Annotated in this window: 105 protein-coding genes (1 of these 105 only partly in view); 19 read left to right on the top strand and 86 right to left on the bottom strand. The window is 64.2% G+C overall.

Features of this window, described 5'->3' with window-relative positions:
• The 5 genes from phoU to A9Z00_RS15145 all read right to left on the bottom strand — a co-directional run.
• Positions 1–138 carry the 5' portion of a phosphate signaling complex protein PhoU gene (phoU, locus tag A9Z00_RS15165; protein ID WP_296979197.1) on the bottom strand. 522 nt of this gene lie to the left of the window's left edge, so the window shows 138 of its 660 coding nt (coding positions 1–138); the start codon lies at positions 136–138; the stop codon falls past the left edge of the window.
• 32 nt (positions 139–170) lie between these two features.
• The gene (gene pstB / locus A9Z00_RS15160) at positions 171–926 is read right to left on the bottom strand and encodes a phosphate ABC transporter ATP-binding protein PstB (RefSeq protein WP_296979240.1); all 756 of its coding nucleotides are present in this window, start codon (positions 924–926) and stop codon (positions 171–173) included.
• 70 nt (positions 927–996) lie between these two features.
• Positions 997–1,872 carry a phosphate ABC transporter permease PstA gene (gene pstA, locus A9Z00_RS15155; protein WP_296979195.1) on the bottom strand — a complete coding sequence of 292 codons (876 nt, stop codon included), beginning with the start codon at positions 1,870–1,872 and terminating at the stop codon, positions 997–999.
• A 2-nt stretch (positions 1,873–1,874) separates the two neighbouring features.
• Positions 1,875–2,738: a phosphate ABC transporter permease subunit PstC gene (gene pstC, locus A9Z00_RS15150; RefSeq protein ID WP_296979238.1), complete on the bottom strand. Its 864-nt coding sequence runs from the start codon at positions 2,736–2,738 to the stop codon at positions 1,875–1,877.
• Between the two features lie 218 nt (positions 2,739–2,956).
• Positions 2,957–4,012, bottom strand: a complete 1,056-nt coding sequence (locus A9Z00_RS15145; protein ID WP_296979193.1) for a PstS family phosphate ABC transporter substrate-binding protein — start codon at positions 4,010–4,012, stop codon at positions 2,957–2,959.
• Here A9Z00_RS15145 and A9Z00_RS15140 point away from each other — a divergent pair.
• From A9Z00_RS15140 to A9Z00_RS15125, 4 genes are all read left to right on the top strand, one after another.
• The gene (locus A9Z00_RS15140; protein WP_296979192.1) at positions 3,996–5,039 is read left to right on the top strand and encodes a hypothetical protein; all 1,044 of its coding nucleotides are present in this window, start codon (positions 3,996–3,998) and stop codon (positions 5,037–5,039) included. The genes A9Z00_RS15145 and A9Z00_RS15140 overlap by 17 nt on opposite strands.
• Complete coding sequence (locus A9Z00_RS15135) at positions 5,032–5,562, top strand: accessory gene regulator B family protein (protein ID WP_296979189.1); 531 nt, start codon at positions 5,032–5,034, stop codon at positions 5,560–5,562. The genes A9Z00_RS15140 and A9Z00_RS15135 overlap by 8 nt, the downstream gene beginning before the upstream one ends.
• Complete coding sequence (locus tag A9Z00_RS15130; protein ID WP_296979188.1) at positions 5,559–5,678, top strand: cyclic lactone autoinducer peptide; 120 nt, start codon at positions 5,559–5,561, stop codon at positions 5,676–5,678. The genes A9Z00_RS15135 and A9Z00_RS15130 overlap by 4 nt, the downstream gene beginning before the upstream one ends.
• A 78-nt stretch (positions 5,679–5,756) precedes the next feature.
• On the top strand, positions 5,757–6,119 hold the full coding sequence (locus tag A9Z00_RS15125; protein ID WP_296979186.1) for a LytTR family transcriptional regulator DNA-binding domain-containing protein: 363 nt from the start codon (positions 5,757–5,759) through the stop codon (positions 6,117–6,119).
• A 26-nt stretch (positions 6,120–6,145) separates the two neighbouring features.
• Here A9Z00_RS15125 and A9Z00_RS15120 read toward each other — a convergent pair whose 3' ends face one another.
• The 4 genes from A9Z00_RS15120 to xylA all read right to left on the bottom strand — a co-directional run bounded on the left by A9Z00_RS15120 (position 6,146) and on the right by xylA (position 10,771).
• On the bottom strand, positions 6,146–6,808 hold the full coding sequence (locus A9Z00_RS15120; RefSeq protein WP_296979184.1) for an HAD family hydrolase: 663 nt from the start codon (positions 6,806–6,808) through the stop codon (positions 6,146–6,148).
• A complete protein-coding gene (locus tag A9Z00_RS15115; RefSeq protein WP_296979182.1) occupies positions 6,808–7,809 on the bottom strand; it encodes an aldose 1-epimerase in 1,002 nt (333 codons plus the stop codon). The genes A9Z00_RS15120 and A9Z00_RS15115 overlap by 1 nt, the downstream gene beginning before the upstream one ends.
• Before the next feature lie 33 nt (positions 7,810–7,842).
• Complete coding sequence (gene xylB, locus A9Z00_RS15110; protein WP_296979179.1) at positions 7,843–9,339, bottom strand: xylulokinase; 1,497 nt, start codon at positions 9,337–9,339, stop codon at positions 7,843–7,845.
• Positions 9,340–9,457: 118 nt separating this feature from the next.
• On the bottom strand, positions 9,458–10,771 hold the full coding sequence (gene xylA, locus A9Z00_RS15105) for a xylose isomerase (protein WP_296979177.1): 1,314 nt from the start codon (positions 10,769–10,771) through the stop codon (positions 9,458–9,460).
• 376 nt (positions 10,772–11,147) lie between these two features.
• Here xylA and A9Z00_RS15100 point away from each other — a divergent pair, with 376 nt between their 5' ends.
• Complete coding sequence (locus A9Z00_RS15100; RefSeq protein ID WP_296979176.1) at positions 11,148–12,317, top strand: ROK family transcriptional regulator; 1,170 nt, start codon at positions 11,148–11,150, stop codon at positions 12,315–12,317.
• 160 nt (positions 12,318–12,477) lie between these two features.
• Positions 12,478–14,361, top strand: coding sequence for a sensor histidine kinase (locus A9Z00_RS15095; RefSeq protein ID WP_296979173.1), 1,884 nt, complete (start codon positions 12,478–12,480; stop codon positions 14,359–14,361).
• Between the two features lie 4 nt (positions 14,362–14,365).
• On the opposite strand, the gene A9Z00_RS15090 is transcribed toward A9Z00_RS15095, so the two are convergent.
• From A9Z00_RS15090 to A9Z00_RS15080, 3 genes are all read right to left on the bottom strand, one after another.
• The gene (locus A9Z00_RS15090) at positions 14,366–15,307 is read right to left on the bottom strand and encodes a nucleoside hydrolase (protein WP_296979172.1); all 942 of its coding nucleotides are present in this window, start codon (positions 15,305–15,307) and stop codon (positions 14,366–14,368) included.
• Between the two features lie 70 nt (positions 15,308–15,377).
• Positions 15,378–16,919 (bottom strand): flotillin lipid rafts scaffold protein FloT, encoded by a 1,542-nt coding sequence (locus A9Z00_RS15085; protein ID WP_296979170.1) that lies wholly within the window; start codon positions 16,917–16,919, stop codon positions 15,378–15,380.
• Positions 16,916–17,482 carry an NfeD family membrane protein gene (locus A9Z00_RS15080; protein WP_296979169.1) on the bottom strand — a complete coding sequence of 189 codons (567 nt, stop codon included), beginning with the start codon at positions 17,480–17,482 and terminating at the stop codon, positions 16,916–16,918. The genes A9Z00_RS15085 and A9Z00_RS15080 overlap by 4 nt, the downstream gene beginning before the upstream one ends.
• 212 nt (positions 17,483–17,694) lie before the next feature.
• Between A9Z00_RS15080 and A9Z00_RS15075 the strand changes: the two genes are divergently transcribed.
• Complete coding sequence (locus tag A9Z00_RS15075) at positions 17,695–18,564, top strand: helix-turn-helix domain-containing protein (RefSeq protein WP_296979167.1); 870 nt, start codon at positions 17,695–17,697, stop codon at positions 18,562–18,564.
• Positions 18,565–18,626: 62 nt separating this feature from the next.
• Here A9Z00_RS15075 and A9Z00_RS15070 read toward each other — a convergent pair whose 3' ends face one another.
• The 4 genes from A9Z00_RS15070 to A9Z00_RS15055 form a co-directional block, all read right to left on the bottom strand.
• Positions 18,627–19,343 carry a response regulator transcription factor gene (locus tag A9Z00_RS15070; protein WP_296979165.1) on the bottom strand — a complete coding sequence of 239 codons (717 nt, stop codon included), beginning with the start codon at positions 19,341–19,343 and terminating at the stop codon, positions 18,627–18,629.
• 76 nt (positions 19,344–19,419) lie between these two features.
• On the bottom strand, positions 19,420–21,333 hold the full coding sequence (gene pnpS / locus A9Z00_RS15065; RefSeq protein WP_296979163.1) for a two-component system histidine kinase PnpS: 1,914 nt from the start codon (positions 21,331–21,333) through the stop codon (positions 19,420–19,422).
• Between the two features lie 206 nt (positions 21,334–21,539).
• A complete protein-coding gene (locus tag A9Z00_RS15060; RefSeq protein ID WP_296979159.1) occupies positions 21,540–22,421 on the bottom strand; it encodes a bile acid:sodium symporter family protein in 882 nt (293 codons plus the stop codon).
• A 122-nt stretch (positions 22,422–22,543) separates the two neighbouring features.
• On the bottom strand, positions 22,544–24,091 hold the full coding sequence (locus A9Z00_RS15055; protein ID WP_483316329.1) for a fumarate hydratase: 1,548 nt from the start codon (positions 24,089–24,091) through the stop codon (positions 22,544–22,546).
• A gap of 652 nt (positions 24,092–24,743) precedes the next feature.
• On the opposite strand from A9Z00_RS15055, the gene yfbR reads away from it, so the two are divergent.
• Positions 24,744–25,388, top strand: a complete 645-nt coding sequence (gene yfbR, locus A9Z00_RS15050) for a 5'-deoxynucleotidase (protein WP_296979158.1) — start codon at positions 24,744–24,746, stop codon at positions 25,386–25,388.
• A gap of 49 nt (positions 25,389–25,437) precedes the next feature.
• Here yfbR and A9Z00_RS15045 read toward each other — a convergent pair whose 3' ends face one another.
• Positions 25,438–27,234 (bottom strand): hypothetical protein, encoded by a 1,797-nt coding sequence (locus tag A9Z00_RS15045; protein WP_296979156.1) that lies wholly within the window; start codon positions 27,232–27,234, stop codon positions 25,438–25,440.
• Between the two features lie 58 nt (positions 27,235–27,292).
• The gene (locus A9Z00_RS15040; protein ID WP_296979154.1) at positions 27,293–27,964 is read right to left on the bottom strand and encodes a tetratricopeptide repeat protein; all 672 of its coding nucleotides are present in this window, start codon (positions 27,962–27,964) and stop codon (positions 27,293–27,295) included.
• Positions 27,965–28,133: 169 nt separating this feature from the next.
• On the opposite strand from A9Z00_RS15040, the gene A9Z00_RS15035 reads away from it, so the two are divergent.
• From A9Z00_RS15035 to A9Z00_RS15025, 3 genes are all read left to right on the top strand, one after another.
• Entirely contained in the window at positions 28,134–28,994 is an 861-nt protein-coding gene (locus A9Z00_RS15035; RefSeq protein ID WP_296979152.1) for an SDR family oxidoreductase, read from the top strand.
• A 61-nt stretch (positions 28,995–29,055) separates the two neighbouring features.
• Positions 29,056–29,577: a C40 family peptidase gene (locus A9Z00_RS15030; RefSeq protein ID WP_296979150.1), complete on the top strand. Its 522-nt coding sequence runs from the start codon at positions 29,056–29,058 to the stop codon at positions 29,575–29,577.
• Between the two features lie 135 nt (positions 29,578–29,712).
• Positions 29,713–29,955 (top strand): hypothetical protein, encoded by a 243-nt coding sequence (locus A9Z00_RS15025; protein ID WP_296979149.1) that lies wholly within the window; start codon positions 29,713–29,715, stop codon positions 29,953–29,955.
• Positions 29,956–30,204: 249 nt separating this feature from the next.
• Here A9Z00_RS15025 and A9Z00_RS15020 read toward each other — a convergent pair whose 3' ends face one another.
• Positions 30,205–30,426, bottom strand: coding sequence for a helix-turn-helix domain-containing protein (locus A9Z00_RS15020; protein WP_296979147.1), 222 nt, complete (start codon positions 30,424–30,426; stop codon positions 30,205–30,207).
• A gap of 396 nt (positions 30,427–30,822) precedes the next feature.
• Between A9Z00_RS15020 and A9Z00_RS15015 the strand changes: the two genes are divergently transcribed.
• Positions 30,823–32,403 (top strand): FAD-dependent oxidoreductase, encoded by a 1,581-nt coding sequence (locus A9Z00_RS15015; protein ID WP_296979146.1) that lies wholly within the window; start codon positions 30,823–30,825, stop codon positions 32,401–32,403.
• A gap of 68 nt (positions 32,404–32,471) precedes the next feature.
• On the opposite strand, the gene A9Z00_RS15010 is transcribed toward A9Z00_RS15015, so the two are convergent.
• From A9Z00_RS15010 to A9Z00_RS14975, 8 genes are all read right to left on the bottom strand, one after another.
• Entirely contained in the window at positions 32,472–33,164 is a 693-nt protein-coding gene (locus tag A9Z00_RS15010) for a YhcN/YlaJ family sporulation lipoprotein (protein ID WP_296979143.1), read from the bottom strand.
• A gap of 260 nt (positions 33,165–33,424) precedes the next feature.
• A complete protein-coding gene (locus A9Z00_RS15005; RefSeq protein ID WP_296979141.1) occupies positions 33,425–35,791 on the bottom strand; it encodes a LutB/LldF family L-lactate oxidation iron-sulfur protein in 2,367 nt (788 codons plus the stop codon).
• Positions 35,788–36,516 (bottom strand): (Fe-S)-binding protein, encoded by a 729-nt coding sequence (locus A9Z00_RS15000; protein ID WP_296979140.1) that lies wholly within the window; start codon positions 36,514–36,516, stop codon positions 35,788–35,790. The genes A9Z00_RS15005 and A9Z00_RS15000 overlap by 4 nt, the downstream gene beginning before the upstream one ends.
• Positions 36,517–36,547: 31 nt before the next feature.
• Positions 36,548–37,324: a DeoR/GlpR family DNA-binding transcription regulator gene (locus tag A9Z00_RS14995; RefSeq protein ID WP_296979235.1), complete on the bottom strand. Its 777-nt coding sequence runs from the start codon at positions 37,322–37,324 to the stop codon at positions 36,548–36,550.
• A gap of 26 nt (positions 37,325–37,350) precedes the next feature.
• On the bottom strand, positions 37,351–38,835 hold the full coding sequence (locus A9Z00_RS14990) for a rhamnulokinase (protein ID WP_296979138.1): 1,485 nt from the start codon (positions 38,833–38,835) through the stop codon (positions 37,351–37,353).
• 17 nt (positions 38,836–38,852) lie between these two features.
• Positions 38,853–40,115, bottom strand: coding sequence for an L-rhamnose isomerase (gene rhaA, locus A9Z00_RS14985; protein WP_296979136.1), 1,263 nt, complete (start codon positions 40,113–40,115; stop codon positions 38,853–38,855).
• Between the two features lie 13 nt (positions 40,116–40,128).
• Positions 40,129–40,500 carry a sensory rhodopsin transducer gene (locus A9Z00_RS14980; protein WP_296979134.1) on the bottom strand — a complete coding sequence of 124 codons (372 nt, stop codon included), beginning with the start codon at positions 40,498–40,500 and terminating at the stop codon, positions 40,129–40,131.
• 56 nt (positions 40,501–40,556) lie between these two features.
• A complete protein-coding gene (locus A9Z00_RS14975) occupies positions 40,557–42,626 on the bottom strand; it encodes a bifunctional aldolase/short-chain dehydrogenase (protein WP_296979132.1) in 2,070 nt (689 codons plus the stop codon).
• A 249-nt stretch (positions 42,627–42,875) separates the two neighbouring features.
• Between A9Z00_RS14975 and A9Z00_RS14970 the strand changes: the two genes are divergently transcribed.
• Complete coding sequence (locus tag A9Z00_RS14970) at positions 42,876–43,373, top strand: GNAT family N-acetyltransferase (protein WP_296979131.1); 498 nt, start codon at positions 42,876–42,878, stop codon at positions 43,371–43,373.
• 139 nt (positions 43,374–43,512) lie between these two features.
• Here A9Z00_RS14970 and A9Z00_RS14965 read toward each other — a convergent pair whose 3' ends face one another.
• Entirely contained in the window at positions 43,513–44,817 is a 1,305-nt protein-coding gene (locus tag A9Z00_RS14965) for a Gfo/Idh/MocA family protein (RefSeq protein ID WP_296979129.1), read from the bottom strand.
• Positions 44,818–44,923: 106 nt separating this feature from the next.
• Here A9Z00_RS14965 and A9Z00_RS14960 point away from each other — a divergent pair, with 106 nt between their 5' ends.
• A complete protein-coding gene (locus A9Z00_RS14960; RefSeq protein WP_296979127.1) occupies positions 44,924–45,934 on the top strand; it encodes a LacI family DNA-binding transcriptional regulator in 1,011 nt (336 codons plus the stop codon).
• Between the two features lie 130 nt (positions 45,935–46,064).
• On the opposite strand, the gene uxaC is transcribed toward A9Z00_RS14960, so the two are convergent.
• The 8 genes from uxaC to A9Z00_RS14920 form a co-directional block, all read right to left on the bottom strand.
• Complete coding sequence (gene uxaC, locus A9Z00_RS14955; RefSeq protein WP_296979234.1) at positions 46,065–47,465, bottom strand: glucuronate isomerase; 1,401 nt, start codon at positions 47,463–47,465, stop codon at positions 46,065–46,067.
• A 224-nt stretch (positions 47,466–47,689) separates the two neighbouring features.
• Entirely contained in the window at positions 47,690–47,878 is a 189-nt protein-coding gene (locus tag A9Z00_RS14950) for a hypothetical protein (protein WP_296979125.1), read from the bottom strand.
• Between the two features lie 453 nt (positions 47,879–48,331).
• Positions 48,332–49,282 carry an ROK family glucokinase gene (locus tag A9Z00_RS14945; RefSeq protein WP_296979123.1) on the bottom strand — a complete coding sequence of 317 codons (951 nt, stop codon included), beginning with the start codon at positions 49,280–49,282 and terminating at the stop codon, positions 48,332–48,334.
• Between the two features lie 28 nt (positions 49,283–49,310).
• Positions 49,311–51,560, bottom strand: coding sequence for a helix-turn-helix transcriptional regulator (locus tag A9Z00_RS14940; RefSeq protein ID WP_296979121.1), 2,250 nt, complete (start codon positions 51,558–51,560; stop codon positions 49,311–49,313).
• Positions 51,561–51,605: 45 nt separating this feature from the next.
• Entirely contained in the window at positions 51,606–52,469 is an 864-nt protein-coding gene (locus A9Z00_RS14935) for a carbohydrate ABC transporter permease (RefSeq protein WP_296979119.1), read from the bottom strand.
• Positions 52,463–53,419 (bottom strand): ABC transporter permease, encoded by a 957-nt coding sequence (locus tag A9Z00_RS14930; RefSeq protein WP_296979117.1) that lies wholly within the window; start codon positions 53,417–53,419, stop codon positions 52,463–52,465. The genes A9Z00_RS14935 and A9Z00_RS14930 overlap by 7 nt, the downstream gene beginning before the upstream one ends.
• 107 nt (positions 53,420–53,526) lie before the next feature.
• Positions 53,527–55,188 carry an extracellular solute-binding protein gene (locus tag A9Z00_RS14925; RefSeq protein WP_296979116.1) on the bottom strand — a complete coding sequence of 554 codons (1,662 nt, stop codon included), beginning with the start codon at positions 55,186–55,188 and terminating at the stop codon, positions 53,527–53,529.
• A gap of 519 nt (positions 55,189–55,707) precedes the next feature.
• Positions 55,708–57,048: a GGDEF domain-containing protein gene (locus A9Z00_RS14920; RefSeq protein ID WP_296979114.1), complete on the bottom strand. Its 1,341-nt coding sequence runs from the start codon at positions 57,046–57,048 to the stop codon at positions 55,708–55,710.
• A gap of 165 nt (positions 57,049–57,213) precedes the next feature.
• Here A9Z00_RS14920 and nagB point away from each other — a divergent pair, with 165 nt between their 5' ends.
• Both nagB and nagA read left to right on the top strand, forming a co-directional pair.
• A complete protein-coding gene (nagB, locus tag A9Z00_RS14915) occupies positions 57,214–57,984 on the top strand; it encodes a glucosamine-6-phosphate deaminase (RefSeq protein ID WP_296979112.1) in 771 nt (256 codons plus the stop codon).
• Between the two features lie 4 nt (positions 57,985–57,988).
• The gene (gene nagA / locus A9Z00_RS14910; RefSeq protein WP_483316328.1) at positions 57,989–59,161 is read left to right on the top strand and encodes an N-acetylglucosamine-6-phosphate deacetylase; all 1,173 of its coding nucleotides are present in this window, start codon (positions 57,989–57,991) and stop codon (positions 59,159–59,161) included.
• A gap of 298 nt (positions 59,162–59,459) precedes the next feature.
• On the opposite strand, the gene A9Z00_RS14905 is transcribed toward nagA, so the two are convergent.
• The 17 genes from A9Z00_RS14905 to A9Z00_RS14825 form a co-directional block, all read right to left on the bottom strand.
• Positions 59,460–60,470, bottom strand: a complete 1,011-nt coding sequence (locus tag A9Z00_RS14905) for a zinc-dependent alcohol dehydrogenase (RefSeq protein WP_296979108.1) — start codon at positions 60,468–60,470, stop codon at positions 59,460–59,462.
• 12 nt (positions 60,471–60,482) lie between these two features.
• The gene (locus A9Z00_RS14900; protein WP_296979106.1) at positions 60,483–61,883 is read right to left on the bottom strand and encodes an FAD-dependent oxidoreductase; all 1,401 of its coding nucleotides are present in this window, start codon (positions 61,881–61,883) and stop codon (positions 60,483–60,485) included.
• A gap of 90 nt (positions 61,884–61,973) precedes the next feature.
• A complete protein-coding gene (locus A9Z00_RS14895; RefSeq protein ID WP_296979105.1) occupies positions 61,974–63,149 on the bottom strand; it encodes a M20 metallopeptidase family protein in 1,176 nt (391 codons plus the stop codon).
• Positions 63,150–63,153: 4 nt separating this feature from the next.
• Positions 63,154–64,041 (bottom strand): L-serine ammonia-lyase, iron-sulfur-dependent, subunit alpha, encoded by an 888-nt coding sequence (gene sdaAA / locus A9Z00_RS14890; RefSeq protein WP_296979103.1) that lies wholly within the window; start codon positions 64,039–64,041, stop codon positions 63,154–63,156.
• Between the two features lie 110 nt (positions 64,042–64,151).
• On the bottom strand, positions 64,152–64,844 hold the full coding sequence (gene sdaAB / locus A9Z00_RS14885) for an L-serine ammonia-lyase, iron-sulfur-dependent subunit beta (RefSeq protein WP_296979102.1): 693 nt from the start codon (positions 64,842–64,844) through the stop codon (positions 64,152–64,154).
• A gap of 28 nt (positions 64,845–64,872) precedes the next feature.
• Complete coding sequence (locus tag A9Z00_RS14880) at positions 64,873–65,946, bottom strand: dihydrodipicolinate synthase family protein (RefSeq protein WP_296979100.1); 1,074 nt, start codon at positions 65,944–65,946, stop codon at positions 64,873–64,875.
• 1 nt (position 65,947) lies between these two features.
• Complete coding sequence (locus tag A9Z00_RS14875) at positions 65,948–66,964, bottom strand: NAD-dependent epimerase/dehydratase family protein (protein ID WP_296979098.1); 1,017 nt, start codon at positions 66,962–66,964, stop codon at positions 65,948–65,950.
• Positions 66,965–67,079: 115 nt separating this feature from the next.
• Complete coding sequence (locus A9Z00_RS14870; RefSeq protein WP_296979096.1) at positions 67,080–68,171, bottom strand: response regulator; 1,092 nt, start codon at positions 68,169–68,171, stop codon at positions 67,080–67,082.
• On the bottom strand, positions 68,146–69,966 hold the full coding sequence (locus A9Z00_RS14865; protein WP_296979094.1) for a cache domain-containing sensor histidine kinase: 1,821 nt from the start codon (positions 69,964–69,966) through the stop codon (positions 68,146–68,148). The genes A9Z00_RS14870 and A9Z00_RS14865 overlap by 26 nt, the downstream gene beginning before the upstream one ends.
• 85 nt (positions 69,967–70,051) lie before the next feature.
• The gene (locus tag A9Z00_RS14860; RefSeq protein ID WP_296979092.1) at positions 70,052–71,644 is read right to left on the bottom strand and encodes an extracellular solute-binding protein; all 1,593 of its coding nucleotides are present in this window, start codon (positions 71,642–71,644) and stop codon (positions 70,052–70,054) included.
• A gap of 191 nt (positions 71,645–71,835) precedes the next feature.
• A complete protein-coding gene (locus tag A9Z00_RS14855) occupies positions 71,836–72,714 on the bottom strand; it encodes a carbohydrate ABC transporter permease (RefSeq protein WP_296979090.1) in 879 nt (292 codons plus the stop codon).
• A gap of 20 nt (positions 72,715–72,734) precedes the next feature.
• Positions 72,735–73,691, bottom strand: coding sequence for an ABC transporter permease (locus tag A9Z00_RS14850; protein ID WP_296979088.1), 957 nt, complete (start codon positions 73,689–73,691; stop codon positions 72,735–72,737).
• Between the two features lie 154 nt (positions 73,692–73,845).
• Positions 73,846–75,858, bottom strand: a complete 2,013-nt coding sequence (locus A9Z00_RS14845; protein ID WP_296979086.1) for a hypothetical protein — start codon at positions 75,856–75,858, stop codon at positions 73,846–73,848.
• Positions 75,859–76,140: 282 nt separating this feature from the next.
• Positions 76,141–77,166 (bottom strand): Gfo/Idh/MocA family oxidoreductase, encoded by a 1,026-nt coding sequence (locus A9Z00_RS14840; RefSeq protein WP_296979232.1) that lies wholly within the window; start codon positions 77,164–77,166, stop codon positions 76,141–76,143.
• Positions 77,167–77,218: 52 nt separating this feature from the next.
• The gene (locus tag A9Z00_RS14835; RefSeq protein WP_296979085.1) at positions 77,219–78,082 is read right to left on the bottom strand and encodes a sugar phosphate isomerase/epimerase family protein; all 864 of its coding nucleotides are present in this window, start codon (positions 78,080–78,082) and stop codon (positions 77,219–77,221) included.
• Positions 78,083–78,107: 25 nt separating this feature from the next.
• Positions 78,108–78,992 carry a sugar phosphate isomerase/epimerase family protein gene (locus A9Z00_RS14830; RefSeq protein WP_296979084.1) on the bottom strand — a complete coding sequence of 295 codons (885 nt, stop codon included), beginning with the start codon at positions 78,990–78,992 and terminating at the stop codon, positions 78,108–78,110.
• Between the two features lie 30 nt (positions 78,993–79,022).
• Positions 79,023–80,078, bottom strand: coding sequence for a Gfo/Idh/MocA family protein (locus A9Z00_RS14825; protein WP_296979083.1), 1,056 nt, complete (start codon positions 80,076–80,078; stop codon positions 79,023–79,025).
• 236 nt (positions 80,079–80,314) lie between these two features.
• On the opposite strand from A9Z00_RS14825, the gene A9Z00_RS14820 reads away from it, so the two are divergent.
• Positions 80,315–81,487: an acyl-CoA dehydrogenase family protein gene (locus A9Z00_RS14820; RefSeq protein WP_296979081.1), complete on the top strand. Its 1,173-nt coding sequence runs from the start codon at positions 80,315–80,317 to the stop codon at positions 81,485–81,487.
• 152 nt (positions 81,488–81,639) lie between these two features.
• On the opposite strand, the gene A9Z00_RS14815 is transcribed toward A9Z00_RS14820, so the two are convergent.
• From A9Z00_RS14815 to A9Z00_RS14780, 8 genes are all read right to left on the bottom strand, one after another.
• Positions 81,640–82,440, bottom strand: coding sequence for a polysaccharide deacetylase family protein (locus A9Z00_RS14815; protein WP_296979080.1), 801 nt, complete (start codon positions 82,438–82,440; stop codon positions 81,640–81,642).
• 126 nt (positions 82,441–82,566) lie between these two features.
• Positions 82,567–83,262 carry a rhamnogalacturonan acetylesterase gene (locus A9Z00_RS14810; protein WP_296979078.1) on the bottom strand — a complete coding sequence of 232 codons (696 nt, stop codon included), beginning with the start codon at positions 83,260–83,262 and terminating at the stop codon, positions 82,567–82,569.
• Between the two features lie 29 nt (positions 83,263–83,291).
• Entirely contained in the window at positions 83,292–84,692 is a 1,401-nt protein-coding gene (locus A9Z00_RS14805; protein WP_296979076.1) for an FG-GAP-like repeat-containing protein, read from the bottom strand.
• Positions 84,689–87,028, bottom strand: a complete 2,340-nt coding sequence (locus A9Z00_RS14800; protein ID WP_296979073.1) for a helix-turn-helix transcriptional regulator — start codon at positions 87,026–87,028, stop codon at positions 84,689–84,691. The genes A9Z00_RS14805 and A9Z00_RS14800 overlap by 4 nt, the downstream gene beginning before the upstream one ends.
• A gap of 179 nt (positions 87,029–87,207) precedes the next feature.
• A complete protein-coding gene (locus A9Z00_RS14795) occupies positions 87,208–88,836 on the bottom strand; it encodes an extracellular solute-binding protein (protein WP_296979071.1) in 1,629 nt (542 codons plus the stop codon).
• Positions 88,837–88,886: 50 nt separating this feature from the next.
• Positions 88,887–89,768, bottom strand: coding sequence for a carbohydrate ABC transporter permease (locus A9Z00_RS14790; protein WP_296979069.1), 882 nt, complete (start codon positions 89,766–89,768; stop codon positions 88,887–88,889).
• A 27-nt stretch (positions 89,769–89,795) separates the two neighbouring features.
• The gene (locus tag A9Z00_RS14785) at positions 89,796–90,707 is read right to left on the bottom strand and encodes an ABC transporter permease (protein WP_296979230.1); all 912 of its coding nucleotides are present in this window, start codon (positions 90,705–90,707) and stop codon (positions 89,796–89,798) included.
• Positions 90,708–90,778: 71 nt separating this feature from the next.
• Positions 90,779–93,052, bottom strand: a complete 2,274-nt coding sequence (locus A9Z00_RS14780; RefSeq protein WP_296979229.1) for a rhamnogalacturonan lyase — start codon at positions 93,050–93,052, stop codon at positions 90,779–90,781.
• A gap of 299 nt (positions 93,053–93,351) precedes the next feature.
• Here A9Z00_RS14780 and A9Z00_RS14775 point away from each other — a divergent pair, with 299 nt between their 5' ends.
• Positions 93,352–93,771: a DUF488 domain-containing protein gene (locus A9Z00_RS14775; protein WP_296979067.1), complete on the top strand. Its 420-nt coding sequence runs from the start codon at positions 93,352–93,354 to the stop codon at positions 93,769–93,771.
• Between the two features lie 225 nt (positions 93,772–93,996).
• Here the strand turns inward: A9Z00_RS14775 and A9Z00_RS14770 are convergent, their stop codons facing one another.
• From A9Z00_RS14770 to A9Z00_RS14745, 6 genes are all read right to left on the bottom strand, one after another.
• Positions 93,997–94,842 (bottom strand): VanW family protein, encoded by an 846-nt coding sequence (locus tag A9Z00_RS14770; RefSeq protein ID WP_296979066.1) that lies wholly within the window; start codon positions 94,840–94,842, stop codon positions 93,997–93,999.
• Positions 94,843–94,886: 44 nt separating this feature from the next.
• Positions 94,887–95,762, bottom strand: coding sequence for a hypothetical protein (locus A9Z00_RS14765; RefSeq protein WP_296979064.1), 876 nt, complete (start codon positions 95,760–95,762; stop codon positions 94,887–94,889).
• A 176-nt stretch (positions 95,763–95,938) separates the two neighbouring features.
• Positions 95,939–96,214 (bottom strand): hypothetical protein, encoded by a 276-nt coding sequence (locus A9Z00_RS14760; protein WP_296979062.1) that lies wholly within the window; start codon positions 96,212–96,214, stop codon positions 95,939–95,941.
• A gap of 114 nt (positions 96,215–96,328) precedes the next feature.
• Entirely contained in the window at positions 96,329–96,874 is a 546-nt protein-coding gene (locus A9Z00_RS14755) for a nucleotidyltransferase family protein (RefSeq protein ID WP_367189634.1), read from the bottom strand.
• A gap of 156 nt (positions 96,875–97,030) precedes the next feature.
• Complete coding sequence (locus A9Z00_RS14750; RefSeq protein WP_296979059.1) at positions 97,031–97,723, bottom strand: aspartate/glutamate racemase family protein; 693 nt, start codon at positions 97,721–97,723, stop codon at positions 97,031–97,033.
• Positions 97,720–97,869: a hypothetical protein gene (locus A9Z00_RS14745; protein ID WP_296979057.1), complete on the bottom strand. Its 150-nt coding sequence runs from the start codon at positions 97,867–97,869 to the stop codon at positions 97,720–97,722. Before A9Z00_RS14745 ends, A9Z00_RS14750 begins: the two co-directional genes overlap by 4 nt.
• Here A9Z00_RS14745 and A9Z00_RS14740 point away from each other — a divergent pair.
• Positions 97,860–98,375 (top strand): DUF488 domain-containing protein, encoded by a 516-nt coding sequence (locus A9Z00_RS14740; protein ID WP_296979055.1) that lies wholly within the window; start codon positions 97,860–97,862, stop codon positions 98,373–98,375. The genes A9Z00_RS14745 and A9Z00_RS14740 overlap by 10 nt on opposite strands.
• On the opposite strand, the gene A9Z00_RS14735 is transcribed toward A9Z00_RS14740, so the two are convergent.
• The 19 genes from A9Z00_RS14735 to A9Z00_RS14645 form a co-directional block, all read right to left on the bottom strand.
• Positions 98,276–98,827, bottom strand: a complete 552-nt coding sequence (locus tag A9Z00_RS14735) for a hemerythrin domain-containing protein (protein WP_296979054.1) — start codon at positions 98,825–98,827, stop codon at positions 98,276–98,278. The genes A9Z00_RS14740 and A9Z00_RS14735 overlap by 100 nt on opposite strands.
• Positions 98,828–98,849: 22 nt before the next feature.
• Positions 98,850–99,566: an iron-sulfur cluster repair di-iron protein gene (gene ric, locus A9Z00_RS14730; RefSeq protein ID WP_296979052.1), complete on the bottom strand. Its 717-nt coding sequence runs from the start codon at positions 99,564–99,566 to the stop codon at positions 98,850–98,852.
• Between the two features lie 337 nt (positions 99,567–99,903).
• Positions 99,904–100,209, bottom strand: coding sequence for a hypothetical protein (locus A9Z00_RS14725; RefSeq protein WP_296979050.1), 306 nt, complete (start codon positions 100,207–100,209; stop codon positions 99,904–99,906).
• Positions 100,210–100,244: 35 nt separating this feature from the next.
• The gene (locus A9Z00_RS14720) at positions 100,245–100,601 is read right to left on the bottom strand and encodes a hypothetical protein (RefSeq protein ID WP_296979048.1); all 357 of its coding nucleotides are present in this window, start codon (positions 100,599–100,601) and stop codon (positions 100,245–100,247) included.
• A gap of 83 nt (positions 100,602–100,684) precedes the next feature.
• Complete coding sequence (locus A9Z00_RS14715; RefSeq protein ID WP_296979047.1) at positions 100,685–101,497, bottom strand: inositol monophosphatase family protein; 813 nt, start codon at positions 101,495–101,497, stop codon at positions 100,685–100,687.
• Between the two features lie 4 nt (positions 101,498–101,501).
• Positions 101,502–102,179 carry an HAD family hydrolase gene (locus A9Z00_RS14710; protein WP_296979045.1) on the bottom strand — a complete coding sequence of 226 codons (678 nt, stop codon included), beginning with the start codon at positions 102,177–102,179 and terminating at the stop codon, positions 101,502–101,504.
• Positions 102,180–102,262: 83 nt separating this feature from the next.
• On the bottom strand, positions 102,263–102,469 hold the full coding sequence (locus A9Z00_RS14705) for a hypothetical protein (protein WP_296979043.1): 207 nt from the start codon (positions 102,467–102,469) through the stop codon (positions 102,263–102,265).
• A 53-nt stretch (positions 102,470–102,522) separates the two neighbouring features.
• Positions 102,523–102,822: a GNAT family N-acetyltransferase gene (locus A9Z00_RS14700; RefSeq protein WP_296979041.1), complete on the bottom strand. Its 300-nt coding sequence runs from the start codon at positions 102,820–102,822 to the stop codon at positions 102,523–102,525.
• Positions 102,823–103,002: 180 nt separating this feature from the next.
• On the bottom strand, positions 103,003–103,383 hold the full coding sequence (locus A9Z00_RS14695) for a hypothetical protein (protein WP_296979040.1): 381 nt from the start codon (positions 103,381–103,383) through the stop codon (positions 103,003–103,005).
• A gap of 44 nt (positions 103,384–103,427) precedes the next feature.
• Entirely contained in the window at positions 103,428–103,748 is a 321-nt protein-coding gene (locus A9Z00_RS14690) for a short-chain dehydrogenase (RefSeq protein WP_296979038.1), read from the bottom strand.
• 71 nt (positions 103,749–103,819) lie between these two features.
• Positions 103,820–104,545 (bottom strand): DUF6199 family natural product biosynthesis protein, encoded by a 726-nt coding sequence (locus A9Z00_RS14685; RefSeq protein WP_296979036.1) that lies wholly within the window; start codon positions 104,543–104,545, stop codon positions 103,820–103,822.
• Positions 104,546–105,136: 591 nt separating this feature from the next.
• Positions 105,137–105,901, bottom strand: coding sequence for a cysteine hydrolase family protein (locus A9Z00_RS14680; RefSeq protein WP_296979034.1), 765 nt, complete (start codon positions 105,899–105,901; stop codon positions 105,137–105,139).
• A gap of 82 nt (positions 105,902–105,983) precedes the next feature.
• Positions 105,984–107,213 carry an amidase gene (locus A9Z00_RS14675; protein ID WP_296979032.1) on the bottom strand — a complete coding sequence of 410 codons (1,230 nt, stop codon included), beginning with the start codon at positions 107,211–107,213 and terminating at the stop codon, positions 105,984–105,986.
• Complete coding sequence (locus A9Z00_RS14670) at positions 107,210–108,076, bottom strand: creatininase family protein (protein WP_296979030.1); 867 nt, start codon at positions 108,074–108,076, stop codon at positions 107,210–107,212. The genes A9Z00_RS14675 and A9Z00_RS14670 overlap by 4 nt, the downstream gene beginning before the upstream one ends.
• A 35-nt stretch (positions 108,077–108,111) precedes the next feature.
• Positions 108,112–108,534 carry a cupin domain-containing protein gene (locus A9Z00_RS14665; protein ID WP_296979028.1) on the bottom strand — a complete coding sequence of 141 codons (423 nt, stop codon included), beginning with the start codon at positions 108,532–108,534 and terminating at the stop codon, positions 108,112–108,114.
• A complete protein-coding gene (locus A9Z00_RS14660; protein ID WP_296979026.1) occupies positions 108,531–110,246 on the bottom strand; it encodes a CocE/NonD family hydrolase in 1,716 nt (571 codons plus the stop codon). Before A9Z00_RS14660 ends, A9Z00_RS14665 begins: the two co-directional genes overlap by 4 nt.
• Before the next feature lie 42 nt (positions 110,247–110,288).
• A complete protein-coding gene (locus A9Z00_RS14655; RefSeq protein WP_296979024.1) occupies positions 110,289–111,146 on the bottom strand; it encodes an ABC transporter permease in 858 nt (285 codons plus the stop codon).
• Between the two features lie 45 nt (positions 111,147–111,191).
• Positions 111,192–112,538, bottom strand: a complete 1,347-nt coding sequence (locus A9Z00_RS14650) for an FAD-binding oxidoreductase (protein ID WP_296979022.1) — start codon at positions 112,536–112,538, stop codon at positions 111,192–111,194.
• Between the two features lie 32 nt (positions 112,539–112,570).
• On the bottom strand, positions 112,571–113,341 hold the full coding sequence (locus A9Z00_RS14645) for an ABC transporter ATP-binding protein (RefSeq protein ID WP_296979020.1): 771 nt from the start codon (positions 113,339–113,341) through the stop codon (positions 112,571–112,573).
• Positions 113,342–114,144 lie beyond the last annotated feature (803 nt).

Below are 114,144 nucleotides of genomic sequence, written 5' to 3'. Positions count from 1 at the left end.
CCGTCGCGCGGCCTCGCCGTCGAGCGTCTGCAGCGCCCGCATCGCCGCTTCGATCGCCCGCTCGACGCGTTCGCCCATTTCGAGCAGCAGCTCCTTCAGTTCTTCCAGGCCTTCATCAAAACCGACCCGCCTGATCATGCGCGTTCCACTCCTTTCCGCCGGATGATCCGTCATCCGAACCGGCCGCTGATGTAGTCCTCCGTCCGCCTGTCGGACGGATTCGAGAACAGCTTCTCCGTGTCCGCGCTTTCGACGACCTCGCCGTTCAGGAAGAACACGGTCCGGTCCGAGACGCGCGCCGCCTGGTGCATGTTGTGCGTCACCATCACGATCGTGTAGCGCTCCTTCAGCTGCTGCACCAGCTCCTCGATCTTCAGCGTCGAGATCGGGTCGAGCGCGGACGTCGCCTCGTCCATGAGCAGGATGTCCGGCTCGACCGCAAGCGCCCGGGCGATGCAGAGCCGTTGCTGCTGGCCGCCCGAGAGGCTGAGCGCGGAGCGCTTCAGATGATCCTTCACCTCGTCCCACAGCGCGGCGGCCTTGAGGCTCGCCTCCACGATCTCGTCGAGCCGGCTCTTCTTCCGGATGCCGTGCAGCCGCGGACCGAAGGCGACGTTGTCGTAAATCGATTTCGGAAAAGGATTCGGCTGCTGGAACACCATTCCGACCTTCTTGCGCAGCGTCTCGACGTCGACCTCCGGCGAGTAGATGTCCAACCCGTCGATCCGGATCCGCCCTTCGACCCGCGCGCCCGGGATGAGGTCGTTCATCCGGTTGAGCGAGCGGAGCAGCGACGACTTGCCGCAGCCGGACGGTCCGATGAAGGCGGTGACGGCCCGCTCCGGGATGTCGAGCGTCACGTTCTTCAGCGCGTGGAAGTCGCCGTAGTACAGATTGAGCCGTTCAATCTCGATGAGCGTTCGCATCGGTCGGAGCTGCGCGCGGCCGGCAAAGCCGTCGGTCATCGTCATGGACATGGGGCATTCCTCCGGATCGTCAGATTTGCTTCGAGTACTTGTTGCGCAGCAGAATCGCCGCGAAATTCATGAGCAGGAGCAGCGCGAGCAGCACGAGGATGCCGGCGGCGGCCAGCTCGTGGAATTCGGGCTGCGGGCGCGACATCCAGTTGAATATCTGGATCGGCATGACGGTGAACGGGTCCAGTACGCTCTTCGGCAGGAACGCGACGTAGGTGAGCGCGCCGATCATGATGAGCGGCGCGGTCTCGCCGATCGCGCGCGACATCGCGAGGATGACGCCCGTCAGGATCCCGGGCAGCGCCGACGGCAGCACCGCGCGCGACACGGTCTGCCACTTGTTCGCGCCGAGGGCGTAGGCCGCTTCGCGGCGCGACTTCGGCACGGCGCGCAGCGCCTCTTGCGCGGCGACGATGATGATCGGCAGCACGAGGATCGTCATCGTGAACGCGCCGGCAAGCAGGCTGCGCTGCAGCATGAGCATGCGAACGAACAGGGTGAGCCCCAGAATGCCGTAGACGATCGACGGAACGCCGGCCAGCGTGCGGATGTTGAGCCGGATCAGCCGGGTGAGGCGGCCGCGGCCCGCGTATTCCTCGAGCCATATCGCGGCGCCGACGCCCAACATGAAGCTGATCGGCAGCATGATGCCCAGCATGTACATCGAGCCGACGATCGCGGATTTCATGCCGGCGCGGTCCGCGCGGCGGGACGGGAAATGTTCGAACAGCTCGGGCCTCAGGCGCCCGATCCCGTCGATCAGGATGTCGATCAGCAGCGCGCACAGCGCGACGACGCCGACCGACGTCGCCGCGGCGAATAACAGATGAAGGCAAAAATCGATCTTCCGGCGGCGGGCGATTTGCTCCCGGTTCGCACTGCGCAGAAGGTCCATGGTCAATATTCCTCCCGGAATTTCCCGGCCACGTACTGCGCCAGCAGGTTCAGCAGGAGCGTGATGACGAACAGCGCCGTCCCGACCGCGAAGATGCTGCCGTACTCGATCGAGCCGCGCTGCGTGTCGCCGAGGCTGACCTGCACGATGTAGGCCGTCATCGTCTGGATGCTCTCGAGGGGATTCACCGTCAGATTCGGCGTCGCGCCGGCCGCCACGGTGACGATCATCGTCTCGCCGACCGCCCGCGAGAACGCGAGCACGAACGAGGCGACGATGCCCGACAGCGCCGCGGGCAGCACGATCTTGAGCGCCGATTCGAACCGCGTGGCGCCAAGCGCGTACGCGCCGTCGCGCAGGCTCTTCGGCACGGCGTTCATCGCGTCCTCGCTGAGCGACGTCACCATCGGAATGATCATGATGCCGACGACGATGCCGGCGCTCAGCGCGTTGAAGATGCCGGTCTCCGGAAAAATCGCCCGCACGATCGGCGTCATGAAACTCAGGGCAAAATAACCGTAGACGATCGTCGGAACGCCCGCGAGCACCTCGAGAATCGGCTTCACGACGTTCCGCATCCGGCGCGGCGCGTATTCGCTGAGATAGATCGCGCTCGCAAGCCCGACCGGCATCGCGACGGCGCAGGCGATGACCGTGATGAGCAGCGTGCCGGCGAGCAGCGGCAGTATGCCGAACGACTTCGGCTCGAAGAGCGGCGACCACCGCGTGCCGGTCAGAAATTCGACAATCGGAACGTCACGGAAGAAAAAGATCGTCTCCGACACCAGCGTATAGACAATGCCGACGCTCGTGATGATCGAGACCGAAGCGCACAGCCCGAGCAGCACGGGCATCAGCCGGTTCATGACCGATCGGCGCCCGTTCCGGAATGCCCGGGCGCCGGCGGCGCGGGCCCGTTTCGGCTTGGGGCCCGTCGCCCCGACGGCCTGCCCGGTCCGCAGACGTTCGACGTTCATGCAGCGAACCCTCCGTCTTTACGATTCCTTAACCTGTGAGGAAAAAAGGCGATGCCGCCGCGCGGCATCACGACATGCACCCGGTATCTGCCGGGCCGGCGCATCCGTCAGGCCCCGATCTTGGCCGCTTCTTCCGCGTACTTCTCGTCCGGAAGCGGCACGTAGCCGACGTCCTTTGCCAACCCGCCGACGTTCCCGATATAGAACCGGACGAAATCCTTCACTTCCGGCCTTTCCTCGAGCGCCTGGTTGTTGACGTAGATGAACAGCGGACGGGACAGCGGCGAGTAGGTGCCGTCTTTGATCGTATCAAGCGAAGGCGCGACCGGACCGCTGCCGCCGTCGATCGGCACGACCTTCAGCTTGTCCGTGTTCTCCTCGTAGTAGGCATAGCCGAAGTAGCCGATGCCTCCCTTGTTCCCGGCAACCCCCCGCACCAGCGTGTTGTCGTCCTCGCTGAAGCTGATTTGGCCGTCGCTGCGGATGCCCGCTTTTTCCAGGATGGCTTCGTTGAAGTAATCGTAAGTGCCGGAATCGGCGCCGGGCGAGAACAGCGTGATCTCCTCCGCCGGCCAGCCTTCGCGGACGTCCGCCCACGTCCTGACCCCGCTGCCTGCAACGAAGATCCGCTTCAGCTCTTCGATCGTCAGGTAGTCGACCCAGTCATTGTCCTTGTTCACGACCACCGACAGGCCGTCATACGCGATGCTCAGCTCCGTGTATGCAATGCCGGCTTCGGCGCAGACCTGCGCCTCCGAATCCTTGATCGGACGGGACGCGTCGGCGATCGGGATCTCGCCGGCACAGAACCGCTCGAACCCGCCGCCCGTGCCCGATGTGCCGACCGTCACGCGTACATCCGGCTGCTCCGCCGCATATTCTTCGGCCACGGCTTCCGTCAGCGGGTAAACCGTGCTGGAACCGTCGATCTCGATCGAGCCGGACAGCTTCGGCTGCTGCTCGCCGTTCCCGCCGCCGGCATTCTCCTTCGCTGCCTTCGCCTGCGAATCGACCGATCCGCCCGAGCCTCCCGAACCGCCGGCAGCGCTCGTCGTACCCCCTTCATTGCCGCCGTTTTCGCCATTTCCGCTTCCGCAAGCCGCCGCGAGCACCATCACGGCCGCCATGACAAACGGCAGAAATCCCTTGCGCAGCATCGACATTCGCGTACCACTCCTTGTGATTTGTCAGGGTATGCTGAAGGATTCCACCGCTTATGCTACCGGGCGAATGTCATATCCGGCCCCATGCTTTGTAAAGCGAATGTTAAATGTAAATTGTGAGGCGTCACGGGAAAACCAAAAGCCGACGGCGGCAACCATCGGCAATCGGGATCGGCATCATGCCGGCCATATGAAAACATCCGATGACGGAAACGGTCATCGGATGATCAAGATCGGCTCTGGAATCCCTTCAAAAAAATACGTTACGAATCCTCCATTAGAAGGAATTCCCGCGAACGCTGGCGAAATATGTTCGTGCAGGGAACACCGCGGCCTCCATGGCGCGCGGAGAGCGGCAAGGAGCGTCAAAATGGACGTCTTGGATGTCTTGGGTTTTCTTTTCTTCTCGGCACTCGAATGGCTGGCTTTGATCGTCTTTACGTTCGCCATTTTCAAGTTTCAGCTCCCCGGATACTGGGGACGGCTGTTATTGGCTTCCTTTATGCTTTCGCTTGTGTCCTACATGATTTTCATGGAATTGGAACTGGTCATGTACGGACCCCTGATCCAGATTCCGATCGTTATCCTTTATTTCTGGCAAAACTTCCGGATTCCAGTTTTCTATGCCGGACTGATGGTGGTGAATGGTTACGTCTTCTATACCTTGACACAGGCAGCCATTCTGATCGTTTTTCAAGCCCTCGGCATTACGATCATTCCAAACGAGGCCGAGGCGTTCGGCGCCCAAACGCTGACCGCCGGCATTGCTTTTCTGATTGCCTGGCTCTTGATTCGCTCGAATTGGGGTTTTACCTTCGTGCCGGACGCCGAACGCGTGAAAGTTCCCTGGAACAGACTCAATGTCCGTTTGCTCGTTATGATCATTTTGGGTTATATCGTGAATTCCCTGTACAACTTCCTTTATTTTATGGGTTTCAGGCCGTTCGTGGTGTTGTCGCTGGGTGCCATAGCGTTGGGGATTCTCCAGTATCATGTCTTCAAAAAGGAGTACCATGAGTTTGGTTGAATCTTGGGCCGAGAAATTGGCGATCAAAATCAAGCAGGCGAATCCGGAACAAACCGCAAGCGTTCCCGTCATGAAATTCGCTCTGATCATCGTCATCAATTTTACGGTTCCGGTTATCGCCGCCATGGCATTCGGCATTTCGACCGGTAAAGGGGCCGAAACGCTGACGGCAGTAAGTTATCTCTTGTGTTTACGCATGCTGTCGGGCGGGTACCATTTCGAGCGTCCGTTACCGTGCATGCTGATAACCTTTTTAATTGTCGCCGTTCCACCGCACATGGACATGGCCGAACAATGGACGCCGATCCTGACGGGAATAGCCTTGATACTCGTATTGCTGTTGGCTCCCGCCAACATGAAAGGATACAATACGATTCCCGAAACATACTATCCGCTGTTAAAAATTGTTTCCGCATTAATTGTGTGCAGCAATTTCCTTTTCTTTTCGGAAACGGCTGCCATCGTGCTGGCCGTACAGGGATTCACCCTGTTATTTCGGAACAAGGAGGTGAAATCGACATGAAGCAACTGGCGGCAAAGCTGTTGTCCGGTGTCCTGAACGGTATTGCCGGGATGTTCGTGAAAACGGCATCCCCGATGCTGTACCGTCCCGAGATCCCGGAAGAGCTGAAGAAGTAACCGCGCCGAGCATCAAGGGCTGCCCGCGGGGGTTTCGCCGCGGACAGCCCTTGGTCCCGATTATGGAGTGGATTGGATATGCGCTTCCCGGTAACCCGCGATCCGGGCAATTTCACCGAAGTAATCGAACTGGACCTGAGCGATGTCGACTTCATCGAGACGCATTCGTCCGGCTATGTCGTGTTCCACCGCGGGGATGAAATCTTCTATCCGCTGATTCCGAAACTGTCCGTGCTCGAGACGCACCTCGAGCGATTCGGATTCCTGCGCCTGGACCGGACGAATCTGAGCAATCTCGGGAAGATCAGGCGGTTCGACGAAGAGCGGCTGCTGGTCTTCTTCAGCGATACGGTAACGAAATCCAGCAAATATTCCACCGTCTCTACCAGAATGAAGCGAACGCTGAAAGAACGTCTCGCTTTCCGAAACGGGCAACGATAACCCGCCCCTTGTCCGGGGCGGGTTTTTCATTCCGCTCCTTCCACGAGCTCCGGCAGCTCGTCCAGCCGATCGATCCTTGCGGCCGGAACGATGCCGTGCTTCGCCAGATCGTGCCTCGGGCGATAGGCGGCGAACGCGACGCCGGCGCCGGCGGCCGCCGCGCCGTCAATCCACGAATCCCCCACCGCAAGCCAGCGATCGGGCGGGATGTCGGGACGTCGCGTGAGGATGGCGCGGATGCCGGCCGGCGAGGGCTTAAGCTCCGGTACCGATTCCCGGCCCGCGACGATGTCGAAGCAATGACGGATGCCGGTCTCGCAGAGCGCCCGCTCCGCGGCGGCCTCGGCGTTGTTCGTCAGCAGCGCGAGCGTAAGGCCGCGCCCGCGCAGCCGCTCCAGCGTCTCCCGCGCCCCCGGTTCCAGCGAGGCGCCGCGCAGCCCTTCCGCTTCGTGTCGGGCGCAGATCTCCCAGACCCGATCCAGCGCATCGCCGTCGAGTCCGCGCCCGACCGCGAGCTGAATGAGCGAAACCGTCGTGCCATCCTCCGCTTCGCCCGACGTGAGGTATCCTTCGCGGATGAGCCAGCCGCCCACTTCGCGCCGCATCGCCGCGTAGTCGATCCGGGAAGCGAGCAGCGTGTTGTCCATGTCAAAAAGGACCGCCCGTACGCGGAAGCGCGCCTTCGCCATCAGCGCTTCTCCCGGACGTAGAGCCGCGACGTCTCCTCCCAGATCTCGCCCGGCGCGAGGCTGAACAGCCCGATCTCCTCCGCCGGAAGATCGACGTTCGGCGCGTTCACGAGGTTGACCTGCGGTTCCGGACAGAAGAAGCCCTCGCGGGCGCCGTTGTTCCAGACCATCCAATGTTTCCAGGAGGTGCCGACATCGTAGATCAGCGTCACGCCGATCCGTTCATCGGTCAGCTCCATTCGGTTGCGGCCGTTCTGCGGCGCCGCCGTGTAATGGTTGTCCATCGGCGCGAAGAACGGGTAAACGCCGTCGGCCTTCATCGCTTCTTCCTCGGGGGAGAGCGGCTGCTTGCGGCCGGTCGGCAGCATCCGCCCGCTCAACTCCCACCGGCTGCCGATCGTCAGCTTCAGCTTATAGTCCCGCGCCGTGCTGCCCGGCGCAAACGGCGCATTGATCGCCGTATGGAAGGCAAGCAGCACCGGCATCTCCTCTTCACCTTCATTCACCAGCGTCAGATGCTGCGAAAGCCCGCGGGCTCCCAGCGCGTAGCGCAGCCGGATCGTGAATCGGAACGGCAGGTATTCGAACAGCTTCTGCCCCTTGTCCACCGTCAGCTTCACTTCCGCGTACGCTTCCTCGCCGTCCGCTCCGTGCCGGACCAGCTCCCAGACCGCGCTGTGCGCGTAGCCGTGCAGGTGGTTGTTCGTCGATTCCTCGTTCACCGGCAATTGATAGACGTTGCCGCGCCACTTGAGCCGGCCGTCCTCGTACCGGTTCGGCGGGAACAGTACCGGGATGCCGTGTACCGCCGGATTCGCCTTGAACGCTTCCATTTCCTCCGGCGCCGGCTCGCGCAGATAGCGATGGCCGCGCGCCGTGTCGCGGAACGCGATCAGGTTGCCGCCGATCTCCGGCAGCAGCGCCGCTTCGTACGAACCCGCGCGCAGCCATACCGCGCGCTCGCCCTGATATTCGCCGATGGCAGCCGAAATGACGCCCATGCCTCTCGTCGTCTCCTTTCCGTCGGATGCCGGTTACCCGCGATAGGCGGCAAGCTTCTGGTTGAGCGGCCGCGTCTGCGCATACACTTCGCGGTAAATGTCAAACAGGCCCCTGTAAGCCTCCACCGCTTCCGGATTCGGCTCGTAGGACGCGGCATGCTTCACGAACTTCGCCGCGCACGCGTCGAGGCTGTCGAACCAACCGCAGCCGTACGCCGCCAGCATCGCCGCGCCGAGCCCGGGACCCTGCTCGTTCTCGAGCGAAACGACCGTCGCGTCGAAGATATCGGCCTGCATCTGCAGCCAGACCGGGTTCTGCGCGCCGCCGCCGATCGAAATGACGCGGTTGATCGTCTTGCCCGTTCCGCGGAAGATCGCGATCGACTCGTTCAACGAGAACGTGATGCCCTCCATGACGGCCCGGGCGAAATGGTCCCGCGTGTGCGAGCCGTCCGCCCCGATGAAGCTCGCGCGGATGACGGAGTCCGCATGCGGCGTCCGCTCGCCGACCAGATACGGCGTGAACAGCAGGCCGCCGGACCCCGGTTTCACGTCTCCGACGCCGCGCAGGAAATCCGCGAACGATTCGTTCGGCGCAAACGTCTGCTTGAACCAGCTCAGCGAATAGCCGGCCGCGAGCGTCACGCCCATCGCATAGAAGGCGTCGGCCTTGCCGTGGTTGAAGAAGTGCACCTTGCCGGCGTAGTCGGTATCCCGGCTCTGCTCGTAGGTCAGGATGACGCCGGACGTGCCGATGCTGCACATCGTCAGCCCCGGAGACAGGATGCCGGCGCCGATCGCGCCGCAGGCGTTGTCCGCGCCGCCGGCGAACACCTTCGTGCCGGCTGCCAGGCCGGTCTTCTCCGCGATCTCCGGCAGCAGGCCGCCGACGTGATCATGCGATTCGACGAGCGGCGGGCAGAACGATTCCGGCAGGCCGAACGCGGCGAGAATCTCCGGGCTCCACCGCTTGTTCGCCACATCGAGCAGCAGCGTGCCGGCCGCGTCCGAATAGTCCATGCGGATTTCGCCCGTCAGCCGGTACCGCACATAATCCTTCGGCAGCACGAACCGTTTTGCCTTCGCGAAGGTGTCCGGTTCGTGCTTGCGGACCCACAGAATCTTCGGCAGCGTGAACCCTTCGAGCGCCGGATTGCGCGCGATGCCGAGCAGCTTGTCTCCGAGCGTCCGCTCGATCTCGCGACATTCGGCCGTCGTCCGCGTGTCGTTCCACAAGATCGCGTTTCTGACCGGCCGGTTCGCCTCGTCGAGCAGCACCAGGCCGTGCATCTGGCCGGAGAAGCTCAGCCCCTCGATTTCCTCCGGGCGCACGCCGGCGGTTGCCGTAAGTTCCCGCAGCGCGCCGATCGTCCCCTCGACCCAGTCCTCCGGCCGCTGCTCGCTCCAGCCGGAACGCTCGTGGAACAGCGGATAGCTTTTCGACGCTTCCGCCCGCACCTTGCCTTCCCGGTCGACCAGCAGAACCTTCACCGCGCTCGTGCCGAGGTCGACGCCGATGACGTAGCTCATGCACAACATTCCTCCCGCAGGGAGCCTCCCGGCTCCCGGATTTTCGGAATTCCGTCCGGTCAGGGACGAACAGCCGGCCATAAGCGGCCGGCTGCGTTCGTCTGGTCCGACAAGCCCGTCATACGCTGAAAATGATTTCGTTGAGAATCATCTTGATTTGTTCCTGACGGCCCGAGCGGTTGACGATCGGCTTGTTCTGGAGCGCGTAGGCCTCGAGGCTCTTCAGCGTCGCCTTGCCTTCCACGATGTCTTTGCCGATGCCCTCGCGGAACGAAGCGTAGCGCTCTTCGATGATCTTGTCGAGGACGCGTTCCTCGATGATCTTCGCGGCCGCCTTCAGGCCCCAAGCGAACGTGTCGACGCCCGCGATGTGCGCGAGGAACAGATCCTCCGGCTCGAACGAGCCGCGGCGAACCTTCGCGTCGAAGTTGACACCGCCGGTCGTGAAGCCGCCCGCCTTCAGGATTTCGTACATCGCCAGCGTGACGCTGTAAATGTCGGTCGGGAATTCGTCGGTATCCCAGCCGAGCAGCAGGTCACCCTGGTTCGCGTCGATCGAGCCGAGCACGCCGTTGATCGCCGCGACGCGGAGCTCATGCTCGAACGTGTGACCCGCCAGCGTCGCGTGGTTCGCCTCGATGTTCAGCTTGAAATGATCCTTCAGGCCGTATTTTTGCAGGAAGGCGATCGTCGTTGCCGCGTCGAAGTCGTACTGGTGCTTCGTCGGCTCCTTCGGTTTCGGCTCGATCAGGAACTGCGCCTTCAGGCCGATCTCCTTCGCATATTCAATCGCCATGTGGTAGAAGCGGGCCAGGTTGTCGAGCTCAAGCGCCATGTCGGTGTTGAGCAGCGTCTCGTAGCCTTCGCGGCCGCCCCAGAAGACGTAGTTCGCCGCGTCGAGCTCCTTGGCCACCTCGAGCATCTTCTTCACCTGGGCCGCGGCATGGGCGTATACATCGGCATTGCAGGACGTCGCCGCACCGAACACGTAGCGCGGATGCGTGAACAGGTTCGCCGTGTTCCAGAGCAGCTTCTTGCCCGTCGACTGCTGGTACTCCTTCAGCATCGCGACGATCGTGTCGATGTTCTTGTGCGTCTCCTGCAGCGTGTCGCCTTCCGGCGCGATGTCGACATCATGGAAGCAATAGAAGTTGATGCCCGTTTTCTCCAGAAATTCGAAGTTCGCCTCGACCCGCGCCTTCGCCTTGTCCATGCCGTCGTACTTGTCCCAGCTCCGGATCATCGTGCCGGCGCCGAACGGGTCCGTGCCGGCGCCCGTGAACGTGTGCCAGTACGCGACGGCGAAGCGGAGATGCTCCTCCATCGTCTTGCCGAGCACGACTTCCTTCGGGTTGTAGTGCTTGTACGCGTAGGGATTGTCCGAGCCCCTGCCCTCGTACTCGATCTTGCCGACGTTCTCGAAATAGGCCATTGCCGACTGACGCCTCCTTGCATTGGAATTCGAAGAAAAACTTGCGCGCATGAAAACGCTTCGATTTCTATTATAGCGCGCTCCACTTTGTTTGTCTATTAAACAAACTAAGAAAGTTCTTGTAATTTTTTAAGTTTTCCGGGCTTCACCGGCTGTCGCGACCGGAAGATCCGCATGTTTCGCGGGCACGATCAAGCTGAAAATTGTAGCACCGCCGTCCGCGGGAAATTGTGAGAATTGTCACATCCTTTTGCAATTGCATATCGCCCGTCCGCCTTTTCTATGTTATGATTACGGGGATGCGCCTTGTCGAAACCCGGCGCACACCGGGCGACCCACGATAAGGCGAACGGACAGGCACGGAAGGGATTGGACGATGCACAGACTGAGCGGCACGGGCGATTCCGCCCTCATCAGACGAATCAATACCGCCATCGTGCTGGAATGCATTCGGAACGAATCGCCGCTCTCCCGCGCTCGCATTTCGGAGCGGACCGGTCTGAACAAGGCGACGGTGTCCAGCCTCGTCGCCAGCCTGATCGACGCCGGCCTCGTGTCGGAGATCGGCACCGGCGAGTCGAGCGGCGGCCGGAAACCGGTCCTGCTGCTGTTCAACGCCGGGGCCGGCCACGCGATCGGCATCGACGTCGGCGTGAATTATATCCGCGGGCTGCTGGCCGATCTGGCGGGCAACCCGGTCGCGCGCCGCGAGATCCGAATCGCGAGGCGCGGACCGGACGAGGTGCTGCCCCTCCTGTACGACGCGATCGGCGAGCTGATCGCCGAGGCGCCGCCGAGCCGGTACGGCATCGTCGGCATCGGCGTTGGCGTCTCGGGCATCGTGGACGGAAGCGGAACGGTGCTGTTCGCGCCGAACCTCGAGTGGCGGAACGTGCCGCTCGGGAAGTTGATCGCGGAGCGTTTCCAATTGCCCTGCGTCGTCGACAACGAGGCGAACGCCGGCGCCGCCGGCGAGCTCGCCTACGGAGCGGGACGCGGCTTTCAGGACCAGATCTACGTGAGCGTCGGGATCGGCATCGGCACCGGCATCATCATCAACCGGGAACTGTACCGCGGCAAGTCCGGTTCCTCGGGCGAGCTCGGCCACATGTCCGTCGAGGCGGACGGCCGCCGGTGCAGCTGCGGCAATCTGGGCTGCTGGGAGCTGTACGCCTCCGAGAAATCGCTGCTCGAACACGGCGAACCGTACGCCTCCTTCGAGGCGGCGACGGCCGCGGCAGAAGGCGGCGACGAACAGGCCGCGCGCCTGCTCGGGGCGATCGGCCGGTATCTGGGCATCGGGATCGCGAACATCGTGAACATTTTCAATCCGGAGGCGGTCATCCTCGGCAACCGGGTCTGCATCGCCGAGCGGTTCGTCCGCGGCGCCATCGAACGCGAGATCGCGACCCGCACGCAGAGCTACAACCGGGCGGGCCTGCGCCTCCTGTTCGCCGAGCTCGGCGAACATTCCGCGGTGCGCGGAGCCGCGGGCTACGCCATCAGCCGCTTCTTCGACAGCCTGAACGGCCCGTCCGCGGGTTGACCTCCGCGCATCCGCTCCCCGCGCCCGTCCCGGGTACACCGCGAGGGAGCGTTTTCCGCTTGCCACTGCGCGCCCGCGTTTGTCTCCCGCGGGCGGTCCGGTACGGTCCGCCGGCGGCTGCTGCGGGCGCTCACATTCGGACGGAACAGGGGGCGACGGCTTGGGCTGGTTGCGTTATCTGTTGCTGTTTGCGATTCTGGCGGGATTGTGCTCCGCCCATCGCGCAGAGGCGGCGGACGACCGGCCGGAGCTCATCCGGAAATGGGAAATCCGGTGGATATACGACGGAGAAGCCGCGGAGTCGAACGCCGGTCCGCCGCGGGAGGACGATCCGTCCTGGACCGCGGCGTCCGCGGGGCGGCCGCCGCGCATGCCGGCGGACGCCGCGGGGCTGTGGGTCCGGTTCGAGATCCCGCCCACCGATTCCTGGCGCCAGCCGGCGCTGCTCATCGACCGGCTGTACGGCCGCAGGCTGGCCGTCTATCTGAACGGCGAAGTGCTGCACGAAACGAACCGCACGGTCCGGTTCGACGTGCACAAGCTGCTGCTGCCGCTTCCGGTCACTTCCGACCCTGCGGCGGTCCTGATCCGCATCGACGAGACGGTGGGACGCGGGGGCGTTTACTCGAACGTCCGGATCGGCGAATTCGACGCGCTGAACGCCGGCTTCATCCGACCGGAGATCGACGACATGGCGCTCAGCGGCGGAATGATCATGATCGGCCTCATCATGCTGGCCTGCTCCGGCTTCCTGACGAGGGAGACGCGGAAGTTCTGGCTGTCCCTCTCGCTCATCGCGCTGTCCGCCGGAACGCTCGTGTTCACGAGTTCGCCCCTGCCCTACATGCTGTTCGAGTCCCGCCATGCATGGCTGCAGACGGCGTTCGAACTCGCGTTCAGCGTATCCGCCCCCGCGTTCATGCAGTTCGCGGACATCGTGTTCCAGGGCCGATATCCGCTCTACTCACGGTTTCGCCGGGCGCTGTGGGGATACGCCGCGCTGTCCTTCCTGACGTACGCGCTGCACGCCGGATTGCCCGGCGGGTTCGAACCGGCCTACGAGCTGATCGCGGTCAGGCTGCTCAATCTTGCGATGACAGCCGCGTTCGCGATCACCGCCGTGCTGGCCGCCGTGGACGCCTTCCGCGGCAACCGGAACGGAGCCGTCCTGTGCGCGGGCGTGTTCTTCCTGACGTCGACGGCGGCCGCCGATTTCGCGCTGTACTTCGCCAGGGATGAAGCGTACGAACCGGTTCTGTGGAAATTCGGCACCTTCGCGCTGCTGGTCACGCTGACCGTCATCCTGTCCGCCGAGCTCGCGCGCAATCACGCCGCCCTGATCGCCTACGCGAAGGAGCGCGAAGAATACAACCGCAGGCTGCAGCGCGCGGAGAAGCTTCGAATCATCAGCGATCTCGCCGCCTCCGTCGCCCACGAGGTCCGCAATCCGCTTCAGGTGACGCGCGGCTTCCTGCAACTGCTCGCGGAGCGGGAAGTGTCGAACCGCCGCTATTACGACATGGCGATCGAGGAGCTGGACCGCGCCTCGTCCATCATCACGGACTTCCTCACCTTCGCGAAGCCGGAGATGGAGGAGTTCACCGTGCTGGATCTGTCCGACGAACTGGAAAAGATCCACGCGATCATGTCCCCGCACGCCTCGCTGAACGGCGTCGCCCTGAAGTTCGACGTCCGGGACGGACTCCGCATCGAGGGCAATTCCTCCCGCTTCAAGCAGGCGATCATCAATTTCATCAAGAACGGCATCGAAGCGACGGAGAACGGCGGCGAGATCACGGTCCGGGCCTACCGGGAGGGCGATCAGGCGGTGATCCGCATCCGCGACACCGGAAGCGGCATGGACGAGGAGCAGATCGCGAAGCTCGGAACGCCCTATTTCTCCACGAAGACCAAGGGCACCGGCCTCGGCCTGATGGTGACGTTCCGCATCATCGAAGCGATGAACGGCTCCATCCATTTCGAAAGCGAAACGGGAAAGGGAACCGAAGTCACGCTCCGGTTCCCCGCCGTTCTTCCGGATTGATCCGTCATCCCCGTTGTCGCGCGTCGAGATTCCGCACCCGGTCGAACAAACTCCGAAAAACGGCATCCCGCCGCACATGATGCGCCATTTTGATCAGATGCCGGCTTCCGTCGAAGCTGAAAGTGCCGCCGTCGTTCAGAATCGGGCTGTGCGCAATGCGGCACGGCACGCTCGACTCGTCCAGCAGCCAGCCGATCGTCGAAATGTCCCAAATCACGCGGGAATACGCGTAGTGGTCATCGCTGCAGGACGCGTACGTCTCGGCGAGATACCGGCCGATCTCGCCGCAATCCCGGAGATGGGCGTCAATCTCCGCCTTCGTCGTGATCAGATGCGAGGCGACTCCCATGCACGGCACGAGCACCAGCGGCACGCCGCAGTCCAGCACGACGCGCGAAGCGTGGACATCCTGGATCATGTTGAACTCGCGGGTGTGGTCCCACCAGGGCGCGTGCCCGCCGAGCCAAATCACGACGATCTTCCCGATGATCGAAGGTTCCATCAGGATGGCCGACGCCACGTTCGTAATGGCGCCGATCGCGACGACGTAAAGCGGATCGTCATCCGGCGAAGCGAGCGTCAGCTCGGCGATGCGCCGGGCCGCGGCGCTCTCGACCGGACGGCCGGGACCGTCCATCCATGCGCGGGAGCCCTCGAGAATCGGAATGTTTCCTTCCACGCCCGCGATCCCGGCGATGCGCCGAAGTTCGTTCAAACTCTTCACCATGCCGTCTTCGGGACCGTCCGAACGCCCGTTGTGGAACGGCGCCGCGCACAGCGCCTCGATCTGCAGCCGGTCCGGCGAACCGAGCGCGAAGACGACGGCGAACTGGTCGTCGATTTCGTTGTACGCGTCGGTGTCGAGCACGATCCGCACCTTTCCCTCCGGATGGCGCAGCCGTCCGAGGCGGAATGCGTCGTCAAGTTCGGGAAAACGGACCTTCATGAAGCGTTCCTCCGATCCTTTGTGCATGGCGCGTTACGGCGCCGGGACGCGGCCTGCCGGCCGGTCCCGCTCATTTATCCTGTTTATCCTGCACGACGTCCTCCGCCGGCGTCTCCGGAGCCGCCGTCGATGCCGGTTCCGGGGCCCGGGAAGCATCCGCGTTGCCCGCGGCCAGCCGGTTCGTCAGCCCCTTGATCAGCGCCTCGACGTCGATGCCCGATACGTCCTTCAGCATCTGCGGCGCCGTCGCCATGAGCGACGTGACATAGTTGCTGACGCGCGCCGCGCCTTCGCCGCTGCCGGTATCGACGACGGTGAGCTTGTCGATGCTCCGGATCGGCTCCGCCACCTTCGCCGCCAGCTCCGGCAGCATCTTGACGATGATGTCGAGCACGGCCGCCTCGCCGAACTTCGCGAACGCTTCGGCGAGCTTCTCCTTCGCCTCCGCTTCGGCCAGCCCCCTGAGCCGGATGACTTCGGCTTCCGCCGCGCCCCGGGCGCGCTCCGCCTCCGCCTCGGCGAGGCCGGCGAGCCGCTTCTGCTCCGCGAGCGCCCGCGCTTCCGCCTCGATCTTGAATTGCAGCGCCTCGGCCTCGCGGATGCGCCGCATCTTCTCCGCTTCCGCAGCCTGTTCGACCGCGTACCGTTCGGCGTCCGCCTTCTTCTTCATTTCCGCGTCATACTGCTTCTCGCGACGGAGAATTTCTTTCTCCTCGAGATCGATCTCGCGCTCCTTGCGCACGAGCTCGACCTTCATCTGCTCCTCGACGACGCTCTGCTTCGTGCGCGCCTCCTGGATCGCGTACGCCTGGTCGGCTTCCGCGCGCGCCATGTCCTGCTCCTTCTTGAAGGCGGCGATCTTCAGCTCCTTCTCCTTCGTCGCCTCGGCGATGTTCGTGTCGCGCAGCAGCTCCGCCTTCATGCCCTCTTCCTCGGCCCGCGCCTTCTGGATGCGCGCATCGCGGATCGCCTCCGCTTCCGCGATTTCGGCGTCCCGCTTCACCGCCGCGATGCGCGGCTTGCCGAGCGCCTCGAGATAGCCGTGCTTGTCGCGCACGTCCTTGATCGTGAACGAGACGATCTGCAGACCCATCTTCTTCAGGTCCTTCGCCGCCACGGCATGCACTTCCTGGGCGAACTTGTCGCGGTTCCGGTACACCTCCTCGACCGTCATCGAGCCGAGGATCGCGCGCAGATGGCCTTCCAGCACCTCCTGCGCCTCCGCCTTGAGCGCCTCGATCGGTTTGCCCATGAACTGCTCGGCCGCCGTCGCGATGTCCTCGATCGAGCCGCCGATCTTGATGATCGCGACCCCGTCCGCCAGCACGGGCACCCCCTGCTCGGTGTACACTTCGGGAGTCGACACGTCCAGCTTGTGCGACAACAGGGAGAGGAACTCGGCGCGCTGGAAGATCGGCAGAATGAACGCGCCGCCGCCGCGGACGATCTTGATCTTGCGCCCTCCCTCGTCAACGAGCGTGTTGCGGTTGCCGAGGAACGAGCCGGTGACGATCATCGCCTCGTCCGGTCCGACCGTCTTGTAGCGCGCCCAGAACGCCAGACCGAGCACGACCAGCACGACGACGACGGCAATCGGAATCCATTCGATCATGTCCTGTCTCCTTTCAACGTAAGATTGCCCGCAAAATCGGAATCCAGCCTGGAGACGTACAGCGTGCCGTCCTTCACCTCAACGACGACCACCTGCGCTCCCGCTTCCACCGGCTCCCCGTCGAAGCTCGCCGCGGTCCGGTTCGTCACCCCGGCCGCCCCCATCCGGAGCATCACCTCGCCGTAACCGTCGGCGGGAATCGGGACGAGCACCTCGGCGATCTTGCCCGCCATCTCCTCGAGCGAATAGCCCGTCGAACTCTCGCTCGACCGCATCGGCCGGACGTAGAAGAAATAGACGCCCGCGCCGATGACGACGGCGGCCAGCAACGCCAAGGCGGCAACCCCGCCCGCGCCGAGGTCCGTGTACCGGCCGAGCAGGATCCCGGCGCCGCCGAACACGGTGACCCCGCCGACGATCGTCGTCGGATGGAGCCAATCCGGCCCGTCCGCCAGAAAGCCGAGCGCGCCGTCGAGCAAGTCGCCCAGCATGTCGCCGAATACGATCGTGACGGCCGCGTACAGAATGCCGATGGTCAGGCATGCCCAATAGAGCGCTTCCATTCGCTTCCCTCCCCGCAAGCCGATTCCGGTGCTACCGGTAGGATATACGAACATTTCCATGAAAAGTTCCATCCAATGTCAGGCATGCTCCCGCGCCGATCCGGCCGGAACGGACTGTTGATTTTTGTCCTTTCCCCTCATTAGAATAAAGTAAACGGGCCGCAGGAAACGTTTGCGCAATTATGCGATTTTGCGAAAGCCGGTGTTGATCCGTGGAAGCCTACAGGGAGAAAGTCGAATACGAGAATCCGCTGCTGTCGTTGAAAATTTTCCGCCCGAAGCGCACCGACGATCTGTTCATCAATTGGCACTACCACCGGGAGATCGAGCTTCTGCTCGTGGAAAGCGGCGAGCTGCACGTCCTGATCGATGACGAGCAGCACTATATCGGACCCGGCGGCATCGTCCTGATCGGTTCGAACCAGCTCCACTGCGACCGCGCGCTTTCGCGGGTGCTGGACTACTACGTGCTGCAGTTCGATCTGGACAAATTTTTCGACGCGAGCACGATGCCCTATCTCCGCTATTTCAACGAAACGCAGCATCCGCTCAGCCGCCTGAACTACATCTTCCGCGAGCAGCCCGAAGTCGCCGCGGAAATCGCCGAATGCGTGAAGCGCATCTTCGACGAGGCCGCCGCCAAGACGATCGGCTACGAGCTGGCCGTGAACATCCTGCTGAAGCGCATCCTGCTGCTCCTCCTGCGCAACGACAACCGCCGCATGCTCGAGGAGCTGGACAGCTTCGACCTGCAGCGGCTCAAGCCGGTTTTCGACTACGTCGAGGCGAACCTGTCCGGCCGCATCCAGGTGGACACGGTCTGCCGGCTCGCGAACATGAGCTATTACTACTTCGTGAAGTTTTTCAAGAAGACGGTGGGCATGTCCTTCACGGAATACGTGAACTTCCGGAAGATCAAGTGGGCGGAGCGGATTCTCCTGACGGAGGACCGGAGCATGGCGGAGGTCGGGGAAATGATCGGCATTCCGAACATGGCGCATTTCTACAAAATGTTCCGGAAATACAACGACTGCTCGCCGAAAGCCTACCAGAAGCGGATGCTCTCCAGGAGCAACAATTAAGGCGCGGACCCGCTGCCCGCGGGGCGCGCCTTCTTGCGATGTCAGGGAATGCCGGGCTCCGGTCAGCCCGGCACGCCCTCTTCCTTCGGCAGCACGAGCTTGTAGCCGACGCCGCGGATCGACTCGATGCGGGCGGATCGCGGGCCCAGCTCGAGCTTCTTGCGCAGCGAGCTGACGTGCACGTCGACCGTCCGCTGGCCGCCGATGTAGTCGAACCCCCACACCGCGTTCATCAGATCGTCGCGCGTCACGACGACGCCCGGGCGCCGCACGAGGTAGAGCAGCACCTCGAACTCCTTCGGCCTGAGCGCCACCGGCTCGCCGTCCGCGGTCACCTCGTACTTGTCCGGATAGATTGCGAGATTGCCGACGCGGATGACGTTCTCCTCCCCGGCCTTCCGTTCCTCGCCGCCGCGCGAGCGGCGCAGCACCGCCGCGACGCGCGCCAGCAGTTCCGCGACGCCGAACGGCTTCGTCATGTAGTCGTCCGCCCCGTGCCGGAGGCCCTGCACCACCTCGTCCTCCGCGTTCCGCGCGGTCAGGATGATGACCGGCGTGCGGACGCCGTGCCTCCGGAGCTTCGTCAAAATCTCTAAGCCGTCCATGCCGGGCAGCATGATGTCGAGCAGGATGAGATCGAACGGCTGCCGGAGCGCAAGCTGCAGCCCTTCGACGCCGTTGTCCGCGACCGTCGCCTCGTATCCTTCCTGTGACAGATTGTAGGTGAGCAGCCGCGCCAGCGTCGGCTCGTCCTCGATGACCAGAATGCGTTCCGCCATGGCCTGCCCCCAACCCAGCGGTGTCTTCGCTTCTTCCATCACCACTATACCACGGACAGCCCACCGAAGTGTTAAGCTATTGTAAAAATCGCCCCGCCTCGTCCCCGCTTTCCTGCAGCACCGGCAGCTCGATCGTGAACGTCGTGCCGACGCCGACCTCGCTCTCGACGGAAATCGAGCCGCGGTGCAGCTCGACGAGATGCTTGACGATCGACAGCCCCAATCCGGTGCCGCCCGAACTCCGGGAACGGGCCTTGTCCACCCGGTAGAACCGCTCGAAGATGCGCGGCAGATCCTGCTTCGGAATGCCGATGCCGTTGTCGGAGATACGGATGCGGATCGCGTCGTACTCCGCGCGCTCGTCGGCGCCCTCCGGGAATGGGCCGCGCGGGCCGGCGTCCGGCCCCGTGCGGGCGGCTCCGATCCGGTCGGCCCGTTTGTCCCGGTCGTCGACATCGCCCCGCGGCGCGACCGGCTCCACCCGGATCCGCACCAGGCCGCCTTCCGGTGTGTAATGGATCGCATTGGACAGCACGTTCACGACGATCTGGCTCAGCCGGTCCTCATCCGCCTCGACATACAGCGCCTCGTCCACTTCCGTCTCGATCCGGATGTTCTTCCGCTCCGCTTCCTTCGCGAGCAGCCCGACCGTCTTCGCGATGAACGGCCCGAGTTCGACCGGCGAGAATTGGAGCGGCACGCGCCCCGACTCGATCTTCGAGAGCTCCAGGAGATCGCTGACGAGCCGGTTCAGCCGATCGCTCTCGTGATGGATGATCGCAAGGAACGCGCGCCGCGCCTCGGGATCGTCGCCGGCGCCGGCGAGCAGCGTCTCGGCGAACCCCTTGACCGCGGCGATCGGCGTTTTCAGCTCGTGCGAGACGTTCGCGACAAATTCGCTCCGCATCCGCTCGAGCCGGCGGATCGCGGTCACATCCTGTAGCACGAGCAGCAGCCCGCCGTCATCCCGGTCCTCGATCGGCACGAAATGGATCTCGATCTGCCGCTCCTCCGGATGGTAGAGCGTGAACTCATCGCGCGCCCGTTCGCGCCGCTCGAGCATTTCGCCGATTCGCTGCGTCAGTTCGTACTGCCGCCGGGCCTCCGTGTAGTGGCGGCCGATCAGTTCGTCCGCGGACAGGCCGAGCAGCGTTCCGGCCGCCCGGTTGAGCAGCACGACGGTACCCGAACGGTCGACCCTCACGATGCCGCTCGTCATGTTCTCGAGCACGCTTTCGAGCTGGCTTTCTTTCTCCCGGATGCGCTGCATCTGCCGCTGGAGGCTCTCGGCCATCGCATTGACCGCGCGCCCGAGCTCGCCGATTTCCCCCCGCGCATCGACGTCGACCCGTGCCCCGTAATCCAGGTTCCGGATGCGCCGGGCCGTGCGGATGACCGCCTCCAGCGGCTTCGTCATGCCGCGGGCGATCCGCCAGCTCGCCGCCGCCGCGACCAGGAGCAGGAGGAAGAGACCGGCGATCAGCCCGAGCCAGAGCCGGCGGATCCCCCGTTCGATCTCGCTGACGCCGAGCGCGAGCCGGATGAAGGCGGGATCTTCTCCCGTATCCCGCTTCACGGCGACGTACATCAAGTTGTGATGCGTCGTGTCGCTGCGCCGGATATCGCGGCCGACGCCTTCGCGCAGCGCCTCCGCAACCTCGGGCCGGTTCAGATGGTTGTCCATCGCCAGCGGATCGTGATCCGAATCGCCGAGCACGGTGCCGTCGCCGCTGATGAACGTGACGCGGGCGCCGGTGATCGCACGGTAGCGGCGCGCCAGCTCCGTGAACCGGGCGTGCGGGTCCGCGCCGTCCGCCGGCTCCCGGGAAAGCGCGTCTTCGATCAGCCCGATCTCGCGGACAAGATTGTCCCTTAGGGCTTCGTAATGGCTGCGTTCGAACGAGACGGCCACCCAGATTCCGGCGGCCGCCGTCGCAAGGCCGACAAGACCGATCATCACCGCCGCAAGCCGCGTGTGGAAACGGTTCATCCTGCACCCCTCCGCGGTCTTAGCGTGTCCAACGCTTCGTCCCGTTCCCGGCGCATTGCCGCTCTGTTTCGATTCCGCCGGATCTCCGCCCCGTCCCGCCGCGCATTTCCGCCTCGTCCCCCCCCCCCCGCGGAAAGCAGCCGGCTGCCGAGCCGTCCTTTCCGGTCGGGGATCGGCGACTGGTTGCTTTTTGCCATCGGAGCCGGTCAGCCGCCCGTCCCCGTCCCGCGGATCCTGCGCAGGAGGTTGTGGAACACGGCCGCTCCCGGCTGCTGGATGAGGATCGACAGCACGACCGGCATCGCCGCCTCCGGAGGGAAATATTCGAGGCCGATCACGATGCCGAGCGAAATGTTGCGGATGCCGCAGCCGTACGCCAGCGTCGCCGTCAGATCCGGAGATCGCCAGGGCAGTGCGGCGATGCATCCTGCGGCGTAACCGAGCGCGACGAGCGTGACGACGGCGGCCGCGACGGCGGGGACGGCGCCGCCCAGCGCGTGAACGTGCGGGCCGATCGCCGCCGCGTTCAGGACGATGACGGCGAGGAACGCGAGCTTCGAGACGAAGGCCGCGCCGGGTTGCAGCGCGGCGTGCGCCCGGCCGCGCGTCGCCTCGTTCAGCGCGATGCCCGCCGCCGTCGGCAGCACGACGATGAGCAGCAGGTCCAGCATGATGCCGCGCGTGTCCATTTCGATCGCGGCGCCGAACATCAGATCGAGCCCGAGCGGCACGACGAGCGGGCTGAGCAGCGAGCTGAAGGTGACGAGCGCCGTGATCAGCGCCGGCCGGCCGCCCGACACGACGACCCACATGAGCGACGAGATGCCGAGCGGGATGAGCATGAACAGCGCGAAGCCGACCGTATACGGCGAGTCCGGGCCGAACAGCGCGCCGCCGGCTCCCCGCGCGGCGAGCGGCAGGAGGATATGGGCGGCGGCGAGCGCCGCCAGCATCGGCAGCGGCCGGACGAATGCACGCGCGACCTCCCGTGCGCGGATGCCGAGCCCCATCGCGAACGTGATGTACGCGAACAGCCACGGCACGAGCGGAACGCCGGCAATCAGCGCGTCCGAACACAAGAAACCCAAGAGCAGCGCTCCCGGGGTCAGAAGGGACAACCGGCGGTCAACCCACCGGTTGAACGCGGATGCGAAGGAAGCGAACGTATTCGTGGGAATCACGCTTTCTTTTCATGGAACGCGGGCCGTTTTTACTTGAAGACCGGTTCCTTGAATTGTTCGAGCTTCGCGAGCGAATCCCGTTCGACGTCGGCGTGCAGGCTGTTGCCGTGGGCGTCCATCGTGACGATCGCGGCGAATCCCTCCGCCTCCAGGTGCCACATCGCCTCCGGGATGCCGAACTCGAGGAAATGCACGCCGTTCACGCGCTTGATGCACTCCGCGTAGTATTGGGCCGCGCCGCCGACCGCGTTCAGATAGACGGCGCCGCATTCCTTCAGCGCCTCCAGCGTCTTCCGGCCCATGCCGCCCTTGCCGATGACGGCGCGGACGCCGAACTTCCGGATGATGTCGGCCTGATACGGTTCCTCGCGCGCGCTGGTCGTCGGGCCCGCGGCCTTCACGTGCCACTCGCCCTTCTCGTCCTTCAGCATGACCGGACCGCAATGGTAGATGACGCCGCCGTTCAGATCGACCGGCGAGTCGTGGTCGACCAGATACTTGTGCAGCGCGTCGCGGCCGGTGTGGATCTCGCCGTCGAGGATCACGATATCGCCGACGCGCAAGGAGCGCACCTGCTCCTCCGTCAGCGGCGTTTTCAGCCGGATCTCGCGGCGCGGTTCGGCGTCGGCGGGTTGGGCCGCTTCAGCCGCGGGCGCTTCGTCCATCGGCACCTCGTCGCCGCGCGGATACAGCCATTCCTTGATCTCCCCGCTGCCGCCATCCAGCAGCACGCCCTGGCGCCGGAACGCCCAGCAGTTATAGGCGACCGAGACGAAGAAGCTTGCCGGCAGCCGGTTGATGGCGCCGATCTTGCAGCCGAGCAGCGTCACGTTCCCGCCGAAGCCCATCGTGCCGATGCCGAGCTGGTTCGCGGCCTCCATGATGTATTCCTCAAGCCGCCGCAGTTCCGGCACCGGATTGACGTCATCGACGCGGCGGAACAGTTGCTGCTTCGCGAGCTCGTAGCCGGTCGTCCGGTCGCCGCCGATGCCGACGCCGATGAAGCCGGCGCTGCAGCCCTGGCCCTGCGCCTGGTAGACGGCGTGCAGGATGCATTTGCGGATGCCGTCGAGGTCGCGGCCGGCCTTGCCGAGTCCCTCCAGCTCGCAGGGCAGGCTGTACTGGATGTTCTTGTTCTCGCAGCCGCCGCCCTTCAGGATGAGCCGCACCTCGATGTCGTCGCGCTCCCATTGCTCGAAATGGATGACCGGCGTGCCCGGGCCGAGGTTGTCGCCCGAGTTCGCGCCCGTGAGCGAGTCGACGGAGTTCGTGCGCAGCTTGCCGTCCTTCGTCGCGCGCGCGATCGCGCTGCGGATCTTTTCCTTCATGACGATCTGGTTCGCGCCGACCGGCACGTGCAGATAGAACGTCGGCATGCCGGTGTCCTGGCAGATCGGCGAGACGTTGCATTCGGCCATCGTGATGTTGGACGCGATCGTGCTGAGCGACAGCCCCGCCCGCGTCGCGCGGTCTTCCGCCTCCCGGGCCGCCCGGATCGCCCGGCGCACGTCGCCCGGCAGATTGGTCGACGTCTCGACGATCAGCCGGTATATGCTTTCTTCGAATTGCTCGATCATGTACAGCCGGCTCCTCTCTCGGAACTTTGCTTGCTTTATTTATCATATCACATTTGCGCAAGCGGGGGCGAACCCGTCTTCCTCCGGAAAACGCGGCGGTTTGCGCCCGCCCTCTTTTCCTCCGAAACGCGGCGACGGGCGGAACCTTCCGCGTCCGTGTCCGGGGAAACGCCCCGGCGGGCCGGCGAAGTATGGTAGAATAGAGAAAACTGTCGACGGATGATGAACCGGCGTATCAGGCCGCACTTAACGGCACCGCGGACCGTTAACGCCCCCATCCGGCGCGCCAGGCGGCCCCAACGGCGCGTTTAACGGCTCGCCGGACCGTTAACCGGGCCCACCCGCCGCGCCGGGCCGCACTTAACGGCACCGCGGACCGTTAACGCCCCCCATCCGGCGCGCCAGGCGGCCCCAACGGCGCGTTTAACGGCTCGCCGGACCGTTAACCGGGCCACCCGCCGCGCCGGGCCGCACTTAACGGCACCGCAGACCGTTAACGGCCCCCATCCGGCGCGCCAGGCGGCCCCAACGGCGCGTTTAACGGCTCGGCTGACCGTCAAATGCCGGAGGCCGGCCGCAAAAAGCGGCAGCCTCATCCCGTCGACGGTTTCGGGAATATCGAATCCGTAGGAGAGAAAGGGAGTCGGCGGAAGTGGAAAGCCATTTTCTCGCGTACCTGTACCGTCTTCGCCACATCGAACGCTGGAGCCTCATGCGCAACACGACGCGCGAGAACGTCGCGGAACATTCCTTTCACGTCGCGCTGCTTACGCATATCCTGTGCGAAATCGGAAATCGCGTCTTCGGCAGGCGGCTGAACGCGGACCGCGCGGCCGCGATGGCGCTGTTCCACGACGCGACCGAAGTGTTCACGGGCGACATTCCGACGCCGGTCAAGCACCACAACCCGCGGATGCTGGACAGTTTCCGCGAGATCGAGGCGCTGGCCGCGGAACGGCTGGCGGCCATGGTGCCCGAACCGCTCCGGGAGGCGTACGCTCCGCTCCTCAAGGGCAAGACGTGGCAGCGAGTCGGAGCCGGAGAAGGCGGGAACGCGGAGCAAGCCGCCGAAGATCCCGACGCCGGGCTGCGGATATATCTGAAAGCCGCCGATCTCCTGGACGCCTACCTGAAATGCACGATCGAGCTGGCCTCGGGCAACCGGGAATTCGCGGTTGCCCGGCGTCAGATCAAGGCCTCGCTCGACCAGCTTGCGCTGCCCGAGGCGGAATGGTTCCTCAAGCACTTCGCGCCGAGCTTCAGCAAGACGCTGGACGAATTGTCCGAAAACATGTGATCCGGAAAGCCGGGAACACAAGCATGGGGCAATGCAGGGACGCCGGCCGTCAATCCCCGGCCAGGTTGGCGAATCGCAGTTCTTCCTGCAGCGCGCGCAGCCGCGCGTGGCGGGTGCGGAACTGGCGGATGAATTCCCGCCACCGCTCCTGCCGGCCGGCGGCGAGGTACAGCTTCTCCAGCCGCTTGAGATGCCGGACGGCCGCGCGGTAGCCCATCCGTCCGCGGCTGCGCACCGCCTCGTCCACCGCCCGGTGGAACAGCGGCAGCAGCAGCTCCGGCGCCTCCTTCGCCACGAGGCGGAGGTGCCCGGCGTCGAGATCCTCGGGCTTGACGCCCATGGCGAGCTGCAGGTCGGCCCAATCCCGCAGCCGGCCGCGCGACAGATAATGCGCCGACAGCTCGCCGTACGACAGGGGCAGCCATTCCCGCATCAGCCGAACGCCCAGCGGACGGTCCGGCCAGCGGTCATCCGCCGCACGGCACAGCCTGAAGAGCGCCTTCAGGACCGCCGTGTCCCGGATCTGACGCAGCCCGTCGTGCAGATGATGCAACCACCGCTCCAGCGCGTCGAAATCGCCGTCCTCCAGGCAACGCTCGGCGAACCTGCCCGCGATCGTCGACGTGTGCCGGAACGGCGTCTTCCGCATCGCATCGATTGCGCCGTCATGATCGCCGGATCGGAAACGGAAAAACGCGAGAGCGGTCAGGATGGCGGTCTCGCGGGATGAAGGCGGAAGCGCACCCCCGCCGGGTGCCCCGACGGAAGCGGCGGCGCCGGGTGCATGCGTCGCGGACGCGCCCGCAGAATCCGCGCCCGCAGAATCCGCGCCCGCCGAGGCCACGTCCGCCGCAACCTTACCCGCGCCAGACGCATCCGACGAAACGCCCGCCGCCACCGCATCCGCTGCCGTCGCGCCCGTCGAAGCCACGTCCGCCGGGGACGCACCCGGTTCCCGCGCTCCCGCATCCTTAAATCCCGACTCCGCGCCGCCGATTCCCTCCGCCAGCCGTGCGATCACTTCCCGCTCCTCGAGCACCGCCTCCCGCCATCCGGCAAAATGATCCCACCACGCGACATACAGTTCGTCCCACCGCAGCAGCCCGTACCGCCCGTTCAGCGCGGCGTTCCGCAGCCGGACCGCGACGGCGCGCAGCCACCGCTCCTCCGCTTCATCGGCCGGCACGGGACCCGCCTCGTGCAGCAGCTCGAGCCAGTGCCGCATCCAGGGTTCGGCGGAACGGGAGAACGAGAGCTGAAAATAATAGCGGTTCTCCGGATCGGACCCGGCAAAAGCGAGCTCCGCCTGCTCCAGCACGAGCAGCACCGTCTGAAGCCAGTGCAGGCGGCGCATCGCGGGCGGCCAGTCCCTCGCCCAGCCCTTCGCCTCCTGGAGCACCGGCTGCAACGGATGGAGCGAACGGCGGCATTCCCGCCACACGCCGCCGAACCGTTCGGCGAACCATCCGGCCCACGCCTCCGGCCCGTCCGCCGGACCGGGCCTGCCGTCCCCGTCCAGGGAGCCGCCCTCCGTCACGATCTTCAGCACCCTGTCCGCATCCCAGCCCTCCGACTCGCAATACCGGAAAAAAAGCGCCGCCATATGCGCGCACATCGCTTCTTCCGGGCAGGTGCACGTGCTGTAGGCCATGTCGTCCGCATCCAGCGTGACGGCGTGCACCGCGCCGTCGTTCACGGCGCCGTATACCGTATTCATGACCACTTCCATGACCGGAACGCGGCCGCCGCGATACAGCGCATGTCCCTGGATCACGCGGTCGGGAGGCATGCCGTTCGCCAGCGCACGCAGCAACCGGTCCGTGCGTTCATCCGCCAGATGAGCCATTGCTTGTCCCCTCTCCGGACGATGCCGTCATCCGGTCCTCCGCCCCGGCGATTCCGCCTCACGTGAACAGCCGGGCCAGCCGGCTCCGGATCGCCCACGGCCGCTCCTCCCGCCGCTTGTATCGCGGCAGCGTGCGGTAGATTTCGGCCGCCTCGTCGAACGCCCGCCGCGCTTCTTCCCTGCGGCCGAGCGCCTGATAAATCCGTCCCATCCGGTAGTAGGCCTCGCAGGAAGAGGTATGGATCGCCCGCAGCTCCTCGAGCAGCTTCAGCGCCTTTTCCGGCTGATCCCGGTTCGCCGCGGCAAGCCGGAGGTACGGCTGCCCGTATTTGACCCGCGGATTGATGGAGAGCGCCCGCCGGATCATGCTCTCGCCCTCCGCCCGGCTGCCCGTGTGGAGCAGCGCCGTGCCGAGGTTGTCCCAGTACTCGGCCGAATGCGCCATCGTCTCCGCCGCCGGCTCCAGCAGCTTCCGCGCCTCGTGGTAGGATTTGCGCTCGAGGAGCAGATGCGCGAGCTCCATCCGCGCCGACATGTCGTTCGGATTGAGCGCGAGCTGCTGCCTGAGCTGGCCGATCCGCCGCGCGCGCCGGAACGGTTTCACCACGCTCGGCGACAGCCCGATGAACCGGCGGTCGAGGATGTACAGCATGACGATCAGCACGATGATGGCAACGAACGGATTTCCAAGCAGATACCAAAGAAGGCCGAACAGGATAAATTTGCCCATGGCGCACCCCTCTTCCCGGTTGCCGGTTACGGCACTATCTTACCATCCGGTCCGGGAGGCAGCCAAGGAAAAGGGAAGCGATGCATGCCGGCTCCCCGTTCTTCCCAACCTAAGCTTGCGGCGGATCCGGCCGCCGCAGACATCCGAACCCCTGGGGAGGCGAACAAACATGGCCGGCACCAAGCAAATTTTCCCGCCGCAGCACCAGACGCATCAGCCCGGCACCGAGACCGAAATGCGGCCCCATCCGGAGATCGAATCGCCGCTCTACAAGCCGGCGGGCAAGCTGACCGGCAAGGCCGCCGTCATCACGGGCGGAGACAGCGGCATCGGCCACGCCGCGGCCGTCGCCTTTGCCAAGGAAGGCGCCGACGTGGCGATCATCTATCTGAACGAGCATACCGACGCGGAACATGTGAAGCGCCGCATCGAAGAGCTCGGCCGGCGATGCCTGCCCATCGCGGGCGACATCGGCGACGAGGCGTTCTGCAAGCGGGCGATCGACGAGGTCGTGCGGACGTTCGGCAGGCTCGACATCCTCGTCAACAACGCGGCCGAGCAGCATCCGCAGCCATCCCTCGAGGCCATCACGGCCGAACAGCTCGAGCGGACGTTCCGTACGAACGTGTTCGGCATGTTCCACCTGACGAAGGCGGCGCTGCCCCACCTGAAGGCGGGCGCTTCGATCATCAACACCGCATCGGTCACCGCCTATGAGGGAAATCCGACGCTGATCGACTATTCGGCCTCGAAGGGCGCCGTCGTCGCGTTCACCCGCGCCCTGGCGAAGAATCTGGCGGACAAGGGCATCCGCGTGAACGCGGTCGCGCCCGGTCCCGTCTGGACACCGCTCATCCCGTCCACCTTCTCCGCGGAAGACACGGCGTCGTTCGGCTCCGACACGCCGATGAAGCGGCCCGGCCAGCCGTCCGAGCTCGCCGCCGCCTACGTCTTCCTCGCGAGCGATGATTCGACCTACATGACCGGTCAGACGCTGCACCTCAACGGCGGCAAAATCGTCAACGGCTGAAAAAAATCCGAATCACGACATCCGCCCACGCCGCATATAGTGGTGTGGGCAGGTGATTCGGATGAGCATCGCGCACCGCGAACTGAGACCGGGCGACGTGCTGACGTCCTGCGACAACGTGCTGGCCGTGCCGGCGGGCTTCCTCGGCCACAGCGCGATCGCCGTCGGTCCGGATCAGATCGTCGAGGCGGTCATGACGTTTCCGTTCGTACGGCGCGGACCGGCGGCGAACTTCTTCGCGCAGCATCCGAAACACGCGCATTACCGGCCGATTCCCGGCTGGCTGGCCAACGGCGCCGCACGTTTCGCCGCCGACTATCACCGGGCCTGCCAGGCCAATTACGCGCGGGGCCTGATCATCCCGCCTTTCTCCTTCTCGCCGGTCACGCCGCTCGAGGATCCCTGGAGTTCCATCTATTGTTCCAAGCTGGTGTGGCTGTGCTTTTATTACGGGGCCGGCTATCCGCTCTACAACGATTACTTCCTGTTCACGCCGGAAGACCTCGACAGCGTGCTCGGCTCCGATCCCAACTTTGAACGGGTATACCGGCATCCCGAATTTCATTTCAAAATCGACACCTGACGCGGACGGCGGACGGGGCAAGGACCCATTTTTGCCTTCGGTAGGCGGATTGCCATCCCGCGTATGTCCCCTGCGCATACATTGTCAATGTGCAAACCACCAAATTCAAAAACACCGTGAAGGAGTGCATGGGACATGGCGGAATACGGCAACCTGGGCGCGGCGGGAGCCGCGGGTTTCGGCGCTGACATCCACATCGGCGGCGCCGCGGCGGGCGCGATCGGGCATCACCCTTATGCGGCCGTCCATCCGGGAATGTACGGCGGAGCCGGCACCGGCTATTGCCACCCCGTGCCGGTGAAGCGCTGCCCGGATACCGGAGCCATACTCGTCCTCTTCATTTTGCTCGTCATCATCCTCCGCGCATCCCGCCTGTGACGCCGGACGGCACGGCGCCCCGGGCCCCCGGGCCCGGGGACGCCCCGAACGGGCGCGATCGCGCAAGCCGGAGCGCCCCGAACCCGCTCGGTTCGGGGCGCTTCGCCTTTTCGCGGGCGCTTGTCCCGCCCGGGCGCGCAGCTTGCCCCCTTTCCGTTTGCCGCGTCGGTCGGAAGCCGCAACAAAAAACCTCCTTCCGCCCCCGGAAGGAGCGAACAGAAGGTTCCGTATGGCTGATGCGCCGTTGCGCTATATTTTGAGCTCCCCGAGCTTGATCAGCTCGACAACCGCTTGGGAACGGCCTTTGACATTGAGCTTTTGCATGACATTCGATATATGATTTCGCACGGTCTTCTCGCTGATGAACAGCTGTTGCGCGATGTCGCGTGTCGTCTTGTCCTGCACAAGGAGTTCGAATACTTCCCGTTCGCGCTGCGTCAGAAGCTTGCTTTTGTGCTCGCTGCCTTTCAAGTTGTCACCCCTCCTTGTCTGCAAAGTGATGAATTACAAGGTTAAGGGATTCAGTCAACTTATCTTATGTCTGGCGCGATTTGGTGGTGCGGCAAGCGACAGAAATGGGCTTGAGCGGCGCGGATTTTCGGGCTTCCGCACACCCGGCGGCGGAACGGCGGCGGATGAAAGCCCATCCGGAATATGCGAAGAATGCAAAACGGCGCCCGTCGACAAAAAACGCTTCCCGCCCGCGCACATGCGGAAGGACGGCGTCGGCGCCCATCCGTACGGGAAAGCATGCGGAAAGCCTGTTCCGACGGCCCGTGAATGCCGGGCGGTCCCGCAAGAGAAACTATTCCCGCGCATGCCAGAATCCCTCCGGATCCGGAGGAAGCGAAGGAGGATACCGCGGGAATGACGGACGGAAAATCCGGCCTGCCGGAGACGTCACGGTCGTATTGGATCGAATCCGCGCCGATGCCGGAATTCGGTCCCCTCGCCGAAGACGCGGAGGCCGATGTCGCGATCGTCGGTGCCGGCATCACGGGGCTGACGGCCGCGTGGCTGCTCGCGCGGGAAGGCGCGCGCGTCATCGTGCTCGAGGCGAACCGCGTGCTGCGGGGAACAACGGGACACACGACAGCCAAGGTGACGACGCAGCACCATCTGATTTACGACGAGCTGATCGCCCACTTCGGGCGGGACCACGCGCGGCTGTACTATGAAGCGAACCGCGACGCGCTCGAATTCATCCGCGACCGGGTGCGGGAATGGAACCTCGACTGCGGCTGGGCGGAGGAGGACGCGTACGTCTACGTGACGGAGCACCGCTCGGTCGGAAAATTGGAGAAGGAACTGCGCGCCTATGACGCGCTGGGCATCGCGGGCGAACTTGCGACGGACATACCGGCGCCCGTCGGAGCCGTAGCGGCGCTCGTGAAGCGGAAGCAGGCGCGCTTCCATCCGCTGCTCTACATGCGCCGGATGCTCGACGAGGCGGTGCGGCTCGGCGTCCGCGTCCACGAGCGGACGACGGCCGTGCAGGCGGAGGCGGAGAGCGGGCGCGCGATCGTGCATACAGCCGATGGCCGGAAGGTGCGGTGCAAGGTTGTGATCGCGGCCAGCCATTACCCGTTCCTCGACAAGATCGGCGGAATGTTCGCGCGTCTCCACATCGACCGGTCGTACGTCGTCGCGATCCGGCCGAAGCGGCCGTATCCCGGCGGGATGTACATCAGCGCCGACGGGCCGCGCCGCTCCCTGCGCCTGGCGGAGAGCCCGGACGGGCCGCTCGTGCTGGTCGGCGGCGAGAACCACCCCGTCGGCGAAGCGGAGGACGCGAATCGGCGATACGCCGCGCTGGCCGAGTTCGGCGAGCGGCTGTTCGGCGTCGAATCCGTCGCCTGCCGATGGTCCGCGCAGGACATCATCACGAGCGACAAGGTGCCGTACGTCGGTCCGCCGGACAAGAGCAGGCCGAACCTTCTCGTCGCGACCGGCTACCGCAAATGGGGCATGACCGGCGGCACCGCCGCCGCGATGCTGCTGAAGGATCTCGCGCTCTACCGGGAGAACCAATACGCGGAACTGTTCACGCCGGTGCGCTTCCACGCCGACCCGGACCTGCGCACGCTGGTCACCTCGAACCTGAAGGTCGCGGGTTCGCTCATCTCCGATAAGCTGTCGAAACCCGGCCGGACGCCCGAGTCGCTCCGGCCGGACGAAGGCGCCGTCGTCGATCTGGACGGCCGGCGGGCGGGCGCCTACCGCGATCCGCAGGGGAATCTGCACCTGGTGGACACGACCTGCACCCACATGGGCTGCGAGGTGAGATGGAACCCCGGCGAGCGGACATGGGACTGCCCTTGCCACGGCTCGCGGTTCGATATGGACGGCAACGTCGTGGAAGGGCCGGCGAAGAAACCGCTGGCGCGGCTCGAACCGCGGCCGGCGCCGGAGGAGAAGCCGGAGGCTCCGCGCGGCCGGTCGCGGTAATGCGCGCCAGCAACAAGCAAGCGGCCGACCAGGTTCGCCTGATCGGCCGCTTTCGCTTAGCTTCCCGTTCAATCGTACAAGTCGACATTGCCGGTCCGGCTGATGCGGATGCCCGACTCCGCCGGGAACAGCCGCTCCACCATCGCGTTGAACTGCGCGATGAACCCCTGGATCGGCTCGCCGCGGCTCGCCTTCCGGATATATTCGCCCATCCGGCCGACAAATTCCGGCTCCTCGGACACGTAGACGCGTTCGATCAGCGGCGCCATCTCTTTCACGTGGGCGGCGATCCGCTCCTCGAGCGTTCCGCCGGTCTTGCCGGCCGCCCTGTTCTTCAGTCCGGCCCGCGACGCCGTCCGCGAGCTCGCCGGACCGTCCGCTTCCGCCGATTTCGTCCGGCCGTCCGCGCCGTCCCGCCGGCTCACGGCGACGTAGGCGTTGCGGTCGGTCAGGATCACGTACACGTCGTCCAGACCTTCCGCCTCGCGGATCCGCTTCGCGATGTCCTGGCTCGCCTCCATCCGGTAGTTCCGATGGCTGCCGATCAGATTGTTGCTGTTCAGCCGGCGCCCGTGCACCCGGTTCTGCTCGTTGAACTGGTCGTCCGCGAACCGTTTGTCGATGACGAGGTTGCCGTTGCCGTCCCGGAGCACCCGCTTCTGCACGATGTTGCGGTTGCCGACGTCGCCCTGCGTCGTGCAGCCGGCGAGCATCAACGCGCCGGCGGCCAGCACGGCGATCGCCGCTTTCGCGCGCTGCATGACGCGCACCTCCCGTAAACGCGATTCGATTGCCCAGCCGTTAGCGTTCGCCGGGGCATCGAATCCTATTCGGGCGGCGCAGGCGCGCGCCGGCCGGACGCGGCCATCCGCTCCGGCCGGAATCGGACGAAATTCGAAATCCCCTTGATACGGTCCCGACTGCGAACGGACCGCGAAACATGGCATCCCCCATCCCGCGCCGCCTGGCGCCCGCATCCGTCGAAACGGGCAGGATCGACATGCAATCCGGCCGGCCTGCGCTAGCCGTCGGCGCCGACGATGATCGCATGCACATCGCCGGGTCCGTGCACGCCGATCGTCAGGTCATTCTCGATGTCGGCCGAACGGCTCGGGCCGGAGACGAGATGGACGCCCGCGGGCATCGCGCTCCGCCCGCCCCGGTCGAAGGCTTCGAAAATCTCGCCCAGCCGCGTGCGGATCCGCTCCGCCGGCAGCACGACGAACAGCGCGGGCGGCAGCAGGCTGACGGCCCGGCCGCGCTCCTTCGACGAGAGGAGCACCACCGTGCCCGTATAGGCCGCGGCCCAGTCGGCGAGCACGACGCCGGCGTCCGCCGCGGCGGCCTCCGCGATCCAATCCTTCGCCGGATCGCGGTTCCAGATGACGAGCCGCGCGTCCGGCATCGCGCGTTCGAGCGCCAGGCCGTCGGTCAATTCCGGCGCATCCTGCAGCAGCAGCCGGGTTGCGCCGCGCGCCGCCGCCTGCTCCGCGATGTAGCGCGCCGCCGCGCGCAGATCGGGCACGATCGCGACATGGCCGCCGGCCGCCCGGAAATGGTCGGCGAACCGCCCGCGGCGCTCCTCCGGCGGAAGCTCGAACATCCGCCAGAACGGCGGAGCGCCGGGCGTCCGGTCCTCCGGCGCCGCGGTCAGCGGACGGCACAGCCGATGCGCGATATGCCCGAGCATGGCGCGCTGGTCGTCCGGCATCGGCGCCGTCCCCGGCGACCGGACATCCGCCGGCTCCGGGGAGGGACCGTACGCCCCGCCGGCCGGACCGGCAGCCGCTCCGGCCGCCGGTTGACCGCCGATCGCCGGTTGTCCGCCGGCCGCCCCGCAACCCGCCGCGTTTTCCGCAGATCCGCGATCCGCCTCCGGATGCGCCGCGGCCCCGGCCGCGCGGCCGTTCCGGTAGCGCTCCGCGAGCGCCGCGCGCAGCCGCTCCTCCACGTCCGGATCGAGCGGCCCATCCCCGTCCGGCCGCATCTTCTTCCACCGGTCCCGGAACGATTCGGCCGGCAGCATCGGCAGCGCCCGATGCCGGGTCCAGCCGCCGAGCGGGCCGATGCGGGCGCGGATCTCGCCGTCCCGCCCGGCGAACCGCTGGCCGAGCCTCGCCAGCTTCAGGGCGGCGGAGAGCCGCTCCGGCCTTGCCATCACGAGGCCGTACGCCTTCATCGCCGCCGCTTCCCCCGCGCTTCGGTACGGGCTTTCGGCCTTGCGCCGCCTGAGGTAGACGAGCATGTCGTGCAGCGGGATTTTCACCGGGCAGGCCTCCCAGCACGCCCCGCACAGGCTCGACGCGTTCGCGATGTCGTCCCATTCGGCGACGTTCCGCTTGAGCGCCGGCGTCAGCACCGCGCCGATCGGCCCGCTGTACGTGCCGCCGTAGGCGTGTCCGCCGATGTGCCGGTAGACCGGGCAGACGTTCAGGCATGCGCCGCAGCGGATGCAGTGCAGGAGCTCCTGGAACTCCGGATCGCCGAGCTGGTTCGACCGGCCGTTGTCGACGATCACGATGTGCAGCTCCTCCGGTCCGTCGGCGTCGCCGGGCCGCCGCGGGCCGCTGATGCCCGAGAGATAGACGGTCAGCTTCTGCCCGGTCGCCGAGCGCGGCAGCAGCGTCGCCATCACCTCGAGATCCGCCCAGGTCGGCACGATCCGCTCCATTCCCATCAGCGTGATCTGCACCTTCGGCACGGTCGACACCATGCGCGCGTTGCCCTCATTTTCGAAAATGCAGATCGAACCCGTCTCCGCCACCGCGAAATTGCAGCCGGTCATGCCGATGTCCGCCGTCAGGAACGCTTCCCGCAGCCTCCGGCGGACGAAACCCGCCAGCGTTTTCGTGTCGGGCGGCAGCTTCTCCCCCGCTTCCTTCGACAGCAGTTCCGCGATTTGCCCGCGGTTCTTGTGGATTGCCGGAATGATGATGTGTGACGGCGCCTCGCCCGCGAGCTGGATGATGTATTCGCCGAGGTCCGTCTCGATCGCCTTGACGCCGATTTCCGCAAGCGCCCGGTTCAGATGGAGCTCCTCGGTCACCATCGACTTCGACTTGACGACGGTCTTCGCCTGCACGCGGCGGGCGATCGACTGCACGATGCGCACCGCCTCGTCCGCCGTCCGCGCGAAATGCACCTGCGCGCCGTTCGCCCGCGCGTTCTCCGCAAACCGGTTCAGATAATAGTCGAGATGCGCGACCGTGTGCTGCCGGATCTGCCGGCCCCGCTCGCGCCAGATTTCCCAGTTGCCGTGCTCCTCGGCCGCCTGGCGCCGGCCCGTGCGGAGCTTCTCCGTCGTGAAGCGCACCGCCTGCCGGAGAAAATCGTTCGCAAGCGCCGCCTCCGCCCGTTCCTTCACGGTACCTTGCGGTTCGGAACTCATGCGCGCTCCACCCCCTCGGCGAGCAGCTCCGCCAGATGCATGACGCGGATGTTCGCGCCCTTCCGGCGGAGACGGCCCCCGATGTTCATCAGGCAGCCCATGTCGAGCCCGGTGAGCACCTCGGCCTCCGTCTCCAGCACGTGCTCCGCCTTCTCGTCCGTCATCGCGCCGGAGATGTTCGCCATCTTCACGGCGAACGTGCCGCCGAAGCCGCAGCAATCCTCGGCCATCGGCAGCGGCACGAACTCGAGACCCCGCACCGCCGAGAGCAGCTCGAGCGGCTCGTCCCCGATGCCGAGCAGCCGGCTGCCGTGGCAGGACGGATGGTACGTCACCCTGTGCGGAAAAAAGGCGCCGAGATCCCGCACGCCGAGCACCCGGACGAGAAATTGCGAGAACTCGTACGTCTTCTCCCGAAGGCGCTCCGCCTGCTCCAGCCGTTCCGGATCGTCCCGGAACAGCTCCCGGTAATGGCGGATCATGCAGACGCACGAACCGGACGGCGCGACGACGAAGTCGCTGTCGTCGAACGCGTCCAGCAAGGTGCGCGCCGCGGCGCGGGCGTCGGCCCAGTAGCCCGAATTGAACGCCGGCTGGCCGCAGCACGTCTGTCCCTCCGGAAAATCGACGCGCACCCCCAGCCGCTCCAGCAGCCGGACCATCGCCTCGCCGACGGACGGGAACATCGCGTCGCAGATGCATGTAATAAAAAGGGAAATTTTCAACCGGCGCACCCCCAGGCCATACCGCAATAGGCTATACCGCAATGACCTCGATGCCGAGCGCGCGGTACGCATCGGCCGTCGCTTCGTCGAGCCCGCGGTCCGTGATGATCGTGCGCACCGCGGCCAGATCGAGCGCCCGCGCAAACGCCTGCACGCCGAACTTGCTGGCGTCGGCCAGCAGATACACTTGGTCCGCGATTTCGGCCATCTTCCGCTTGATCTGCGCCTGCAGGCCGGTCGACTCGCTGATGCCCCGTTCGGGATGAATCCCCTTGCAGGACAGGAACGCCTTGTCCACATGGAAGTCGTCCAGCGCCCGCTCGGCGAGCGGTCCGACGAACGACAGCGAGCGGTGCGACATGAGCCCGCCCGTCGTCAGCACCTCGATCCGTTCCTTGCCGCCGAGCTCCGCCGCCGCCTTCACCGAATTCGTCAGCACCGTCAGCGGCATGTCCGGCAAAATGCGCGCCACGTACCAAGCCGTCGAGCTGCCGTCCAGCAGAATGCGGTCACCCGGCCGGATGTGCTTCACCGCTTCCGCCGCGATCCGCCGCTTCTCCTCCGCGCGGGTGATCTCGCGCACGTAATACGGGATCTCCTGCTGCGCGCCGGGCGCATCCGGATCCCGCAGCAGGCTGACGGCGCCGCCGTGCGACCGCTTGAGCCGGCCCGCTTCCTCGAGCCGGTCGAGATCCCGGCGGATCGTCTCCTCCGTCACGCCGCACAGTTCCGCCAGCTCGGAGACGCGCGCGCTGCCGCGCTCGTTCACCACCCGCACGATCAATTCCTGCCGTTCCGCAGCCAGCATCTCGTTCACCTTCCCGATCGCGTCCGTCATTCCGCGGCGCCGCTTCCCCACAGCCCGACGGCGCGGCCGTACGCCTCCTCCCAGGCGGCCGCCGCGGCCGGATCGGGCTCGTACACCTCCACGGGGAAGGAATCCCGGATCGCGGCCCGCGCCTCGCGGATGTCCGCGAAATCTCCCGATGCGATCCATTGTACCGCAAGATTGCCGATCGCGCTCCCCTCGACCGGTCCCGCCCAGACCGGACGGCCGATCGCGTTCGCGGTCCATTGGCAGAGCAGCCGGTTCCGAATGCCGCCGCCGACCATGTGCAGCTTGTCGAACTTCCGGCCGGTCAGCCGTTCGGTCTGTTCGAGCACGAAGCGGTATTTCAGCGCGAGGCTCTCGAGCACGCAGCGGACGATGGCGCCGTCGTCCGGCGGCCCGGGCTGCCCGGTGCGGGCGAGGTAGGCCCGCACCCGCGCCGGCATGCCGCCGGGCGGAAGGAACGACGGGTCGTCGGGATCGATCAGCGCCGCGAACGGACGCGCCGCCTCCGCCCGGGCGAGCAGCCCGTCATGGGACGCGTCCCGTCCCTCCCGTTTCCAGGCGCGCCGGCACTCCTCGAGAATCCAGAGGCCCATGATGTTCTTCAGCAGCCGGTACGTGCCGTTCACGCCGCCCTCGTTCGTGAAGTTGAGCTTCCGGGCCTCCTCCGTGAGGACCGGCTCCGGCACCTCGGTGCCGAGCAGCGACCAGGTGCCGCAGCTCAGGTAAGCGAACGAGTCCCCCGCCGCCGGAACGGCCGCGACCGCCGACCCGGTGTCGTGCTCGGCCACGGCCGTGACGCCCACCGCGCCGAGCCCGAGTTCCGCGCGGACGGATGCGCGCAACTCGCCCGCCGGCGACCCGGGCATCAGCACCGGACCGAACCAGTCCCGCGGGATGCCGATCGCCCCGAGCAGCCGGTCGTCCCAGTCGCCCTTCGACGGATTGAACAATTGTGTCGTCGTCGCGTTCGAGAACTCGTTCGCCGCCTCGCCGGTCAGGAAATACCGGATCAGATCGGGAATCATCAGGAACCGCCTCGCCGTTCGCAGCGCCGGATGATCCGCTTCCTTCATCGCGTACAGCTGGTAGATCGTATTGAAGGGAAGAAACTGGATGCCGGTCCGCGCGAACACTTCCTCCGCCGGCACCTTCGCCAGCAGCCGCTCCATCATGCCGTCCGTCCGGCTGTCCCGGTAATGGTAGGGGTTGCCGATCAGCTCGCCGTTTGCATCCAGCAGACCGTAATCGACCGCCCAGGAATCGATCCCGATGCTCCGGATGTCCCCGCCCCGCCGTCCGGCGATCAGGAGCCCCTGCTTGATCTCGTGATACAGGCGGAGAATGTCCCAGAGCAGCCGTTCCCCCACGGCGACCGGATCGTTTGGGAAGCGGTGGATCTCCTCCGCCTCGATCCGGTTGTCCGTCAGCCGTCCGAGCAGGGCCCGGCCGCTTCCGGCGCCGAGATCGAACGCCAGCACCGCCATGCCGCATCCGCCTCCCGTCAGCCTTCGCGCTTCGCCAGCACGTCCCGCTCGTACGCGCGGACTTCGCCGAGCCACGCCTCACGCACGGGCACGCCCGTCTTCAGGCAGAAGTAATCCCATACCGCGCCGAACGGGTACGTCTTGAATTCCTCCGCCAGCGCGAGCCGCGTCGTGTAGTCGCCCTCGCGTTCGGCCTGCTTCAGCCGGTCCACCGGCTCGAGCATCGCCTTGAGCAGCGCCTTCAGCACGCTGCGCGCGCCGATGACCCAGGCGGCGACGCGGTTGATGCTCGCGTCAAAGAAATCGAGCCCGATGTGCGTCCGGTCGAGCAGATCGCAGCGCACGAGCTCGCGCGCGATCTCCTGCGTCTCGTCGTCGAGGATCACGACGTGGTCGCTGTCCCAGCGCATCGGCCGGCTGACGTGGAGCAGCAGGCCGTTCGTGAACAGCGAGAGCGCCGACAGCTTCCCCGCGATGCTTTCGGTCGGGTGGAAGTGGCCCGCGTCGAGGCAGAGGAGCACGCCCTTCCGGATGGCGTACCCCATGTAGAACTCGTGCGATCCGACGACATAGGCTTCGGAGCCGATGCCGAACAGCTTGCTCTCGACCGCGTCGAGATGGATCCGCGGATCGATCGGCTCCGCGAACACCTCGTCCAGCGCTTCCATCAGCCGGACGCGCGGGGCGAGCCGGTCGGCCGGCATATCCTTGTACCCGTCGGGAATCCAGACGTTCGTGACGGCCGTCTGCCCGAGCTGCTCGCCGAAGTACGCGCCGATCCGGCGCGACGCCTTGCAGTGGTCGATCCAGAACCGGCGGATGGCAGGGTCGGGATGGCTCAGCGTGAAGCCGTCGGCCGCCTTCGGATGGGAGAAGCAGGTCGGATTGAAATCGAGCCCGAGTCCCCGCTCCTTCGCCCAGTCGACCCAGCTTCCGAAATGCCTTGGTTCGAGCCCGTCCAGATCCACCTTCTCGCTCGTGTCGGCGTAGATCGCGTGCAGGTTCACCTTGTGCTTGCCGGGGATGAGCGACAGCGCCTTGTCGAGATCGGCGCGGAGTTCGTCCGCCGTGCGCGCCGCGCCCGGGTAGTTGCCGGTGACCGCCAGGCCGCCGCCCAGCTCCCCGCCGCGGAAGAGGAAGCCCTGCACGTCATCCCCCTGCCAGCAGTGCAGGGAAATCTTGACCGATCCGAGGCGCCCGATCGCCCTGTCCGTGTCGATCCCGTGCGCCGCGTAGAGCTCCCTGGCCGCCTCATAGGCCTGCTCGATGCTCCGTTCCATTTCGGATCCTCCTTTATTTCACCGGGTATGCCATGACCGACATCAGCGCATTCGCCGCCTGCGTCGCGTCCAACCTGCTGTACTGCACGACGACCGGAATGTCGCTGCGGACCTCGATCGCATACGGAACGCCGGCCGGAATCCGCTGCCCGTCCTTGACGAGCGCGCTCGTCCGGATATGCTTCGTCCGGCGGCCCGGCACGACGTACGGGATGTCCTCGATCGGGTCGCGGTCCTCGAAATAGATCGTAAATCGGAGCAGCGCCTCCTCGGACGACGCGTTCAGCACGCAGATCGATTCGTGGCTGACCAGTTCGCCGCTGCTCTTCTCCGGAATGTAGCCGTCCGGAATGATCCAGTGGGTGTGACCGAAACCTTTGTACATGCCTGCGCCCTCCCTCAAACTGGTTTATGGCGGACCGGCCGATGCGCCGGAGACCGTCATCGGGTGAACGCCGCCGGCACGCCGCCGTCGACGGTCAGCATGCAGCCCGTCGTCTTCGACGCCTTCGACGAGGCGAAGAACGCGATCGCTTCGGCGATGTCGCGCGGGAATACGTTTACGAGCAGCGTCGTGCGCTTGCGGTAATATTCCTCGAGCTGGTCGGGCTCGATGCCGTAGGCGGCCGCCCGCTCGTTCCGCCATGCGCTGTTCCAAATCTGCGAGCCCTGCAGCACCGCGTCCGGCAGCACGCTGTTCACGCGGATGCCGAGCGGTCCCCCCTCGGCGGCGATGCAGCGGGCGAGATGGACTTCGAGCGCCTTGGCCGCGCTGTAGGCCGTCGCGTTCTTGCCCGCGTAGACGGAGTTCTTCGACCCGACGAAGATCATGCTGCCGCCCGTGTTCTGTTCCTTCATCATCCGGAACGCCTCGCGCGCGACGAGGAAATAGCCGGTGCCGAGCACGCTCATGTTCAAATTCCATTCGTCGAGGGACGTCTCCTCGAACGGGCTGGAGGTGGCGAGCCCCGCGTTGTTCACGAGGATGTCGACGCCGCCGTAATGGAGCGCGGCTTCCGCGTAGGCGGCCTTCACCTCCTCCTCCTTCGTGACGTCCATCTTCACGGCCAGCGCCCGGCCTTCGCCGTACTTCGCGTTGATCTCGTCGGCCACTTTCCGCGCGCCTTCGAGGTTGAGGTCGGCGATCACGACATGCGCGCCTTCCTCCGCGAGCCGCCGCGCCGTCTCGCTGCCGATGCCGCCGGCGCCGCCCGTGATGAACGCGACCTGGCGGGAGAACTCCGCCTCCGGCGGCGCGAGCGTCAGCTTGTAGAGCTCGAGCGGCCAATATTCGACGTTGTACGACTCGTTCTCGTTGAGCGACACGAAACGGCCGAGCGCCGTCGCGCCCCGCATGACCGCGATCGCGCGGTGGTAGAGCGCGCCGCTGACGTTCGCCATCGCCTTGTTCTTCCCGGTGCTCAGCATGCCGACTCCCGGAATCAGGATGACGCGCGGAACGGGTTCGAACATGACGTCGCCCGCGTTCCGGTTGCGCTCGAAATAGGCCGTGTACTGTTCCCTGTAGGCGGCGATGCCGTCGACCAGCTTCTTCTTGAGCCCTTCGACGTCGTCCGCGTCGGGCGTCCAGTCGACGAAGAGCGGCACCCGCTTCGTGTGGACGAGATGGTCCGGGCAGGCGGCGCCGACCCGGGACAGCTCCGGCGCATCCGCGCCGCCGACGAACGCAAGCACGTCGTCCGAATCGTCGAACGAGAGGATCATCTTCCTGTCGCCGCTCACCGCGCCGCGCACGGCCGGCATCACCGCCGCGGCGATCCTCCGGCGTGTCTCCGGCGGGAGCGGCGCGTGCTTCAGCCCGCCGAACAGCTTCGCATCGTTGACGCGCGCCTCGATATAGGCCTCCGCTTCGTTGATGATGCGGATCGTCTGCGCGTAGCACGCCTCCGACGTGTCTCCCCACGTGACGAGGCCGTGCTTTTCCATCAGCACGAGCTCCGCCTTCGGATTCGCGAGCACGCCTTCGGCGATCATTTTCGACAGCCGGAAGCCCGGGCGGATGTACGGCACCCAGACGAACCGGTCGCCGAATATCTCCTTCGCGATCTCGCGCCCGTTGTCCGCGCAGCAGATGCTGATGATCGCGTCCGGATGCGTATGGTCGACATGCTTGAACGGCAGGAACGCGTGCAGCAGCGTCTCGATCGAAGCGCGCGGATGCTTCGCGTCGATCATGCAGTGCGCGAGGTACGCAACCATCTCCTCGTCGGTCATGTCGTCCCGTTCGAACAGCGGACGGATATCGTCCAGGCGCAGGCCGGTGAAATGCTGCGCCTTCATCGTGGCCAGGTCGGAGCCGCTCCCCTTGACGTACATGACCTCGATGTCGCGGCCGCGGAAGTCCTTCACGATCATCTTCGCGGACGTGTTGCCGCCTCCCCAGTTGCAGACGCGCCGGTCGCGGCCGAGCAGGTTCGACCGGTAGACGAGTTCGTCGAGCCCGCCCATGAGCCGTGACGCCTCGGACGGATCCCACAGATTTTGCACCATCGTTGCCATTCCCTCCGAAACGGATATCCGTTTGTTTGTGATTTTATACTATCATTTTTGTTTTTCTTTGTATAGCTTGATTTTTGGTCGCCATTTTCTGTGGGATTTTGTTGGAATGTGTCGGTGATGTATTGGGGGATGCCGGATTCCGCCGGCCGGGCGCCCGACGCGATTGAAGCGCTTTCTTCCGCGACTGGCGCTTCAACAAGCAATGGAATTTTCCGCTCTTGAGGGAGGCTCCGGGATGGATTGGATTCGCATCGAGGAACGGCATCTGCCGCGGATTGCCGATTTTTTCAACGCCGTCTGGGCCGGCGGGATGAGACGGCTCTCGAGCGGTTCCGGCGCCATGCGTCCCATGGAGGCTATAACGGTTACCGGATCGTGGACGGGGTGGCCTCGTCGGGTTCGCATACGGCTATCGCTCCGCTCCGGGGCAATCTTTCAAATGAACTGACCAGGGGATTCCCCGATGCCCGAACCTATGACGTATGGATGACGGACCGCTTCGAAATCCCCGAACTCGCCGTCCGGGAGGCCATGCGCCGCCGGGGATACGGCACGGCCCTGCTGGCGCGGCTGCTCGACGAGACGGACGCGAAGACGGCCATCCTCGCCACCCGGCCAGACAACAAGCCGGCGCGCCGTTTGGTTGAGCGCACCGGCTGGCAAGTCATTCATGAACCGTATGACCCGTTTGGACCGGATCAGCCCTGTGTCCTGCTGGGGAGAAAATTGACCGCCTGACGCGGCGGCATCCGTCCTTCGATCCGCTTCGGCGCTTCGCCGCCGGTCGCGGAGGCGGGATGAAGCACCCGCCTCCGCTGCGCACCGCTTCGTCCTGCGGGAGATCGCCCGCAGAAACGGATGCGAAAAACCGATCGCGTCACGGCTGAAGTTGCGGCTGTGCCGGCCCCCCGATGCCGAGCAGTTCGTCGATGCGCACCGGCCGGCCTTCCTTGACCGAGCGCCAGACGGCCTCGCCCGTCGCGACGGCCAGGGCGCCGTCCAGGCTGCCCGAGAGAATCGGATAGCTCCGGGCCGGATCCGGTCCGAGGAACAGATCCTCGATCAGCGCCGGGTCGCCGCCGCCGTGTCCGCCCTTGCGGCGCACGACATGGATCGTCTCCTTCGAACCGAACATCGGGAAATAGTCGATCGTCTGCTCCGGCACCGGGAACGGAACGCGCGACAGCTCGTGGAATTCCTGCGTTTCGATCCGGCCCCTCGTCCCGTTGATCGCGAGCCGGTAGCCTTCGAACGGCGCCGAGAACAGCACGGAGTAACTGAGCATCGCGCCGCCGTCGTAGCGCACGGTCACGGCGTACGTGTCCTCGATCCGGATCTCGGAGTCAAAGATGCACATGTCCGGGCTGTACCCCGTATACTTGCCCGCGATCGGCAGCGCGCCGATGTGGTCGTCCTTCGCGCTCACGTCGTCCGTGCGCGTCGCCCAGCGGCGGTAATAGGCGCAGACGGACCGCTCGTCGCAGGTCGTGCAATGCCGGCCGTCCCTGCGGCTCGGGTTCAACTCGCCGTCCGGGCCGAAGAAATTCAGCGCGCCGTACGCGAACGCCTCGACCGGCCGCTGGCCCGTCCACCAGTTCACGAGGTCGAAGTGGTGCGAGCTTTTGTGGATCGACAGACCGCCGGAGAATTCCCGCATCCGGTTCCAACGCTTGAAATAACTCGCGCCGTGGTAGGTATCGATGTACCAGTTCAGGTCGACCGAGACGACGCGGCCGATCCGGCCCTCGAGGATCATTTCCTTGATCCGCGTGTGAATCGGATTGTAGCGGTAGTTGAACGTGACGGTGACCTTGCCCCGGCTTGCCTCCTCCGCCTCGAGGATGCGCCGGCAGTCCTCCGCGGTCGTCGCCATCGGCTTCTCGGTGAAGACGTCGAGATCCCGCTTCAGCGCCGCAAGGATGTAGCGCGCATGGGTGTCGTCGCGGCTCGCGACGATGACGACGTCGGGCTTCGTTTCATCCACCATCCGGTCGAAGTCGTCCGGACCGTATTCGGGCAGATCGGCGAGCTCCGGATAAAGCTGCTTGCAGACCTGAAAGCGCAGCGGATCGCTGTCGAGCAGCGCGACGGGCCGGTGTTGACCGCGGAACGTCGTCAGCATCGGCTTCAGGAACATGCCCATCGCCCGGTTGCTCACGCCGCAGATCGCATATTTCTTCATGGGTTCAGGCACCTCCGGGGGTTGTGGGGGTTTGTCTTTCGGTCGTTTGTATACTATGATGGTATCGCAGGATAACAACGTTGGCATTCGGGGAGGAAAACGCCCCATGGTGACGATCAAGGACATCGCGCAGGCGGCCGGCGTCAGCTTCTCGACGGTGTCGAAGGCGCTGCGGGACAGCCCGCTCGTCACGCCCGAGACGAAGCGGCGCATCATCGCGATCGCCCGCGAGATGGGCTATCAGCCGAACATTGCGGCCCGCCGGCTCGTCTCGAAGCGAAGCGGCGCCGTCGGCGTCGTCTGGCCGTCCATCGAGCGGACGGCGTTATCGACGCTGATCACGCGCGTCAACGACCGGCTCGAGCGGCGCGGGACCGCGATGCTGCTGTCGATCGGCGGCATGGAAGCGGCCTTCGCGACGTTCCGCCGGTTCCAGGTCGACGCGATCCTCGTCTTCGGCGGGATGGAGGACGGCGAAGCCCGCATCCCCGATTCCGGCGGCATTCCGGTGCTGTCCTACGGCTCGGCGGGCGCAGGGCCGCTCCCGACCGTCGACGTCAACCGGGGCGACGCGATCCGGCTGGCCGTCCGCCACCTGGCATCGCTCGGCCACCGGCGCATCGCCTACATCGGGCGGCCGAAGAACCACGAACCGCTGCAGGACGTGAAGATCGCGGCGTTCCGCGAAGAGACCGGAGCGCTCGGGATCGGTCCGTCCGACGCGCCCGTCGTGGACACGCAGGGCATGGAGACGCATGACGGCTACGCCGCCGCGCGGGCGCTGTTCGAAGGCGCGCGGCGCGGGAACGCGCTCCGGCGGCCGACCGCCGTCATCTGCGGCAGCTACGATCTCACGCGCGGCGTGCTGCGCGCGGCCGCCGAAGCCGGGCTGGACGTCCCGGAGGAGCTGTCGGTCGCCGGCTACGACAACATCCCGCAGATGGCGGAACTGGACGTGCCCGCGACGGCGGTCGGCGCCGACATCGACGCGATGGCGGAGCTGATCGCCGACAGCCTGCTCCGGCTGGCCGAACGGCCGGAATCGGTCGGGACGGTCACGCTCGAACCTTCGCTCGTCATCCGCCGGTCCACCGCCCCTCCGCCGTCGACGGAATAGCACGCCGGAACCGGGACATGGACCGCAGAAACGGCGGGAGGTGCGCCCCTTCGAACGGATCGGACGCGGCGGTCCGCCCGCCCGGCGTGCTCCGCGCCGCGGTCCGTCCCGCCCGCCGGACGAATCCGCCTCACCCGACGTTGTCGAAACCGAAGTATTCCTTCGCGTTCCGATAGGAAATGTTCTCCACGATGCCGCCGAGCATCTCCATGTCATCCGGCACCTCGCCGTTCTCCGCCCATTCGCCGATCAGGTTGCAGAGAATCCGGCGGAAATACTCGTGCCGCGTATACGACAGGAAGCTGCGCGAGTCGGTCAGCATGCCGATGAACCGGCCGAGCAGGCCCATGTCGGCGAGCGTCTTGAGCTGGGCGATCATCCCTTCCTTCGTGTCGTTGAACCACCAGGCCGAGCCGAACTGGATTTTGCCCGGGATGCCGCCGCCCTGGAAGTTGCCGATCATCGAAGCGACGATCGGGTTGTGGCCCGGATGGAGCGAATAGAGGATCGTCTTCGGCAGCGCGTTCTCCCGGTCGAGCGCGTCGAGCAGCCGGGCGAGCGGCCGGGCGATCGCCGTGTCGCCGATCGAGTCGAAGCCGGTGTCGGGACCGAGTTCGGCCATCCGGCGCGAGTTGTTGTTGCGCTGCGCATTCATGTGATACTGCATCGCCCATCCCCGCGCGGCGTATTCCCTGCCGAGGAAAATGAGCAGATGCGTCTTGTATTTCCGCTCCGCTTCATCGCTTGCGGTACGGCCCTCGAGCGCCTCGCTGAAGGCGGCCGCCGCTTCCGCATCCGACGCGTCCTCGTATACGACGACGTCGAGCGCGTGGTCCGAGACGCGGCATCCCGCCTCGTGGAAGAAATCGATCCGCCCCTTCAGCGCGGCCAGCAGGTCGTCGTACGTCCGGATCGGGATGCCCGCCGCCAGCCCCAGCCTGCGGATGTATTCCGCAAATCCCGGCCGGTTCAGTTCGAGCGCCTTGTCCGGGCGGAACGACGGCAGCACCTTCGTCCGGAACGACCGGTCCTCCTTCAGCTTCAGATGATATTCCAACGAGTCGGCCGGATCGTCGGTCGTGCAGATCACCTCGACGTTCGACTTCTTGATCAGGTCGCGCGCGCCGAAGCCACCCTCCCGGATCAGCCGGTTCGCCCGCTCCCAGATCGACGGCGCCGTGCGCTCATTGAGCGGCTCCTCGATGCCGAAATACCGCTTGAGCTCAAGATGAGACCAATGGTAGAGCGGATTGCCGAGCGCCTGCGGCAGCGTGCGGGCGTAGGCCAGAAATTTCTCATATCCGTCCGCGTCGCCGGTCACGTACCGCTCGTCGACGCCGTTCGCACGCATCGCCCGCCACTTGTAATGGTCGCCGCCGAGCCACACCTCCGCGAGATCGCGGTATGTACGGTTCTCCCAAATCTCCCGCGGATTCAGATGGCAGTGGTAGTCGATGATCGGCTGCGGCTTCGCGTGCTCGTGATACAGCCGCCGCGCCGTCTCGCTCCCGAGCAGAAAATCCTCGTCCATGAAACGTCTGGCCAATCCGGATCCCGCCTTTCTCCTGCGTTTTGTTTTCATGAAGCGGATAACAACGTTGTTATTCCGGTCATGTCACCATCATATATCCGAATCGTGCCGGAATTCAACCACTTTTTTGAACCCCGTCCCCACCGTTGCCGGTGTCCGGCCCGCGGGAGCCCGTCCCGCGCATCCGTTCGGCGCAAAAAAGCGGACGGGGTCCATCAGGTCCGTCACCTTCTGTCGTCATGCCAGCCCGGTCCCGCAGGTCCGAAATCCGGGTTGCGCGGCGACCCGGACATGCGGAGCGCCCTTATCTCTTCTCGCAGTTCCCGCAGCGTCTGCGCGTTGTTGATCGCATGCTTGACCGCCAAGTAGATGACCATGTACATGACGAGCAGCCCGACGGCCCAGAAGAACAAGGCAAAAAAGCTTCCCCAGACGAATTGAAAGCGCAACGTTCTCCACCACCCGCAGTCGTCATCGTTCTTCCTAATCTTACCACGCGAAGGCAGGACGGTCATGCACGAAAATTCGACAAAAATCAACCCAGTCTCGGATTCACGGATTATCCCGCGTTCCGACGCCTTCCGCATCATGGTTGTTCCCTGATTCCGACGCCAACCGCATCATCATCGGTTCCCGGATTCTACCGCCGGTACCGCGGCTGCGGTCCTTGATTCAGAGCCGCAAGGACAACCGCGCCCCTTCTCCTACGGGAAGCTGCGAGCTGCGCGGATCTTCGGAGCTCCCATGATCCTCACAACCCCTGCATCGCGAATCTTCGGATCTCAAAAACCCACACGAGCCCACGGGCGTGGATCTCCGGAGCTCATGTGATCACGCACAAGCTCCGCATCGCAAATTTTCGGAACTCACAGATCCCGCACGAGCCCCGCGGCGCCGATCATGCCGGCGCAGTTGCCGAGCTCCGCGGCGACAATCACGACGCCTTCGCGCGCCCGATCCAGCGCGTGCGCCCGGAACGACTTCCGCACCCGCTCAAGCAAAAATTCACCCGCCGCGGCGACGCCGCCGCCGACGATGAACCGCTCCGGGTTGACGATGACCGCCACCTGCGCCATCGACAGTCCGAGATAATGCGCCGCCCGGTCGACGATGCGCCGCGCCGTATCGTCCCCGGCCTTCGCCGCGTCGAACACCGCTTTCGCCGTCAGCGCGCCGGCCTCCGAAAGCGTCGTCCGGACGCCCTGTTCCAACGCCTCGCGCGCCATGCGCACGATGCCCGTTGCCGACGCCACCGTCTCCAGGCAGCCGATTCGGCCGCATCCGCACCGAACCGCTTCGGAGTCGGGCACAATCGTCATGTGGCCCAGCTCGCCACCCATGCCGGAGAAGCCGTCGACAACCCGGCCGTTCACGACGATGCCTCCGCCCACGCCGGTGCCGAGCGTGTAAGTCACGCTGTTCGCCGCGCCGCGGCCGGCGCCGGACAAAGCCTCTCCGAGCGCGGCGACGTTCGCGTCGTTACCGATGCGCACGGGCTTGCCCAGCACCTTCTCCAGATGATCCTTGAGCCGCACGCCCGAAAGTGGCAGATTGGCGGCAAATTCGACGACACCCCGCACCGCGTCGATCTGGCCGGGAATGCCGACGCCGACGCCCCTGATCTGCCCCCAGTCCATCCCCGCTTCTTCGACGCACCGGCGGGCGTACGCGGCGATGTTGTCCAGCACGCATTCCCGGCCCCGATCCGTCTCCGTCGGACCTTCGTACGTGTGCGCAAGCGCGCCGTCCACATCGCACAGGCCGACCTTGATGGACGTGCCGCCAATGTCGATGCCAAGATACCATTTGTCCGTCATGTCCAGCACCCCGGAACGTCAAATCGCATCATGCGCCGAGTTCTTGCTTGCGGAAGTCGCTCGGCGATATGCCGTAATATTTCTTGAACGTCGTCGCGAAGGTGGAGGCGTTCAGATAGCCGACCCGCTCCCCGACTTCCGCGATCGACAGCGTGGTGTTGCGCAGCAGCTCGCGCGCGTGGGCAAGCCGCACCTTGCTCAGATAATCGACGAACGTGACGCCGAACGTCTTCTTGAAGTAGTTGGAGAAATATTTCGGCGTCGTGCCCAGAACCTCCGCCATGTGGTCCAGATACAAGTCTTCCATGTAATGCAGCTCGATGTACTGGCTGATGAACGCCGGGTTCAGCCTGTCCGGCTTCACGGCCCGGATCCGGCTGCCGATGTGCCCGGCCGCCTCGATCAATATCCGCTCCGCCCGACCGATATCGCCTTCCTCTTCAAGCGCGCGGTGGAAGCGGCGCTCCAGCGCTTCGAGCGCGTCGCCGTCCAGGCCGGACGCCTCGGCCAGCCGGAACATGTGATAGAAAAGCGTCCGCGCGACGTGCTCCATCCGGCGCAACCCGATGTTCTGTCCGGCGTTTCGCTGCAGGATGTCGCGGATGATCGCGGCGGTCTCTTCGTGCTTTCCGCCGATCAGGCAGTTCGACAGCTTCTCGAGCTGGTCGAGCGGCAGGTGCATGCCCCGCCGGTCCGCTCGCCCGGCCGCGTCGAGAATCGCTTCCTCCGCGTTCACCGGACGGTTGTACATCCCTTCCCGCACTTCCTCGTACGCCTCGGGAAAATGCCGGAAATCCGCGCCGTACGCTTTGCTCAGGCAGCCGCGGATGCGCCAGCCTTCCAGGGCGCCCTGCTCCATTGCGCTGACGGCCTCGCGCAGTCGGCGCAGAAGCGTCGGCCGCTCGCCGGTCTCCCGCAGGGGGAAGAGCGCGAGGAAGCGCAGCGCCCGCACGTGGACCACGACGGCGTCCGGCCGCACGTTCCGAAGTTCCCGCTGCAGGACGGCCGACAGCGTGCCAGCCGGAACCGTATCCCCGTCCGCCGCCGGTCGTTCCAGGAGCAGCGCTCCCATCACGAAATACCGGTGCGGCAAAAGGTCCGGCTTGCATGTCTCCATCTCCCGGAGCTCCTCCTCCGAATGCGGCGGCTCTTCGAGGGCGCGCAGGAACACGGCGCGCCTGAGCTCGCTGTCGAGGAACTGCTGCCGGCTGCGGTATTGCTGGTTTTCGGTCTGCAGCTTGACGATGCCGCTGTAGATTTTGCGGAAATCGTTCCCCTTGCTGCTGCCGCCGCCGAGCAACCGCAGGATGTTCCGCACGGGCCGGTGCAGATAGACGCTCAGCAGCGCGGACAGGATCAGCGCGCTGGCGATCGAGGTCAGAATGATGGAACGGTTCGCACGGGTCACGGACTCCAGGTTCTGGAACTGGTACGGTACCCGGTGGATATAGATGAAGCCGTTGTAATCCGACTGGTAGACATGGTACTCGTAGTTCTCGCGGGTGAGTGAAGTCTCGTCCCGGACGTTGCCTTTGAAGGTGTTGATCACTTCCACGAGGTCCCAGTTGGCCCCGGTTCCCATCAGCACCTGGCGGTTTTGGTCCATGACGACGAGCGACGCGCCCGGGATGAGCGATACCCGGTTCACCTGCGCGAGCAGCTTGTCGACGTCGATGAGCACGACGATGTTCTTGTTCGACAGCGCCATGCGATTGCCGCCCGTAATGACCATCAGCTTCTTCATCAGGTATTCCTGCGTCGAGCCCGTGAGGATCGTGAAGTTTTCGGCCGGAAACACCTGCATGTCATGCTTGCTGCGCAGGAATTTCAACCATGACTGGCTGTCGTACACCGGATGGCGGTATTTCTGCTCGAACAGATGCCGCAGGCTGCTCGTGCCCCTGGACGTGATCGCGACGGGAACGTTGTCATAGAAGACGATGACGTCTTCCACCATATCATTCGAGGACATCAGGGATTCGACCTGCTGCTGCAAGGTGTACACCTTGGACATATCGACCGAGCCGTCGGTGTCGAGCACGTTGTCGTAGGGCAGGCTGTGGATCGTGTAGATCAGATGGTTGACCGCCCTGAAGCTGTCGTCGAACGACCGGATCATGGACTGGACCGCCTTGGCGTTGTGGTCGACCATCTGGTTGTAAATATCCGATATCGAGTTCCGATAGATCATCCAGTTGGACACGGACATCACCAGAATCACGAGCAGCATGGCTCCGAACACCTGCAGCACGCCCAGATTGAAGAACCATCTTCTCATGACCAGCCCCCCCGTGCGAAAAGCACGTACCGACGGAACGCCCACTTATCCTTTCTCCGCTCCGAGCATGACTCCTTTGGCAAAATATTTCTGCGCGAACGGATAGATCATGAGGACGGGAATCATCGACAGCACGATCGTCGCGTTCTTGAGCGCCTGCGGCGCCAGCGCGGCGGCGTCCACCAGGTTCGACCGGTTGCCCTCGTTGAAGATCAGCATGTCCCGGAGCACGACCTGGAGCGGATACTTCACCGAATCGTTCAGGTAGATCATCGGCAGAAAGTAGCTGTTCCAGTGCCCCATGAAGTAGAACAGGCCGATCGAGGCCAGCGCCGGCTTGGCGAGCGGGATGATGATGCTGAACAGGATCCGGAATTCGGACGCGCCGTCGATTCTCGCGGCTTCCCGGATCGACGACGACATGCTCTCGTAGAACGATTTCAGGATGATCAGCTCGAACGTCCAGATCGCGTTCGGTATGACCAGCGCCCAGAACGTGTCGATCATGCCCAGCTTCTGCACGAGCAGATAGTTGGGAATGATGCCCGGATTCAGGAACATGGTCAGGACGATCATCAGCATGAACCATTTCCGCCCGAAGAAATCCTTGTGCGAGAGCGGGTAGGCGGCGACCGCCGTCATCAGCAGATTGATCGTGGTGCCGAGCGTCGTGTAGAAGATCGTGTTCAGATACGCCCGGGGAATTTTGCTGTCTTCCAGCACTTCCCGGTAGGCTTCCAGATTCAGGCCCTTCGGCCAGAGGAAGACTTTGCCCTGCACGACATGGGCCGTGTCGCTCAGCGAAACGACAAAAATGTACCACACCGGATAGAGGGTCGCCATCGCGACGCATATCAGCAGAAATCCGTTGATGAGACTGAACAGGGTGAAACGGGGTTGACCTACCACAAGCCTCTGCCCCCTATCCGCTTGCTGACCAGGTTCGCCGCGAGGAGCATGACGAGCGCGACGAGCGCCTCGAACAGGCCGACCGCGGCGGCGTAGCTGAAGTTCGCTTCGAGAAGCCCCTTGCGGTAGACGAAGGTGGAGAACACGTCCGCCACCTCGTAGGTCATCGGGCTGTACAGGAGCAGCACCTTCTCGTAGCCGATCCGGATCATGGAGCCGGTCTTCAGGATGAACATGACGACCACCGTGCCCAGGATGCCGGGAATCGTGATGTGCCGCATCATGTGGTAGCGGTTCGCGCCGTCGACCCGGGCCGCTTCGTAGAGCGTCGGATCGATGCCGGCGATCGCGGCCAGGTAGATGATCGACTCGTACCCCATGTTCGTCCAGATTTCCGAGATGATGTAAACCGGCCGGAACCAGGCCTTCTCGCCGAGGAAGTAGATCGGTTCGAAGCCGAACGCCTGGATGATCTTGTTGACGATGCCGTGCGTCGGCGACAGAAAGTCGATGACCATGCTGCAGATGATGACGACGGACAGAAACGCCGGCAGATAACTCAGCGTCTGGACGGACTTCTTGAACCACTTCAGTCTGACCTCGTTCAGCATGAGCGCCAGCAAGATCGGGAACGGGAAGCTGAAGATGAGGTTCAGGAAACCGAGCAGCAGGGTGTTGCGGAACAAAAGCGCAAAATCGTTGCCGCTGAAAAACTTCTCGAAGTGTTTCAGTCCCACCCACGGGCTGTCCCAAATGCCCTGGAACACGCTGTAGTCCTTGAACGCGATGAGGAGACCGTACAGCGGTCCGTATCGGAAGATCAGATAGAACGCGAGGCAGGGAATAAACAACATCAGCAGCTGCCGATCCCGCTTCATGTGCTTCAGGGCGGCGGCGAGCCTGGAGGGCTTGCCCGCGGCATTCCCGGCCCGGCTGGCAGCGGACTCCATCCTGTCTCCTCCTTTACATGTGAAAAATGGAACGCACCCGCAACGAGCGGGACACCCGGGACCCGTTGGTCCCGGGTGTCCCCGTCGCGCAGGCGCCCGGATCCGCGTTACTGCGCGACCATGGCGTTGTAGCGTTGCTGTGCCCTGTTGAAGATTTCGATGAATTCGTCAGCGCCGAGCTTTTTCGCATTCTGCACCCAGGCTTCCCATTCCTTGTCGCCGGCTTTCTTGTCGAGGATGTAGTTGGCGTTGAACTCGGCGGCCGCCTTCTCGAGCGCGACCTGAAGCTCGGCGATCCGCGAGTTCTCCTCGTCGGTGAAGTTCAGCACGGGATCGAGCGGTTCGAACTTGTTCTGTGAAATCATCATGTCCTGGGCTTCCTGCTCGCGTTCCGTGAAGTTGTAGTAGACGCTTCGGTGGTCCGGACGCAGGTACATGCCCTCAAGCCAGAGGCCGTAATGCTTCTCGAGCACCTTGATGTCGACGGCCTGGCCTTCCAGTTCCGGATAAACCGGCTTGCCGTTCTCGTCGAAATAGAACGTTTCGCCTTCGACGCCCAGCGTCACGAGCGCGCCGCCGGACGGGCTGGTCAGGTAGTCGAGCAGTTTCAGCGCGACTTCCTTGTTGTCGTTGTTTGCGACCGCGATGCTGAAGTCTTCGATGAGCGGCAGCGTGCGGATGCGGCCCGTCGGACCGATCGGATTCGCGTAGCGCAGGTCGTAATCCGGATTCTGGTCCTTGACCTGGTTGTAGAACAGCTCCATGCGGCCGATCCAGTCCCAGGTGACGAACGCCTGGTCCGTCGTCATCTTCGCGGTCCAGGAATCCTGCGTATCCGTCAGGAACTCCGGATCGAGCAAGCCTTCGTTGTACATCCGCTTCATCAGATCGAGCATATCCTTGTGCTGCTCGCTCACCGGCGCGAATTTCCACAAGCCGTCGCTTTCGTCGTAGTAGGCCGGATAGCTCGCGCTGCCGATGCCCCAGCCGTAAGCCCAATCCTTGAAGATCGATTCCTTCGTCTTCGAAGCGTAAGGATAGGAGTTCGGGTACAGTTCCTTGAGCTTCTTCAGCGCTTCATAGAACTCTTCCGTGTTCGTCCACGGTTTGATGCCGTGCTTGTCGAAGATGTCCTTGCGGTACATGAAGCCGTGGTTCACGGCGCGCTGCAAGTCGTAAATCGGCCAGGTATAGATGTTCCCGTTCTCGTCGCCGTAGGACGCGATGACCCACGGATTTTCTTCGATGTACAGTTTGCGGAAGTTGGGCAGTATGTCGGCGTATTGGTTGATCGCGACGACCGCGTTCTGCTGGCCGAGCTTGCGCAGTTCGGCCCGCGTCAGACCGTGGAAGATGTCGGGCAGCTTGCCCGATGCGACCGTGACGCGCAGCTTCTCCGCATAGGTCGCGGACGAATAGACCTGGAAATCCACCTTGATGCCGGTGCGTTTCTCGATCTCTTTCGCGATCAGCTTGTCATTCACCGGCTCGTCGCCGACCAGCATCCAGGTGATCGTCACCGGCTTGTCGACGATCGGAAGCTGGAGGCCGCCGGTGTCGCCGTACGGAGATTCGGTTTCGGCCGTCCCGGATTCGGAACCCGACGAGCCCGAATTCGAAGAGCCCGACTCGGACGATTCCGAGCTGGCGGTGGTGGTGGATGAATTATTGTTATTTTCGTTCTTGCTGCCGCCGCCGCAGGCCGCGATCAGCATCGCCAGCATGGTCAGCGCCAGCAGCACGGCAAACAGATGCTTCGTTCCGCGCATGTTTTCCCCTCTCTTTTTTCCGTCATTCAGTCCTTTTCGGTTTTGTGTTTTCGGTACGTGATTTCGGTACGTGATGGTGGTTGTGCGATGGAAAAAGACTTACCGGCAAATTACGAACCTTCAGCCATGTACCGAGTCTCCGCCCCTCGCACCCCCTTGGTGTTTTGTTTTCGCAAGCCGCCGGCACGGGCCGCCGGCTTGTTCCGGTGCGGTCGATTTTGCGACCCGCCGTCGCCATCCATTCTATCCGGGACGAATACGCCGTGAAATAAAGCGTTTTCATCCACCCGGCAAAACCGGAAGGTCCGGCGGCGCGAAAAACCGAAAAACCCTTGTGTATCAAGGGATCCCGGGGTGTGGAAAAATCAAAAGCGGTGGAAATATAAAAACCGTCCCTTTTATGTTACCTCTTTCACGAATAAAAAGACAAGTCTATATATTGTCTTTAATAAAAACAAAAAAAGAGGCCGGACCGGTCCGGCTGCCGGTCCGCGATGGGCATCGACCGGCCGTCCGGATTCAGTCTTGCCGGACCGCCGTCTGGTCGCCGCCCCTGCCCGCGAGGAACGTGAAACGGTAGATCTGACGCGGGCGGCCCTTCGACAGCTTCTCCATGTCGACGACCTTGACCAGCCCGTTGTCCGTCCAGGCCTGCAGCAGCCGGTGGGCGCTGCGGACCGTAACGCCGAGCACTTCCGCCAGCTCGTGGGCCTTGTAGTCGCATTTGCCCGACTTCGACGCGTGGGTGAGCAGCCTGCTCAGGTACGCGCTCGTCATGCCGGCCTTCTCGGCCTTGCGGATCAGTTCGGCGTCCGTCGGCGGCAGCACGGCCTGCACGGGATCGGACATCTCGAGCGGGCCGATCAGCGTCTGGTCCTCGCGGATGATGAAGCATGCGTTGCCGCCGGCCTCCCGGGCTTTCCGGAGCGCCGCGCGCGCGTGCATGCCGGCCTCGTTCGCCGACGCGCCGAAGCCGACGCCGAGGCTGAGCGTAATGCCATGGGTCGCCCTCGCGTCCTTCGCGAGATAGATCGTCTTGTAGCCGCCGGTCTCCCGTTCGAAAATGCCCCGCGTCGTGAAGAACAGGTACTCGCCTTCGCCGATTTGCGTAAGATACCCGTCCAGCGATTCGACGTAGTTCAGCACCATCCGGTGGATGTCCAGCTTCAGCTTCTGCACCTCGAGCTCGCTGCTCTTCTTCATCACGAGGCCGGCGAAATCATCGACGGCGAGCATCCCGACGACGATCTGCGCCTCCTTGTTGCGGCGCGATTCCGTCGAGAGCAGCGCCCGTTCGAGCGCCACGACCATGTCCTGCTCGGACGGCATGAGATACTCGGCGGCGATGCCGCGGGCGGCGAGTTCCGCGGCCACCGATGCGACGCCGGTTACGGCGAGCGTGCTCAGTCCCGCTTCCGCCTGCTGCGCGTGGAAGGCGACCAGCTTCTCCGGGGACGCCCAGGCGGGGCCCTGATAGATCGCCATGCGGACGTCCTCGAGGCCGAGGTCCCGCAGCGTCCGCATGACCATCCGTTTCGTCAGGGTGTCGACCGAGATGCCGCCGTTCAGGCGGCCCGATTTCAACGCGGAGAACAGCGCGCGGTACAGCGCGGCGCCCGTCAGCGGCGCCTGCACCACCGGCACGGACGCGTGCACCCGTTCCTTCACGAGCCGGTGCATCGCCGGGCCGAACACGAACAGCACCTCCGTCTCCCCCGCCAGCTCCACGGCGCGCTCCGGCGCTTCCTCCACCCGGCCGATCTCGCGGACGACCGGGCGAAACGTCGGAAATTCCCTGATGACCGTCATCAGCCGCTTCACGGTTTCCGGATGTCCGATGACACCGATCTTGATCTGCATGAACGCTCGTCCTTTCCGGCGATTTGAAACTTGATCGAAAAAATAATTTAAGACAAAATAAAGACTGTGTCATTTTATGATATAAGATATAATATGAAGCGGGCGAAATGTCAAACGATATCTCCCGAGGATGAACAGCATGAGAGACAAGGAGCGTGTACCGGATTGAACATTCAGGTGTTTGCATCGGAAGCCCGACTGGACGAGGCCTGCGCCGATCTCATCGAAGGCTTGCTCCGCGTCAAACCCCGCGCCGTGCTCGGCCTCGCGACGGGCGGCACGCCGCTCGGCGTCTATCGCCGCCTGATCGACGATTACCGGAAGGGGCTCGTCAGCTTCCGCCATGCGACCACTTTCAATCTCGACGAATACGTCGGCCTGCCGGAGGATCATCCGGAGAGCTATCACGCCTACATGCGGCGCAACCTGTTCGACCATATCGATCTGCCGCCCGAACGGGCCCATCTGCCGAACGGCAACGCCGCCGATCTCGAGGCGGAATGCCGCCGGTACGACGCGCTGATCGAGGAAGCGGGCGGCATCGATCTGCAGTTGCTCGGCATCGGGCACAACGGCCACATCGGCTTCAACGAGCCGGGACCGGCGCTCGTCACCGGCACGCACGTCGTCGAACTCGCGGAGGAGACGCGGAGGGCGAACGCGAGGTTTTTCCGCTCCGTGGACGAGGTGCCCCGGCGGGCGATCACGATGGGCGTTGGGACGATCCTCAAGGCCCGGACGATCGCGCTGATCGCCAAGGGAACGGACAAGGCGGACATCGTGCGGCGGGCACTGGAGGGTCCGATCACGACCGATTGTCCCGCTTCACTGCTGCAGACCCATCCGCAGCTCATCGTGCTGCTGGACCGGGATGCGGCGTCGAAGCTGTCGCCGGCCGCACTGGGCGCGGCGGCGCCGGGCGGAAGGACGGTGTGAGCGCATGGAGGGCGGTGTTTTGATCACAAACGCGCGCATCGTGCCCGAAGAAGGGGAACCTTTTTCCGGGTGGCTGTACATGAGGGACGGCCGGATCGCGGCGCTGGGAAGGGCGGATGAGGAGCCGCCGCCCGACGCGGTTTCCGCGCGCAGGGTGGACGGCGAAGGCGGTTGGGCGCTGCCGGGTTTCATCGATCTGCACGTCCACGGCGGAGCAGGCTGCGACTTCATGGACGCCGACGAGGCGAGCTTCGAGGCGATCACCCGCTTCCACGCCCGGCACGGCACGACCGGCATGCTGGCCACGACGCTGACCGCCTCGAAGGAGCGGCTGGACGCGGCGCTCGAGGCCGCGAGCCGGTACATGGCCTCGCCGATGCCCTATGCGCGGATCCTGGGCGTCCACCTCGAGGGACCGTTTGTGAATGTCAGGCGGAAAGGGGCGCAGAATCCCGACTTCATCGTCCCGCCGCGCCCGGACTGGCTGGAGGACTGGGCGGCGCGCTGGCCCGGGCTGATCCGGATCCAGACGCTCGCGCCCGAGACGGAAGGCGCCCTCGAGTACATCGTACGCCTGTCCGAGCTCGGGATCGTGCCCGCCTGTGGGCATACGGACGCTTCCTGGACGGAGATCCGGTTCGCCGCCGACCGCGGATTGCGCCACGCCGTCCACACGTTCAACGCGATGCGCCCTTTCCACCACCGGGAACCGGGAGCGGTCGGCGCCGTGCTGACCGACGACCGGATCATGGCCGAGGTCGTCGCCGACGGACACCACGTCCATCCCGCAGGCGTCGAACTGCTCCTGCGCGCGAAGGGCTCCGGCGGGGTCATCCTCGTGACCGACGCGATGGCCGCCGCGGGCATGCCCGACGGCGAGTACGAGCTCGGGGGATTGTCCGTCACGATGCGCGGCGGCCTCGCCCGTCTGCGTGATTTGGACATTCTCGCGGGGAGCACGCTCACGATGATCGAAGCGTTCCGCTTCGCGGTCCGGAAGGTCGGCGTGTCCGTTGCCGAGGCGAGCCGGATGGCGAGCCTCAACCCCGCCCGCCAGATCGGCGCCGATCGCGAGACGGGATCGCTCAGGCCCGGCAAGCGGGCGGACGTCCTGCTGCTGGACGAGGACCTCGTGCTTCGACGGATCTGGATCGGCGGGCGGGAACCGGAGCTGTGACACGATGGGGGGGCGTTTTTCGGTCCGTTGGCGGAACCATTCCGTCAAAGCCGGTTCGGCGGCACGTTCCGCCCCTCCGGCGGAACAGCGTTCCGTTAACGGCCGCCATCAGGCCGAGCACGCGATACCGAGGCACAACCGCGGCGGAAGACCTAAATTCGCGGCCGAAAGCCGGTCCTCGTGCATGCGGCAGCTCCGACGGGCAAAACCCGGGAAATCCGGCTTTGTCGACAAACGGAAGCGGGGGTCCGAACCCGGCCCCCGCTTGCCATTTTGCCCGATTCAATCGCGAATCCGGTCAGGCCCCGTCCCCGTAGCACAGCAACGCGCCGATCACGCCCGACGATTCCCGACGATACAGCTCGTACACCTCGGGCGCGCGCTCGAACGGCACTTCGTGGGTGATCAGGGGAGCGACGCGGATGCGCTTCTCCGCGAGCAGGCGGACGAATTCGGCAACGTTGCGCCCTTCGGTCCAGCGCACGTAACCGATCGGATAATCGCGGTTTTCGCGCTCGTATCCGGCGTCGTAGCGCCCCGGCCCGCCGGCGCGGGAGATGAGCAACTGCGCCTCCTTCGCGAACATGACGGCGCGGGAAAACGACAGGGTCAGGTCGCCGACGATAACGATTTTCCCGCGGTCCCGAATCCATTCGAGCGCCCGGTTGATCAGCGTCTCGCCCGAACCGGAGGCGCACAGCAGCACCGCGTCCGCCCCGGCCCCGCCGGTGATATCGGCGAGATCGCGCTCCAGAACCGCGGGATCGGTGTAGACGCATGGGACGCCGAGTTCCCGCAGCCTCGCCGCCCGGTCCTTCTTCAGGTCCACTCCCGCTGTCCGATAGGCGGCCGCGTTCGCGATCTGGGCGATCAGGTTGCCGAGGATGCCGAGCCCGACCACGACGACCGATTCTCCGAACTGCAGCCCGGCCGTGCGCAGCGCGTGGATCGCGATCGCTCCCAGACCGGAGCAGGCTGCTTCCCGCGGATCGACATGATCCGGCACCTTCGCCGTCAGATTGGACGGCACGGCGAGCCGCTCGGCGTGGCGCACGTAGGGCGCGCCGTAGCACGCCACGCGGCTGCCGGGCTCAAGCCCGACCACGCCCTCTCCCGTCCGTTCCACGATCCCGACCGCGCTGTAGCCGAGAACGACGGTCCTGTCCCCGCTGCCGAGGACCATCGACATTTCGGTGCCCGGGCTGATCGCGGAATATTCGGTGCGGATGAGCACATGTCCGGGCTCCAGTTCGGGCTCCTCCATTTCCGTAACGAAAATGCGTCCGTTTCTCGCGGAGACGGCTTTCATCGGTTTCCCTCCCTATTTTTCGGCTTGCTCCGTTCCGTCGCGCTCCGTCTTTCCGTCGGGCGCTTCGCCGATCCCTTCCTCCCCGTCGAGGCCGAGCTCGGCCCCTTGCGACAGCAGCAACCGCTGCAATCGGTGAATCGGCACCTCCGCGGCCGCGAGCCCTTCCCTGGCCGCGATCGCCGCGGCCGCGCCCGCCGCCTGGCCGACGGCCATGCAGCTCGGCGTCAGCCGCGCGGTCGCCTGAGCCTCGTGCGTCGCCGAGATGCAGCGGCCGGCGAGGAGCAGATTCTCCACGCCCAGCGGAACGAGCGACCGGTACGGAATGTCGTAGGCGCCGCCGCCCCGGATCATGCCGGTCGTGACGCCCGCTCCGGACGGATCATGGATGTCGATCGGATAGCCGCTTCGGGCGATGCAGTCCGCGAAGCGCCGCCCCGACAGCACGTCCTCCCCGCTCAGCATGTACAGGCCGCGGATCCGCCGCGTCTCGCGGACGCCGATCTGCGTCCCGACCTGCGCGAGCGCCGCATGGCGGAATCCCGGCACGGATTCGCGCAAAAACCGCTCCAGCATGAGCGCCTGCCGCCGGCCCTCGAGCTCGGCTTCCGTGAGATCCTCCATGCGCGTCGGATCGAGACCGGACACCCGCGATACGTTGATCAGCGCCTCGTCGCCGCGCGGGCCGATGAAGAACAGGAGGCCTTCCCTCGGGATCGGCAGCGCCGCCCGTTTCCAAATCGAGTAGAATCCCATGACGCCCGTCAGCGGCAGCCGGTCCAGCTCCGGAATGAGCGACCGCCCGTAAAATTCCTCCGGGTGCCGCTTCATGTACGCCTTGATCTCCCCGACGTCCACGCCGCGCATCCGGAACTTCATCGTCATCGGCTGCACGCGCCCTTCCCGGTCGCCCTGCTCCCAGGGCGCGCCGGCCCGGAACGCGATGTCGCCGTCTCCCGTGGCATCGACATACATCCGGGCCTCGAGTGTCACGGGGCCGGACTTGCCGCGGAGCGTCAACCGCCGGATCCGTCCGCCGCTTGTCTCGACGTCGTCGGCCCAGGCGTGGAGCAGCACGCGGACGCCCGCTTCCCTCAGCATCTCGTGCGCGAGCACCTTGTAGACTTCCGGGTCGAACGGCGTCACCGTATGGACGAACCCGATCGTGTCCCGCAAATGGCCGGGCGAGGCGCCGCGCGCGGCAAGCCGGTCGACGATCTCCTGCGCGATGCCGCGGATTACCTGCCGGCCCGACTCCGTGTGGAACGTCATCCACGGATACACGAGGGCGGCCGTCGACATGCCGCCCAAAAAACCGTAGCGCTCGACGAGGGCCGTCCTCGCGCCGGCGCGCGCCGCGGCGAGCGCGGCCGCGATTCCGGCGGGGCCGCCGCCGAGCACCGCCACGTCAAACATGCACTGAATGCCTCCCCGTTCAGATGGCATCATCATAAAAAAGGTGGACGGCGCCGTCAAATGCGCCGTTTCCGCCGAATGCGCCATGAACTAGAACCCCCCCAGCGCCCTGACCGCAATGTTGGCGAGCAGTGCGGCGCCGAGCGGGATGCAATCCTCGTTCAGCACATATTTCGGATGATGGAGGCCGTAAGCCTCCTCCGCACGCTCCGCGGGCCCCGAACCGAGCCAGAAGAAGCAGCCCGGCACGCGCTCGAGGTAGACCGCAAAATCCTCGCCGGCCATCGTCGGTACGGCGGCGACGCGGTTCGCGGCGCCGATCGTCCCGTCTACCGCCTCCTCGACGAGGCGGGCGTTCGCCGCGTGGTTGACGAGCACCGGCGTCTGGTCGATCACGCGGACCTCCGCCCGGCAGCGATGCGCGAGCGCGATCTTCCGGACCAGCCGCTCCACGCGCTCCGGTATCGCCGCCTTCACGCGCGGATCGAACGTGCGGATCGTGCCAGTCATCTCCGCCCGGTGCGGGATGACGTTGTTCGCCTCGCCCGCCTTCAGGCTGCCGATCGTGACGACCGCGGGCTCGAAGGGTGACAGCTCGCGGCTCGCGATCGTCTGCAGCGCCAGCACGATCTGGGAAGCGCAAACGATCGGATCGATGCATTGATCCGGGATGGCGCCATGTCCGCCGCGGCCTTCGATGTCAATCTCCAGCCGGTCCACCGATCCCATTATCGGCCCCGCACAGGTCGCGACCTTGCCGGCGGGCAGCGTGGGCAGATTGTGCAGTCCGTAGATTTCCGCGACGCCATCGAGCGCGCCGGCGGCGATCATCACCTTCGCGCCGGCGTTGATCTCTTCGGCCGGCTGGAAGATGAAGCGCACGGTTCCACGCAGCCGGTCCGCTCGCGCGGCGAGCAGTTTCGCCGCGCCGAGCAGGATCGCCGTATGGGCGTCGTGGCCGCAGGCATGCATGACGCCGGGCCGCTCGGACGCGAATTCGAGACCGGTCTCTTCCTGGATCGGCAGCGCGTCCATATCGGCGCGGAGCGCGACCGTCTTGCCCGGCAGCGCGCCCTTCAGGTCCGCGACGACGCCGTGCCCCCCGACGCCCGTCCGGATCCCGAGGCCGAGCTTCGCGAGCTCGCGCGCGACGAGGGCGGCGGTTTCCTTTTCCTCCAGGCTCAGTTCGGGATGGCGGTGCAGATGCCGCCGGATCGCGATCAGCTCTTCGGCCAGCGGCATCGCGTCCCGCAATGCGTCGCTCATCATGTCAGGAATTCCTTCTTTCCAGGCGGATATCCTGCGCGATTTTCCTGCCGGTCGGCGTGCGGGCGAGGCCGCCCCTCGCGGTTTCCCGGTACGCCTCGGGCATCAGGCTGCCGATCTCCAGCATGGCGCCGATCACCTCGTCGGATGGGATGACGCTCCGCACGCCGGCCAGCGCCATGTCGGAGGCGGCCAACGCCGTCACCGCACCGAGGCCGTTGCGGACGATGCACGGCACCTCGACGAGCCCGGCCACCGGGTCGCAGACGAGGCCAAGCGAGTTCTTGAGCGCGAGCCCGACCGCGTGCACCGCCTGCTCCGGCGTGCCGCCGCGCAACTCGGTCAGGGCGCCGGCCGCCATCGCGATGGCCGAGCCAATCTCTGCCTGGCAGCCACCCTCCGCGCCCGAGATGAAGGCGTTGTTCGCGATCACGTACCCGATGGCGCCGGCGCAGAACAGGCCGTACACCATGTCGTCGTCGCTCCAACCGAACCGCTCCTGGGCGCTCACGAACACGCCCGGGATGACGCCACACGAGCCAGCCGTCGGCGTCGCGACGATCCGCCCCATCGAGGCGTTCACCTCGGACACGGCCAGGGCGTAGGCCATCGCCTTGCCCGCGTCAGCACCGAGGGCGGAAGCGCCGGCGTCCAGGTAGTCGCGGACCCGGCGGGCGTCGCCGCCCGTCAGTCCGCTGCGCGACACCGGCGCCTCCTCGATTCCCTTGCGCACGGCCTCCTTCATCACGCGGTAATAGCCGCGCATCCGCTCGAAAACCCGATCCTCCGGCTCGTCCGTCTCCCGCGCCTGCTCCCCGAGCATCAGCCGGCCGATCGGAACGCCCTCCCGTTCGCACAGCAGGACGAGATCCTGAAGGGTCGAAAATCTCATCCGGTTTCGCCCCCTTCGCATTTCATGCGTACCCTCGGTCGGATCACAGAAGCCGAAGCGCCCGCGCGCCACGCGTCAACCGCGGACCCCGGGCCGAAACGCGCCGCGCTTCAGGCGTCGGTTCCGCCCGCCGCCCTGCCGACAGGCGGAACGGCGCATACCCGGCTGACGCCGTCCAGCCCCGCGATCCGCCCGATCGCGCCGGCACCGGGCTCCTGGTCCAGCTCCATCACCGTCAGCGCGCTCCCGCGCCGCACCGTGCGGTCGACTTCCATGTAGCCGATGTTGACGCCGGAAGCGGCGAGGATTTCCGCAATTTCCGCGATCATGGAGGGCCGGTCCTCGTGGAACACCAATACGGTGGGATAGTCGGCCGAAAATTTCACCTCGAACCGGTCCACTTCCGTGATTGCGATGTTGCCGCCGCCGTACGAACATCCCGTTACGCCGATCTCCCGGCCGCCGCCGCGCAGGCGGATCGTCGCCGTGTTCGGGTGCACGTTCGGCCGGTGCGCCGTGCGGAAGCGCAGGCGGACGCCCGCTTCCTCCGCGTGGCGGAATGCGTCCCGGATCCGCTCGTCGTCGGGGCCGAATCCGAGGATGCCCGCCGCGATCGCGAGATCGGTACCGTGGCCGCGCCCCGTGGCGGCGAACGATCCGTACAACGCGATCTCCGCCTCCTCCGGCGTCCCGCCGAACAGGGCCCGGGCCGTCAGACCGAGCCTGACGGCTCCGGCGGTATGCGAGCTGGACGGCCCCACCATGCTCGGACCGATGATCGAGAAGACGTCCCTGTACCGCATTTCCGTTCCACCCGCTCCGGTCCGCGGATCAGCCGTCCAGCCACTCGCCGAGGTGCGCGGCGACGAAGTCGTCGTCGTTGAGATGCGGGTAGGCGCGGCAGACGCGGTCGATTTCCTCCGCCTGTCCGGGCGACAGCGTCTCGTGCGGGTTCAGGCACCAGATGCCGCGCATCAGCCCCTGCCGGCGGAGCACCTCATGGATGCCCGGGATGCACCCGGCGAAACCGTGGGCGGGATCGAAGAACGCGGCGTTCGCGTCCGTCACCTGGGCAGCCCGGGTGAGCAGTTCGCTCGGAATCTCGTCCCGTCCGCGCACCCGCTTGATCTCTTCCAGCAGCTCGACGGCCTTCTTCGTCCAGACCGCCCAGTGGCCGAGCAGGCCGCCGACGATGGATTTGCGGACCTTGACGCCGTTTGCGTCGAACTCAAACGTCGTCAGCAGGTCGACGACGATGTTGTCGTCGTTGCCGGTGTACAGTGCGATCTCGTCGCGCCGGTCGGACATGCAGACGGCGCGCACGACGTCGAGTGTCTGATAGCGGTTGAACGGCGCGATCTTGATGGCCACGACGTTCGGAATGTCGGCCAGCCGCCGCCAGAAGTCGTAGGAGAAGACCCGGCCCCCGACGGCGGGCTGCAGATAGAACCCGAACACGGGCAGCAACCGCGCCACCTCGCGCGTCCGCTCGAGCAGCGCCTCCTCGCTCCAGTCGGCGAGGCCGCCCATGCTGAGCAGGCCGGCGTCGTAGCCGAGCGAGACGGCGAGCTCCGCCTCCTTGAGCGCCTGCTTCGTCGGGCCGCAGATGCCCGCGATCTTCAGGAACGGGCGATCGAGTCCCGCCCGCTCGACTTCCTCCGCAGCGAGCCGCAGCACGGGCTCGAGCAGATTGTGCTCGGGATCCCGGATTTCGAACTGGGTCGAGTGCACCCCGACCGCGACGCCGCCGGCGCCTGCGGCGATGTAATAGCGCGTGAGCGCCCGTTGACGGCGCTCGTCGAGCCTGCGGTTCTCATCGAGCGCGAGGGGATGGGCGGGGATGACGAGACCGTCGTGCAGCGCCCGCATTTTCTCGGGCGACAGCGTTCGGGTTGCTTGCGTCATGTCAGAACTTCCCCTTCCTCTCCTGGAAATGCGTCGGCTTGTTCCAGGTCACGCCGCCGGCCTGCACCCATTCGGCGACCCAGTCGATCATCTCGAGCAGCGAGACCCTCGGATAGCCGAACCATTGGAAGCACTTCGCCGCGTTGCTGAGCAGCGCCGTCTCCGATTCGGCGCCTTCGAAGACCGGCTCCCTGCCGAACCGCTCGCCGAATTTCCGCGCAGCCCAGCGTACCGACAGCGTCTCCGGACCGGTCACGTTCAGGATCTCCGGCGGCGCCGCGCACCGGGTGAGGCAGCGCAGCGCGATCGCGTTCGCGTCCCCCTGCCAGATCACGTTCGCGTGGCCCATCGTGAGATCGATCGGCCGCCCCTCGTATACCGCCTGCGCGATGTCGAGCAGCACCCCGTAGCGCATGTCGATCGCGTAGTTCAGCCGGTAGATGAGCATCGGCGTGCCGTTCTTGTGTGAGTGGTACGTGAAAATCCGCTCGCGGCCCAGGCACGATTGCGCGTATTCGCCGACCGGTTCCGGAGGCGTCCCCTCGTCCGCGCCCCCGCCGTGGATCGACGTGAACGGGTAGACGTTACCCGACGAAAAGACGACGATGCGGGAATGCCTGTACCGCTCGGCCACCCGTCCGGGCAGGTAGGTGTTCATCGCCCACGCCAGGTGCTCCCGGCCCGTCGTGCCGAACTTGTAGCCGACCATGTAGATCACGTTGGCGGCGTCCGGCAGGCTCCGGAGCTCCTCTTCGTTCAGGATGTCGGCGGAAATGACCTCGACGCCGCTTTGCTCCAGATCCCCGCGAACCGCGGAATCGGAGAAGCGCGACACGGCGATGACCCGTTTGTTGAGCCCGCCTTCGCGGATCGCGCGCACCGCGAGCTTCGCGAGGCTCGGTCCCATCTTGCCGCCCGCTCCGAGAATCAGGATGTCGCCGTCGACGCCGGCGAGATCCCGGATCAGCTCCTCATACGGTTCCGTCAGCTTGTCTTCCAGCTCCCCGATGCTTCTCATGTCTCTCCTCCTCTGCACGCCGGGAACTCCCATCCCCATCATAGCGCCTTCAAACATATAAAGACAAGTCTTTTTATCGTCTTTAATTCGGCAAAAAAACAGGCCGCGCCGCGCTTCACCCTCCCATCCGCTTCTTGTATTCCATCGGGTTGAGACCGTAATATTCCCTGAACAGCCTGGAAAAATGAATCGTGTCCTCGTATCCGACGGACGACGTGATCTCGTAGACCTTCATCGGGGTGTTGAGCAGCAGTTCGCGCGCCCGCTCCATCCGGACGGATACGAGATAGTTCAGGAACGTCATGCCGGTCTCCTGCTTGAACTGGCTCGCCAGATACGTCCGGCTTACCATGAGCGCGTCGGCCACGTCCTGCAGCGTGATCCGCTCGGCGTAATGCTTGTCGACATATTCCTTGACCTGCGCGATGAGGCGTGAACCCTTGAGGCTTCGCCGCTTCGCCGCGCAGTCGATCAACCGGACCGCCCCCGCTTCCAGTACGCCGGCCGCGCTCGCCCGAAACCAGGTGCGGACCCGGTTCCGCTCGAGCCGCTCGAACGATTTCGCGATCTCTCCGGGAACGGCCGGATCCGGCTCGCATCTGCTTTCCTTGAACAGCGTTTCATGCACGACGTCCAACCATCCGCCCGCCAATTCGGGAAGGAGATGATACCTGCCGTCGAGCCAATCCTCCATCATCGCGAGCGTGTCGACGACGAGCAGCGGCACCTGGCCGGACTGCAGCGTCTCCATCGTCTGCACCCAGCGTTCGAGCATGTCCCGGTGCAGCGGCAACTTGCCGATCAGGAGCCGCGCGGCCTCATCCCTGCGGCTTCGGTCGATCTCCGCGAACGCCCTGGACATGACCTTCTCCAGTTCGTCGGAGTCGACCGGCTTGAGCACGTAATCGACGACGTCGAGCTCCAGGCTCCGCTTCACAAATTCAAACTCGCCGTAGCTCGACACCACGACGCAACGCATCCAGGGATGGCGCTCGCGGATCGCGCGGATCAGCTCCAGCCCGTTCATCACGGGCATCTTGACGTCCGTGATGCAGAGATCCGCGTAATGGGCTTCCAGCCAGTCCAGCGCCTCGCGGCCGTCGCTCGCGACGCCGGCCACGACAGCCCCCTCGCCGCACGCTCCGGCCTTCTTGGCCAGACTGAGCCGGATGATCGGTTCGTCATCCACGATCAGAATGCGTTTCATCGCCGTCCTCCGTGATTTCACGATCGTACTCGATGGGAAACATGACCGTAACCGCCGCTCCCCTTCCGCCCTCGCGGTTCGAGACGGACACGCCGGCCAGCGGATCCGACGCGTGGCAGACGCGGATCCGGAAATGGACGTTGAGCAACCCGACGCCGCCCGCGTGCTCGCCGAGCGGCCGCGAGCTCAGGCTCGCGATCCTCTCCCGCAGTCGCGTGAGCTTCTCCTGCGCAAATCCGGTCCCGTCGTCGAGAATGTCAATCCGCACATGGCCGGGTTCCGCGCGCCGGACGCGGATCTCCAGGCGAAGCGGCCGTCCGTTCACGTCGAGGTTGTGCCGGATGCTGTTCTCGACCAACGGCTGGATGATCGCCTTGAGGCATTTCGACCGGCGGCATTCGTCCTCGGCTTCGATCGCGAAGATCAGCTTGTCGCCGTAGCGGATCCGGCAGATGTCCAGATAGTGCCCGAGATGCCGGAGCTCGTCTTCGACGGTGACGAACATCTTCCGGTAATCGGAGGTGTACCGGAGCATCCGCGACAGCGCCACCGCGACCCGTTCGATGTCCCGGTGGCCCGCCAGGTTGGCCATCGCGTTGATCGTCTCCAGGCTGTTGTAGAGAAAATGGGAGTCGATCTGCGACTGGAGCGCCGACATCGTCGCCGCCCGCTGGCGCATCCGCGTCTCCGCGAGCTCCTGCACCGAATCATTCAGCCGGTCGAGCATAAGGTTGAACGCGTGGCCGAGATCCGCCAGTTCGTCGTTGCCGGCGGCCGGCACCCGCACGCCCAGATCGCCGATCTTGACGCGGCTGATTGCCACCCGGAGTAGCCCGATCCTGCGCGTGACGGAGGACACGACCGCGAACACGATCACGAGCGACAGCGCGAGGCCGACCAGGAGGGTCGCGATGGTGACCTTCCGGATGTAGAGCTCGTTTTTCGCAAACTCGTAATACGGGATGACGGCCAACGCCTTCCATCCCGTGGCCGGGACGGTCTGGAACATGACGATCTCCCCGCTGTCCTCCCGGTAAAAGGTCCCGCTCGTCTCCGCGAGACGGGGCACGATGTCGGCGTCCGCGAAGGTCTTTACCAGGCCGAGGTCCGGATGGACGATGATCTCCCCCTTTTCGTCGGTCACCATTGTCGTCCCCGGAAGACCGGGATTGGTGTCCGTCACGATGCGCAGGGCCGGGCCGAGGTCGACGTCGAGCTTGATGTACCCCGTGCGCCTGCCGAACGCCACGCGCTTCACCATCGTCAGCACCGGCTGGTTTTTCCGCCTGTAGTGCTCCGGGAAGGTGATTTCATAGTGGATGTCGTTGCTTTTTCCCAGCAGCTCGATGTAGTGCTCGGCACCGAACGTGTATTCCTCCCGAAGCTCGTCCTGGTTCGTGAAATGCATCTCGTTGCCGTTCGTGTTGTAGAACGTCAGGGACATCACTTCGGGATGGTGGTAGATGAACACCTGCAGATAGTTCCGGACGATCTCCTGAAACGCGATGTAAGACCCCAGATCGTCGCCCGGTTCGACCATGAACCAGCGCTCGGTGTCCCGGTTCGAGGCGATGGACAGCAAGCTCTGCTGGTAGCCCTTCAGATACTGGTTCAGGTTGAGGTTGACCTGCCTGAGCATCTGGCTGGCGAGCGCTTCGGCGTCGCGGATGACGGTCTCCGAGGTGATCCGGTAAGTCAGCAAGACGATCGTCACGATGACAGACAGCAGCACGGAAGCCAGCAGCGTCACGAGCTTCCATTTGATCGACCGGCGAATCGCATCGAGCACTTTCACGGCGGTCTCACTCCCGGGCGATGCGGACGGAACAACATGCCGAAACGCATGGTGGAAAAGAAAGGAAGGGAGAGCGGCTCTCCCTTCAGGACTTGTTCTCGTTATACCACTTCGTCAAGGCTTCGATCAACCGGTCGCCGCCCTGTTTCCGCCACGTTTCGATGAACTTGTCCCAGGTTTCGTCGACGGGCTTGTTGTTGACGACGATTTCCGCGGCCGTTTCCTGGAAAGAGTTCTCGAGCAGGATCTGCAGTTCCTGATCCAGCGGCGGCATGTCGGCCGTAAGCGAGCTGAAGCCTTCCGAGTTCGCGATGTTGAAGGCGTGGCGCAGCTTCTCGCCCTGTTCGCCCGGATATTTCGCCGCGAACGTCGTCTCGTTGAAGCCATGCATCCGGAATACTTCGCGCCATTCCGTCTGCTCCCGGGCTTCCGACTCGGGATCGTACTTGATCTGCCCGTTCTCGATCGTGTAGTTCATGCCCTCGATGCCCAGCTCGGTGAAGATCTGTCCTTCCTCGCTGAGCAACCAGTCGAAGAACTTGACGACCGCTTCCGGATGTTCCGAATCCGTCGTCACGTGATACGTGCGCGCGACCGTGTAGATTTCCGCGCCGACCGGGCCGTCCCAGCCTTCGCCGCGCGGCGTGGGCATTGCCATCAGGTTCACGTTCGGATCGCCCGCGTTGTCGTAGATGCGCTTGTGAAACGTCCACGCGGACTCCGGCTGGAACCCGAGAACGCCGACGCGGCCGGATTCGAATTTCTGCGCCCAGATCGAGGACGAGTTGGTCAGGAATTCGGAATCCATGAGCCCTTCCTGGTACATCGTCTGCAGCAGCTTGAGCGGCTCCTTGAAGCGCGGATGCGCGAAGCCCGGCACGACCTCGCCGTTGTATTCGTAGCCGCCCATCGGTGACAGGCCCCACATGCCCCAGATCGGGTCCATGACCCAGTTGAAGCCCTGGCGCGTGGAGAACGGCAGTTCGTCACTCTTGTCGCCGTTGCCGTTCATGTCGTTGTCGCGGAACGCGCGCAAAAGATCGAGGAACTCGCCGGACGTCTTCGGATATTCCGCGATGCCGAGCTTGTCCATCCAGTCCTTCCGCACGTACAGGACGCGGCTCGACTTGACGACGGCCGGCTGCGGGATGCCGAGAATCTTGCCGTCGACGGTGACAGCGTCCCAGGCCTCCTGCGGAATGTACTTCTTGAGATTCGGACCGTATTGTTCGATGAGATCGTTGAGCGGCAGCAGCTTTTCGCGCGCGAACGAGGCGACGCCGATGTTCAGGCCCGAACCGAGGAACGCGTCGAATTTCTCGTTTGCGGCGAACTTGAGCTGCACCTGATCGTGGTAGTTCGCGTTCGCGATGAACGTGATGTCCAGATTGACGCCCGATTTCTCCGCCATGTACTGGATCGTGCGGTCATTCGACGGATCTTCCGGCGCTACCTTCGCCAGGTCGCTGGTCAGAATCTTGATCGTCGGAATTTCTTCCGGTTCGTTCGAAGAGCCGGAATCCGACCCGGACGCCGAACCGCCGGCATTGTCGCCGGAAGCGGAAGAGGAACCGTTTGCGCCACTTGCGCCGTTGTCTTTGTTTCCGCCGGACGAGCAGGCGGCGGAGAACAGCAGCATCAGCGCAACCCCCAGAATGGCGAGTCTTCTCCACTTCATGATCCAAGTCTTCCCTCCGTGATGTTGCGTTTGCTTCGATGGGTTGGCGTTAACGGCTGCAACAAACGATTTACGGTCACGCATGCACCTCCCGCCAGGGTAATATGATTCGGACGGAATTCCCCCGGCCCCGGCTTCTCCGGAGGCCGGGGCGGAATCCGCGGATCTCCGGTCGGGAGCCGGGACGAATGCTATTCCTTCAGGGAACCGAGCATGGCTCCCTTGATGAAATGTTTCTGCAGGAACGGATAGACGACGACGATCGGCACCGTCGCGACGACGATCGTGGCGAGCTGCAGCCCCTGCGGCGAAGTGTCCAGGTTGACGGTCGTGACGCCCCGGTAGTTGTCAATCGCGTTCGCTTCGGCGAGAAGATGGTAGAGATACAACTGCAACGGGTACAGTTTCCGGTCCGTGATGTAAATGAGGGCGTTGAAGTAGCTGTTCCAGTGATTGACCGAGTAAAAGAGCAGCAGTGTGACGATGATCGGCATCGAGATCGGCACCGCGATTTGCCACAGGATGCGATATTCGCTCATGCCGTCCACCCGCGCCGCCTCGAACAGTTCCTCGGGCAGCGAACGGAAGAACGTGATGCACAGCATCAGGTTGAACATCCCGATCGCCGGCGGAATGACCAGCGCCCAGAATGTGTCGAGCAATCCGAGGTTCCGGATCAGGATGTACGTCGGAATGAGCGGGGCGTGGAAAATCATCGTGAACACGAACGCCAGGATGAAGAACTTTCGCCCCCTCAGGTAGCTTTTGGACAACGGATAGGCCGTCAGAAGCGTCATGACCATGTTGACGGCCGTGCCGACGACGACCAGCAGGACGGAATTCTTGAACGTGTTCCAGAACGTCCTGTTCTGGACGACCAGCTTGTAGTTGTCCAGGTTGAAGTCGACCGGCAGCAGGAACACCTGATTCCGGATCAGCGCCTGCGTCGAACTGAAGGAACCCGCGATCACGTGAATGACGGGGATGAGGACAAGCAGGCACACGATCGTCAGGACGAACACATTGAAGACGTCAAAGATTTTTTCACCCAATGACCGCTTGATCGCCATCTGTTTTCACCCCGGCCGGCTCAATACAGGCCTTCGCCCGTGATTTTTTTGCTCAGACGGTTCGCGAGGACCATCAGCAGGAATCCGACGACGGACTTGAACAGCCCGATCGCGGTGGTCAGGCTGTATTGGCCGCCGAGGATGCCGATCCGGTAGGTGTACGTGTCGAGCACGTCCCCCGTCTTGTAGGTGAGCTCGTTCAAGAACATGTAGATCTGCTCCGCGCCGAGATCGAGAATGTTGCCGATTCTGAGCAGCAGCAGGATGACAATCGTCGGCATGATCCCGGGGAGCGTGATGTGCAGAAGCTGTTGGAACCGGTTGGCTCCGTCGATTTTGGCCGCCTCGTACAGGGTCGGGCTGATCCCGGCCAGCGCCGCCAGGAAGATGATCGCGCTCCACCCCGTCTCCTTCCAGATACCGGTCCCGACGATGATCGAACGGAAATATTCCGCCTTCTGCAGGAAATTGATCCGCTCGAAGCCGAGCGATTCGATCAGGTTGTTCAGCAGGCCGGTCTGGACCGACAGAATCATATAGGTGAACCCGAACACGATCGTCCAGGAGAAGAAGTGCGGCAGATAGACGATCGTCTGCACCGTCCGCTTGAAGACCATGCTGCGCAGTTCATTGAGCAGCAGGGCCAGCAGAATCGGCGCCGGGAACGCGAACAGCAATTGGTAGAAACTGATGAGGAGCGTGTTGACGAGCAGCCGCCGGAGCTGCGGGTAGGTGAAGAACTGTTCGAACCATTTGAATCCCACCCACTCGCTGTGCCAGATGCCCTTGAAAATGTTGAAATTCTGGAAGGCGATGACGCTCCCCGACAGCGGAATGTATTTGAAAATGACCAGATAGGCCAGGCCGGGGAGCAGCATGATGTACAGCGCGCGGTTGCGCACCACGAATTTCAGCAGTCCGGCCGGCCCCGATCTCCGCTTTTCCGGCGGCGCCGGAATCGACGACGCACGGTCCATGGCGCTCTCCTTTCCGCGAATCCTGTCGCCCCGTGGCTATTTTCATTGTAGTTACGGACGAAACCGCTTTCCATTAGTCAATCTTTCGATTTACCCGTACAATCGTTCAAACGTTATCCGCCGCCCGCTCGGGCCGCCGCGACCCGCCGGCGGGTCACGTTTCGCCCTCCGCCGGACGGATGACGCTTCGCCGGAAAACGCGCGATCCCTGCGCCTGATACAGACGGCCGTCCGGACCGATCGCCAGGAGTTCGAACGGCTCCTCGTCGATCACGCGATGCTCCAGCGTCTCCGGATCGATCACGACGAGCTTCCCCGCCAGTTCGGCGTACAGGAGGCCGTCCGGGCCGAAGCGGAGGGCCGGCGGGCGGTACAGGCTGCCCGGGCTTTCGCCGGGAAAATAGACGCGGGATTTCACCAGGCGCATCGCGCCGCGTTCGTACGCAAAGACGGCGCCGCAGGCGATGCCCCACAGCAGGCCGTCGGGCCCGACGGCGAGCTCGCCGATCATTTTCGGAGGCACGCCGAGGCCGGGAATCTCGGGCGCGAACCGGCACAGCAGCCGGCCTTCGCGCGCGTCGAACGCGAACAGCTCCGCCCGGTCATGAACGGGGCGGCTTCCGAGGCCTCCCGCGATCGAGGAGCCGCCGTACACCACGCCGTCACGGTAAGCGAGGCTCACGATGCTCTGCTGCGGCACGATGCCCCGCAAGACGCGGATTTCGCCAGTTTTCGGGCGATAGACGGTCAGCGCCCCTTCCAGCAAGCCGTAATCCGGCACCGTGCCAAAAAAGACGAAACCGTCGCCCGAGGCGATCGCGAACGGGCGGTCCTGGCCTTCCCCGATAGCGAACAGCCGCTCCGGGTTGGCGCCCGGCCCCCTGAAGCCGGGAAGCGGACGGAACGGTTTCCGGGGATCGTAGCGGTAAATCACGGCCTGGGTGTACGTGCCGAAATAGACGCTCCCGTCATCGCCGACGGCGATCCCCTCGGTCTGGGGAAAATGGAGGAGTTCCCATTCAATCCGGTTGTCCTCCGGATTCCAGCGCGCAAGCCCCCGCTGATAGCCCCCCGCGATCAGACGTCCTTCGCCGTCGAAGGCGAGCGCCTGTACCTGCACGGGCCCGGGCTCGATCTCCAGTTCCACGCGCCGCGCGTCGCCGACGGCCGGATCGTACAGAAAGCATTCCCCGTAATTCGTCACGATCGCGAGCACCCTGCCGTCCGCGCCTCCGCCCGCGCCGCCCGGAGTCCGCGTACCCTTCCGGCCGACCCAGGCCATCGCCTTGATCCGGAGTTTCTCGTCGCACGTCCGCATCGGCAGCACCGCGAGCCGGCGAATGCGCCCCGCGCCTTCCCAGCGGTACAGGCCGGTACCCTTCGTGAAAAAGAGCCGTAGGCCGGTGTCGACGCCGGGCGCGCCTTCCCGAGGTTCCGCGCAGGCGAACCCGTCCGCTTCGAACCGGTCGACGATCCGGTATTCCCGCAGATCGAGCACGTGCATGTGCCCTTTCTGCACCTGAAACACCAGATGGTCGCCGAACACCCACAGCCGTTCGATAAATCCCTGTTTTCCCGTGACGCCGGGCAGATGGATTTTCGTCCGGCTGCCGTCCGCGGGATCGATCCTGACCAGCCCCGCCGTGCTGCCGAGGCCGACATACAGATACCGTTCATCCGCCGCGATTCCCCGGGCGTATTGTTCCCGCTCGTCAGCCATCCCCCAGTCGCGGAAGGCGGATCGGTTCGGGTCGTATTCGAAGATCCGGGCATTCGGGTAGGTGGCGCCGAAGATCGAATCGCCCCGCGGTGCGAGGTCCCACACGAAAGGATCCGCGGGATGCGCGCCGATTTTCTCCAGACGGGGGCTGTCGGGGTCATAGCGGTACAGCACACCGGTCAGGTCGCCGGCCAGGTAGACGCGTCCGTCCCGGCCGACCGTCATGCCCCAGACGACGTCCTCCCCCGGAATTTCGGCCCGGAATTTGCACCGGCCCGTCCAGAGATCGAGGCAATGGAACACCGCCGTCGAGCCGTTGGCCGCAAAGTAGATTTCCGCGTCGCGGCCGTCCCGGACGCCGACGGCGGCCGCCTGTCCGAGGAGCGTCCGCACGGGCTCCCCGAGAGGTTCCGGATCCCCGAACGCGAGATTTTGCAGCATGGGCATCCCCTTTCTTCGCATCGCGACGGCAGGTCGCGGTGTTCGCCACCATCTTACCGGGGCGGCCGCAAACGCCGCAATGAGAGGATCGTTCAATCTGCCGCGGCAATCGTCCCGTGCGGGAGCCGCGGCGGGAGGTTCGCCCGCGGAAGGTTCACCCGTCTCTGTAACGTGGTATCCGCGTTACGGCGGGTGGCAGACTCCGCAGGGGTTCACTGGCATCTGTAACATAAAAAAAGGCCGCCCGCATCCATCATCGCCGATGGCATGCGGGACAGCCCCAATCCGCTACAACTCCCGTCTTCCGAGCCGGACGATCTTTCCGTCGGCCGCCCGGCTCTCGTTCGCCGCTTCCAGGAAACGGATGATTTCGAACGTCTCATGCGGGGCGACCGCCGGCCGCCCGGTGCGGAACAGCTCCAGCACCCGACCGAGCAGGGCGGCGTAAAGCAGCATATAATCGGCGGGCGGTTCGACCAGATCGCGTCGATCCCCGTGATGGATCAGCGCACCGAACGCGCCGCTTCCCGTGCGGTTGCCGCGAACCGTGCCGATGCGGCCGTCCGCCCAGACGCCGACGATCAGCTCGTGATCGCCCGCCGCGATCGCGCTGACCTCCGCGCACCCCGGGCCGAACACCGCGTACAGCATCTCCACCGCGTGGATGCCGTACCAGAAATAGCCCGGTTGCGGCGGCTGAAACGGCATCGGCCCGAACACGTCCGCGCCGGTGACGGCATCGTCCGCGCCATATATGGACGCCTCTTCGGCGGCCGCATCTCCGTCGGCGGATGTCCGGCCGGCGGAACGGGCTGGCCCGCTTCCGTCGGAAGCCGGACTGCCCGAGGCGCGCGGCGCGGTCGCGGAGTCCACCCCGCCCCCGGCCCACCGTTCCGGCCCAAGCGCGAACCGCAGCGACGAGCAGCTCATGACCGGCACCCGGTGCCGTTCCGCGAGCCGCAGGATCTCCTCCGCGTCCCGGGACGAAACGGCAAGCGGCTTGTCGATGAACACCGGCTTGCCGTACGGCGCGATCCGGCGGAACAGCCCGGGATGCGTCCGTCCGTCGGCCGCCAGGAGCATGACCGCGTCGCACCGTTCGGCGACTTCTTCCGGCGAAGCGACGATTTCCGCGCCGAACGTCTCCGCCATCTCGCGGGTGAACCGCCCGACGCGCGAAATGCTCAATTCGAAATCCGACGAGCCTCCCGGCCAGGCGCAGACCACCCGTCCGCCCGGCACGTGGTGCGGATGACGCTCGTCGTGCAGCAGGCGCGTGAACGAGACGGCGTGGCTCGTGTCGAGCCCGACCATGCCGATCGCCAGCGTCCTCCGCTTCGTCTTCAGTTCCGGCGCCTCCGCCCGTTCAGACACGTTCCCACAGCCGCAGGACCTGCTCCCGCGACAGGCGCGACGCCTCAAAGCAGTCCTCCAGCCCTTCGAATTCGATCGAGATATAGCCGTCGTACCCGGACTCCTTGATCGCCTTCAGGATCGACCGCAGATCAAGATCGCCGTATCCCGTGATCGCGCCGCGGAACCAATGGCCCGCCGCTGTCCTGAACCAGCCCTTGCCCAACTCCATCCAGGCCGGCCGCACGTAGAAGTCCTTCAGATGGATCATGGACGCGTACGGCAGGTTCTTTTTCACCGAGGCGACCGGATCCTCGTCCACGCAGATGAAGTTGCCCGTGTCGAGCGTCGTCCGGAAATTCTGCCGGTCCACGAGCTGCACGAGCCGCTGCACCCGGTCCGCGGCCTGGATGAAATAGCCGTGGTTCTCGACGCTCGTCACGATGCCGAATTGCGCGGCGTAATCGGCCACGCGGCGGCACCCTTCCACGAGGCACGGCAGCTCCTGCTCGAACCGGTGGATCGTCGCCTCCGGCACCGGCACCGAGGCCACGTCGTGGCGCATCCGCTTCACGCCGAGCCGCGCGCCGATGTCGACGTGCTTCTTCAGCTCCGCGATCCGCGCTTCAAACGCTTCCTCCGAATCGACGATGAAATTGTTGCCGACCGTGTAGCTCGAGATCGCGATGCCGCACGCTTCGGCCGTCCGCCGGATCTCGTCGGCGAGGTCCGGATGGTTCAACAAATCGAATCCGACCGGTACGATCTCGATGTGCTCAAATCCTTGCTCCGCCGTCCAGTGCACCGCGTCGACGATCGTCATCCGCCCGTCGCGGATCGCCGGGTACAGGCTGTAGCTGCTCAATCCCAGCTTCACGTCCGTCCGCTCCTTTCGCGTGATGTCACGCCTGCCGGTAGGCCCGGATGAATTCCACCGCCTTGCGGATGTCCTCCTCGGGATCGTCGCCGACCTCGCGCTCGATGGTGAGGTATCCGGTGTAGCCGATGTCAACGAGCGCCTGGAAGTACGCGTCGAAGTCGACCTGACCCTCGCCGAGCGGCACTTCCTCGAAATACTCGCCGCTCCTGAGCAGCTCTATGACCCGGTCGTGATCCGGCGAGTCGAAGCCGACGGCGCCGTAGACGAAACGCGGATCGATCGGCTTGTGGCGGACGCCGTCCTTCACATGGGTGTGCACGATGTAGTCCTTCAGGATATGGACGCCCTTCACCGGGTCGTCGCCGGTCACCATGACGAAGTTCGCCGGGTCGAAGTTGACGGCCACGCCCCTGCTGCCGAGCGTGTCGAGGAAAGCGCGCAGATGGGCCGCCGTCTCCGGACCCGTCTCGATCGCGAAATGGGCGTTCAGGGAGTCCGCGTATTCCGCTAGCTCCCGGCAGGCCGCCTGCATCGTCGCGTAAATGCGGCTGTTCGGATCGTCCGGCACGATCCCGATGTGGGTCGTCACGATGTTCGTGCCGAGCTCGACGGCGAGGTCGAGGATGCGCTTCGATTTCTCGATCTTCCAGGCGTTGGCCTGCTCGTCCTGGAAGCCGTGCCCGCCGAGATCGCCGACGAGCGCTGAGATTTCGAGGCCGAGAGCCTCGATGACCTTTTTCAGTTCCTTGCGTGCGGCCGCGGACAGGTTGTCCGGGTCCATCTCGCCCTTGACGGCGTAGATCTGCACGCCCTCCGCGCCGACCGCCTTCGCCTTCTTCAGGCCCTCCCGCACGCCGACGCCGAAACTGTCGACTATGACGCCGATTTTGTTGTTCAGCTTCACCATGTTCTGTCCCCCGTTTCGGACGACATCCGTTCAGAATTGGATTTCCTTGCCAATCCGAGCCGACTCGTAGATGCCGGTCAGGATCTTCATCATTTCCACGCCATCCTCGACCGGGCTGAGCGTCTCCTTCTCGCCCTTCATGGCCGCGACGAACCAGGCGATTTCGTTCACGAAGGCCTGGTGGAAGTCGAACGTCGGATGGTCCATCTGCGGCGTGATTTCAAGGATGGTGTCGTATTTTTCGGTGATGATTTTCAGCTCGGGTTCCAGAATGATCCCGCCGCGCTCGCCGTACAGGCTGACCTCCACTCCGCGCTGCGTCCCGTGCAGCGTGAAGCTGACGTCGACCATGAGCGACGCGCCGTTCTCGAAGCGGACGAGCGCGTTCGCGAGGTCCTCGACCGTGTTGAACGACGGGTCGTAGTCGGCCGCCTTGTAGTATTCGAGATGCTTCACGTTGGCGCGGTTGCCGAGGTTCCGGTAGGTGTTGCCGCTGACCGACTTCACCTTCGGCCTGCCCATCAGGTACCAGCAGATGTCGATCACATGGACGCCGATGTCGATCAGCGGGCCGCCGCCGGAACGCTCGATGTCGGCGAACCAGCCGCCCGGATTGCCAAGCCGACGGAGCCAGGAAGCCTTCGCGTAGTAGATTTCGCCGAACTCGCCGTTGTCGATGAACTGCTTCAGCACTTCCGCGTTCGCGCCGTAGCGCCGAACGAAGCCGACCTGCAGCACCTTGCCGGTTCGCCGCACCGCCTCCTGGACCCGGAGCGCTTCGTCCATCGTCTTACAGAGCGGCTTCTCCACGAGGACGTGTTTTCCGGCTTCGAGCGCGGCGATGGAAATTTCCGCGTGCGTGTTGTTCCAGGTGCAGACGCTGACGCCGTCGATGTCCGGCTGTGCGATCAGTTCGCGGTAATCGGTGAAGACGCGGGAAGCGCCGTATTTTTCCGCCTTGGCCCGCGCCCGCTGCCCGTTCACGTCGCAGATCGCCGCGATCTCGACGTCCGGTTGCGCCTGGTACGCGTCCAGATGGAACTCGGAAATCGAGCCCGCTCCGATGACGCCGATCCTGATGGTCATCCGATTCCATCCCCTTTCCAGGTATGCCGGGCGGTCTGTCTGCCGCGGCCGTCCAGCCATATGGTTCCCCAATTTCCATGATACCGGCCACATTATATAAAGACAAGTCTTTATTATGTCTTTAATTAGCGCGACGTCGCCCGTCCCGTGATGGCCGTACTTGACACCCGGCGGCCGGTTGTGCCAATATCAGGGGAACGAATCCGTGACCGATTTTGACGCAGACGGTGCAGGTGATGGCGATCATGGACACCTTCGCGCGGACCGCCGGGCAGCACGAACGGCTGGCCCGGCTCGGCGAACTGGCCGACCGCTTCATGGCGGACGCGCACGCCGCCGACGGTGAGAATCGCATATCCGAGGGGTTCGTCCGGGCGCTGCGGGATATCGGCTATCCGGGCTGGCCCGTGCCCCGCGAGCGGGGCGGTCAGGGCATGACCGTCTACGAAATGGTGCTGTATCAGGAGCGGATCGCGCAGGGCGACCCGGCGACCGCGCTCGGCATGGGCTGGCATGTGAGCGTGCTGTCCGATGTCGTGCAGCGCCGGCCATGGCCGGACGAAATGCTCGACCGGATTTTCGAAGATACCGTGAAGCGCGGCGCGCTGATCAACAAAATGGCATCCGAGGCGGTCACCGGCAGCCCGTCCCGGGGCGGAAAGCCGGCCACGTACGCGGTCAGGGTGCCGGGGGGCTACCGCATCCACGGCCGCAAGACGTTCTCGACGTTCGCGCCCGTGCTGGATTATTTCATCGTCACCGCCGTCCTTCGGGATACCGGGGAGCTGACGGAATTCCTGATCCCGGCCGGCGCGGAGGGCATGACGATCGAACCGACGTGGGACATGGTCGGCATGCGCGGCACGGCGAGCCACGATCTCGTGCTGGACGGCGTCCTCGTGCCCGGGGAGGCGCGCGCCCTCGAGACGACGAAGCAGGTTCACGCGCCGAACCCGTTCCTGCTGCACGTCCCCGCCTGCTATCTCGGCATCGCGCTGGCGGCGCGCCGCGAGGCGCTGAAGTTCGCGGCGTCATACCAACCGAATTCGCTCGAACGGCCGATCCTCTATACGCCGAACGTCGGCCAGCTGCTGGGCGAGATGGATCTCGCGCTGACCGCGGCCCGGCACTTCCTGTACGCCGTCGCGGCGAAATACGACGAAGGAACGTATGATCCGGACGTTTACCCGGCGGAGATGGCCGCCGCGAAATCGTTCGCGGTGCAGACGGCGATCGCGGTCGTCGACAAGGCGCTGCGCATCACGGGCGCCCACGGGCTCGCGATGCGCCACCCGCTCCAGCGGCTGTACCGCGACGTCCGGTTCGGCCTCTCCAACCCGCCGATGGACGACGTGACGATGCGGCTGCTCGCGCAGCGCGCGATCCGCGAGGCGGAGGCGATGCGGTGACGGCCCGCTCAATGCATCGACCGGTCGGAAGACAGATTTCCGACCGGCCGTTTTCATTTCGGGGCCAATTTGGCATGATGGCTCCGAATCCGAAAAAATCCCGGTGCACAATTGCACTTGTCCGCGTCCGAACCTGAAGCGGCCGCCCCGGCTCACGCCAGCACGACCCCGGCCCCGCCCGGCACTTCGACGAGCCGGTCGTCGGCGTACAGCCAGACGCTCGTCGCGCTCGGATTCCGCACGATGCGGCAGTCCGCCGAGAACTGCAGCCGCTCGAACGCCTCCATGTAGTCGCGGATTTCGATGTTCGTCGCGTACCAGATGTCCGCACGTCCGCCGATAAATGCGCAGAACGATTCGATCAGATCCCAGTTGCCGTCCTGGTCGAACTCGTAGCTGTGCCCCCACACGTACATGAGATACAGATACTGCCGCTTGTTCAAGCCGACAAAAGCCTCCGCCCGCTCCATCAGCCGGTCCTTGTGGTGGCACGTCGGCATCCACTCGTACCAGTCGTCCGGCATCCCGAACCCGCCCGACGACGGCACGACGCGCGCATAGGCGATGCCGAGGCGGGGCAGCATGTCCCGGATCATCCGGTTGTGCGAGCCGTTCGGATACGACAGCCCGCGCACCGGTTCGCCGGTAATGCGCTCCAGCGCCTTGCGGTCCTCCATGATCTCGTGCACGATCGTCTCCTTCGGGCAGCGCGCGATCGTCGGATGCGTCAACGTGTGCGCCGCGATCTCGTGGCCCGCGTACAGGGTTGCCGCTTCCTCCGCGCCGATCCGCCCTTCGCTTCCGAGCAGCCCGCCGTTCAGGTGGAACGTTCCCCGCACGCCGTATTCGTTGAAGATCCGGACGAGCCGCCGGTCCGCCTCCTTCCCGTCGTCGTAGCTCATCGTGAGCGCCTTGTGCCGCCCTTCCGGAAAAGCCAGCACGATCCTCGGCATCTTCATCCCTCCGTTTGGTGCGTTGCGGTCAACCGATCATGCGGCATCCCGATTCCATTTCGTCTCCGTGCCGGGAAACTCCTTCCCGCATTCCGCAAAAACGAGCCGCCGAACCGCACCGAATCCTCATCCCCCGGGCCGCCGCACGTGCGGGATGACGCCCCGCTCCGCCAGCGCCTCCGCCGCGATCTCCGCCACGCGCAGCGCGCCGAGCTCGCTGAAATGGGTGTTGTCCTCCGCGCCGTCCGGGTAATTCGGAAGCTCGCCCGGCTTCGCGTGCACGAACAGCGCCTTGGACTGCTCCGGTCCGAGCCGCTCGTAGAGCTCCCGCGTCTTCGCCGCCAGGTCGATGAGCGGCACGCGCTCCTCCGCGGCGAGCCGGCGCACCGCGTCCGGATAGGCGCCGTGCGACTCGACGAGCCGGCCGCCCTCGCCGAACGTGCGCCGCTGCACCGGCGTCGCGAGGATCGGCCGCATGCCCCGCAGCCGGGCGGCCTCGATGTAGCGACGAAGCATCGCCGGGAACGCCGTCTCCGGATCCGTGTACCGGGTCGGATCCCCGATTTTCTCGTCGTTGTGGCCGAACTGGACGAGCAGGCAGTCGCCCGCCGAAGCCTCCTTCAGCAGCGCATCCAGCCGCCCCTCGAAAATGAAGCTGAGGGAACTGCGGCCGGACATCGCATGGTTGGACACCCGGACGCCTTCCGGCACGAACCGGTGCAGCATCTGCCCCCAGCCGGTGAGGGGCCAAACGTCGGCCGGCTGGTCGGCCATCGTCGAGTCACCCGCCAGAAAAATCGTAAACGGTCGGAAATCGGACATCGTGCAATTCTCCTCGCTCGGTTGATGGATCACGCTTCCCCGCCGGGATAAAGCGTCGAGTGGGACAGCCGCTTCGGCTGCGGCAGCGGTCCGGCCGAAGGCACGGCATGGAGCCGGACCCTGCGGCTCGCGAACACGGCCGCCGTCTCGTCATCATGCAGGACGACCTGCGTGAGGCCGGTGCCGGCCAGATCCGCGAACGCCGCATAGCCGTCCAGCGGGAAGGCGCAGACCGTCCGCCCCAGGCCGTCGTACAGGGCCGGCGGCAGCCCGCCGCCGCGCCGGTACGCGAGCATGCAGTCCGGCGCATCCGGGGTCCAGCCGGACAGCGGCTCCAGGATCGTAAGCCAGCCCGGCGTCCGGCGCTCCTCCTTCCAGAGCAGCCGCCCGCCGGCGTCGAGCAGGAACAACGCGTCCCGCCCCGCGCGGCCCCGCCCGTCGTCCTCGCGCACGATCCGGTCGACGCCCGCGATCTGCAGGCCCTTGAGCTCCGGGAGGAAGCGGCCGGGCGCGAGATGCTGCGGTTCGACCGCGCCCTCGTGGCGCCACAGCTCGCGGCCGTGCCGGTCGCACAGGACGACGGCGCTGCCGCCGATCGCGATCTCCGGCTCGCCGTCCCCGTTCACGTCGCCGACCCAGATGCAGTCGGCATGTTCCGAAAGCCCGGCCAGCGTCCAGAGTGGCCGGCCGTCGTGGTCGAGCAGGGTATAGCCGGCCATCACCTCGTCCCGGCCGTCGCCGTCGAAATCGTACACCCACGGATAATGGCCCGGATTGCCCTCGTGATGCCACAGGACGCGCCCGCTTCCGTCCATCGCCCAGACGTTCCGGTAGCGGTCCTTCAGCAGCCATTCGCCGCTGTAGCCGCGTCCGGTCAGGTCCGCCGGAATGATGCAGTCGTGCGCGTGCGGCGCGGGCAGCGGCAGGCTCGCCTTCACGCGGCCGCTCCTCCCGTCGAGCGCCTGGAGCCGCCCGTCCATGACGCACAGCACCTCGAGCCGTCCGTCGCCGTCGAAGTCGACGATCTGCGCCGGGTAGTCCGAGCCGGGACCGCCGGCCCATCGGCTCGGCCGGCCGGCCTGCCAGCGCAGCCGCCCGTCGAGATCGAACGCCGTGAGCGCCCCGACCTGATGGGGGATGTGGCGCACATCCTGCCGCTCGTCCGGCTGCACGAACAAAAGCTCCATCCGGCCGTCCCCGTCGAGATCGCCGAGGAGCAGCCGGCAGCGCGGACCGGCCGCGCGGATGTCGAGGGACGCGATCAGAACCGGCTGGTTCGATGTTCGTTCGCCGCCGGAGACGGCCGGCGCGGACTGCCCGCTCTCGCGGCGGCTTTCGCCTGCCGGCGGCATCCGCTCCCCGGACACCCGGATGAGGCCTTGCGGAACCGACGCCGGATCCCGGACGGTGCCGGAACGGCTCTCCGTCATGCTTCCGCCCTCCCGTCATGCATTCTGCTCCGCTCGCGGTACATGGTCGGCGTGACGCCCTCCAGCTTCTTGAAGATCCGGTTGAAATAGCTGTGACGGTAGCCGACCATGCCCGCGACGTCGTGGATCTTCAACTCCGACTCGCGGAGCAGCTGCTTCGCCTTCTCGAGCCGGAGCGCGGTCAGATAGTCGATGAAATTCACGCCCGTCGCCTGCTTGAACGCCCTGCTCAGCACGTACGGGCTGGTGCCGAGCGTCTCCGCGCAGCTCTCGAGCGAGATGTCGTCATGCATGTAATGGCGCTGCAGATATTCGGCCGCCTGCTCCGCGAGCCGCTTCACGCGGGCGTCCGAACGGGCTTCCCACGCGCGGAAATACGGCGCGAACACCCGGTCGAAAAACCAGCCCAGCATCCGCTTCGGCTCCCGCAGGCGCGCCAGTTCGGCGTACAGGTTCGCACCGCCGTACAGCCGGTTCGGATGGAAGCCCGACGCCATCATCGCGTGCTGCATCAGGCCGAGGAGCTGCAGCATTCCCTGCTGCACGTCGATCTCCTTCGCGCCGCCCCCGCAGAGCGAGTCGAGAAACGCCGCGAGATGCGCGCGGGCGCCGGCTTCGTCGCCGGTGCGCAGCGCGTGGATCAGCTCGCGCTCGAGCGCGAACGAATAGCGTAGTTCGGCGGCCGCGTCCTCGTCCGCCAGTTCCCGCTCCATGCGGATGATCTGGTTCGCGCGGTCCATCAGCCGCCGGCCGGCCGCCTGCCGCGCCCGCTCGAAGGCGAGCGGCACGTCCCGGATGCGCTCGACCGGTTCGCCGAACGCGAACACCGCGTGCAGGTGCAGGATGCGGTTGATCCTCGCCGCCGCCTCGCCGCAGAACGCCTCGATCACCTCCATCAGGGAGAAGCCGGGCGGCACGAACAGCAGCACGCCCGCCGACATGTCGTGGAAATGGATCGTCTCGCTGCGCGGAAACCGCGGCGCGGCAAGCTCCTCGAGCAGGTTCGCGGCGGCGAAGGAGACGAGCCCCTCGTCCCCTTCGCGGAATTTGCCTTCGCCGCCGAGCGGACCGATCAGCCGGACGTAGACGATGACGAACCGCGAGCCCTCCGTCCCCGGCAACAGCCGCTCCATGCGGCGGCGCAGATCCGCCTCCGAATAGGCGTGCAGGTGGCCCTGCAGCAGTTGGTGCAGGAAGCCGTGCTTCACGAACGGCAATTGCTCCCGGATCCGGTTGTGCAGTTCCGCCCGCTCACGGTTCAGGTCGAGCCATTCGCGCTCGATCAGCGTGAACTCGTCGCCGGCGGGCGCGCCGCGGCCGCCGGCGAACAGCGCGACGAGGCGCCGGATCGGCGAATAGATGCGCAGGGAAGCGAGCCACGCGAGGATCGCCGCAAGCCCCAGTGCGGCCAGGCTGACCAGCAGGATCGCCTTCGAGATGAACACGACCGGCGCCGTAATCTTCCCGATCGGCGACGCCGACACGTACCGCCAGTCGCTCGCGATGCGCGACAGCGTGCCGTAGGAGACGGCGTATGTCTGCCCCTTCCATTCGGTCAGGAACGAGCCGCTCCTTCCCCCCGCCGCATCGATCCGCTCCATCAGGGCGCGGACGAACGGCGAATCGGCGGAGCTCCCGTCCGCCGACAGCCAGAAACTGCCGGCCGGGTCCCAGGTGAACGTCACGCCCTCGTCATAGGGCGAGAGCGTGCGCAGCAGTTCCGCCAATCTCGCCTGATCGATGCGGAACACGAGCACGCCGAACGGCTCCAGGCTGCCGGCGGGCACGTGATGGACGAGCGCCGGTTCCCGCTCGTCCGGCCGGTCGGGATCGAACGCCCAATACGTCCAGTAGGTGAACCGGCGGTAGCGGATCAGCACCTCGTAGCGCTCGGCTCGCGTCTCGTCGAGCGCCATGTACTCCGGATGGAGCAGAACGGGGCGGGACCCGCCCACGTACAGCTCCGCCGACTTCACGATCGCGTTCGATCCCTGCATCGCGACGAGCGTCCGCGTCAGTTCCTGCGTCACGTTGAATTCGCGCACGAAGTCCGTCTCCCTGAGGCGCCAGTCGAACTTCGGATCGAATGCCCAATGCGACAGAAGAAGCTCCAGGTTTCCGAGCTGGTTGTCCAGATGCACGGAACGCTGCTCGATCTGGCTCACGTGGTTGTCCAGCAGCTCGCGCTCCACGCGGCCCGCCGTCAGCCCGTACAGGATCGAACCGATGATGAATCCCGGCACGCCCGACACGACGAACAGCAAGATCAGGCTGCGCCGATAGAAATGACCGCCGGACGCCATCCGGGCCGGCAGGCTGAAGATCCGCTTCCACACGCATCCATCCCCCGCTCCCCAAGCCGCCCGTCCCGCTGCGGGTCTTTTGCCTCCGATCGTACCGCATTCCGGCCGGAAGAAAAATTCAATTTTCCGTGCAATTCCTCCGATTTTCCGGCGGAATGAACCGTAAAGAGCCGCGCCCCGGAGGGACGCGGCCGACCGGACCCGCGCGCGGCTTACCGGTTCGCCGCGGCGTACAGCTCGTTCATTTCCTTCACCAGATCGTCGCCGCCCGACCTTCTCCACGTCTCGAACGCCTTGAGCAGCTCTTCCTCGCCGATCTGGCCGACGATGTACTTGATGCGGGCGTCGTTGATAATGTTGTCGAGCTGCTGCCCCTTCTGCGAATAGACGGTGGAGATGAACGGTTCCGCCGGGTTCGGCACGACGTACTGCTCGGCTTCCTTCTGCAGTTCCTCCGTCTTGATGCGGAGCGGCGTCTGCTTCACCTTCAGCCCCTGGTCTTCCGGAATGAACGGCAGCATCTGGTTCAGGCCTTCGACTTCGGACTCGAGCTTGACCGTGTCGCTGATCCTCACCGCGTAGCCGTCCTCGACCGTGTAGTGGACGCCCTCGATGCCGAAGTTCGCGAGCGTCTGCATCTCCGGCTCGTTCATTTTGTCGAGGAACGCGAGGACGCGGTCCAGCTCCTCCTCCGTCTTGACCGACGACTTCGGAATCGCGAGCAGCCCCGCGAAACCGGAGGTCGGCAGCGCCCGCAGGCCGTGATCGCCGACGACGCCGATCATGTTGTCGACGAAATGGACGTCCGGCTGGTCCTTGCCCTGCTCCGCGAGCATCCGGTGGATCGCGTCGTCGAGCCGCGCCGCGTTGTCGGTGACGTCGACGATGACGCCGGCCTGCCCGTTCACGACCGGGTCATTCCACTTCGCGGAGTCGAACACGGCGAAGTCCTGATTGATGAGCCCTTCGTCATACAGCTTCTTCATGAAGCGGAGCGCTTCGAGATATTCCGGCGTCTCGTGTTCCGGCACGAGCTTCCCGTCGACGACGCCCCATTTGTTCGGCGCGCCGAACCACAGTTTGATGATGTCGAAGCCGCTCGCCCACTGGCCGGTCCATTTGACGAGCACCATGCCGTAGGTGTCGTCCTTGCCGTTCCCGTCCGGGTCCTGCTCCTTGAACGCCTTCAGCATGTTGTAGAAATCGTCGATCGTCTTCGGCGGCTCGAGCCCCAGGTTCTCGAGCCAGTCCTTGCGGTAATTGATGCCGTTGCGTCCGAGCGCGCGGCCGCGATAGACGCCGTAGTTCTTGCCGTCGATCGAGGAGTTTTGCATGATGACCGGGTTCGCCAGGGACAGGTACGGGTAGTTCTTCATTTTCTCGCCCACTTCCCAGAACGCGCCCGCCCTCACCGCGTTGACGAAGTTCGGGTTCTTCACGTCCGGCACGTAGATGATCGTCGGCAGCTTGCCGGAAGCGAGCGTGATGTTGAACTTGTCGGTGTAGGACGAGTTCGGCACCCATTCGAAATGCAGCTTCACGTTCGCCCGCTTGTTGATCTCCTGCACGACCGGGCTGTCGTCGGACGGATAATTCGTCTTGAAGATCGGCAGCATGATGCTGATCTCCATCGGCGGCTCCGGTTCGGACGCGTTCGCGTCTCCGCCGTTCCCCGCGTTCGATGCGCCGGATTCCGTCCGGCTTTCCGGATTGCCGCCGGAGCCGCCGGCATCGCCGCCCGAACCCGAATTGCCCGCTTGGCCGCCGCCGCACGCCGACAGCAGGCCGAGCACGAGCAGCAGCGCCGTCAGGATGGCGGCCCATCGTTTCGCTTTTCTCATGCCGCAGAAACCTCCCTTTTCATTTGGCTGAAAATGGTATCGCATATCCGTCACCCCTTCACCGAACCGAGCAGCACGCCCTTGGCGAAGTGTTTCTGCAGGAACGGATAGACGATCAGAATGGGAATCGTGCCGACGACGATGACCGCGAGCTTGATCGACTGGTCCGGCGGTTTCTCGAAATTCGGGTCCATGGCGTTCAGATCGCCCGCCGCCATCTGGGACAGCATGACGATCTGGCGCAGGATGACCTGCAGCGGCCACTTCGACGGCTCGTTGATGTAGAGCAGCGCCGAGTAGTAGTTGTTCCAGTGGCCGACCGCGTAGAAGAGCGTGAACGTCGCCAGCACCGGCATCGACAGCGGCAGCACGATCCGCCACAGCAGTGCGAGATCGTGGCAGCCGTCGATCTTCGCCGCGTCCTCGAGCTCCGCCGGTATCTCCTGGAAGAAGTTCTTCACGATGATCAGGTTGAACGCGCTGATCGCGCCGGGCAGCATGAGCGCCCAGTACGTGTCCAGCAGATGGAGCTCACGGACGACCAGATAGGTCGGAATCATGCCGCCGCCGAACAGCATCGAGAACACGACGAGGTTGAGCACGAAGTTGCGGCCCGCCAAATGCCGCTTCGAGAGCGCGTACGCCATCGTCACGGTGAAGAACAGGTTGATCAGCGTCCCGACGGTCGTCACGTAGATCGAGACGCCGATGCTGCGCACGATCGTGTCGGTCGAGAAGATGTACGCGTACGCGGCGGTCGTGAACCTTTCCGGAATGAGGAAGAACGCCCGCCGGGTCAGCTCCGTGTCCGACGCGAACGAGCCGGCGAAGACGTAGAGGAACGGCAGCACCGCCGCAAGGGCGAACAGGCTGAGAAACAGGTAGTTGCAGATGTCGAAAATCGTTCCGGGAATGGTACGGTAATGCCTCATGGCTCCTCGCTCCTCCCGTCCGCCGCGTCAGTAAATGCCGGACTGACCGAATTTCTTCGCGGTCCAGTTCGCCAGCGTCACCAGGATGATGCCGACGACCGACTTGAACAGGCCGACCGCCGTGCTGTAGCTGAACGCGCCCTGGGTGATGCCCATGAAGTACACGTAGGTGTCGAACACCTCCGCCACTTCGCGGTTGAGCGGATTCAGCATCAGGTAGATCTGCTCGAAGCCGTTGTCGAGCACGTCACCCATGCGCAGGATGAGCAGGATGACGATCGTGCTGCGGATCGCCGGCAGCGTGATGTGCCACATCTGCTGCCAGCGGTTCGCGCCGTCGATGATCGCGGCCTCGTACTGCTCGACGTCGACGCTCGCCAGCGCGGCGAGGAAGATGATCGTGCCGAAGCCGCACTCCTTCCAGATCGTCTGGAGGATGATGATCGGCCGGAACCACGCCGGGTCCGTCAGGAAGCTGATTTTAAAGCCGAAATAATGGTCCAGCAGTTCGTTCACGATGCCGCCCTCCGTCGTCAGGAAGACGTAGGTGAGACTCGCGACAATGACCATCGAGATGAAGTGCGGCACGTAGACGAGCGTCTGGATCGTCCGCTTGAACAGCGCGATGCGCACTTCATTCAGCAGCAGCGCCAGGATGATCGGCGCCGGGAAGAAGAAGATCAGGTTGTAGAACGACAGGATCAGCGAGTTCCGCAGCAGCATGAAGAACTCCGGGTTCGTGAAGAAGACCCGGAAATGTTCGAACCCGACCCATTCGCTCTTCCAGAAGCCGTGGTACGGCGAGAAGTTCTGGAACGCGAGCAGCACGCCCCACATCGGGACATATTTGAAGATCAGAAAATAGAGAAGTCCCGGCGCGAGCAGAACGTACAGCCAGCGGTTCTTCCAGAGCCGGCCCCACTTCGTCGATCCGCCCATCCGGGCGGCCGCCGGTCCGGCGACGGTCGCGTCTGCGCCGGCAGCGGCCGCGGTTGAAGTCGCGGTCGGCTTCATCCGGCGGTCACCTCCCTGTCGGATGCGGGCGGCGCCGATCCGGCCATGGACGCCGGATCCGCGGAGGGCTCCATCCTTCCTGCGTGCGGCGTATGGATGCGCGGAACCGGCACCTTTGCCCAATCGATGTCCGTTGCCAAATAGAAACCCGGATAGGCCGGCTGGTTGTAGACGACGTTCTGGTTCGCGATGCCGACCCGGTATTGCGGATCGTGCATCAGCGTGTACAGCTTGCGATCGGTCAGCTCGGTGCTCATGTAGATGCGGATTGCCGAGCTGTCCGCCGTGCGCACGACGAGCTCCTCCCGCCAGTCGCCGAACAGGTCGGCGACGAGGCACGGGTTGCCCTTCGTGCCGTTGTTCGTGCGGGTGCCGTGCGCCGTCAGCAGCCGGCCGCGCTTCCAATCGTCGATGGCCGCCGGCTCGTCGAACGTGCCGGTGACGATCTGCGTCGTCATGTCGGCCGCCCAGCGGATGTTCATGTTCGTGCCGGGCGCATCCCGGGAAATCCGTTCGCCCCGGCACGTCATGAGCCCGAACGGCTCGCGCCCGGCGTGGTCGGCCGATGCCCAGACCTGCAGGCCGCGGCGCGACGGGTCGACCTGGCCGATCATGCCGCGGCCGACATCGCCTTCGGCAGGGGCGCCGAACAGCACCTCGCCGGTCGCCGCGTCGCGCAGCGCGAACCCGTACGGAACGTGGCGGCCGCCCTCGTGCACCATGAAGATCTCGAGCCCCGGGCGGTCCGGATCGATGTCCGCGACGTGGAGCGCGTCGCCGTGCCCGAGTTTGACGAGCCGGCCGGGCGCGGCGCTCCCCGGCGACATCAATCCCCGCGACACATAAAGCAACGTGCCGTCGTGGTCGATCGTCGCCGCGCCGTAGACGAGCTCCTGGCACCCGTCCCCGTCGACGTCGGCGACGGCGAGGGAATGGGCGCCCTGGCCCGCCAGCGCACCGTAAGCCGGATCGAGGCCGTCCTCCGCGCGGAGCGCGTCGTTGAACGGGTTGTCCATCGGCACCCAGCCGCTGTCGATGCTCCAGTGCTCGCGGAGCTCGCGCCCGTCCCAGCGGTACGCGACGACCGCCGCGCGCGTGTAATAGCCCCGCGCGAAGACCGCGTACGGCCGCTCGCCGTCGAGATAGGCGACGGCGGCGAGAAACCGGTCGACGCGGTTGCCCGGCTCGATCCGGCGCCAGGCGTAGTCGCCCCACAGGAGGCCGTCGTCGTGCCGCCCGGGCTTGTAGCGGATCGTCCGCAGTTCCTCGCCCGTCGCGCCGTCGAAGACGGTGAGATACTCCGGCCCGCCGAGGATGAATCCCTCGAACTCGCGCAGCCGGTTGCGGGGATCGCGGCCCGGCGCGTAAACATCGAAGAAATAGTCGCGAAGCCGCTCCGCGTCCGCGCGGGACAACGGATAATCGAACCGCCGGTTCCAGCCGAGCGCCTCCTCCACCCGGGCGGGCCAGCGCCCGGCCTTCACTTCTTCGTGCTCATGCCAACGCATGAACATGCGGACGACGTGCTCCGCATAGTCTTCGGCGCTCATCCGGTAGTCGTCGGCGTGGCTGTATCCGGCCGCGATGTCCTCCGGAGGCATCGTGATGTATGCTTCCCGCTCGGGAAGGCCGTCCGCCCCGAAGCGGATCGTCTTCGTGCCCGGCGCCGTTTTGCAGATCAGCTCCGCACGGCCGTCGCCGTCGAAATCGTAGACCAGGAATTGCGTGTAGTGGGCGCCCGCGCGGATGTTGACGCCGAGGTCGAGCCGCCAGAGCAGCGTCCCGTCCTCGCGGTAGCAATCGATATAGACGCTGCCGGTGTATCCGGGCTGGGACACATCCTTCGAGTTGGACGGGTCCCATTTCACGAAATATTCGTATCGGCCGTCCCCGTCCGCGTCGCCGACGCTCATGTCGTTCGCGGCATACGTGTACGGCCTGCCGTCCGGCGTGACGCCGTCCGCAGGCTTCTTCAGCGGAATTTCGAGGTACGGTCCCGGCCACGGACGGACTTCCCGGCTGCGGTCCGTTTCCCGCCCGTTGATGACAGCGCATACAAAATAACGCGAATCCAGGGTTCCGTCGGGATCCAGGTAGTTCGTGGAATGCCCGATGTCGGCGATGCGGACGCCGTCCCGATAAATTCGGAAAGCCGGCCCGGCCATGCCGCTGTCGGTATGCCCGGTCACTTCCGTGCCGAGCAGCCGCCAGCTCAGATAAATCCCTTCATCGGTTCGTACGGCCGCAAGCCCCCGGTCCAGCGCTTCCATTTGAACCGTCTTGGCGCCCGCCGGCGGATTGGCATGGGTTTCGTTGGTCGGCAAGTGGCTCCCTCCCGACTCCGAAGGTACGGGAGGAAGCGTTTTCAGGCAATCGCACAATTTTGCGCAGGGGGGATTCAGGGGATTGGACTTTTTTGCGGAGATGCGATTTTTTTGCGGAGAGGCCCTTGCCCGTGCATGGCAGCGTCAAGTATGGTTATGGAGCAAGCATTCTTCCGGCGGATAGAATAGACTTGGAATCAACGGCGAATCATCCCGTTTGCCCGCGAAAGGCAGGTCTACGCCCCATGACGGCATCGCACCGACGCGCCATCCGGATCAAACGCATATACGAACCGCCCGACTCCGACGACGGCCTGCGCGTGCTGATCGATCGCCTCTGGCCGCGCGGCGTGTCCAGGGAGCGGGCGGCAATCGACGAGTGGATGAAGGAGATCGCGCCGAGTCCCGAGCTGCGCGCGTGGTTCGGCCACCGGCCGGAGCGCTTCGAAGCGTTCGCGCGCCTGTACGGGCGGGAACTCGCGGAGGATCCGGTCCGGCTCGCGCTGGCGGACCGTCTGTGCGCGATCGCCCGCGAACGCACCGTCACGCTCGTCTACGCCGCGAGGGATCCCGTGCACAATCACGCCGCCGTGCTGCGGTCCTGGCTCGAACGGCGGATGGAATCCGGCGCGCCGGGCCGGTCCGAACGGCCGCCCGGTCCCTGATCGGGACGTCCCGATCGAACACCCGAAGCAGGGGCGGAAAAACACGAACGCCGGCCCGCATTGCGGCCGGCTTCGCCTTTCTGGCGGACCTTATTTCAAAATGTCGAACCGGATGTCGTGCCGGCCCGCGAACTCCGCCTCCTTCAGGGGTTCCTCTCTTCCGTCTTCTTCGGCGGGTGACTCGGATGCTCCCGCCATCGATGGTTTTCGCGCCGGATGCTCCGGTCATTTCACGGGTTCCGCCCCCTCCATGCCGGACCCTTCCGTCAGCATCGGCTCGTACATCATGATCGCGTGGTTCTCCGTGATGAATTCGTCGTCAACCAGTTCATGATCCGGCGTGTACACCTTCCTGTAAATGCTGTTGTGTCTGACATAACCGCCCCAATACTCCTGCGTAATCCAGTGCTCTTTTTCGTATACCTCGTACTTCAAAAGCGGCGGCGATGTCAATCTCCATTCTCCGACCAGATGCGTATCCGTCAAACGGATGATCAATTGGTACGGGTCGCGGGTCCGGTTTTCAATCTGCAGATCGAGATAATTGTAGGCGACCGTGGCTCCGGTACCGAAGGGCTGCTCCCTTCCCGAATCGGGGAACACATCGTAGCTGTGCCGATATCGCTCCGTCACGGTCAACGGCGTGTGCAAGGTCATCCAGTAAATCAAATTCGACAGTTGACACAGCCCTCCGCCCACGCCCGTCCCCACTTTCCCGTAAAAGAGCACCATGCCTTCCACGTAGCCTTTTCTTCTCGTCGGATTGCCGATCAACCGCCAGAAGGAGAAGGTTTCTCCCGGCATCACGATGATCCCGTCCACCTTCCGGGCGGCGATGCGCAGATTCCGCACTTTGTTGTGCTGCAGCCACATGTCCACATTTTTGAGCTGACGAAGCAGGGGAGTCCTGTGGGTGAAGATGACATGGGGAAGCAGCGAGCTCTCCCGACGGGAAGCATACGTTTTGCCGCCGAAATGCCATTCCCAATACCGCTTCAGGCGATAGTATTTTCTGCCCAGCCAGATCCTTGGCCGGCTTCGTCTCACGGGTCTCATCGCATTCATCCGCAATCCGCATCCCAAACGGATGGAAGGGGCGAATCGGCCCCTTCCGGTCAGAATTCGGGAATAAACTCGTCCCGGATTCCCATCAGTCCGTCGCCATATACAATTTGAAAGAGGTGTTCCTCTCCCTGGCCGTTGCTCACGACGAATAAGAATTTGTCCTGATAGCGTACCGCCGGACTCGCGCCGTCCAGGAACTTCTTGTATTGGTTGATCGTCTCTTCCGCCACCCAAACGGGAACATCCAGGTCGTCCGGATTGAGAAACGCGGCCAGCCCTTGCGCATCTTCGGCTTCGATCAGTTGCATGTACCTCGAGACCATGTCGAATGCAAAGGGGAAATACCGGATATAGGGGTTGTAGTAATAAACCTGGGAACCGTTTTCTCCGAAACTGACCAACAGCACGTTCTCGTGGTCATCAAACCGGCTCGCATCCCCGTTGTCCTTCAGAATGAATTCGAATTGTCCCGACTCGGGCAACCACGAAGTTCCTTCTTCATTCGCCTCCGCGACGAGGGAATCCAGATCGAAGTTGATTTCGAATCCTTTGATGATGTTCTCCGCCATCCCCTGGTCGAACGGAATGGCATGAAATTGCCCCGTGTATTCCAGCAGCCCGGCAAGCACCGATGCATCACGAGCCTTCAAAGCGTCCAGAAGCTTTCCGGCTTCATCGTAGGCGGTCGAGAGGTCCGGGGATTTCGGATCCTCAGCCTGTTCGGATTCTTCGGAGCCGGTGTCGGACATCTCCTCTCGATCCGTATCGGTATTGCCGTCTTGAACGCCCGAATCCTGATCCGCCGGTTGGTCTTCCACGCGTTCCCCGACGTCAGGCGTTGCGATTGCATGCTCCTGTACATTGGGATCATTCGAGCACCCGGACAGCAACAGCAGGACGAGTAACATGCACATGAAAACCCGCATCATAACGGCCTCCCGAACATCCAGCAACGGATTTTCCAGGTTGATCAATGGACGATTTGCCGGCTTTTTTCGTTTATGGCTTCTATTTCTCTGTCTTTGACGAAAAATCCTTCCAGTTACTCCATCAACATGTAATTTCCTGTCAACGCCATGAAGTCTGCTCCAGGCGGTTCCGTTCAGCCGGATTCGACCGTTGTCCGGATGCTCCGGCCGTCGATGTCAACCAACAGGATGACGTATTCCATCCATCTGCGCTTGAACGGCCTCTCCCCGGCAAGACTCAACCGGGCCGGAATTGCAATTTCTCTTTCAATCTTTTTACTTTCTCCAATTCGCGCGCGTATTGGCCGTTTGAAATCCAGCTTGCGACGAATGGATTCCAGGCCTTTCAAATCCGTGATTTCAACGAAATCGTTTTGGGGATTACGCGCCACATCGTCCAAATCCGTCACGTTGCGACCGGGTTTCAATGATATAAGATTTGACCTGGAACATTCCAACCTCCGGCTACGCTTGGTTGACGGTGCACAGTTTGCTCCCGGTTACCATCCATGCTTCCGTCTTCTTCACTCGTCAACGATCTTCAGTTGAGGCCAGTATTCCAGCCATTTCTTGCGTTCGATTCGCGCGTAAAAATCGTCCTGATCCGTAAAGTACGGACTCCTGCGTATGACAAGATGGAACAAATCGTCCAGTCCGTGCGGAGCGGTAACCTTGATATCATTCCCTTCAAGGCTTATGCCGACCGCAGTGGCCGTCTCCGGCCATCTTTTCATCGCATCCGTTAAGGACGCATACGGCTTTTCCCGATTTCTGGCATGCATTCGGGCCTGGTTCTTGAAGGACCAATTATAGTCGTTCACTTCTTTTCTCAAAAGATGCTCGTACCGCTTTTCAGACTCCTCGGTAAGATCGGAAGCATCAAAATAGATGACATCCACGTCATGTAAAGGTGTTCTTGCCGAATAACCGTGCAGATAGTCCCATACATGGTTTCGGACATAACCGGCGGCAATGCACCAATGCGATAATCCCAGTCCCTGAACAAGTCTCAAATCCCTCATCAAGTGCTCATAGGTTTTCATGATCCGGATCAGCTTTGCTTCCAGCATCATGGCCCCCTGAACCGAATAACCCGTTTCCAATGAAGATCAACCATACTACCTGCTGATCGGCTGCTTGTGTAAAATTTTATAACCATTTCGCAATCTTAACAACAAATAAAAAAGCGGCCGCCCGCCACGAGGCAGACAATCGCCACACATCATTTACTCACACAAAGCCATCTCCACGGCCGTCTCGGCGTGGATGCGCGTGGTGTCGAACTCGGGAACCGACAGATCGCCCGGTCGGATCAGAAGCGGCAACTCCGTGCAGCCGAGCAGGATGCCCTCCGCCCCCCGCGCGGCCAGCCGCTCCGCCACGTCCTTGACGCGCCGGCGGGACTCCTCCGTGATGATCCCGCGGCACAGATCCTCGTAAATGATCCGGTGGACCTCCTCCCGATCCTCCGCTTCGGGCACATGCACGGTCAGGCCGTGCGAAGCCAGCCGGTCCTTCAGGAAGTCCTTCTCCATCGTGTACCGCGTGCCAAGCAGGCCGACGCGGGTGAGCCCGGCCCGCTTCACCCGGGCGGCGGTCACATCCGCCAGATGGACGAGCGGAATGCGAACGGCCTGCTGCACCGCATCCGCCACGATATGCATCGTGTTGGCGCAGATCAACACCATATCGGCGCCCGCCCGCTCCAGCCCTTGCGCGGCTTCGGCCAGCACCCGGCCGGCGGTCATCCAATCGCCGCGGCGCTGCATCTCCGCAATCCCGTCAAAATCGACGCTGTACATCACGATCTTCGCGGAATGCAAGCCGCCCAAACGGCTCGCCACTTCTTCGTTGAGGATCCGATAGTATTCAATCGTCGATTGCCAACTCATGCCGCCCAGAAGGCCGATCGTCTTCATGACCCGAACCTCCCCCGATGGAAGGCCCGCTCCGACGATGAGAGGTACAGCGCCCGGGACAGCTTGTCCAGGTTTTCCGCGGGCATCGGATCGGGTTTGAACGCCGTCATCTCGCGGTGCTTCTTGATCGCGCCCGATGCATCCATGGGTATCCTCTCCTTTTTCTCTTTCATCGTTTTTAGTCGACGCGAATATCCATCCAAATGTTGCATGCGAACCGCCCGCTCCCGAAGACGGCCTGCGACGGCTCATCGAACGGTTCTGGCCGCGCGGCTGTGGCGTGCCGAAGGAGCAGGCGGCAATCGACGAATGGATGAAAGACATCGCCCCGAGCCCCGAACAGCGCACCCAATTCTGCCACCGCCCGGAGCGATCCGAGGATTCTACCCATGGATACGAACGGGAACTGTCGGAAGATCCGGTCCGGCTCGGGATTGCGGATCGCATCTGTGACGAGGCCCGACGCCGCACCGTCACGCCGCGTCTGCGCCGCGAAGGTTCCCGTGCACCATCACGCCGTTGCGGAACCGGCCGGATCGCCGGACGCATTCGTCAGGCCGATCCGATCGCCCGGCCGAGCTCCGCCTTCTCCTCCGCGTTCAGCATGTTTTCCGCCATCGGGAACAGCACGTTCTCTTCCTTCATGAAATGATCCGTCAGCACATCATGGGCCTGGATCGCGTAGGAGGCGATCTCCTTCGCCCGCTCGGCGTCCACCGCACCTTCGAGCCGCTCCACGGCTTCGCGGAACTTCTTCAGGTTCGCCTTGGCCAGATCGTGCTCGTACTCCATCACGGCGATCGGCCCCGTCTCCCTGCCGATGTATTTCGCCATCATCGGGAAGAGCACCCCTTCTTCGCGCTCCGAATGGGGATCCAGATCGCCGACGAAGGCGTCGATCTTCCGCTTCAGCTCCGCGAGCGGTCCGCTCCAGTCCGCGACCGCGCCGTCCCGCCCGATCGCCGCCGCCTCGCGGGCGAAGGCGTTCATTTGTTCCCGGAGCGGTCCGTGCTCGAGCTGCAGCCGGGCAAGCGGCTCGCACAGCTTCACCGGGCCCCGTCCGCCGAACATCGCCGCGCCGCATTGGTGATTCCCTTGATCCATGACCGTTCACTCCTTCGCGATATTATGAGGAAGCGCACAGGCTTCTGAATTTCGGGAACAGCACGTTGTTCTCCAGATGGATGTGCTCGAACATGTCCGCCTCCAGTTCCTCGAGCTTCCGGAACGCCAGCATGTACGTCCGGCACGCGTCCTCCGGCAGCCGGTAATCCCGCGTGATCTCCCGCATCTCCTTCAGCAGGTCGCCCACCTCGCCGTGCTCGGCCTCCATCTCATCCATCGCCTTCATCGCCTCCGATCCGTCCGCCGGCGTTCCGCTCCGCTCGGCCTGCCGGATCAGCGGAAACAGCTTCTCCTCCTCCGCAGCCAGATGCCGCTCGAGCTCCTCCTTCATCCGGTGGAACCGGTCATGGAGCGCCTCCAGCTCCGGATGCGCGTCGCCGTGCACCCGCCAGATCTTCGTGACGAAATCGCTGAGCAGCGGCAGTTCCTCCCGCAGATACGCATGATGGGTCCGCACGATGTGGTCGATCAGTTCGGCGGAAGATGTTTCGCGCCAGTCGACGGACCTTATGTTGCGCTCCCGCGCCTGCCGATACAACCCGTTCAGCCGTTCGAGGAAATCCGTCCGGTCGATCCCCTTTTCCTCCAGCGCCTCGTTCAGCGTGCGGTTGCCGCCGCAACAGAAATCGATCCGGTACGCCTTCATCAGGTTGCCGGCGCCGGGAAACACGGTCACGATGTCGCCAACCCGCTCGGAACCGTTGAACGCTTCTTCCATGCTCCGTCCTCCCTTTTCCGCGGTTGTGGTTTTCGCCATCAGTGTACCGCCGCCGACCCGCCATTAATGTGACACGTGTCACCAACTTGCAGCATGCCAAAAAAATGACATGCCGCCGCGATGTCTTCGCATCTTCGGCGACATGCCTTCCCGGTCCCGGAACAAGCAACATGACGGCCCGGCAAGCCAGGGGCCGTCAGCGATTCATCATGCGGTGCTCAGTCCAGTCTGGCCGCACATTCACGGAAATACGCCAGCGCCCGCTCGTACTGCGGCCGGCTCTGCAGCCTGCCGGCATGATAAAGCAGATGGTCCGGGCGTCCCAACGGTCACAAGCCTATTTCCCGACCTCGAACCGGATGTTGTGCGCTTGGGCGAACGCCGCCATGCGGTCCTTCAGGCGCCCGAAATCTTCCGGCTTCTTCAGCGGCAGGCTGAGATGCGACCATCTCCCCTGCTTGCGCTTGATCACCAAAGTGCCGTACGAAAGGATGATCTTGTCGATTTCCTGCGGCCCTATTTCTTTCGATGCGCAGAGCAGTCTGTGGTCATCCACGACCAATTTGACAGGTTTCGTCATCTCGATGATCTTCAGGACCAAGAACACGATCGCCAGCAGGCCGAAGAATGAAATCAGGAACATTTTGGCAGAATCCGTCTCGACGAAAAGCGCGGCTATCATGCATACGAGCCAGCAAACCAAATAGCCGGCTGACAGCTCGAAACTTTTCGGGGATAGAACCCTGCTGCATTCAAATTCACTTCCGCCTCATGCTGCAGCTTGTCGTCCGCCACGATCAGCGTGCTCGTTCTCCTGGATTCCTTCACATACAGGAACACCAGGGCCACGATCACGACAATGAGGGCCGCCGTCACCGCGTGCCGATAACTCGAATCCAGAAATCGCGAACCCAGAATGCTCATCACCGTGCATAACGGCAGGCCGGCGAGCAATAAACCGTTCTTCCAGGTGTAGAAGTTGATGATGGTGAATTCGCTCTTGTTCGCCGACTTGGATTCGGACGACGCAAACATTCACATCTCTCCTTCCGCTTGCCGGCATCTCTGCAACTGAGCCGGACGCAAAGATCTGAATACATCATACATATCAATACGCCTCAATACACCGGTCTTCCCAATCCCTCCCTCACAACCTGCATGAAAAAGTCCTTGCTCTCGGGATGGCAGGCGATCAGGTACGGCTCCTCGTTCATGCCCGCAAAATCGTTCCCGTCGAAATCGATCACGATCCCGCCTGCTTCCTTCACCATCAGAATGCCGGCGTACAGGTCGTCCCCTTCCGAGTTGTACAGGACGATGCCGTCCAGATCGCCCTTGGCCAGCATGCACCATTGCAGCGACGGGGCCCACAACCGGATCATGCGCTTGAACTTGACGTCGATGTAGTGCTTCAGTCTGACGGCGGCGGGTTCATTTTGCACCTGATGCCCCTGAATCCAGCCCACCGTGCCCTTCGCGAGCTCTTCCCTCTTGCGAACCTCCATCCGGCGGCCGTTGCACCAGGAACCTTCGTTCCAGACGGTCACATAAAGCCGGTCCACCATCGGTTCGTAGATGACGCCGAGGACGGTTTCCCCTCCGCGCAGCAGCGTCACGCAATGCGAGAAGACGGGCAGACCGATCGCGTAATTGTTCGTTCCGTCCAGCGGGTCGACCATCCAGAGCCATTCGCTGTCCCCGCCGCTCAAGCCGCTTTCCTCGCTCCGGATCCGATGATCCGGAAATGCGCGCGCGATCTCGTCCAGAATGATCGCCTCGGCCCGGTAGTCCGCTTCCGTCACAACGTCGACGTATTCGCCCTTCTCGCGGGAAACCACGTTCCGGTCGAAATGCTCCTTCGCCATGCGCCCGGCCTTCAGCACGGCGTTCACGGCGGTATCCTTCGCGCGGCGGATGATGTCCGTCTCCATCGTTTCACCTCAACGTCCGATCATGTCGTCCATCTGCTGCAAGAAGATGTTCGACATGGATCTCGTCTATCGCGGATACAACCCGGTCCGCGAGTGACAAATCCTGATTGCCGGAATTCGGGTTCGCGAAGCCGATGCAATACATGCCCGCGCGCTTCGCCGCAAGCACGCCGTTCCGGGAGTCCTCGAGCACCGCGCACGCCGCCGGCGGCACCCCGAGCCGCTTCGCCGCTTCCAGGTAAATGTCCGGGGCCGGCTTGCCGTTCGGCACTTCCTCGCCGCTGATCACGCAGTCGAAAGATTCCCGGATTCCAAACTTCGCCAACACGGCCTCGATGAACGGCCGCGGCGAGGACGACGCGAGCCCGGTCGGAATCCGGCGCCCGCGCAAATCCTGCAACAGCTCCCGGATCCCGTCGATCGGCTCGATGTCCGCTTCATCCAGCCAGCGTATTTTCCTCCCCGATTGGTATTCGATGATCTCGTCCACCGTATGGGAAATGCCGTATTCTGCCCGGATGATCGCCCACATCTCGGGATTCGTCATCCCGACGAACCGCTCCAGATCTTCCTTGTCCATGTCGGCGCCGAAATGCCGAGCCGTGATCAGATCGACTTCGAAATGGATGGGTTCGCTGTCGATGATGACGCCGTCCATGTCGAAAATGAACGCACGGATCATGAATCATGAACTCCCTGACTGCATTTTCATGGATTCACGTCGCCCGATGCGCCGGCTGCGGGTTCGGCCGGTCATGCCCTCGTTCAGGGACGAGAAAATTCCCCGGCGACCTTCTGCGCGTACTCCATGAGTTCGTCATACTCTTCCCAGAACAGCCGATGTTGCCCGTCGAGCCACTCCCAACCGCCCGCATCGACATTCGGCAGCATTTCCGGCCGGGATATGCAGGTTCCGGTCCTCAGCTCGAGCCGTTCGTTGACGTGCTGATAAACCGTTCGAGTTGGTATCATCTTCCGTCTCCGCAGCTCCGCCTTGGCCGCTCTGCGACGATTTCCCGCTCCGATCACGGATCCAGGAACTTCATAAACACCCGTCTTTGCGGAAACTCGACAAAACCGGCCTTCTCGTACAGCTTGCCTGCAGCCGTATTGTCTGCGTTCGTCTCCAGCCGGATGCTGCCCGCGCCCCTGGATCTTGCCAGCTTCTCGCAAAACTCCAGCAGCTTCGTCCCGATCCCCCTGTGTCTGATCGACAACAGTTCATGATACGCCCCGGACGGGATGCAGCGTTGCAGCTCGTCGTGTTCGTACAGCCACTTCTCGAAATTCGGCAGCGAAATCTCCCGCATCAAAAACGAAAACAACACTTTGTATGATTCTTCACAGGACAGTTCCATCACCCCCGGCTGACGAAATGCCTGACTTCGTTGGAAACCCGCAGCCGGTCCACGTCGAGTTCATGCTTGATAAACTCCGCTACCTTCATCTTTATTGGAACTCGGGAATGAACGCGTCTCTGATCCCCATCCGTCCGTCGCCGTAGATCACCTCGACCGTATGCTCCCCGCCCCGGCCGTTGTCCACGGTGAAGAAGAATCGTTCCTGGTAACTTGGTCTTCATATCTTCGATCCTCGGTTATTTTCAGTTTGTCCGTCCACACAATTTCGGTCAGCCAACCGATGGTTCTGACGTTTTCGAACAGACTGGTGGAAATCCCCAACATCGCAACGATGATCAGGATCAGCACGACTTTTTCCAGACTGTTCTTCGGCGTCCATTTTTTCGCCACATTGACATGGACATGTCCGTCTTTCTTCTCCAGCAGCCACCTCAAGCCATCCAGCAATTCTCTCGCCTCGGCTTCTCTCAAAAGCAGGGTGACCCGGCCCAGCGTCCGGTCGCGATCCTCGTCGTAGATTCTCATTCCGGCGCTCCTTCACCTTTCGTTATGATCCGGTTGCGCGTCGTTCAGATTCCGAAATGAATCATGTACCGGTCGGCCCGAATGGCCCGGGCAATCTTGTCAGCCAGACCGCGAAGTTCAGGTGAATGTTCGAAATTCGCAGAGGACGTTACGGCTTCATACAGCGCGGGCAACGATTCAGGCGGAATCAGCGTGATGCCTGACCAGGCCAATCCATGTCCCGGGCGGTCCAGCGAATGAAAGTACGTCCGGATGCCGGACAATTTCGCTTCCAGGCTGCTGAGCATATCGTCGTGTACGGCCACACAATCGTATTGACGGGGCGCGTATTCCACGTATTCTTTCTGCTCATCCACTTCGTCCATGATCCCGAATTGGTGTACCATGGGCACCGGCATCACCCCCGAAAGCCGTTATGCGCCGGAAACCAAATCCGTCAAAACACAAGCAGGATATGGTTCCTGGTCAGCGACTGCAGGAAAAACACGAATGCCAACGCCATGCTCACAATGCCGAAAATTCTGGTCATGATGAAATAGAATTCGCTCGGTTCGGGATTTTCCACCCAGAGCCATTCCAGCGACAGCCAGAACATGGCCCGCTGAAATTTCTCATACCGGAAATTGGCCCATCCGAACGCAAACAGGAGGACGGCCGCCACATACAACCACGGGTATCCCCGCGTCTCGTGATACTTCGGATAGGCGGCTCTCACCAACCCGGTGGGATGGTAGCGCGGCTCTTCCTCTTCGCTGGGGATCCACTGTCCGTTGGCATCGAGGACCATGCCGCCTCCGACGAGCAGTTCCCCGTTCTCGTCGTAGGCCAGCAGCATGCTGCCCTGTTCTTCAACTTTGTAAGTGCTGCCGTCCGGATAAAGGACCCGATACCCCATGCCGGGCGTCTGCTCTTCGCGAATCCGGTAATCCTGCCCTTCGATCGTCACCACGCGGTCCGATCTGTCCACGCGAACCGTGACGGGCGGCCCCGCGTCGCTGGCATAACGGATGTACTGCCCGGTCTTCTCCGCGGCCCGATAAGTGCGGAATTCCAGTTCGAACACCTTCACGGAAAAATAATAAACGCCAAACCATACGGCCAGCACGGCACAAACGGCGTAGACCGCGATCGTTGCGGCCGGTTTCATGTTTTGGATTCGCATGGATCCTCCGCTCATTCGGCATTCGCCGGAATGTTTGACGAAGCTTCCGCTCCGATTATCCGATATGACATACGAATGCGGAGTGCTACAGGTTCCCTTTTCCACGAATGAAACAAAAATCCACGCGGAGCTGTTCCGCTCCGGTCAAACGACCGACCTGGCTTCAGGATTTCGCGCATATTCAAGAGGTATTGCGGCCTGTTCTGCCGCATACCTTGCAATTCACGATTTTTTCTTCCGACAAAGGGTGGATCTTCCAGCCATATGCCCGTCACCGGCCGTAACTTGTATGGTCGCAAAACTGATACAACTTTTCCTAACGGCCAACTCACCCCGAGGATTTCCATCAACCAACCATTTCACATGAACCGTCTTCCGGCGAACGAAGGCCAACAGAGTCTTTGCAATAAAAGGTTCATCCCGGATGTGCCCAAATCCTTTTTTCGTACACGAAAAAAACCCCGCCGGGACCGAACGTCCGCGCGAGGCTGATCGGTTGATCGAATTTCATCGAGTACGCTTTTCCGGGGTGCGCGTCCTTTGGCGGCATCCTCCGCCCGGGGAAACGCAAACGCCTTATCCGGGTGCCCCTCAGGAGGCTCCCAGGGCGGACAGGACGGCGTCGCTCGACGACACGAACCCGAAGCATTGTTGGATGTTGTACAGCGCCGCATCCCGGCAGTAACCGGGCGAGGTCGTGGCGCTGCAATCCTTGAGCAGCACGCAATTGTAACCCAGGCACACCGCGTCCTGCAGCGTCGTCAACACGCACTGGTCAAGGTTGACCCCGCCGAACAGCAGGGTGTCGATCCCCAGATTGCGCAAAATGCTGTCCAGCGGCGTGTCCCAGAAACCGCTCATCCGGTATTTGTCCACGCGGATGTCCGACGGCTCGACGGTCAGCTCGTCGACGATCGCGGCACCCCAGCTGTCCTTCTCCAGCACCGCGGAGCCGGTGGCCGGGATGATGCCGCCGAGGCCGACGTCGTCCCCGCTCATGTTGTAAACATGAAGCAGCGCCGGGCTGATGTTGAGCAGATCCGGACGGTTGCCCCAGTTGAGCCAGATGACGGGCACATCCTCGGATCGGAGCGCCGGCAGCAGCCGGTTGAGCGGTTCGATCGGCGCCCGGGCCGGCGTATGGTCGACGCCGATGTGGTCCAGCCATCCGCCCGCGCTGCAGAAATCGTTCTGCATGTCCACGACGATCATGGCGGTTCTGGCCAGATCCAGCGTCACCCGCTGCGGCTCCGCTTCCAGCGTGATCCGCTTCGGCGCGGGCCCCTCGGGCGCCATGTCCACGTGCTCCTTGGACACGAGCCAATACCTGCGGCGATTGCCCAATCTGTGCATCATCACTCCCACCCCTCTCGCCTGAGCATCCCGCGGACTGGCCTTCCGGCCGTGAAGGCCGTGGAGGCCTTTGCGACGCGGACCGCTACGGCCTGCGGACCGGTCGTCCGGAGGCCGTCTGCGGCGTTCCGACCGTCCGCGCCAGCCGGGCGGCGAAGCGCAGCAGCCGCAAGTCCTGCCCCGGGCCGGCGATGATCGACAGTCCGAGCGGAAGACCGCCCGATGTGCACCACGGCAGTACGATCTGCGGAAAGCCGGCCAGACCGGCCACGCAGCTGATCATCAGGGTCCGGACCCGCACCTTCTCCGATTCTTCGCCCCGCATATTGCACGGCGGGGCCGTCCCGCCCGCCGCCGGCAGGAAGAGCAGCCCGTCGCCGCCGACCAGTTCCAGCATGCGCCCGCGGATCCGTTCCCTCGCTTCGATATCCCTGCCGGGATCGTACCCCTCCAGCGTGCTGCTCCATCTGAACCGTTCGGCGACGTCCGGGCCGAACCGCGGCTTCACCGCACGGATCCAATTCCCGTGGGTTTGCCAGATTTCCCGGCCCTGTAGCCTGCGGAACACTCCCATCCATTCCGCGATTCCTTCCCCGGCCACCGTGACGGGCCGCACGTCGAGGCCGGCCGCCGACAGGACGCGCCGGACGGCGGCCGTCAGCGCCTCGCCGTCGGCCGGATCCATCCGCTCGATGAGGTCGCGGCCGACCAGCGCCCGGCGGAACGTCTCCCCGGGCTCCGGTCCGTCGTCCGCATCCGCCAGCAGCACGGTTCCGACCGCGAGCAGCGTATCGGGATCGCCCGCGAACCATCCGACGGTATCGAAACTGGGCGCCAGGGGAACGACGCCGCGCATGGAGACGGCGCCGTGGGTCGGGCGAATTCCGTATACGCCGCAATAGCTGGCCGGAACCCGCACCGATCCGCCCGTGTCGGTGCCGAGGGCAAAATCGACCAGTCCCGCGGCGACGGCGACGGCCGAACCGCTGGACGAACCGCCGGGGACGCGCCCCTCCGCCCTCGGATTGACCGGCGTGCCGTAATGGGCGTTCTCACCGCTCAGGCCGAACATCAGCTCGTCGGTGTGCGTCGTGCCGACGAGCCGGGCTCCGGCGCCGAGGAGCGTGTCGACGGCGTCGGCGTGCCTTGCGGCGGCCGCGTGCGTCCGTTTCCAATCCGGATTTCCCGCGCCGCATACGTATCCCGCGATGTCGAACACATCCTTCACGGCGAACGTCATCCCGCCGAGCGGCCCCGCCGCCTGCGGATCGAGGCGGATGCGATCGTCGCAGAAGGCTCCCCACCGATCCGTCATGCCGTGACGTCCTCCGCCGCCTTCATGCCGAAACCCTCTTGCGCCGGGACGGACGGTTTCCGTTTCACGTCGGCAATCTCGAACGCGCACATTTCCTTCAATGCCTCCGCGAGACGGGAGGCGATGCGGCCGAGCAGGATCTCGCCCTTCTCCGCCGTCGCGCCGGTCGCATCGCCCGATATGCCGCTTTCGGAAATGTCGGACATCACCCAGGCGAAGCGGATCCTGCCTTCCAGGGTCAGGTACCGGTACGGGGCCATATCCGGCATTTCCCGGGTCCGCTCGCCGGCGCGAACCCAGTCCGGCTTGACGGCCATGACCAGCGACGTTTCGTAGTCTCCGGCGTGGATGCCGAACTCGCGCTCCTCTTCGGTGCAGAAATCCCCGAGGTCGGCCAGGCTGCCGGGACTGAGATAGAACACCATCAGGCCGGTGGCGATGCGGATCTCCCGCGCGGCCAGGAGCAGCAGATCCTGGTTGCCGCCGTGGGTGTTGAGCAGGAGGAGCCGGCGGAAGCCGCTTCGCTTCACGCCGGCGGCGATGTCCATGACGGCCTGGAGCAATGTCTGGGCCGACAGGGATATCGTTCCCGCGAAATCGAGATGCTCGTTGCTCTTGCCGTACGCCAGGGGCGGAAGCAGCCAGACATCGCAGTCCTTCGGCAAAAGCTCCATCGCGCGCGTGACGACGGCTTCCCCGATCAGGGCATCCGTCATCACCGGAAGGTGGGGGCCGTGCTGCTCCATGGCGCCCACGGGAAGGATCACCAGCGCACGCGTCTTCGGAAGATCCCGGATTTCCGCGGAGGTAAGGCGCGGCAGAAACCGCTCTTCCCAGGCGGCGCCTTCATAGCGATTGAACACGGATCATCCGCCCCTTCACCCGTCATTGCGTCCGATCACAGCAACGCGGCCAGATCTGCTTCGTCGAGTTCCGCCGGGATGCCCGCCTTGATCAGGTCGGAGAACTTCTCGTCCGGGACCATGGTGGTGAGCACGTACAGCCGGGAATCGCCCGTGTTGTGAACTTCGTGGGTGTGTCCGGGCTGCACGAACAGGAACGAGCCGGGCTTCAGATCCACGCTTTGACCGTTCACATACGCCTTGCCCGTGCCCTTCATGACGTAGAAATACTCGACGGCTCCGTGATGGATGTTCGGAGGCGTCTTGCCGCCGACATCGAAGATCTCGACCACCGAGACGAAGCCCGTTTGCTGTCCGTCGCACAGCAGCACGAACTTGTTCGTGTCCTTCGCGGAGATTTTCATCACCGGACAATCCGTGAGGGTCCCGGCCAGCATTTCCTTCGTCATGATCGTCATGAATCTCCATCCTCCTCGTCGTAATGGATTACGGGAATTTCAAGCATGGAAGGCAGCGCCGGGTCGGTCAGGACCGCGACCGTCGCCATCTTCAGATCGCCGGGGCAGGCCTCCGGCATCCGCGCGGCGGGCATGCCGTTCGGATGCCGTGCGAACAGCGGGAACGCGCTGCCGGTCAGCTCGATCCGCAGGCGGCCGCCCGCCGGCAGTTCGGCGGCAAACGGCCGCATGGCCATGACGAGCTCCGTCCATTCGTCCCGCCCGTCGGACGAACCGGGCACTTCCGCCACCCCGATGGACAGGAAGCGGGAAGCGCCGTCCGGCTCCACCAGCGTAAGGATGGCCGCAAGATCCGTCGGTCCGCCGGCCGCCTTGCACCGGACCTTGAGTCTCGGCGAACCGGCGGCATGAAGCGGACGCTCAAGCGGCTCGCCGGTGTAGTTCAGGATTTCGAACCGGTCCTCCAGCGCGCTGCGGTCCGCCGGCAAATACGAATCGCAGGACATCGGCAGCCTGGCATCGTACACGAAAACGTCGACGGCCGGTTCGCGCTGCGCCGGCTCCCGGACGAGGACGCCGCCGCCGGAGGCGCCGTTGGCCGGCCGGCCGAGGTTTTCGAGCCGCCACCGCATCGTCCCGGCGCCTTCTTCCGTCGCTTCCCGCGGCGTTCCGAACGGGGATCGCCGGGCGGTGCGCCAGAGCCGGCTGCCGTACTCGAAGTAGCGTACCGGCGGTTCCTTTTCCAATTCCTCGTCCCGTTCGACCAGCCAGTGGCGGAACCACCGGAGATGTTCGCGAAGCAGGTCGCCGGCCGCATCCGGGCCGAAGTCGAAGCCGCCGGCCTTCCTGCCCCACGGAATGTGGGCCCACGGCCCGATGATCAGGCGGTGGAAGCAATCCCGCGAACGGCCCCCGTTCTCGAGCGCCTCGTAGGACTGCAGCGTTCCGGCCAGGTACGGGTCGTACCAGCCGCCGATGTGCAGCGCCGGAAGCGGGGATTCGAGCACCTTCCCGAGCCAGTTCCGCTCCTCCCAATAGCCGTCATAGACCGGATGGGCGCACCAGTCGTAATATTCGGGAAAATAGCGGGTCAGGATCGGATGCTCCCCGCCGACCGGCATGCGCCAGACCAGGGAATCCGGACGGCGCATGATCTCCGTGCACGCCGTCTCCGTCGCGCCGTCCCCGGCCCGCCTCGCCTCGTCCCGCGCCAGCTGGAACGCCCAGGGCAGGGTGCTGCCGAGCTGGAACCGCCCGTGGGGATAGAACATTCCGTGATACAGGTCCGCGGCGCACATGCCGGGCGCGATCGCGGCGAGATGGGGCGGCCGTGCGGCGGCGGCCGCCCATTGCGTGCTCCCCTGGTAGGAGAAGCCGTACATGCCGACCTTGCCGCTGGAACCGGGCAGCGACGCCGCCCATTCCACCGCGTCGTAGCCGTCCTCCACCTCCTGCACGAACGGCCTGAACACGCCCTCCGATTTGCCGCGGCCGCGCACGTCCTGGATCACGACGATGAATCCGTGCCGGGCATACCAGACCGGATGCGCATAGGTGACCGTCGAAGCCAGCGATTTGCCGTAGGGCTGGCGCATGAGGAGCACCGGATGCGGGCCGGGACCGGGAGGACGATAGACGTCGGCAAGAAGCCGCGTCCCGTCCCGCAGGACGCAGACCTGATCGAATTCCACCTTCACGCCAGCGAGATCCATCGCGAACCCTCCCGATCTGCCGTCACGCTTTCCCAGGTCCGGTTATTTGTTGTTCATTTCCAGCTCATGCCACGAACTGAGCATCGCTTTGGAAAAATAATTCACGACGAGGTAAAAGGCGATTCCCATGATCGAGGCGGATAACCCGCAGGCGAACAGGTACGCCGTCTGCAGCCGGGTTGCCGCGACGGTGATCGCATAGCCGAGGCCCCCTTTTCCGCCGCCGATTCCCGCGATGTATTCGCCGACGATGGCGCCGATCACCGCCAGGGTGCAGGAGATTTTCAGCCCCGCCACGATATAAGGCAGCGCCGCCGGCAGGCGCAATTTCCACATCGTCTGCCATTTCGAGGCGTTGTACAGGAAGAACAGGTTCTTCAGATTCGTGTCCGTCGCATTCAGTCCGATCAGCGTGTTGGACAGCATCGGGAAGAAGCCGATCAGGAACGAGATGATGATGATCGCGTTGGCCCCGGCCCCGAACCAGATCACGATGATCGGCGCGATGGCGACGATCGGGATCGTCTGCAGCATGATGGCGTAGGGAAACACGGCTTTCTCGATCGTCTTGCTCAATGCCAGCACCACGGCGCCGAGCACGCCGAACACGATGCTGAACAGGAAGCCGACGATCGCCTCGGACAGCGTCGTGAACACCGATACCCCGAGGTTGTGGGCATTCTCCCAGGCGGCGCGCACGATGTCGCTCGGCTTCGGCAAGAGGTATGCCGGGATGCCGAGCAGCCCGGCGATCAGTTCCCACCCGCCGATGAACACCACGAACGCGGCGGCGGGAGGCAACAGCTTCTGTCTCCATTTCGCCCATGGAATCACCGGCTTCAGCCTTTCCTTCGTTTCCGGTTTGCCGTATCGCAGCACCGGCAGATCCGTATTGGCCATTCGTATCATCCTCCCCGCTCCGGAATGGACGTTCCGATTCGGCTGTCATCCGGGCATTCGGATTTTTCCTGGATTGAGCAGGCCGAAGGGATCGTTCATCTGCTTCCTCCGGACCATGCCCGCATAATCGGCTCTCGCGCCGACGTCCAGGACGAACGTATGCGGGTCGAAGATCCGGACGCCGACCGATTCGAAAAACCGGATGATCTCGTAGAGCCGCTCCTTGTTCCGATAACGGACGATCGGCAGGGAGGACGGCGCGATCACGCCGCCGTTGCGGACCCATTCGAAGTGGAACAGCACTTCGTCGGGGAACCGCTCCTTGATCCGGCGCATCTGCTCGAGATAGTCCGTCTCATGGAAGGCGGCCTGCAGGTAGGTGATCGTCGGGTCCGACTTGAGCGCCCACAGCGTCGTATGGTTCCAGCTGAAGTCGGACAGCCCGAGCGTCTTCTGATACCGGTCGGCCGGGATCGTGTGCGCCACGCTGCCGCCAAATTCCGCGCCCGTCGCGGCCACGGCCTCCAAGGCGCCTTCCTCGATCTCCAGAAGCGCGACCGCGGCGCCCGGAGCAAAGCGCTTCGCGATGGGGATGAACCAGGTCGGAATCGGATGTTCCGATATGCTGACCAGGCGTTTGCGGATCGATTCGTCCCGGGCCAGCTTCTCCCCGAACCGCATCGCGGATTCCGGGTCGGGGAACTGGAGGGCGGCCTGGAACCAATCCGTCTTCGGCGCGACCCGTATCGTGACCCGCGTCATGACGCCCGTCGTGCCGTAATTGTGGATGTAGTTCCGGAGCTCGTCGCCGGCAACCTCGAGCCGACGGGGGGACTCCTCCATCGTGTAGATCACGGCGCCCAGCACATTGCCGTCCCACAGGTTGCCCCAGGTGATCGATCCGATGCCCCCGGAGCCTCCGCAGACGAACCCGCCGACGGTGGCGATGGCGTACGTGCTCGGATAGACGCACAACTCCCGATTCCGCTTCCGGAGCTCGAGCTCCAGCGCCTTGAGCCTGGCGCCGCATTGGACGGTGGCGTAGCCGTCGCCGACTTCCACGATGTCCGTCAGGCGGCTGAGATCCAGAACGATGCCGCCGAAGAGCGGCACGGCCTGCCCGTAATTGCCCGTTCCGCCCCCGCGCACCGTGACCGGAATGCGATGCCGGCACGCCGCGGCGAGGATGGACGGGATCTCGTCTTCCCGGGTCGGAATGACAATGGCATCCGCCTGCTTGTGCTTCAGCAGATCGATCAGGACCGGGGAGTACCAGTAATAGTCCCTGGACAGTTTCTCGCGGGAATCCGGGTCCAGCCTGACCTGTTCCTCGCCGACCAGCCCGATCAGCTCCCCGACGATCTCCGGCTTCCATCGGACGGCCATGGCCATGGCGATCTTCTCCTTTCGGGTTTGGATTGGGATCAATGTTTGAGGGCTTGCGAGACAAGGCCCACATAGTGACCGAATTCGGAAGAGGTGCGGAAAGTGTCGTCCCGGGGGAAGGGGATGGGAATGTCGACGACGGCCGACACCTTGCCGGGGCGGGGCGTCATCACCACGACCCGGGTGGACAGATACACCGCTTCGAAGACGTTGTGGGTAATGAACAGAACCGTCATCCCTTTTTCCTGCAGCCAGATGTTCAGCAGCTCCTGCTGCAGAATCTGCCGCGTGATTTCGTCCAGCGCGCCGAACGGTTCGTCCATCATCAGCAGCTTCGGCCGCGCGACGAGCGCCCGCGCGATGGACACCCTCATTTTCATGCCGCCCGACAGTTCCCTGGGCAAAGCCTTCACGTGATCGGAAAGACCGACGAGGCGCAGCGCCCGGTGCGCCGCCTCGAGCCGTTCGGACTTCGGAACCTTCCGCAGCGCGAGGGGCAGCATGACGTTGGCTTCGACCGTGCTCCAGGGCAGAAGGGAATGTTCCTGGAACACGAAGGCGATCTCGTTCCGTCTGCGGGCTTCGTCCGGATGCTTCCCGAAAATCTCGAGTTGGCCGCCCGTCGGCTCCTCCAGTCCCGCAATCATCTTGAAAATGGTGGATTTCCCGCAGCCGGAAGGCCCGACGAAGCAAATGAATTCGCCCGCGCCCGCCTTCAGGTCCACGTCCCGGACGGCGATCGTGCCGTTGGGATACACCTTTTCCAGCCGTTCCATGTTGACCAGTACGTCCGCCTTGTCCGCCGGCATCCTCTCACCACCCGGCCCCTGTCGCGTTGCGTGTTTGAGCCCATGGTAGCAGTGAAGAAACAACAACGTCAATTTACATGACTTTTATTTGTAAGATATAATAAAAAACGCTTGTTTATTTTATGCTTTCCGTACAGAAAACGGTTTGTTCTCCTTTAATGATTACGTGAATGCGTTATATATACTTACACAACAAAAACCCGACCCCGCAAAATCGCGAGGCCGGGATCGCCTGCAGGTTTCACCGATCAAACCAGGTTCAAAGAACGAGAAACAGCGATTTATCCTCCACAGCCAATCGTTCGGCGATCGTTTCAAAGCATTCCAATATACCGGCGCAATCATCCGGGCGCCTCATCGATCATGATGTCAGCACGCTTCCATAGAACGTATATGTTCGTTGACCGGCAATCCCGCAAACCTCCGGAAACAGCGCGTCGATAAAGGCGTCCATATTCATCCCGGTCAGCGGCGGATCCTGTGGAAGCGAGGCAATCGCATGATGAATTTTTTATTTATCGAGTATCATCCTATTTGATTACCTCATTTGTGCAACCGATGATAATGCTCAAGTTCCTCAGCACGATTTGAGCACGTCCTACTCCCTCATGTGGTTTACAACATTTGCAATGTGGTTTATAAACCTGAATCCGTGAACTTCTATGAATCCTCCCGGAGTTGAGTCCGTATAATTGTGTAAAAATGCTATACTCCCAAAAATAAGGGGAGCCATATTCAAATCCCTCAGTTAGAATGGTGGTGTCGAAACAACATTCTTCAGGAGGAGATCGAATATGGCTCAA

Origin of the sequence: Thermobacillus sp. ZCTH02-B1, from assembly GCF_002159085.1 — a bacterium.
Classification (GTDB): Bacteria; Bacillota; Bacilli; order Paenibacillales; family Paenibacillaceae; genus Thermobacillus.
The sequence above is the reverse complement of the archived record's forward strand: the minus strand, read 5'-3'. Positions and strand labels throughout refer to the sequence as shown.

Excerpts from the sequence above, each read along its gene's own strand:
- A9Z00_RS14745 (WP_296979057.1), bottom strand. The coding sequence starts at position 97,869 with ATGGATGCATCGGGCGCGATCAAGAAGCACCGCGAGATGACGGCGTTC.
- A9Z00_RS14810 (WP_296979078.1), bottom strand. The coding sequence starts at position 83,262 with ATGTCCGATTTCCGACCGTTTACGATTTTTCTGGCGGGTGACTCGACG.
- A9Z00_RS14765 (WP_296979064.1), bottom strand. The coding sequence starts at position 95,762 with ATGCGGGTTTTCATGTGCATGTTACTCGTCCTGCTGTTGCTGTCCGGG.
- A9Z00_RS14850 (WP_296979088.1), bottom strand. The coding sequence starts at position 73,691 with ATGGACCGTGCGTCGTCGATTCCGGCGCCGCCGGAAAAGCGGAGATCG.
- nagA (WP_483316328.1), top strand. The coding sequence starts at position 57,989 with ATGGAGGGCGGTGTTTTGATCACAAACGCGCGCATCGTGCCCGAAGAA.
- A9Z00_RS15120 (WP_296979184.1), bottom strand. The coding sequence starts at position 6,808 with ATGGCGAAGGCGCGCTTCCGCGTACGGGCGGTCCTTTTTGACATGGAC.
- A9Z00_RS14905 (WP_296979108.1), bottom strand. The coding sequence starts at position 60,470 with ATGAAAGCCGTCTCCGCGAGAAACGGACGCATTTTCGTTACGGAAATG.
- A9Z00_RS14900 (WP_296979106.1), bottom strand. The coding sequence starts at position 61,883 with ATGTTTGACGTGGCGGTGCTCGGCGGCGGCCCCGCCGGAATCGCGGCC.
- A9Z00_RS15030 (WP_296979150.1), top strand. The coding sequence starts at position 29,056 with ATGAGCATCGCGCACCGCGAACTGAGACCGGGCGACGTGCTGACGTCC.
- A9Z00_RS14720 (WP_296979048.1), bottom strand. The coding sequence starts at position 100,601 with ATGTTTGCGTCGTCCGAATCCAAGTCGGCGAACAAGAGCGAATTCACC.
- A9Z00_RS15085 (WP_296979170.1), bottom strand. The coding sequence starts at position 16,919 with ATGATCGAATGGATTCCGATTGCCGTCGTCGTCGTGCTGGTCGTGCTC.
- A9Z00_RS14980 (WP_296979134.1), bottom strand. The coding sequence starts at position 40,500 with ATGTACAAAGGTTTCGGTCACACCCACTGGATCATTCCGGACGGCTAC.
- A9Z00_RS14990 (WP_296979138.1), bottom strand. The coding sequence starts at position 38,835 with ATGGCGGTGCTGGCGTTCGATCTCGGCGCCGGAAGCGGCCGGGCCCTG.
- A9Z00_RS14740 (WP_296979055.1), top strand. The coding sequence starts at position 97,860 with ATGCATCCATGGGTATCCTCTCCTTTTTCTCTTTCATCGTTTTTAGTC.
- A9Z00_RS15035 (WP_296979152.1), top strand. The coding sequence starts at position 28,134 with ATGGCCGGCACCAAGCAAATTTTCCCGCCGCAGCACCAGACGCATCAG.
- A9Z00_RS14795 (WP_296979071.1), bottom strand. The coding sequence starts at position 88,836 with ATGAGAAAAGCGAAACGATGGGCCGCCATCCTGACGGCGCTGCTGCTC.
- A9Z00_RS14755 (WP_367189634.1), bottom strand. The coding sequence starts at position 96,874 with ATGCTGGAAGCAAAGCTGATCCGGATCATGAAAACCTATGAGCACTTG.
- A9Z00_RS14855 (WP_296979090.1), bottom strand. The coding sequence starts at position 72,714 with ATGGCGATCAAGCGGTCATTGGGTGAAAAAATCTTTGACGTCTTCAAT.
- A9Z00_RS14965 (WP_296979129.1), bottom strand. The coding sequence starts at position 44,817 with ATGAAGAAATATGCGATCTGCGGCGTGAGCAACCGGGCGATGGGCATG.
- xylA (WP_296979177.1), bottom strand. The coding sequence starts at position 10,771 with ATGGCCTATTTCGAGAACGTCGGCAAGATCGAGTACGAGGGCAGGGGC.
- pstC (WP_296979238.1), bottom strand. The coding sequence starts at position 2,738 with ATGAACCGGCTGATGCCCGTGCTGCTCGGGCTGTGCGCTTCGGTCTCG.
- A9Z00_RS14715 (WP_296979047.1), bottom strand. The coding sequence starts at position 101,497 with ATGGAGACGGACATCATCCGCCGCGCGAAGGATACCGCCGTGAACGCC.
- A9Z00_RS14780 (WP_296979229.1), bottom strand. The coding sequence starts at position 93,052 with ATGGAAGCGCTGGACCGGGGGCTTGCGGCCGTACGAACCGATGAAGGG.
- A9Z00_RS14805 (WP_296979076.1), bottom strand. The coding sequence starts at position 84,692 with ATGACGGAGAGCCGTTCCGGCACCGTCCGGGATCCGGCGTCGGTTCCG.
- A9Z00_RS15005 (WP_296979141.1), bottom strand. The coding sequence starts at position 35,791 with ATGAGTTCCGAACCGCAAGGTACCGTGAAGGAACGGGCGGAGGCGGCG.
- A9Z00_RS15145 (WP_296979193.1), bottom strand. The coding sequence starts at position 4,012 with ATGTCGATGCTGCGCAAGGGATTTCTGCCGTTTGTCATGGCGGCCGTG.
- A9Z00_RS14785 (WP_296979230.1), bottom strand. The coding sequence starts at position 90,707 with ATGGGCGGATCGACGAAGTGGGGCCGGCTCTGGAAGAACCGCTGGCTG.
- rhaA (WP_296979136.1), bottom strand. The coding sequence starts at position 40,115 with ATGGAACGGAGCATCGAGCAGGCCTATGAGGCGGCCAGGGAGCTCTAC.
- A9Z00_RS14925 (WP_296979116.1), bottom strand. The coding sequence starts at position 55,188 with ATGCGCGGAACGAAGCATCTGTTTGCCGTGCTGCTGGCGCTGACCATG.
- A9Z00_RS14940 (WP_296979121.1), bottom strand. The coding sequence starts at position 51,560 with ATGAGAAGATGGTTCTTCAATCTGGGCGTGCTGCAGGTGTTCGGAGCC.
- A9Z00_RS15055 (WP_483316329.1), bottom strand. The coding sequence starts at position 24,091 with ATGATCGAGCAATTCGAAGAAAGCATATACCGGCTGATCGTCGAGACG.
- A9Z00_RS14705 (WP_296979043.1), bottom strand. The coding sequence starts at position 102,469 with ATGATACCAACTCGAACGGTTTATCAGCACGTCAACGAACGGCTCGAG.
- A9Z00_RS14660 (WP_296979026.1), bottom strand. The coding sequence starts at position 110,246 with ATGGATCTCGCTGGCGTGAAGGTGGAATTCGATCAGGTCTGCGTCCTG.
- A9Z00_RS15100 (WP_296979176.1), top strand. The coding sequence starts at position 11,148 with ATGCACAGACTGAGCGGCACGGGCGATTCCGCCCTCATCAGACGAATC.
- A9Z00_RS14880 (WP_296979100.1), bottom strand. The coding sequence starts at position 65,946 with ATGACGCAAGCAACCCGAACGCTGTCGCCCGAGAAAATGCGGGCGCTG.
- A9Z00_RS15125 (WP_296979186.1), top strand. The coding sequence starts at position 5,757 with ATGCGCTTCCCGGTAACCCGCGATCCGGGCAATTTCACCGAAGTAATC.
- A9Z00_RS15010 (WP_296979143.1), bottom strand. The coding sequence starts at position 33,164 with ATGCAGCGCGCGAAAGCGGCGATCGCCGTGCTGGCCGCCGGCGCGTTG.
- A9Z00_RS15130 (WP_296979188.1), top strand. The coding sequence starts at position 5,559 with ATGAAGCAACTGGCGGCAAAGCTGTTGTCCGGTGTCCTGAACGGTATT.
- A9Z00_RS14675 (WP_296979032.1), bottom strand. The coding sequence starts at position 107,213 with ATGACGGATCGGTGGGGAGCCTTCTGCGACGATCGCATCCGCCTCGAT.
- A9Z00_RS14685 (WP_296979036.1), bottom strand. The coding sequence starts at position 104,545 with ATGCGAATCCAAAACATGAAACCGGCCGCAACGATCGCGGTCTACGCC.
- A9Z00_RS14650 (WP_296979022.1), bottom strand. The coding sequence starts at position 112,538 with ATGGCCATGGCCGTCCGATGGAAGCCGGAGATCGTCGGGGAGCTGATC.
- sdaAA (WP_296979103.1), bottom strand. The coding sequence starts at position 64,041 with ATGAGATTTTCGACCCTTCAGGATCTCGTCCTGCTGTGCGAACGGGAG.
- A9Z00_RS14645 (WP_296979020.1), bottom strand. The coding sequence starts at position 113,341 with ATGCCGGCGGACAAGGCGGACGTACTGGTCAACATGGAACGGCTGGAA.
- A9Z00_RS14790 (WP_296979069.1), bottom strand. The coding sequence starts at position 89,768 with ATGAGGCATTACCGTACCATTCCCGGAACGATTTTCGACATCTGCAAC.
- pnpS (WP_296979163.1), bottom strand. The coding sequence starts at position 21,333 with ATGAACCGTTTCCACACGCGGCTTGCGGCGGTGATGATCGGTCTTGTC.
- A9Z00_RS14775 (WP_296979067.1), top strand. The coding sequence starts at position 93,352 with ATGACGGCATCGCACCGACGCGCCATCCGGATCAAACGCATATACGAA.
- A9Z00_RS15045 (WP_296979156.1), bottom strand. The coding sequence starts at position 27,234 with ATGGCTCATCTGGCGGATGAACGCACGGACCGGTTGCTGCGTGCGCTG.
- A9Z00_RS14995 (WP_296979235.1), bottom strand. The coding sequence starts at position 37,324 with ATGCTGGCTGCGGAACGGCAGGAATTGATCGTGCGGGTGGTGAACGAG.
- A9Z00_RS14735 (WP_296979054.1), bottom strand. The coding sequence starts at position 98,827 with ATGGATCAAGGGAATCACCAATGCGGCGCGGCGATGTTCGGCGGACGG.
- A9Z00_RS15080 (WP_296979169.1), bottom strand. The coding sequence starts at position 17,482 with ATGGAAGCGCTCTATTGGGCATGCCTGACCATCGGCATTCTGTACGCG.
- A9Z00_RS15015 (WP_296979146.1), top strand. The coding sequence starts at position 30,823 with ATGACGGACGGAAAATCCGGCCTGCCGGAGACGTCACGGTCGTATTGG.
- A9Z00_RS14895 (WP_296979105.1), bottom strand. The coding sequence starts at position 63,149 with ATGAGCGACGCATTGCGGGACGCGATGCCGCTGGCCGAAGAGCTGATC.
- A9Z00_RS14825 (WP_296979083.1), bottom strand. The coding sequence starts at position 80,078 with ATGACCATCAGGATCGGCGTCATCGGAGCGGGCTCGATTTCCGAGTTC.
- sdaAB (WP_296979102.1), bottom strand. The coding sequence starts at position 64,844 with ATGCGGTACAGGGACGTCTTCTCGATCATCGGTCCGAGCATGGTGGGG.
- A9Z00_RS14820 (WP_296979081.1), top strand. The coding sequence starts at position 80,315 with ATGGCGATCATGGACACCTTCGCGCGGACCGCCGGGCAGCACGAACGG.
- A9Z00_RS15040 (WP_296979154.1), bottom strand. The coding sequence starts at position 27,964 with ATGGGCAAATTTATCCTGTTCGGCCTTCTTTGGTATCTGCTTGGAAAT.
- A9Z00_RS15090 (WP_296979172.1), bottom strand. The coding sequence starts at position 15,307 with ATGAAGGTCCGTTTTCCCGAACTTGACGACGCATTCCGCCTCGGACGG.
- A9Z00_RS14875 (WP_296979098.1), bottom strand. The coding sequence starts at position 66,964 with ATGAGAAGCATCGGGGAGCTGGAAGACAAGCTGACGGAACCGTATGAG.
- uxaC (WP_296979234.1), bottom strand. The coding sequence starts at position 47,465 with ATGGACGAGGATTTTCTGCTCGGGAGCGAGACGGCGCGGCGGCTGTAT.
- A9Z00_RS14695 (WP_296979040.1), bottom strand. The coding sequence starts at position 103,383 with ATGAGAATCTACGACGAGGATCGCGACCGGACGCTGGGCCGGGTCACC.
- A9Z00_RS14840 (WP_296979232.1), bottom strand. The coding sequence starts at position 77,166 with ATGGTCGGGCTCGACACGAGCCACGCCGTCTCGTTCACGCGCCTGCTG.
- xylB (WP_296979179.1), bottom strand. The coding sequence starts at position 9,339 with ATGAGCTACGTCATCGGCGTCGACCTCGGCACGAGCGCGGTGAAGGTT.
- A9Z00_RS14815 (WP_296979080.1), bottom strand. The coding sequence starts at position 82,440 with ATGCCGAGGATCGTGCTGGCTTTTCCGGAAGGGCGGCACAAGGCGCTC.
- A9Z00_RS14750 (WP_296979059.1), bottom strand. The coding sequence starts at position 97,723 with ATGAAGACGATCGGCCTTCTGGGCGGCATGAGTTGGCAATCGACGATT.
- A9Z00_RS14830 (WP_296979084.1), bottom strand. The coding sequence starts at position 78,992 with ATGGTGAAGCTGAACAACAAAATCGGCGTCATAGTCGACAGTTTCGGC.
- A9Z00_RS14710 (WP_296979045.1), bottom strand. The coding sequence starts at position 102,179 with ATGATCCGTGCGTTCATTTTCGACATGGACGGCGTCATCATCGACAGC.
- pstA (WP_296979195.1), bottom strand. The coding sequence starts at position 1,872 with ATGGACCTTCTGCGCAGTGCGAACCGGGAGCAAATCGCCCGCCGCCGG.
- A9Z00_RS14665 (WP_296979028.1), bottom strand. The coding sequence starts at position 108,534 with ATGACGATCATGACGAAGGAAATGCTGGCCGGGACCCTCACGGATTGT.
- A9Z00_RS14845 (WP_296979086.1), bottom strand. The coding sequence starts at position 75,858 with ATGCCCATGCTGCAAAATCTCGCGTTCGGGGATCCGGAACCTCTCGGG.
- A9Z00_RS14960 (WP_296979127.1), top strand. The coding sequence starts at position 44,924 with ATGGTGACGATCAAGGACATCGCGCAGGCGGCCGGCGTCAGCTTCTCG.
- A9Z00_RS14680 (WP_296979034.1), bottom strand. The coding sequence starts at position 105,901 with ATGATGCACAGATTGGGCAATCGCCGCAGGTATTGGCTCGTGTCCAAG.
- A9Z00_RS14860 (WP_296979092.1), bottom strand. The coding sequence starts at position 71,644 with ATGAAGTGGAGAAGACTCGCCATTCTGGGGGTTGCGCTGATGCTGCTG.
- A9Z00_RS14975 (WP_296979132.1), bottom strand. The coding sequence starts at position 42,626 with ATGGTGCAAAATCTGTGGGATCCGTCCGAGGCGTCACGGCTCATGGGC.
- A9Z00_RS14945 (WP_296979123.1), bottom strand. The coding sequence starts at position 49,282 with ATGACGGACAAATGGTATCTTGGCATCGACATTGGCGGCACGTCCATC.
- A9Z00_RS15115 (WP_296979182.1), bottom strand. The coding sequence starts at position 7,809 with ATGGGCGTCATTTCGGCTGCCATCGGCGAATATCAGGGCGAGCGCGCG.
- A9Z00_RS14725 (WP_296979050.1), bottom strand. The coding sequence starts at position 100,209 with ATGTTCCTGATTTCATTCTTCGGCCTGCTGGCGATCGTGTTCTTGGTC.
- A9Z00_RS15025 (WP_296979149.1), top strand. The coding sequence starts at position 29,713 with ATGGCGGAATACGGCAACCTGGGCGCGGCGGGAGCCGCGGGTTTCGGC.
- ric (WP_296979052.1), bottom strand. The coding sequence starts at position 99,566 with ATGGAAGAAGCGTTCAACGGTTCCGAGCGGGTTGGCGACATCGTGACC.
- pstB (WP_296979240.1), bottom strand. The coding sequence starts at position 926 with ATGCGAACGCTCATCGAGATTGAACGGCTCAATCTGTACTACGGCGAC.
- A9Z00_RS14870 (WP_296979096.1), bottom strand. The coding sequence starts at position 68,171 with ATGAAACGCATTCTGATCGTGGATGACGAACCGATCATCCGGCTCAGT.
- A9Z00_RS14930 (WP_296979117.1), bottom strand. The coding sequence starts at position 53,419 with ATGGAGTCCGCTGCCAGCCGGGCCGGGAATGCCGCGGGCAAGCCCTCC.
- A9Z00_RS15070 (WP_296979165.1), bottom strand. The coding sequence starts at position 19,343 with ATGGCGGAACGCATTCTGGTCATCGAGGACGAGCCGACGCTGGCGCGG.
- A9Z00_RS14920 (WP_296979114.1), bottom strand. The coding sequence starts at position 57,048 with ATGCAGATCAAGATCGGTGTCATCGGACATCCGGAAACCGTGAAGCGG.
- A9Z00_RS14655 (WP_296979024.1), bottom strand. The coding sequence starts at position 111,146 with ATGGCCAATACGGATCTGCCGGTGCTGCGATACGGCAAACCGGAAACG.
- A9Z00_RS14690 (WP_296979038.1), bottom strand. The coding sequence starts at position 103,748 with ATGGACGAAGTGGATGAGCAGAAAGAATACGTGGAATACGCGCCCCGT.